Source organism: Novosphingobium sp. SG754 (assembly GCF_013149315.1).
GTDB classification, from domain to species: Bacteria; Pseudomonadota; Alphaproteobacteria; order Sphingomonadales; family Sphingomonadaceae; genus Novosphingobium; species Novosphingobium capsulatum.
Genome location: NZ_JABGCC010000004.1, coordinates 284,476 through 399,818, shown reverse-complemented (window position 1 = coordinate 399,818; position 115,343 = coordinate 284,476). Strand labels below are relative to the sequence as shown.

Genomic DNA, 115,343 nt, shown 5'->3' with positions numbered 1-115,343 from the left:
GCTATGTCGATCACCCCAACTATTTCGGGGTCACCGTGGGCCGCTATGCCAACCGCATTGCAGGCGGCAAGTTCACGCTCGATGGCAAGGCCTATCAACTACCGCTCAATGAAAAGGCCGCCAGCCTGCATGGTGGAGGCAAGGGCTTTGACAAGCAGGTGTGGCAAGTGGTGTCGGTGAAATCCGGCGCAGTGGCCAGCGTCGTGCTCAGCCATGTCAGCCCCGATGGCGACGCCGGCTATCCCGGCACGGTCAAGGCCACGGTGACCTATTCGCTGGACGAAGCTGGCAACCTGACGATCGCGTTCGAGGCGACCACCGACAAGCCCACGATCATCAACATGACCAACCACGCCATCTTCAATTTGGCTGGCGAGGGATCGTCGCAGGGCGCGATGGATCATGTGCTGACCATTCCGGCCAAGGCGTTTACGCCGATCGATGCCACGCTGATCCCCACCGGTGAATTGCGCCCGGTAGCCGGCACCGTGTTCGATTTCACGCAAGGGCGCCGCGTCGCCGATGGGCTGCGCGATGGGCGCGACCAGCAGATCGTCTATGGCCGTGGCTATGACCACAACTTCGCGCTCGACAAGGGCGTGACGGCGCAGCCGGGCCTTGCCGCGCGGCTGGAAGATCCTGCCTCGGGCCGCGTGCTCGAAGTCTTGACCACCGAGCCAGGCGTGCAGTTCTATGCCGGCAATTTCCTTGATGGCACTCTGGTCGGCAAGCAGGGCCACCTCTATCGCATGGGCGATGGCATCGCGCTGGAACCGCAGAAGTTCCCCGATGCGCCCAACCACCCGTCGTTCGTTTCCGCGCGCGTCGATCCTGGCAAGCCCTATCGGCACGTCATGGTCTATCGCGTTTCCACCTCGCGCTGATAGGCCCCTATGACCGAGCACCAGACCCCGAAGCTGCGCAGCCGCGCCTGGTTCGACAATCCCGACAATATCGACATGACCTCGCTCTATCTGGAGCGGTATCTGAACTTCGGGTTGAGCCTGGAAGAACTGCGCAGTGGCAAGCCGATCATCGGCATCGCCCAGACCGGCAGCGACCTCTCGCCGTGCAACCGCCACCACCTCGTGCTGGCCGAGCGCATCCGCGAAGGCGTGCGCGAAGCGGGCGGCATCGTGCTGGAATTCCCGGTGCACCCGATCCAGGAAACCGGCAAGCGGCCCACCGCCGGGCTCGATCGCAACCTGGCCTATCTTGGCCTGGTGGAGGCGCTCTATGGCTATCCCATCGATGGCGTGGTGCTCACCACCGGTTGCGACAAGACCACCCCGGCGCTGCTGATGGCGGCGGCCACGGTCAACATCCCGGCCATCGCCCTGTCGGTGGGACCGATGCTCAATGGCTGGCACAAGGGCGAGCGTACCGGTTCGGGCACCATCGTGTGGAAGGGCCGCCAGATGATGGCCGCCGGTGAACTCGATGCCGATGGCTTCATCAAGCTCGTCGCCTCCTCGGCGCCGTCTACCGGCTATTGCAACACCATGGGCACGGCCACCACGATGAATTCGCTGGCCGAGGCGCTGGGGATGATGCTGCCCGGTTCGGCGGCGATCCCCGCGCCCTATCGCGATCGCCAGGAATGCGCCTATCACACCGGCAAGCGCATCGTTGACATGGTGCGCGAAGACCTCAAGCCGTCAGACATTCTGACACTCGATGCGTTCCACAACGCCATCGTCGTCAATTCCGCGATTGGCGGATCGACCAACGCGCCGATCCACCTGGCCGCCATCGCCCGCCATGTCGGCGTGGACCTGCCGCTCGATGACTGGCAGCGCCTGGGCCACAAGGTGCCGCTGCTGGTCAACCTGCAACCGGCGGGCGAATACTTGGGCGAGGATTATTATCGCGCCGGCGGCGTTCCGGCCGTGGTTGGCCAGTTGATTGGCCAGGGCCTGATCCGCGAAGGGGCGATGACCGTTAACGGTCGCACCATGGGCGAAAACTGCCGTGGCGTGGAGATTGAGGACGAACGCGTGATCCGCCCGTTCGCCCAGCCGCTGGTGGAAGAAGCCGGTTTCCTGGTGCTCAAGGGCAACCTGTTCGACGCGGCGATCATGAAGACCAGCGTGATCAGCGAGGAATTCCGCGCACGCTATCTGTCCAACCCGGCCGATCCCGAAGCGTTCGAAGGCCCCTGCGTGGTGTTCGATGGGCCGGAAGACTATCACCACCGCATCGATGATCCTGCCGTCGGGATCACGCCAGAAACGCTGCTGTTCATGCGCGGCGCCGGGCCGATCGGCTATCCCGGCGCGGCCGAAGTGGTCAACATGCGGCCGCCGTCCTACCTCATCACCGAGGGCGTCAGCGCGCTGCCATGCATTGGTGACGGGCGCCAGTCGGGCACTTCGGGCAGCCCGTCGATCCTCAACGCCAGCCCGGAAGCGGCGGCGATGGGCGGCCTGGCCCTGCTCGAAACCGGCGATCGCGTGCGCATCGATCTGAGGGCCGGCACGGTCAACGTGCTGGTGGCCGACGACGTGCTGGAGGCGCGCCGTGCCGCGCTGGTGGCCAAGGGGGGCTATCCCTATCCCGCCAGCCAGACGCCGTGGCAGGAAATCCAGCGCGCCGTGGTCGGCCAACTCAACACGGGCGCCATTCTTGAGGGTGCGGAAAAGTATCAGCGGATCGCCCAGACCATGGGCCTGCCGCGCGACAATCACTGATCGGAACAGACCAGCGATCGGGGTGGGAAAGGGTGGCGCTTGCCGCGCTTTCCCACCCGGCACGATAGAAAGGACCGGAGCGCGATGGCTTTGTGGCGCAAGATCGACCGCGACGTGGCCGATATCCTGGGCGAGGGCACGCTGTGGTGCCCGCGCGACGGCGCGCTCTATTGGACCGACATTCTCGCCCCCGCGCTCAACCGCATGGGTCTGGCTAGCGGCGTCATCGATCGCTGGACCATGCCAGAGCCACTGGGGTGGGTGGCGGCAGCCAAGACGGGCGGCCTGATCGGCGGCTTTCGCGGCGGTGTCGGCTCGATCACCTTTGATCCCGCGTCAGCCATGCCCGTGATCGGGCCGCGCAGTGGGCCAGAGCCGCATCTGCCCGGAAACCGCATGAACGATGGCAAGGCCGATGCCCATGGCGCCATCTGGTGCGGCACGATGGACATGGCCGAAGAGCAGGACAACGGCACGCTCTATCGCCTGGGCAGCGATGGCGCGTTCCAGGTTATCGACACTGGCTATGGCGTGCCCAACGGGCCGGCGTTCTCGCCATGCGGGCAGTGGCTCTATCATGCCGACAGCGCGCGCCGGGTGATCTACCGCTTTGCGCTGACCGACGAAGGCGTTGGCCCGCGCGAGGTGTTCGTGCGCTTTGCCGAAGAAGATGGCTATCCCGATGGCATGATCTGCGATGCGCAGGGTTTCCTGTGGCAGGCGCATTGGGATGGTGGGCGCATCAGCCGCTTTGCCCCCGATGGCCGGCTCGACCGCGCGATTGCCCTGCCGGCGCGGCGTATCACCAACATCGCCTTTGCCGGCGAAGGGCATGATCGCATGTTCGTGACCAGCGCGCGCGTTGGCCTTGCCGATCCGGGCGAATATGATGGCGCCCTGTTCGAGGTGGAAAGCGGCGCCACCGGGTTTGCGCCGGGTGTCTACGGCTAACGCAGGTCAGGCGCGTGCCTAATAGCTTTCTACGCCGGCATAGCCGGGCAAGTGCCGCGCGCCGTGGCCACGGGCCAGGTCGATCGCCTCGCGCAGGGCCTGGTCAAACTTGTTGGCCAGCTTGCGCGGGCCGATGTGATCGCGAAAGAAATCGGCCCACAGGAATTCGGCATAGGGCCGCGTCGTCTTGGCATAGCCGCCGGCGCGGCGCACGTCACCGGCCAGCGAGCGCCAGGGATCATCCTCCAGCTTGCCCACGTGATGGGGCAGCGCCTTCCATTCGCGGCGGCGGCCGCGCGCGTCATAGGGGTGCAGCCAGTTGTTGGCGTCGAGAAACGCCAGGAACCGCTTGCGCGGCAAGTGCGCCAGCCGCGCCACCACCGAGACCAGCACTTCTTCCACCCCTTCCAGATGCAGCGCCAGGGCGAGGTGATGGTGATCGAGCATCCACAGCTGGTCATCGGGACCGATCACGGCCGGGATCATGTGCGCGCCCAGGAATTCGCCGGCGGCGCTGGCTTCGTTGCGGCGCTCCCAGTCGCGGCGCTTGCGCTCCACTTCGCGCAGGCCAACGGTCATCTGCGTGGGGCGCAGATCGGCAATGGCCACGGTCTTGAGAATCGGTTGGATCGGACCGGCCAGCCCCATGACTCACGCTCCATGCTTCACGCCTGCCGCGGCGCAGTCTGCGCCAATGCCACGGCATCGGCAACGCTGAAGGTGGCATCGCGTGCCAGATCACCCAGGCCCGATGCCGCCAGCACCGCGCGCGCGCGATCATGCGTGCGGGCCAGGATCAGGCGCCCGCCGCGCCGTGCCAGCGTGGCGTGCAATTCGCCGATCGCCTCGGCGGCCGTGGTATCAAGATCGTCACTCTCTTCCAGGCTCAATACCACCACGGGCACGCCCAGCCCTTGCGCGCGGCGCGCCACCAGGCCCAGCACGGTTTCGGCATTGGCAAAAAACAGGGGGGCGTTGGGCCGGAAGATCGCCAGCCCGCCCTCTGCACGTGCGGTATCGTGGGCGGCCATGTCGACATAATCGTGGCTGGTGCCCAGTTGCCCCAACTGGCTGAGCGAGGGATGGGCCAGGCGATAGAGCAGTTGCGCCAGGCTGAGGCCCACCGCCAGCAGCAGCCCATCGAGCACGCCCAGGCTCAACACCCCCAGCGCGGCGGCTGGCGCGGTCCAGCGGTCGCGCCCCACTTTCCACGGCCGCAGCAGCGGCGCGGGCGACAGGGCGTGGGTCAGCGCCGCGACGACCACGGCGGCCAGCACCGGCTGCGGCAGGCGCGCGGTCAGCGGCCCGGCCCATAGTGCCAGGGCAAGCAGGGCCAGCGCGGCAAACACGCCGGCCGCGCGGCTGGTGGCGCCGCTGGCGGCATTGGCCGATCCGGCGGAAAAGCCCGCACCCACCGGCATGCCCTGCGCCAGCGCGGCGGCGGCATTGGCCAGGCCCAGCCCGGCCAGCTCGCGATTAGCATCCAGCGTATCGCCGCGCGCCAGGGCCAGGCTGCGCATCGTGCCCCAGCTTTCGGCAAACAGGATCAGCACCAGCGGCGCGGCCAGCGGCACCAGGCGCAGCCACTGGGCCGGATCACCGGGCAGCACCGGCGCGCTCAGCACCAGCGGCGCCGGGCCAGCCTGGGCCACGCCCAGCCCGGCAAAGCCCGGCAGGCTGGCCCCGGCAATGCCCAGGACCAGCACGATCAGCGCGCCAGGCACGCCGGGCCAGCGGCGCAGCAGCAACAGCAGCGCCAGCGCGCCCAGGCCACAGGCCAGCGTGGCGCCATGCCACTGCCCTGCCTGGCGCAGGATGGTCCAGCCAACCACACCCACGCTGCCTTGCGGCGCGGGCAGGCCGGTCAAGGCCGGCAACTGGCGGATGATGATGGTCAGCGCCAGCCCAAGGGCAAAGCCGCGCAGCACCGGTCGCGCGACAAACCCGGCCAGACTGCCCAGGCGCGCGGCGGCCAGCGCCAGGAACAGGGCGCCGGCCAGCAGCGTCAGCGCCGTGGCATTGGCTGCCAGCATCGCTGCTCCGGCCTGGCCCGTCGCCAGGCTGGCCAGGCTCGCCGCCAGGATCGCGGCGGACGACGACGTGGGCGAAACCACGGCAAAGCGGCTGCGACCGACCACGGCATAGGCCAACCCGCCGACCACCGCCGCAATCAGCGCGCGGCCCGGTGCCAGCCCGGCAATCCCGGCATAGGCGACCGCCTCGGGCAGCATGAGCCCGGCCATCGCCAGCCCTGCCAAGGCGTTGCGCGCCAGTCCCGCCATTGCCCACTCTCCTGCCAGCTGCGCCGCCGCGGCCCCCAACGCCTTGTGAAGCCGGGCCGCGCGGCGGGCAAGGGTTGACGACGCCCAGTATGCTCAGCCGCCGCTGGAGAGCAGGGCTTGGCGCTGTCCAGCGGGCGGCAGGCACTGCGCGCGATCGGTGCGCGGGGTGAGGGTGCAATCCCACCAGGCACCTTCGCCGCCGCTGTCGCGATTGCGACGATAGGCAAAGGCCAGCGTATCGAGGCTCCCCGGCGCGCCACGCCAGCCCAGCACGGTGCACCGCGGCCGGTGCCCACAGGCCTCCAGCGCCTGGATGGCATAGCGGCCGGGAAACAGCGCGGCGTCAAAGGTGATGCGGATCGGCGCGCCGTCGAGCGGCGTGTCATCGCCGCCGCCATGCAGCGCCATCAACGCGGCGCGGCCGGGCGCCAGCGCTGCCGCGGGGCCGGCATCGCGCAGAGCGGTACCCGGCAACTGGTTTATAGCAGCCAGGCGGGTGTCGACCGTCACCGCGTCGTCAGTGTCTGTCAGGCCGGCGAGGAGGGTGGGGTCAGCCGCAGCGAGCGTGCCGTCATGCGCTGGAGACAGGGCGGCGAGGCTTGGCTCCACCGGCTCTCCCGCGAGATTGGTGCCGCTCAGCCGAAACGCCGGGCCGGTGCCCCACCAACCCGGCCAGCGATAGAACAGGTGCGCGCCCACTTGCGCCAGCTTGGCCAGCCCGTCGCGCCATTTCGGCACGACGTAATCGGCATGGTAATGCGTTGCCCAGCCCACGCGCGGGTCCACCGCACCAGCAAGCGCCGCCCCGGCAATGGCGCGTGCGCGCGCCCAGGCGGCAAGACCGGGATGGCGGCGCGCCAGGCTGCCATCGCAGGTGAAGGAGAACTGGCAACCGGTCTGGCGCTGCGATCCCTGGAACACCACGCCGCACACGCTGGCCATGCCGCCGGGGCCGGCAAAGGCGGGATGGCGCGCGCGGTTGAGCACGACCTGCACCACGGCCCGCTCTCCCGAAGGATCATCCCCCGCTTCGTACCAGGCGGCGGCGGCCAGGCAATCGCGCGCGCGTTCCAGTGCTGCGGGCGCTGCCGCGCCCACTGCAAAGGGCGCGGCGGCCACCGGCGCTACCGCAATCGGCACGGCCGCATTGGAGGCGCGGGCATCCTGGGCGCTCACGTCGAGCAGCGCCGCCGGATCGGGCAACGCGGGCGGTGGTGCCCCGCGCACGAGGGCAGACGCGCTGGCCAGGTCGAGGCGCAGTGCGGCGCGATCGGGCCCCGGGGCAAAGATGCGCAGCACTGCCGCCAGCGCCACCAGAAACAGCAAGGCGATGGCGGCCCGCAGCGCGCGTTCGGCGCGCCGCGCTGCGGGATCATCGGCGCCGTCAGGGGCGTGGTGATCGGGCGTCCGATGTGGATCAAGCGGCAGGCTGGCCATCGCATTCCGCCCGTTCAAAACACATATTTCAAAGTGATGGTCGCGCGGTTCTGGTCATATTCGCGCGGCTTGGCCACGGGCGCGCTGGTGCGGCCCAGGGCATGGCGCAGCGCCCCTTCCACCATGACATGCGGCGCGGCCTGCCACGTCGCCGCAAGCCCGGCACTGGCATAGCGATCGACCCGCGCCCCGCCGCGAAAGCGGTTGATGGTATAGCTCACGCTCGGGCGCAGGATCAGCGTGCGCAGCAATTCGTGCGCGGCGCCCAGGCTGAACTGCTGCTGCTCGATCCCGGCGACATCGATGATTGGGGAGCGCTGGATAGTCTTGTCGGCCGCGAGCGACACGGTGGTCAGCGGCGTGACGTGCCATTGGACATTGGCATCGTAAGCCAGCCCGGCGATGGTGGGATAGGCCCGGCTGGCAAAGCGCTGGTGCAGATAGCCCAGCGCCACTTGCCCTTCGAGCAGGCGATCCTGGCCAAAGGCAATGCCGGCCATCACGGCATAGCCATGGCCGCGCCGGCTGGGCTGCGTGCGGTCTTCATGGGGATAGCGCGTGCTGTTGAGGCGCAGGGCGACCGACACCGCCACCGCCGAGGAGATCGGGCGGACCACCTTGGCTCCACCAGCCAGCGCCTGATAGTCGCGCGGGGCAAGCACGATGGTGGTGTTGCCATCGTGCCGGTTGAAATAGTGGAAGCGGTCGAACCGCAGGTCGAACGCCAGGCGGGTGGCGCCCACGGCTTGCTCCACGCTGCCGCCCAGGCTTACCTGGCGATAGGCGATCGGCTTGACGCCGAACAGCGTGTCGCCGGTGGTGCCGCGCGCTTCGATCCGGCGATCGATCGCGGCGTCAAGGTTCACCCGCGTATCGCGCCCGATGTCGATCCGCCCGGCAGCGCCGGCGCCATAGCGATCGGTGCCTTCGGCGCCATGGCGGGCATAGCGTTCGAACAGGCCATCGGCACGCAGCGTCAGGGAATGGCGGTTCCATTGCGATTGCACGGTCACGGCCGGGGCCAGGTTGGCCCCGACATCGGCCACGCGCGGCACGCGGCGGGCATAGAGATCGTCGGTCGCCACCACGCCGAACGCCACGGATGGCAGGATGCGCAGCGATCCGGCCACGAGCCCGGTGCCCTCCATGCCCGGCCGAATGCGGTTCTCCACGGTTTCGGGCCCGGCGCGGCGCTCTGGCGCGTTTTGCCCGGCGGCGAGCATCGGCCACGACAGCGCCCCGGCGAGCGAACCCCACCGCGCCGCCATTCGTGCCCAGCGCGCCCGGTGCCTCCAACCAGCCGCCGTCCCACGCGCCAGCGCGCCACCCCCCTGTCGCTGCTGTTGCACCATGCCTCCTGCCACCATCGCCATGGGCTGTCTGGTATCACCAGGGCGCGTCCCTCGCGGCAGCAATCGCCCCCATTGCCGAGGCACTTGGCGCGGCATCCTGGCGGTCACGGCATGTTGGGGATCAAGCGATCAGGTCAAATCCAAGCGATTCAGCGGTCTGGTATGCCGAAGGCGTGGGGCAGATTGCTGCCAAAGCCGGGATAGTCTCCCTCAGGCGTTGTGCGTAGCGCATATGCCTGGCCATTAACGATCGCGCGCAAGCATTCGTTGAGGGCTGCTGTGCCACCCATGGCAGGGTGAACCACCTGCTTGCCCGCCTTGCTCCTGTGCAACTCGTCCGCCTTGGCCGCGCCTTGGCGCTCGCCATGGCCACGCTGATGACCGCCGGCTATGTCACCGGCTGGGCATCGGCCGAGAGTACGGCGATCATGGCCTATGTTTTAGGGCTGCTGATCCTTCTGGCCGTGCCGGACCAGCCGAGTTCGGAATTGCTCGGCGCGCAGGCGGTGTGGATGAGCGTGGCCGAATTCCTGGCCGCCGCGCAATCGGGGCAGATGCAGGTGTGGCGCTGGGCGGTATCGGTCGCGGCGCTGGCGGTGGTGCTGCTGTCCGTCAAGATCCAGCACTGGCGCAGCCTCGCGCGCAGCCATCCCTATTCGCTGCTGCGCGATCTCGAACGGCGCGCGCCGCTGGCCAGTTCGGCCGTGCTCAATGGCCGGGTGCGGCCAGTGCGGCCAAGGCCGGGCCAACCGGCTGATGGTGGCGATGTGTCTGGCCCGTCGGCGGCACGCTGGCGCCGCTCGTCGCACGGCTGATCCTGCGCCTGGGCGTGTTCTGCCACGGACCGGGCGGCCAGCCGCGCGGCATAGAAATCGAGCAGCCGCGCAACCCACGCGTCGGGGGATAGCGCGAGGTCGTCGGGCAGAGCAAAGGCTGCCTCGCTCATCGCGCGGATGCGGGCGTGGTCTTGCGCCAATGCCGCCAGTTGCGCGGCAAAGTCTGGTGTATCGCGCGGGTCGATTGCCAGGCCGGCGCCATGGCGCACCAGATCGGCGGCGAGCAGCGCGGTGGGTGGCAGGATCACCGGAATGCCCGAGCGCGCCGCTTCCATCGCCACCAGGCCATAGGGTTCGGGATAGCGGCTGGGCATAACCAGCAGCCGCGCGCGCTGCGCCACGCGGGCGATCTCCGCCGGGGAAAGGCGCCCGCTGAAGCGCGCCTCGGGATGGCGGGCGCGCAGCGTTGCTTCCAGCGCGCCGCTACCCACCAGGCGCAACGGCACCCCGGCGGCGCGGGCGGCAGCGGCGGCAAGGTCTGGCCCCTTGGTTTCCTCCAGCCGGCCAACGAACAGCACCTCGCGATTGTCCTCGGCAGCGATGCGCGTGGGCGACCATGGCACCACCGGGTTGGGCAGCGCGTGGATCGCCTGCGCGGGAATGCCGGCGCGCATCAATAGCGGTGCCATGGCAGCATGGATTGCCAGGACTGGCGGTGCATGCGCGGGATCGAACACCCGCGTCTGGATCGCGTGGCGCAGCACCCGCAACAGCTTGTGGCTGCGGCTGTGGCGGTCGCAATTGGCAGTGATGCAGCCGCGTGACAGAGGCACCAGCGGGCAGGGCTGCCCGGTGCGCAGATCGGCAAAGGCACCGTTGGGGCAGGCGAGGAAGAAATCGTGGGCCGAAATCACCAGGCGATCGCGCACCGGACCCAGCGCATGGAACACGGCCGGGGACAGGATCTGCAGCCAGCCGTGCAGATGATAGACCGTGCGCGGCGTATCGTGCTGCGCGATCCAGCGCGCCACCATCTGCGCCGCACGGCGGTTCCACAAGGCGGCCAGCGCGGCTTCCATCCGGGGGCGGGAAAGCAGCCGCCCCTGGCCCAGCGCAACGCATGCGATGCCCTCTGCCGCCAGGCTGCCATCATCGCCGGCATCGCCCGCCAGTAGCGTCACGTCATGCCCGAGCGCGCGGAATGCGCGGGCCGAGGACAGCGCCAGCGCACTGGCGCCGCCCATCGGCCGCGCCAGATCGTTGATCACCACGATACGATCGATCGCCGTGCCGCGCATCAGGCCGGCACCGCTGCGGTGGCACTTGCCGTCGCGCGCGGGTGCGGCGTTTGGCCCTTGGCAAGGCGAGGCTGCGCTGCATGGGCCAGGCGCCGGGCCAGCCGTGCCACATCGGCGCGGGTGCGGCTGATCAGGCTGGCGAGCGCCGCGCGGTCCACCCCTTCGGCCAGGGCTGCGTGCGCGAGGTTGACCATCGCGGTCGCCGTCATCGCCGGGCCATCGACGGCATAGGCGGCGCGCCCGGCCAGGGCAAAGAAGCTGACGAGCTTGTCATCCCAAGTCAGCCCGATGGTGGGCACGGCAAACGAATGGGCGGCGATGCAGGCATGCATACGGTGGGCGATGACCAGATCACATCCGGCAACGAACCCCGCCAGATCGGCCGGCGTGGCAAAAGGCGCGGCCATGCTGACACGCCCCTGGCCCTGGTGCGCCACACCGCCGCGCCAATCTGCGGCGGCGCGTTCTGCCGTCCAGCGCGGTGCGTTGCGGGCAAGGCAAGCGCGGTCTTCCGGGCTGCCGTTGGTGAACAGGATCACGTGCAGGCCCTGCTGCGCCAGGGCGGTGGCGAGCGCGCCGTACCAGTCGATCACCGCTGCATCCTGCACGGCGCCAGCAGCCTGCGCCGCTGCGCCGTGATGCTGCCCCACGTGATAGCGCAGGGCCAAGGGGTCGGTGATGCACAGCCCGACGCGGCGTTCGCGCGGGGCGTTGCTGGCGACGACCGCGTCGGCAGCGGTGGATGGCCCGCGCGGATAGTGCAGGCTGGCGAGCAGGCCAGGATCACCCACCACCTCTGCCGCCACGGCGCCACGGGTTTCCAACTGGCCAGCCCAAGCCAGGCGGCTGGCTTCATCGCGAACGGCGGCATGGGCTAGCGGGCGGCGGGCCAGCGCCCGGGCAAACAGCGCCCGCCCGCGCGGCGACCAGTGCGCACTGGCGCCCACGGCATGGACCGCCATGGGCAGTCCACGCCGGGCAACCTCTGCGGCGGCGCCGCGCAGTTTGATCGGGAAATTGAGATCGGCATCGGTCAACAGGTTGCCGCCACCGATCACCACCGCATCGGCCCCGTGCAGGGCGCGGGCGACATGCCGGCGCAGCGCCAGCCGGCTCAACGCCATCAGTGCAACGCCAGCCATCACGCGGCGCAGCGCCGGCGGCACCGCCTCGAGCATGGCCAGCATGCGCCGCCGCCGCCCCGCCGATGCGGCCGACCAGCCATGGCGCCCGGCAATGTCGATCGAATAGACATCGGCCCCGCCCAGCGCATGGGCCAGTTCGCGCTCAAGGCATTCGGCCAGCAGGCCATCGCCCAGGTTGGGGCTGTATTTCACATTGAGTAGCGCCACGCGCAACGGCCTCCGCGCTGCCGACATGCCGGCCGGTAGGTCCGCGGCGAGCGGGGCAGGGGAAGCGGATGAGAGCGACATCGCAGGCAGCGTCCTTGGGCCGGAAAACAGCAGGGCACCGGAACGGCCGCGCGCGGCCTTGTCCCGATGCCCTTAGTGTTCCTGTCCTGCTGCGCTGCGGCAAGGATCGATGCAGCCACAACCCGACCGTTACGGACCGATCGGCGCCCCGATCAGGGCGTCAGCCCGCCGCCGAGCACTTCATACAGCGTAACCATGTTGGTCGCCCGCGCCAGCCGCGCGGTGACCAGCGCCTGCCGCGCCGTGTAGGCGGTACGTTCGGCGTCGAGCGGTTCCAGGAACGTGTTGATGCCGTTCTGATAGAGCGACTGGGTGATGCGCGCCGCCTTTTCGGCGTTGGCAAGATTGCTTTCCTGCGCGGCGACCTTGTCATCGATCGTGCCGCGCCGGGCCAGGGCATCGGCCACTTCGCGAAACGCGGTCTGGATCGACTTTTCATAGGCCGCCACCGCCGCATCGCGGCTCGCCTTGGCATAGGCGAGGTTGCCGGCATTGGCGCCGCCATCGAACAGCGTCTGCGTGGCGCTGCCGCTGGCCGACCAGGCAAATGTGCCGCCGTTGAACAGCCCCGACAGGCTGGAACTGGCGAGGCCAAGCAGGCCGGTCAGCGAGATCGACGGGAAGAACGCCGCCCGGGCCGCGCCAATGCGCGCGTTGGCGGCTTTCAGGGTATGCTCTGCCTGAAGCACGTCTGGCCGGCGCAGCAGCACGTCAGACCCCAGGCCCACCGGCAGGCTCGCCAGCGTCTGGCGCCCGTCACCCAGGGTCTTGGGCAACAGTGTTTCGGGCACCGGCGCACCCACCAGCAGTTCCAGCGCGTTGCGATCCTGCGCCACATAGGTGGTATAGTCCGCCACATCGGCGCGCGCGGTGTCCAGCGCGGTCTGCGCCTGGGCGATGGCCAGCTTGGTGCCCACGCCATTGGCTTCCAGTTGCTGGGTCAATTGCAGGGTCTTGCTGCGCGAGGCGAACGTGGCCTGGGCCACGGCGAGCGCGTCGCGATCGGCGGCCAGGGTCAGCCAGGCCGTGGCGGTTTCCGAAACCACGGTGATCTGGGTGGCCTTGCGCCCTTCGTCGCTGGCCAGATAGGCCTCGAACGCGGCCTTGCTGGTGTTGCGCAGCTTGCCGAACAGATCGACCTGATAGGCCGAAACGTTGCCGCTTACCTCGTAGTTTTCGCTGCGGATCGTGCTGTTGCGCGAGATCGAGGCGCTGGGTCCGGCAGTGACCGTGGGCACCAGCGCGGCGCGATCGACGCGATAGGTGGCGCGCGCCTGCGCCACGGCAGCCACCGCGCTGCGCAGGTCGCGGTTGCTCGACAGCGCCAGGGCAATCGTGTCGCGCAACTGCTGGTCGGTGAAGAACGCCTGCCAGCCGATCGCGTCAACGCCGCCGGCGCCATCGGCCAGCGTCGGATAGCTGGCGCCCTGCGGCAGGCTGGGCGCCACTGGCAGATCGGGGCGCACATACTTGGGCGCCAGGTTGCAGGCGCCAAGCGCCATCACGGCCACGCCGCACAGTGCGGCCCGGGCGGTTTTCACGATGGGCGCGGTCATGCCTGCGGCTCCTTGTCCATGGCGTGGCTATCGGCCGGGGGCGTGTCCTTGCCGTTCTTGCCGCGAGCGAAGACGCGCTTCACCAGCACGAAGAACAGCGGCACCAGGAAGATCGCCAGCAGCGTGGCAGACAGCATGCCGCCCAGCACGCCGGTGCCGATCGCGCGGCGACCGTTGGCGCCGGCCCCACTCGCCACCGCCAGCGGAATGACGCCGGCGATAAACGCCACCGAAGTCATGATGATCGGGCGGAAACGCAGCCGTGCCGCTTCCAGAGCGGCTTCCATCGGGGCAACGCCACGATGCAGCGCCGCCTCGGCAAATTCCACGATCAGGATCGCGTTCTTGGCCGACAGCCCGATGGTGGTGAGCAGCGCCACCTGGAAATAGATGTCGTTGTTGAACCCGCGCAGCGTCACGGCCAGCACGGCGCCGATCACGCCGAGCGGAATGACCAGCAGCACCGACACCGGCACCGACCAGCTTTCATAAAGCGCCGCCAGGCACAGGAAGATGAAGAAGATCGACGCGCCATAGAGCAGGCCGGTCTGGCTGCTGGCGGCGCGTTCCTGATACGACAGGCCCGCCCACGCCACGCTATAGCCGCCATTGAGCTTGCCGGCGAGGTCTTCCATGGTCTGCATCGCCTGGCCCGAACTGATGCCGCCCGCCGGGTTGCCCACCACTTCCTGCGCCGCGATGCCGTTGAAGCGCGGCAGCACCGGGGCACCAACCGTCCAGTTGGTCTGGGCAAAGGCGGCAAACGGCGCCATCTGCCCGTCAGACCCGCGCACATACCACTGGCCCAGATCCTGCGGCTTGCTGCGATAGGGTGCATCGCCCTGGACGAATACCTTCTTCACGCGGCCACGGTCGACGAAGTCGTTGACATAGGTGCCGCCCCAGGCAGTCGACAGCGTGGAGTTCACGTCTGCCGGCGCGATCTGGAAGGCGGTGATCGCTTCGTCATTGAGCGCGACGTTGAGCTGCGGCGTATCTTCCAGGCCCTGCAGGCGGGCTTGCGCCACGCGGCCACTACCGTTGGCATCGTCGACCAGCTGCTTGCGCGCTGCGGTCAGCGCGGTGCGGCCTTGGCCGGCGCTGTCCTGGAGATACATGTCGAACCCGGCCGAGTTGCCCAAGCCGCGAATAGCCGGCGGCGACAGCACGAAGATCTGCGCCTTGCTGCCCAACTTCTGGGCAAACAGCTTGTTGAGGCGGGCGGAAATACTTGCGGCGCTGTTGTCGCTGCCGGCGCGCTCGTCCCAATCCTTGAGCAGGATGAAGCCCTGGCCGGTATTCTGGCCCGAGCCACCCTGGCCGCGCCCGGCGATGATGAACACCGCGCGGATATTGTTGCCTTCGGTCTGCTGGATAATGTCCTGCGCCTGCTTGGCCACGGCCTGGGTCTGCTCCATGGTGGAGCCGACCGGCAGGGTGTAGCTCATCATCAGCTGGCCCTGGTCCTCGTCGGGCAGGAAGCTGGTGGGCAGGCGGGTATAGAGGAACACCATCGCGCCGATGATCGCCACGAAGGCGAGCATCCATGGCAAGGGGCGGCCCACGATCCCGCCCAGGCGGTTCTGATAGCCTTCCTGCAACCGATCATAGCGACGGTTGAAGCCGGTGAAGAAGCGGCCGTGCGGCTTTTCCTCCGCCTTGAGCAGCGTGGCGCACAGTGCCGGGGTCAGGATCAAAGCGACCAGCACGGAAAGCCCCATCGCCGAAACGATGGTGATCGAGAACTGGCGATAGATCGCACCAGTCGATCCGCCAAAGAACGCCATGGGGATGAACACGGCGGTCAGCACCAGGGTGATGCCGATCAGGGCCGAGGTGATTTCGCCCATCGACTTGACCGTGGCATCGAGCGGCGAAAGATGCTCCTCGTGCATCACACGCTCGACGTTTTCGACCACGACGATGGCATCGTCGACCAGCAGGCCGATCGCCAGCACCAAGCCGAACATGGTCAGCGTGTTGATGGTATAGCCCAGCAGCGCCAGGATGCCGAACGTGCCGAGCAGCACCACCGGAACCGCGATCGCCGGAATCAGCGTGGCGCGCCAGTTCTGCAGGAACAGGAACATCACGACCACGACCAGCGCGATCGCTTCGAGCAGGGCCTTGACCACTTCCTCGATCGAGATTTTGACGAAGGTGCTGGAATCGCGCGGGTAGGAGATCTGGTAGCCTTCGGGCATGGACTTGGCCAGCTCGTCGATCTTGGCCTTGACCAGCTGTGCCGTCTTCATCGCGTTCGCGCCCGAGGCAAGGCTGACCGCGATCCCGGTGGCCGCACTGCCATTGAGCGTATTGATCGAGGAATAGCTTTCCTGGCCCATCTCCACGCGCGCCACGTCGGACAGGCGCACTTCGCCGCCATCGGCGCTGGTTTTGAGAATGACCTTCTTGAAATCATCCACCGTCTGCAGGCGCGAACGCGCGGTGACCGTAGCGTCCAGACGTTGGCCTTGCGGCGCGGGCAGGGCACCCACTTCGCCGGCGGCGACCTGGGTGTTCTGCGCGGTCAGCGCGGCGTTCACGTCGGACGGCATCAGGTTGACCGCGGCAAGCTTGGCCGGATCGAGCCAGATGCGCATGGCATAGGACGAACCATAGACGTCGGCCGAGCCCACGCCTTCGACGCGCGAGAGCGGGTCCTGGATGCGCGTGGTCAGATAGTCGGCGATGTCGGCATTGGTGCTGCGGCCGGTGGTGTCATAAAGCGCCATGACCAAGAGCTGGTCATTCTGCGCCTTGGTCACCGTCACGCCCTGCTGCTGCACCACGGTGGGCAGGCGGCTGGTCGCGCGCGAAATGGCGTTCTGCACCTGCACCTGCGCCGTATCGGGGTTGGTGCCCTTCTCGAACGTGGTGGTGATGTTGGCCGAGCCATTGCTGCTGGTCGAGGTGAAATAGAGCATGCCGTCGATGCCCTTGAGCTGCTGCTCAAGCACCTGCGTCACGCTGTTTTCCACCGCCTGCGCATCAGCCCCGTTGTAGGTGGCGCTGATCGAAACGGTTGGCGGGGCAATGTCGGGGTATTGTTCCACCCCCATGGTGGTGATGGAAAAGGCGCCCGCAGCCATCACCACAATAGCGATGACCCAGGCAAAGATCGGGCGATTGGCAAAGAAGCGCGACAGCATGGAGCGTTACTTTGCCCCCGCGCTGGCCGGGGCGGGGGTGGCATCAGCAGCAGGCGCAGCGGCAGGAGCCGTCGCAGGCGTGCCCTTGACCTTGGCGCCTGGCTTGGCCTTGATCAGCCCTTCGGTGATCACCTTGTCACCGGCGGCCAGGCCGCTGGTCACCAGCCAGTTGTTGCCCACGGGCGTTTCGGCGGTCACGTCGCGGGTTTCCGCCTGGCCCTTGGCGTTGATCACCAGAACCGTGGCCGTGCCACGCGGGGTGCGGCTGACCGCGCCCTGCGGCACCAGAATGCCGTTGGGCACGATGCCCTGGACCAGCCGCGCCTTGACGAACAGGCCGGGCAGCAGGTCACCCTTGGGATTGGGCACCGTCACGCGCAGAATCACCGTGCCGGTCTGGCTGTTGACATCGACGTCGGCAAAGTTGAGGCGGCCTTCCACCGGCCACTCGGTTCCATCGGCCAGGATCACCTTGACCGGGGCCGATCCATCGGCCGACAGCTTGCCCGACTGCAGCGCGCGGCGCAGCGCCATGTAATCGTTGCTCGATTGCTGGATGTTGACCCACATCGGGTCCAGCTTTTGAATCTTGGCCAGCGCATCGGTCTGGCTGGAGGTGACGAGCGCGCCCTTGGTCACGCTGGACACACCGATGCGGCCGCTGATCGGCGCGAGAATGCGGGTAAAGCCCAAGTTGACCTTGGCGGCCTGCAACGCGCCTTGATAGGCCATGACCTGGCCGCGCGCCTGGTTGTAGGCAGCCAGGGCATCGGCGGCGTCCTGGCGGGAAATGCCGCCCTGGTCAGCCAGCACTTTATAGCGTTCGGCCTTGAGGCGCAGCGATTCCACCGTCGCGCGGGTGGCAGCGAGGTTGCCGGCGGCCTGGCTTGCCGTGGCGGCATAGCTGCGGGAGTCGATCTGGTAGAGCGGCTGGCCGGCGCGCACCATGCTGCCTTCGGTGAACAGGCGGTCCATGATGATGCCGGTCACCTGCGGGCGCACCTCGGCGATCTGGCTGGCCACGGTGCGGCCGGACAGTTCGGTGGACACCGGCACGGCCGTGGGCGTGGCCACGATATAGCCAACCTGCGCGTCTTGCTTGGGCGGGCCTTCCTGGCCCTTGCCGCAACCGGCCAGCATCAGCGTGGCGCCCAGGGGCAAGGCAGCCAGGGCGAGGGGCGTGAGCGCGCGGGTGGCCGCCAGGCGAAGGGCCGGGAACCGGAAGGAGGGAGCAACCGGAAGACTGTGCAACATTATTTCACCGACATGTATGATTCGCAGGGCCGCGTAGCACAGCCTTGTCGGCCAAAGTGGACGAAAGCCGATTTGGCAACGCCCTGCGACACTTTGTGACAAGTAGCAGCAACCCGCGGGAGAATGTCTGTCGGGATCACAGAAAGGCTTGCGAGGCAAGCATTAACCCACGTTAGAGCCCTTTCGGGTGATCATGGGAACCGATGCGCGTGTGCCGCGTTTTGGTGGGTTGTTCTGGTCGTGGCGCAGGCGGCAATTCGCGGCACCGCCACGCGCTGGCTCAGCGCGCGGCGTAGAGCAGCCGGCCAGGGCCGAGCAGCCCCAGCACACGATCGATATCGGTGTTCGACACGGCAAAGCAGCCCTGGCTGCGGCCAACGCGGCCCTGCATGTTGGCAATGTCGGGGCCGACATAGCTGGCGGCGTGGATCACGATGCCGCGCATCTGCGCGAGATTGTTTTCCGGATCGAGGCCGATCAGCCGGCGCGAACGTCCGTGTCGTCCGTAATAGGTATCCCCGGTAAGGAAGCTGCCGCTGCACGATGCTTCCGAACCGTATTCGTTCGAAAGCCGTTCCACCCAGCCTTTGTTGGCAGGATCGGAACCCCGGCCATGGGCCACGAGGTGGGAGGACAAGACCCGGCCGCTGGCCACATCGACCAGTTGCAAGCGCGCCTCCCGCGAGGGGGCGGAAAAATCGACGATGCCGATTACGTCTTGCGCGGCAACATGGTTGCCATGTTCGCGCAGTGCACCAAGAGCGCGGGTCAGCAGAGCCGGGCTGTCTGCCGCGGGCGAGGGGGGAGGAAGCGTGGCTGCGCCGGGGCCAAGGCCGGGTGCCCAGGCACCGTTCGAACCCTGGATAGGCGCAATCGCTTCTGCCGCCGCGCGCGGAAACAGCGCCGAGGCCGCCGATCCGGCAAGTGCGCCAAGGAACTGGCGCCTGCCAAATGTCATGATTGCGAGACCCCGAGACAAACAATTGCGTTATGCTATGGGGGCCAACGTGGCGTCGGTTCCCGCCGCTGCCAAGGGCGCGCCCCGGCCAATGCGACGAAATGTGCTCTACATCCCACTGGCCGTTGCCGCAGCGGGAACCGTTTCGCCTTGGCGTATCAGGCGGGCAGGCTGGCGAAGGTTCCGGCAACGGCCACTTCGGCCACCGGCTTGCGCCCGCTCGGCGCTTCGCGTTCCTTGAGGAAATCGGGCAGCTTTTCCGGGCTATCCTGGCGGCCGATGGCCACGGCCGCTTCCACGCGCCAGCCTTCGGGCACGCCCAGCACGTCACGTGCCTTGGCAAAATCGATCCCGGTCATGCCATGGGTGTGATAGCCCAGCGCAGTGGCCTGCAACGCCAGCATGGCCCAGGCCGCGCCAGCGTCAAAGCTGTGGCTGTGGTTGGGATTGGCGGTACCATCGTCCTTGCGCATCGATTCGTCCGACACGATGAACACCAGTGCGCCGGCATCCTTGGCCCAGCCCTGGTTGAACGGGATCAGGATGTCGAGGAACGCGGCCCAGTTGGCATCGCCGGGCACGGCATAGAGAAACCGCCAGGGCTGATAGTTGAATGCCGAAGGCGCCAGGCCCGCTGCCTCGAAGATCACCGCAAGGTCTTCAGCCGGAACGGCGGCGCCGTCAAACGCGCGCGGCGACCAGCGGTCCACGATCAGGGGCAGTACGCGGGGATCGGCAGTTCGGTTGGTCATGGGATCGAATCCTTCTGGGGCAAAAGCGGTGGTGGAATGCGTCGCGTGCTGTCTGGCGGCTTTTGTCCTTTTCTAAAATCCCCATATTTCGGATAAGAATGTTCAGTTTCGTTGAATGGAGTAGCGCGGCATGGATGTGGGCCAGCCCAGCATTGACCAGATCCGCATCTTTCTGGCGGTGGTCGATGAGGGGACGTTCAACGGCGCCGCGCGCCGGCTGGGCCGGGCAATCTCGGTAGTCAGCTATGGCATTGCCAATCTCGAGGCGCAGCTGGGCGTCGTGTTGTTCGACCGCGAGGGATCGCGCAAGCCGCAGCTGACCGATGCCGGCCGGGCCGTGCTGGCCAGCGCGCGCGCCGTGGCCGACGATGTCGATGCGCTGATGGCCCGCGTACGCGGGCACAACCAGGGGCTCGAGGCCGAATTGACCCTGGCGGTGGACGTCATGTTCCCGACCGAGGCCTTGGCCCATCTGTTGCAGGAATTCCTGGTGGCGTTCCCCACCGTCGATCTGCGCCTGCACGTCGAGGCACTCGGGGCCGTGCCCGGGCAACTGCTCGATGGTCAGGCAGACCTGGCGATCACCGGCGCGGTGCTGGTCGATGATCCCGCACTCGATCGCATCGCCATCGGCGCGGTCGAGCTGGTGCCGGTGGCCGCTCCCGGCCATGCGCTGGCAAGGATGAGCGCGGTGGCGCCGGGCACGGGGCGGCAATATCTCCAGCTCGTCCTCACCGATCGTTCCGCGCTGACCCAGGGACGCGATTTCTCGGTCCTGGCAGCGCGCACCTGGCGGCTGGGCGATCTGGGCGCCAAGCATGCCCTGCTGCGCCAGGGCATCGGCTGGGGCAACATGCCCCGCCATGTCGTGGCCGATGACCTGGCCAGTGGCCGTCTGGTCCACCTCGCCATGCCGGAAGGCGACAGCATCACCTATCCGATCCACGCGCAATGGCGGCGCGACAGCCCGGCCGGGCCGGCGCGCAGCTGGTTGCTGGAACGGCTGCTGGCGCTCGACTGCGCGCGGCAGGCCGGCGCCATCCATGACGGTTTGATGACGCATAATCTGGGGTAGTGCCGCCAAACTGTCATCGAAACGGCATCAATCTGAAACCGCACGGGGCTAGCCGGCGCGTCGCACCATTCCCCCTTTTGCACGGGGGCAAAATCCATGAGGGATTACCATGCGTCGCGTTTCTGCCCTGCTTGCCGGCTGCGCCGTGCTTTTCTCCTGTCCCGCCTTTGCCGCTGACGCTGCCGCGCCCGCGCCTGAATCCGCGCCCGATGCCGCCGCCAATGGCCCGGAAATCGTGGTGCTGGGCACCGGGCAGACCCGCCAGACGCAGGAAATCAAGGCCGCCGATCTGGCGATCCTGGCGTCGGGCACCAGCCCGCTCAAGGCCATTGAAAAGCTGCCCAGCGTCAACTTCCAGTCGGCTGACGCCTTCGGCAACTATGAATGGTCCACCCGTGTGACCATTCGCGGTTTCAACCAGAACCAGCTGGGCTTCACGCTCGACGGCATCCCGCTCGGCAACATGAGCTATGGCAACAACAACGGCCTGCATGTCAGCCGCGCGATCAGCCCGGAAAACATCGGCGTCACCGCCGTCAGCCAGGGTTCGGGCGCGATCGACACGCAGTCGACCAGCAACCTGGGCGGCACGCTGGAATTCAAGTCGATCGATCCGGCCGAACTGCTGCGCGATCACCACGTCGCCATCGATGCCAGCGGTTCCTATGGTTCGTCGGAAACCTGGCGCGGCTTCGGCCGTCTGGCCGTGGGCACCCCCGATGGCGTGCGCGCGTTCGGGTCGCTGCAGTACCAGAACGGCAACAAGTGGAAGGGTGATGGCCAGCAGCGCACGCTGATGACCAACTTCAAGTTCATTGCGCCTGCCGGCCGCATCAACCTGGAAGGCTGGTACAGCTATTCCGACCGCGTCGAGCAGGACTACCAGGATCTCTCGCTCGCGCTGATCGCGCGCCATGGCTACAACTGGGACAACTTCGGCCCGCACCAGTATGCCACGGCCGTGCTCGCCGCCGATGTGGGTGCCAACACCGGCTATACCGGCGTCAAGCCGACCAACCCGGCCGCCGGCACCACCTATCCCGACAACATGATCAACGCCGATGATGCCTATTACGACGCGGCCGGCCTGCGCCGTGACTGGGTCTATGCCTTTGGCGCCAGTGGCCCGCTGAACGATACGATCTCGTTCAACATCAAGTCCTACTATCACCACAACCGCGGCCAGGGCCTGTGGGGCACGCCCTATCTCGCCAGCCCGAGCGGCGTGCCGATGTCGGTGCGCACCACCGAATACGACATCAAGCGCGAAGGCGTGTTCGGCGATTTCGTGGTCGATCTGAACAAGAACAAGCTCACCGTGGGTGGCTGGGCCGAAAACAACGATTTCAACCAGGCACGCCGGTTTTATGGGCTGACCAGCCGCACCGTTCCCGGCATCGACTTCCACCACTTCCTGACCGATCCGTTCGCCACGCAGTGGTACATGGCGTACAACACCACCACGGTGCAGTACTACGTGATGGACGATATCGATCTGGGCGCGCTCAAGATCAATCTTGGCTGGAAGGGCTTTGACGTGATCAACCGCGCGTCCAAGCTGGCGGCGCAGAGCAACCTGGCGGTGGGCCGCCTCGAAGCGCGCGACTGGTTCCAGCCGCACGCGGGCCTCACCTACAAGCTGGGCGGCGGCGCCGAAGTCTTTGCCGGCTTCACCCAGGTGACGCGCGCCTTCACGGCTGACGCCACCTCCAGCCCGTTCTCCACCACCCAGGCCGGCTTCAACCAGATCGCCGCCAATGGTCTCAAGCCCGAACAGTCTGATACCTATGAAGGCGGCCTGCGCGTCAACAACGGGCCGCTCAACGCCGTGCTCGGCGGTTACCTCGTCAACTTCCGCAATCGCCTGCTGACGATCCCCACCTCGGTCGGCATCGTCGGGGCGGCCAACCTGGTGCAGAACGTGGGCAACGTGCGCGCCTATGGCCTGGAAGCGGTGGTGAACTACAAGCTGCCCTACGGCTTCGCGCTGTTCGCTTCGTACAGCTACAACAACAACACCTATCGCGACAACGTGGTCACCGCGAACGGTACGGCGCTCACCGCCGGCAAGACCGTGGTCGACACGCCCAAGCACCTGGCGCGCGGCGAAATCTCGTATGACAGCAATTCGTTCTTCGGGCGCGTTGCGGTCAACTATATGTCCAAGCGCTATTTCACCTACCTCAACGACCAGTCGGTGCCGGGCCGTGCCCTGGTCGATGCCACGCTGGGCTATCGCATCGACGTGGGCCAGCGCACGCCGCTGGAAATCCAGGTCAATGGCACCAACCTGTTCGACAAGAGCTACATCGCCACGATTGGCTCCAACGGCTTCGGCTTCTCGGGCGACAACCAGACCCTGCTGGCCGGTGCGCCGCGCCAGGTCTTCGTGACGCTCAAGGCCGGATTCTGATCCACCCTGCGCGCGGGGGCCATGTGCCCCCGGGCGATTCGTCTGATCGGCCCCGCTTCGGTTCGCCCGGAGCGGGGCTTTTTTTGTGCGGACACATTTTGCCATGAAGCGCAGAAAAGTGCGGTAATCCGCCGATTTTGCTGCGGAAAATGTCAGGTTTCGGTCAAATGTGACAGTTCCTGACATGCGCGCGTCACAAAAGTGCAGCCATGCCCACCTAGGGGGTGGCGCGAAGGGGCGTTTGAGCCTCACCAGTGAGGGAAATCCGATGTTGAAGAACACTGTTCGTGCCGGCCTTCTGGCCGGGGCGGGCGCGCTTGCGCTGAACGCCATGCCGGCTTTCGCGGCCGACACTGCACCGGCTGCCGATGCTGCGGCAGAAGCACCGGCAAGCGATGCTTCTGCGGGTGAAAAGGGCCTGACCGAAATCGTGGTCACCGCCACCAAGCGCGAAACCAACCTTCAGAAGACGCCGATCTCGATCAACGTCGTTTCGGCTGAAACGATCAAGGACCGCCACGTCCAGAGCCTGCTCGACCTGGCCGATGGCGCCGTGCCGTCGCTGCGCGTCGCCACCTTCGAAGCGCGCCAGACCGCGCTGACCATCGGTATTCGCGGCATCGTGCCGCTCGACGCCAACCAGCCGGCGCGCGAGCAGGGCGTGGGCGTCTATATCGATGGCGTCTACATGGGCCGCCAGCATGGCCTCAACGCCGCGCTGTTCGACATGGAACGCGTCGAAGTGCTCAAGGGCCCGCAGGGCACCCTGTTTGGCCGCAACACCGAAGGTGGCGCGCTCAGCCTCGTGTCCAAGGCGCCCTCGGGCCAGTTCGGCGGCCGCATCAGCGGTGGCTTTGGCAACTATGGTTCGTACAACGGCGAAATCCACCTCGACCTGCCCGAATACCACAACTTCTCGGTCAAGCTCGATGGCGTCGCCCAGTACCAGGGCGCCACGGTTAAGAACCCGCTCGCAGGCCAGACCGGCTGGAACTACTTCGACCGTCGCGGTGGCCGCATCGCCGTGCGCTGGAAGCCGACGAGCGATATCACCAACGATTTCAGCTATGACAACGGCTGGGACAGCAACTCGCCGTTCTACAGCCAGCTGCTGAACTACAACCCCAACAAGTGCGTCGCTGGCCCCGTGACCCAGGCCTGCAACACCCCGGGCACCAAGTTCACCGCGCTGACCGGCACCGTCAAGGCGCTGCCTGGCCTGGTCGTCGTCAACGGCCAGACGCGCATGAAGGTGGCCGACATCGGCGTGCCGCAGCAGCCCAGCATCGACCGCACCCACGGCTTTACCAACACCCTGAAGTGGAAGGTCGCGCCCGAACTCGAACTGCGCTCGATCACCGCATGGCGCGGCGTGACCAGCGAACAGTGGGATAACTCGGGCGGCGCGCACCGCGTCCCGGTGTATGCCGCCAACGCACCGTTCAGCCGCTATTCGCTGGCCAACCTGTGGCAGCATCAGTTCAGCCAGGAACTGCAGGCTGTCGGCACCGTGGGTATCGTCGATTACGTTGCGGGCGTGTTCTATTTCAACGAGCACGTGTCGGACAACGCCGCCACGCCCAACTCCAACATCTGGAACGCGGACGGCACCGGCTACACCATCAACACCGCCGCGCTGCAAAATCCGTTCGCGTCGATCGACCGCGCGTCGGTGGCCAATTCCAAGAGCCTGGCCGGTTATGCCCAGGCAACGATCAACCCCACCGAGGCGCTCCACGTCACCGTGGGTGGTCGCTATACCCACGACGAAAAGAAGGGCACGCTGGTCACGTTCCGCAATGCTGCCAACGGCAACACGCTGGACAAGACCTGGAACAAGTTCAATCCGATGGCGACCATCGCCTATGACGTGAACGATGGCCTGCACGTCTATGCCAAGTATGCCACCGGCTATCGCGCTGGCGGTGCGTCCTCGCGTTCGCCCACTTATCGCGGGTTCGATCCGGAAAACGTGAAGTCTTATGAAGTCGGCCTCAAGAGCGACTTCTGGGATCACCGCGCCCGGTTCAACATCGCCGGCTACATCATGGACCGCAAGAACAGCCAGGTGGACTTCAACGCGATCTATGTGTCGGGTTCGTCCAACGTCAACGTGCTGGAAACGGTCAACGTCCCCGGCGTGACCAAGATCCGCGGTGTCGAAGCCGATCTGACGGTCAAGCCGGTGGAAGGCCTGACGCTCAACGCCTCGTACGCTTATACCTATACCAAGCTGCCGCAGGTGACGAACCCGTTCACCGGCATCACCCAGAACGTCTATGTCGTGTTCACTCCGCGCAATGCGGCGTCGGGCTCGATCGACTATGCCCACCCGATCGGCACCAACGGCACCGAAGTGCGCCTGCACCTGGATGGCAACTATTCGCAGGCCACCCAGACGTTTGACCAGTATGCCACCAAGAACGACGCTTCGGTCGTGTTCAACGGCCGCCTGGCCCTGGCCGACATTCCGGTGTCGAGCACTGGCCAGAAGCTGACGGTGGGTCTGTGGGGCCGCAACCTGTTCAACACCGCCTATGTCTATCGCCGCGATCCGTCGAACTCGATCCCGGCGTTCTCGACCTCGGCCAATGGCAATATCAACAATGTCCTGGGTGACTACGGCAACTTCAACGCGCCGCGCACCTATGGCCTGGATGCCACGATCAACTTCTGATCGCACCAGCGCACGAAATAAAGGGGCGGCGGGGAAACCTGCCGCCCTTTTTCGTTGGTATCGCGCTTGGTTTCCACCACCCCCCGACCCCAGGAGGGGGAGCAGGCATAAAAAAGCCCCCTCTTCAGAGGAGGGAGGTGGTGGAAACCAAGCGCAAACCCGGCGCAAACCGCCAGATCAAGCCGCCTGGCGCGCCCCTGCCAGCACCGCTTCATAGCTGGCGAACAGCTCGCGGAAATGATCGTCCATCGTGCGCGGCGGCGGCAGGTCGGCGCGGGGGCCATCCAGCCCGCTTTCGCGCGCCAGGGCATATTGCGCCACGGCTTCAGTGGCGGCGGCGGCGTTGGCGGATTCATATATCCAGCCGTTCGACGCGCGCGCCTGGTCGCTCGCGCCGCCCTGGTCGGGCGCGATCAGCGGCAGGCCGCTGGCCCGGGCTTCGGCGGCGACCATGCAGAATGTCTCGGCCTCGCAGCCATGCAGCAGGGCATCGGTGCTGGCCATCACGCGGGCCAGTTCGTGGCGCTTGGTGATCGGGGCGAGCACGCGGATATGGGGATTGCCGCCAATGCGCCGCTCGATCGCCTTGCGTTCGCGTCCCTGGCCGGCCAGCACCATGCCCACGGGGCGGCGGTTTCCCGCGGCGGTGACGGCGTCAACCAGCATGGGCCAGCGCTTTTCCGGGGCAAAGCGGCCGACGCCCAGCAGCAGCGTGGCATCCTCTGGCAGCTCGCACAGCTCCAGCATGCCCTTGCGCAGCGCCAGATCGCGGAATTCGGGCGAGAAAATGCCGGGATCGACGCCCATCGGGTTGGTCACCACCCGCGTCAGGCCACCGGCAGTGAGCCGGTCAGACAGGCTGGCACTGGCGCTGACGATCATGTCATAGCGCTCGTCCAGGCGGCGCAGGTGCCGCCAATAGCGCTCGAAAGCCTTGTCGATCGTGGGCCGCGTAGCCACCGGATCGAACCAGCGATAGGCATAGGCCGAGAGCGGATCGGCATGCATGATCAGCGCACGCGGCGCGTGGCCGGGCCAATCGGCAATCACGCTGGCGCTGCGCCAGGGCGACGATGCTTCGACGAAATCGGGCTTTTCCTCGTCCAGCGCGGCATAGAGCGCGGGGATGTCGGAAAACCAGCGATAGTTGAAATCGAGCGGGAACAGCTGGCTCTTCAGCCAGCGGATGCGGCCATTGGGCCCACGCTCCTCGACATGGTCGCGCTGGCCAGGGGCGATGACGGTAATGTCATGCCCCAGCGCCGCCGCTGCCTTGAGCTTGCGATCGACATAGGTGCGCACCCCGCCGCCCTTGGGGGCGTAGAATGCGCTAACATCGACAAGCTTCATCACGCGCCCTTGAGTGGTCCCACCGACATCAGACCGTTACGGTAGTTCATCACGATCCGCAACGTGGTCGGCCCGTTTCCGGCAGAAACGGTGGCGCTGGCCGCCTTGGGCTTGGACCAGCCCAGGCGGGGGTTGCCGGAAAAGCCGATGCCATCGCGCTGCCAGTTGAACTTGCGGTTGCCGTCGCGGTCATGCAGCACCGAAACGGTGTATTGGCCAGGGCCGGGCAGGCGCACGCACAGGCGTGGCGTGGGTTCGGCCGGGGTGTTCACCTCCACGCGGCGAAACGTCTTGCCCGCGCCGACCAGCACGTTGTCGTCGGCCAGGAAATCGCTGTCGTTGGCCGGATAGACTTCCAGCTTGAGCTTGCCGGTGTGGTCCTTGAGGCCCAGGATATCGACCATGAACGAGGGGCCATGCTCGCCAGGGCGGCATTGGCCTTCGGCCTTGCCGAGATCGGGGGTGGACGGCGGCAGCGGGCCGGCGCCCCCCAACAGCAGGGCGGCGGGAATGACTGCGACAGGTGCCAGCAGGGCCAGCTTCTTCACGCGTTCTTCTCCTTCTGCACGAGATCCAGCAGCATCAGACCGATGAACAGGATCACGTGTGTGGCAACGATCAGCATCGATATCATCGCGATCATGACATCAGTCTGAACTCCCTTGCCCACGATCAGCGGCGTGATGCCGGCAAACGCGATATCCTTGTTGGGGATGAAGGGAAGGCGTGCCACCAGCAGGCGGATGGTGGAAAAGAGGATCCAGGTGCCGATCGACACCTCGGGCAGGATCAGGTGCCAGGACAAGGCGGTAAAGCCCATGCCGGCGGCAATGCGCAGGCAGTGGACCATGAAGACGAACCACAACGAGCGGCCCGAAAGGCTGAAAATGCCCTTGCGCAGGAACGTGATGACCAGCGAGGTCGCCAGGGCAAAGGCGATGGCCGAAACGATCAGCCAGGTGTTCTGGCCGAAATCGACCCGCCCGCTGACATACCAGGTAATGCCCATCATCAGGATCGTGATGATGTTGCCGGCCAGCGCCGAAAGGATCGCCACGTCCTTCACCGCGCCAAAGGGCGAACCCTCCATTTTTACATGGCGGCGCGCCCAGTCGTAGAAATAGACTTCCCCGACATAGCCGAGCAGCAGTTCGTTGCCGACCAGCTTCTTGAGCAGCGGCGCCAGGCCCGAAAACGGGATGCCCCACAGCTTGCGGAAGATCACCCAGTCGGCCACCGGCCCGGCAAAATAGCTGGCGGCCAGCACCAGCCAGATCAGCGGCGAGCGCGGGATGATCGATACCACCATCAGCCAGTTGAGCTGGCGCAGCTGCCACAGCACGGCGCACAGGATCGCCACCGAAACGGCGGGGCCCAGATAGGCGCTCCATTTGCGCAGGCCGCTGGCTTGGGGAGCGGTCTCGGGAATCGCGGGTGTCGTCATCGTTTCTCGTTCAGGCCCGGGCGCGGCGTTACAGCGAACATGGTCGCCGCGCTATCCGCTTTCTGCGGGTTGGCGTGCGCGACGGGTTCGCCCGTGCCGGGCAGCGGGTGATCAGCCATGGGCCAGTCGCTGCATTTCAACAACATAGCTTTGGGCGGCAATTTCCACAGTAAAACGGCGCGCCTGGGCGCGGGCGGCGGCCGAATCGAACGGCAGGCTGGTGATGCGATCCATCGCCGCGGCCAGCGCCGGCGCGTCGCGCACCGGCACGAGCAGGCCAAAGCGGCCCTGGCCGAGCAGATCGCCCATGCTCACGCTGCATGTCGTGGCTACCACCGGCAGACCGGCGGCCAGCGCCTCGGGCACCACGGCGGGCACACCTTCATAATCGGATGACATGACCAGCGCATCGGCGCCAAGCAGCGCGGCGGACACCGGATTGACATGGCCGGGCAGATCGACCCGATCGGCAATGCCCAGGCTGCGGGCGAGGGCTTCCAGGCTCTTGCGTGCCGATCCTTCGCCCAGGATGGTCAACCGGTCATCGCCCCGCGCAATCCGGGCAAAGGCGCGCAGCAGCAGCGGAAAGTTCTTTTGCGCTGCCAGCCGGCCGATCGCCAGGAAGCGGCGCCCGCCGGCCGCATCGCGCGGCGGGCGGGGCAGGGCTTCGAGGTGGGCGATCTGCGCCTCGTCCAGCGCGGGGTCATCGATGATCGCCACGCGTTCGGGCGGCGCGCGCATCAGCGTTTCCAGTTCGGCCCGCATCGGCGCAGCCATGCCGACCAGGCGATCGAGCAGGCGGCCCTGGATCTTGAGCCACAGGCGATAGAACGGCCGGGCCGGGGCGGGCAGATCGGTACGGGCCAGATCGTTGCTGATCTTGGCCAGGATCGGCGGGCAGCGCTTGCCCAGCAGCAGCCGCATGGTCACGGCCACCACGGTATAGGAATTGCCCGCGCAAAACAGCACATCGGGGCGGTGGCGGCGGATCGCGCCTGGCAGGCGCAGCATCATCCACAGCGTTTCCCAGGCGGCAGTTGGCACGCCATGGCTGTTGAACACATCGGCCTCAAGGCCCGGCCATTCGCCGCGCATCGCGCCCTGAGTGCGGCCCAGCACCAGGCGCGCATCGACGCCCTGCGCCAGCCAGGCGCGGTGCAGGCGCAGCGCCACGCGCTCCACCCCGCCCGGCTCGAAGCTGTGCAGGAAGGTCAGAACGCGCAAGGGTCGTTGCGTGGTCGCGGTCAAAACAGGCTCGTCGGGCCGGTCAGGCTGGCATAGCGCGCGGGTTCGTGGCTCTTGGCAAAGCGTGCCAGCGTGGCATCGATCGAGCGCAGCAGGGCAGGCACCGTAGTATCGCCGGGATGCACCGCCACGCGCACCGTCCGCGTCAGCGGCAGTGCCTGGCGGGCCAGGGCGGAAAACCACAGCGAAGAGCGGATGCGCGCCTTGCTGCGGCTGGCCCAGGTGATCACCGGCCCCTTGGCCAGTACTTCGCCGCTTTGCGGGCGCCACACTTTCATGTGGTCTTCGGCCAGGGCAAAGCCCAGCTCAGCCATGGCCTGGTGCGCGCCGGGGCCATAGAGCCAGGCCGGCGCGATGAAGCCGGTGACCGGGCGCCCCAGGATATCTTCGACTAGGGCCTTGCCCTGCGCCATGCGGGCCAGCGCCTCGGCATGGGGCAGGTTGAGGAATTCACCCTCGCCGGCGGTCATGTGCTTGCCCTTGAAGCCGGCCAGGCCTTGCTCTGCAGGGGTTTCGTCCTTGTGGCACCAGCCGTGCAGGAACATCTCGATGCCCATGTCGGCCCATTGCCGCAGCCGCGCCTGGAACGCGGCATTGCCCGCGAGCGGCGCGCTGCGCCAGTGATCCGGGATCACCAGCATGGCAAACTTGCCCGTGCCGAGATGGCCGGACAGGCGCTCTGCCAGGGCATCGACCTGCGCTTCGAAACGCGGGCTGACATCGTGGATCGAGGCCAGCAGGCGCTTGCGCGGCGCATCGGGAATCGCTGGTGCTGTCATGCCGGAAACGCTCGTGATCCCTTTCGTGGCGGCGCCAAGGCCCCCCTTGCACCGGCCCATGGGCCTGTCGCAAACGGCGGGAAAATGCAACCGGGTTCCGGTGCTTTGCCACCGGGCGCAAACCGCTGTCGCTTCATCGCCAGGTGATTGTCTATCTCGAAGATTGAGTTATCTCTTGTTCATGTCGGGACGTAAACCGAGTCGACCGGCCGCTTCCTTGGTGGGAGAACTTGTATGGCCCATGAACATGCCTTTAGCCGCACTGCCGATCCGATCATCCTGACCGTGCCGGGGCTGGACAATTCCGGTCCTGATCACTGGCAAACCATTTGGGAACAGACACTTCCCGATTGCCACCGGGTTGACCTCGGGCTGTGGAACGATCCGCACCGCAACACCTGGGTCAACAAGCTGGCCCTGGCGATCCAGCGTGCCCACGAAGGGGCCGGGCGCCCCGTCGTGCTGGTGGCGCACAGCCTGGGTTGCCTGGCCGTGGCCTGGTGGGCGGAGTATGAACGCCTGGCCAATGGCCCGCGGCAGATGCCGGTGATCGGCGCTTTGCTGGTGGCGCCACCCGATGTGGAAGACGGGGTGAAAGACCGCCGCCTGACCCGCTTTGCCCCGGTGCCCGAAACCGAGCTGCCGTTCCCCACGATCGTGGTGGGCAGCCGGGATGATCGCTATGCCACGCCAGGTGCAACACGCCGCCTGGCCCAACGCTGGGGCGCGCGCTTTGCCGATGCCGGCGCTGCCGGGCACATCAACGCGCAATCGGGCCTGGGTGAGTGGGCGTTCGGCCGCTTGCTACTCAACCGGCTGCTCCCCCGCGCGCTGTCACTCGATGATGGTCAGGCCACCTATGTGCCCGCGCCGCGCCGTTTCGTCGATCCGGCCCTGCGCCGCCTGGGGGCCTGACAAGGCGTTCAATCTCCCCTCCTCTTCAGAGGAGGGGTTGGGGGTGGTGCGAAGCCTTGTGCAAGGTGTCCACCACCCCCCGACCCCCTCCTCTAAAGAGGATGGGGAGGACAAATTTCTATTTCCCGTTCGCCCTGAGCCTGTCGAAGGGCCCCTCAGTCCAGCGCTACCCCATCGTTCCGGCTCACCCGAAAACCGGGCCGCGCCTGATCGGGCGCACGCCATTGCACCCCCGGGGTCGCCGGATCGTCCCATCGCGCGGCGTCCATCGCGGCGCCGTCGAGCGCCAGCCATTGACCATTCTCGGGAAAACGCGCCAGGTCACCCGTTCGAGCGGCAGAAAGCCGCGCCACGAAATCCTCAAGATCGCGATCGCGTGCCTGCCAGTCGATCCATGACAGCAGATTGTCCTGCGAATAGGCGTTGTTGTTGCCCTGCTGGCTGCGGCCAAACTCGTCACCGGCGGTCAGCATGATCGTGCCGGTTGACGCAAACAGCGTGCCCAGCAGCGCGCGCTGGGCTGCCTGGCGCCGCGCCAGCACGGCAGGATCGTCGCTCGGTCCTTCGGCGCCGTTGTTCCATGAATAGTTCTCGTCGTGCCCGTCGCGGTTGTTTTCGCCGTTGGCCTCGTTGTGTTTGTGGGCAAAGGCCACGCAATCGGCCAGGGTAAAGCCATCGTGCGCCGCCAGGAAATTGACGCTGCGGCACGGTGAGCTGTCACACGGGCCAAACACATCGGCCGAGCCGGCCAGCCGCGTGGCCAGCTGGCCCAATGTTCCATCCCCGCGCCAGAACCGCCGCACATCATCGCGAAAGCGGTCGTTCCATTCCAGCCAGTTGGCCGGAAACTGGCCGAGTTGATAGCCGCCCGGCCCGATGTCCCACGGTTCGGCAATCAGCACGCGGTCTGCCAGCAGCGGATCGGCGGCGATCTCGGCAAAGATCGGGGCATCGGCGGCAAAGCCCGGCCCGCGCGCCATGACCGGCGCCAGATCGAAGCGGAAGCCATCGACGCCGGCATGGGCCACGAAATGGCGCAGCGTATCAATCGTCAACTGGCGGACGTGAGGCTTCGCGAAATCGAGCGTGTTGCCGCAGCCAGTATCGTTGATCAGGCTGCCATCCGCAGCATGGCCATAGGCGGCGTTGTCCAGCCCGCGCAGGCTGACGATCGGCCCGGCCACGTCGCTTTCGCCGGTGTGGTTGAACACCAGATCAAGGATCGTGCCGATCCCCGCCGCGCGCAGGGTGGCCACGGTGTCGCGCAGTTCGGCGATCCCGCCCGGGCACAGCCCCGGATCGAGCGCCATGAACGCCACCGGGTTATAGCCCCAGGCATTGCGCAGGCCGAGTGGGGGCAGGTGGCGCTCGTCGATCCATGCCACGATCGGCGTCAGTTCCACTGCATTGACGCCCAGCTTGGCCAGATGCGCCAGCACGGCGGGATGGGCCAGCGCTGCCACTGTGCCGCGCAGATGCTGGGGCACTTCGGGATGCAGCATGGTAAAGGCGCGCACGTTCAGTTCATAAACCAGCCCGCCCGGCGCAAACAGCGGCGGGGCAGGGGGCACGGTAGGCAGATCGCCCGGCACGATGGCCTTGGGCACCAGTGCAGCCGTATCAATACCCAGCGCGGAAAGCGCAGGATCATAGACAAAGCGCTGGTCCAGTTCGACGGCATGGGGATCGACCAGCAGCTTGGCCGGATCGAACCACAGCCCGCGTTCGGGCGCCCATTCCCCATCGGCGCGATAGCCATAGCGCGTGCCGGCGTGATTGCCCGCCAGGGTCAGCGTCCAATCGTCGCCCGCGCGTACCATGGCATGGCGCGTTTCGGCGCCTTGCGCATCGAACAGGCACAGCCACACCGCATCGGCCAGCGGCGCGCGCACCCGCCAGGCCGTGCCGGCAGGGACAGGGTGCGCGCCGTGGTCCATCAGGTGATCACGTCGGGGGCGGTGCGGCCGGTGTGGGCGACGATGCCGGCCACGGCATCGGCTGCGGCAATCAGGTCGGCCAGCATGTCGCTGGTTTCACGGTCAAGATAGCCGTCCGCCGGCTCATAGCGTTCGAGATAGACGCGCAGCGTCGCCCCTTCGGTGCCGGTGCCCGACAGGCGGAAGACGATGCGCGATCCGCCTTCGAACAGCACGCGCAGGCCCTGGTTGGCGCTGGTGCTGCCATCGACGGGATCGAGATAGGAAAAGCTGTCTGCCGTGGCGACGGTCAGCGGGCCAAAGCTTTGCCCCGGCAGGCTGGCGAGCTTGCCGTTGAGCGCGGCGATCAGGGCATCGGCCTGCTCGGTCGGCAGCCCTTCATAATCGTGGCGGGCATAATAGTTGCGGCCATACTTGGCCCAGTGTTCGCGCGCCAGTTCGTCCACGCTGATCTTGCGCACGGCCAGAATGTTGAGCCACAGCAGCACCGCCCACAGGCCGTCCTTTTCGCGCACATGGTCCGATCCGGTGCCGGCGCTTTCCTCGCCGCAGATCGTCGCCATGCCCGCGTCGAGTAGGTTGCCGAAGAACTTCCAGCCGGTAGGCGTCTCGTAATAGGGAATGCCCAGCGCCTCGGCCACGCGATCGGCCGCCGCGCTGGTCGGCATCGAGCGGGCGATCCCGGCGAGGCCCCGGGCATAGCCGGGCGCCAGGTGGGCATTGGCGGCCAGCATGGCCAGGCTGTCTGATGGGGTGATGAAACGGCCCTTGCCGACGATCAGGTTGCGATCGCCGTCGCCATCCGATGCCGCGCCGAAATCGGGCGCGTTGGGGCCGAACATCGTATCGAACAGCGCCTTGGCATGGACCATGTTGGGATCAGGGTGATGCCCGCCGAAATCCTCCAGCGGCACGCCGTGGCGCACCGTGCCGGGCGCAAAGCCCAGCCGCTTTTCCAGGATTTCCGTGGCATAGGGGCCGGTCACGGCATGCATGGCATCGAATGCCATGGTCAGGCCATCGGCCACGGCAGCGCGGATCGCGGCAAAATCGAACAGCGTTTCCATCAGGTCGGCATAGTCAGCCACCGGATCGATCACCGAGACCTGGCACCCGCCCACGTCGACGCTGCCGCAGGTGTCGAGGTCGATGTCAGCGGCGTCCACCGCCAGCCAGCGGTCGATCGTCTGCGTGCGGGCATAGATCGCCTCGGTCACGCCTTCGGGCGCCGGGCCGCCATTAGCGATGTTGTACTTGATGCCGAAATCCTCGTCCGGCCCGCCGGGGTTGTGGCTGGCCGAGAGGATCAGGCCGCCGCTCGCCTTGTAGCGGCGGATCACGTTGCTTGCGGCCGGCGTGGAGAGGATGCCGCCCTGGCCGACCAGCACCTGGCCATAGCCATTGGCTGCGGCCATGCGGATCGCCTGCTGGATCACCGTGCGGTTGTGGTAGCGCCCGTCGCCACCGATCACCAAGGTGCTGCCGGCCTCGCGCTCCACCACATCGAACACCGCCTGGATGAAGTTTTCGGCATAGTTGGGCTGAGCAAACACGCGCACTTTCTTGCGCAGGCCCGATGTGCCCGGCTTTTGCCCGGCATAAGGCGTGGTCTGGTGGGTGGTGATCGTCATTCTGCCCCCGCAAGTTGGCGATAGAGCGCAGCATAGGCGTGCCCGCTGCGCTTCCATGAAAAGTCCGTCTTCATGCCTGTTCGCTGCATCTGCGTCCAGACATCGCGCTGCCCATAAAGGGCAATCGTGCGCGTTATCGCATCTGCGAAAGAAGGATAGGTGACACCGTGGAACGTCACCCCAGTGGCCGCCTGGCCGTTGATCGCCGCCAGGTTGGCATCCACCACGGTATCGGCCAGGCCCCCGGTATGTGCCACCACCGGCACACAGCCATAGGCTAGGCCATAAAGCTGCGTGAGGCCGCAAGGTTCGAACCGGCTGGGCACCAGGATCGCGTCGCCGCCGCCCTGCATGCGGTGCGACAGCGCCTCGTCATAGCCGATGCGCAAGGCGACCCGCCCGGGATGGCGCGCAGCGGCAGCATGCAGGCCGGCCTCCATCGCCGGATCGCCCGCGCCAAGCAGCGCCAGCCGCCCGCCCAGGCCCACGAGGTGGTCGATCACTTCCAGCAGCACGTCGATGCCCTTCTGCCAAGTCAGCCGGGTGACGCACACGAACAGCGGCCCATCGCCCTGTTCCAGATGGAACTCCCGCTCCAGCGCGCGCTTGTTGGCGGCACGCCGGGCGAGCGAGCGCCAGGAATAGGTCTGCAGCAGGTGCTGGTCGGTTTCAGGGTTCCACACCGCCGGATCGATGCCGTTGACGATGCCGTGCACACGATCGCCCTTGGTGGCGATCAAGCCTTCCAGCCCCATGCCAAAGGCAGGATCGCGGATTTCGCGGGCATAGGTGGGGCTCACCGTAGTGATCGCGCTGGCGCTTTCCAGCCCCGCTTTCAGAAAGCCCACGCCGCCGTGGTATTCCACCCCGTCGATTGCCCAGGCCCACGAAGGCAGCCCCATCAGGGCAAAGATATCGGCGCCATAATAGCCCTGGAACGCCATGTTGTGGATGGTCATGACCGAGGGGATCGCCGTGCCGGCGGGGGCAAAGCGCATATAGGCCGGGGCCATCGCCGCCTGCCAATCGTGCGCGTGGGCCAGATCGAACGCCTGGCCTTTCACCGCGCCGCCCGCCACATCGGCGGCCGCGCGGCCAAACGCGGCAAAGCGGCGCCAGTTGTCGCCCCAGTCGCGCCCGGCCAGATCGGCATAGGGGCCACCTTCGCGGGCAAACAGGTTGGGGCTGTCGACCACCAGCAGCGGATGGTTGCCCAGCTTGCCCGCCAGCAGCCGGGCCGGCTCGCCCAGCAGGCTGTCCCAGTGGTGGACCGCCTTGGCCTTGCCCAGCGCCTTGGTCACGGCGGGATAGCCCGGCAGGATCGTGGTCATCGCCACGCCATGCGGCGCCACGGCATCGGGCAGGGCGCCGGCCACATCGGCCAGCCCGCCGGTCTTGATCAGTGGCACCGCTTCGGATGCGATGGAAAGAACGCGCAAGGTCATTCCAGTCTCCCCGGCCAGCCAGCCGGTCTCAAGCCATCTTTGTTCCTCTCCTTCGTCACCCCGGACTTGTTCCGGGGTCCAGCTTGCCGCCTTTGGCGGAACAAGCGGAAAGAAGCGGGGCCCCGGATCAAGTCCGGGGCGACGACAGGTTGTGTTACGGTGGTTGGCGCTAAACCAGCTTGTCGATCATCGCCTTGGTGATGAGGCAGACACCGTTGTCGGTGCGGCGAAACCGCCGCGCGTCGAGGTCGGGATCTTCGCCCACCACCAGCCCTTCGGGAATGCGCACGCCCGAATCAAGGATCACGCGGCTAAGCTTGGCACCCCGGCCGATGTTGCAATAGGGCAGAATCACGCCTTCCTCCACGCTAGAGAATGACCCCATCTTGACCCCGGTGAACAGCAGGCTGCGCTTGGCCAGCGCGCCCGAAACGATGCAATCCTGGCTGATCAGCGAGGAAATCGCCATACCGCGCCGCCCTTCCTCGTCGTGCACGAACTTGGCCGGGGCGGCGATGATCTGGTCGGTCCAGATCGGCCACTCGCGATCGTACATGTTGAGCTTGGGCACGGTGTCGGTCAGGTCGAGGTTAGCCTCGAAATAGGCGTCGAGCGTGCCCACGTCGCGCCAGTATTCCTCGATTTCGTCGGCCGCGCGGATGCAACTGTTGCTGAAGCGGTGGGCCACCGCCTTGCCGTGCTTGACGATGTAGGGGATGATATCGCCGCCAAAATCGCGATTCGAGCCTGGGGTTGCCGCATCGCGGCGCAACTGGTCGAACAGGAATTCGGTCTCGAACACATAGATGCCCATCGATGCCAGGGCATGGTCCGGGTCGCCCGGGATGGTCGGCGGATCGGCCGGCTTTTCGACAAAGCTGGTGATCACGCTGTCTTCGTCCACGCCCATCACGCCAAAGCCGGTCGCCTCGGCCTTGGGCACCACCAGGCAGCCCACGGTTACGTCGGCCCCCGAATTGACGTGCTGCTGCAGCATCAATTCGTAGTCCATCTTGTAGATGTGGTCGCCCGCCAGGATTACCATGTGCTTGGGCGCATGGGCCTGGATGATGTCGATGTTCTGATAGACCGCGTCGGCCGTGCCTTCATACCACAACAGCTCGGAAATGCGCTGCGAGGCGGGCAGGATGTCAAAGCTTTCGTTGCGTTCCGGGCGCATGAAGTTCCACGCGCGGTTCATGTGCCGGATCAGCGAGTGCGCCTTGTATTGCGTCGCCACGCCGATGCGGCGGATGCCCGAATTGATCGCGTTCGACAGGGCAAAGTCGATGATCCGGCTGACCCCGCCGAAATAGACGGCCGGCTTGGCGCGGTTGTCGGTCAGTTCCTTCAACCGGCTGCCGCGTCCGCCAGCCAGGACATAGGCCATGGCATCGCGAGCCAGGGGTTGCCCATAGGTTTTGCGCATCCGTTCCTCCTGGCCGTTCATTCGGCCTTGATCTGACATTCAAACATCATCGTTGAAAGCGGCGGCAGGATGACAAACGCCGCCCCGTCTTCCGCCACGATCTTTCCGGCATTGCCCTGGCCGCTGCCGCCATAGTGCGCCGCGTCAGAGTTGAGCACTTCGCGCCATTCCCCGTCGTGCGGCAGGGGCAGGCGATAATGGTCATGCAAGGCGGGCGTCATGTTGCACACCACCACCACTGGGGCATGGCCGGGCGCGCGGCGCACCCAGGCAAACACGCTGGCCAGCGCATCGTCCACCACCAGCCATTCAAACCCTTCGCCCTCGCAATCGCGCGCGTGCAGCGCGGGCAGGGCGGCATAGGCGCGGTTCAAATCGCGCACCCAGGCCTGCATGCCGGCGTGGGGGGCATGGTCGAGCATGTCCCAATCGAGCGCGCGCGCCTCGCTCCATTCGCGGCGCTGGGCAAATTCCTGGCCCATGAACAACAGCTTCTTGCCGGGATAGCCCCACATCATCCCGTAATAGGCGCGCAGGTTCGCAAACTTGTGCCAGTCATCGCCGGCCATCTTGCCCAGCATGCTGCCCTTGCCGTGGACCACTTCGTCATGGCTGATCGGCAGCACGAAGTTTTCGGTGAAGGCATAGACCAGCCCGAAGGTGATCTCGTTGTGGTGATAGCGGCGGTGAACTGGGTCCCGCGCCATGTAGCGCAGGGTATCGTTCATGAACCCCATGTTCCACTTGAAGCCGAAGCCCAGGCTGCTCGGCCGCTCGCCTTCGTCCAGCGCGGGCTGGGTGACGCCGGGCCAACTGGTCGATTCCTCGGCCATGGTCATCACGCCGGGGCAGGTGCCATAGACCGCCTGGTTCATCGCCCGCAGGAAATCGACCGCTTCCCAGTTCTCGCGCCCGCCCTGGGCATTGGGAATCCATTCGCCGCTCTTGCGCGAATAATCGCGGTACAGCATCGAGGCGACCGCATCCACGCGCAGCCCATCGACGTGATAGCGTTCGGCCCAGAACAGCGCATTGTTGATCAGGAAATCGCGCACCTCGCGCCGGCCGAAATTGTAGATCGCGGTGTTCCAATCGGGGTGGAACCCCTGGCGCGGGTCTTCATGTTCATAGAGCGCGGTGCCATCGAACCGCGACAGGCCATGCGCGTCGGTGGGAAAATGCGCCGGCACCCAATCGATCAGCACGCCCAGCCCGGCGCGGTGCGCGCCATCGACAAAGCGGGCAAAGCCCATCGGCTCGCCAAACCGGGCCGACGGGGCATAGAGCCCGGTGGTCTGATAGCCCCAGCTCGGGTCATAGGGATGCTCTGACACCGGCAGGAACTCGATATGGGTAAAGCCCATGTCGACGGCATAGGGGATCAACTGGTCAGCCAGTTCGTCCCAGCTGTAGAACTCGCGCCCGTCACCGGGCTTGCGCCACGATCCGGCATGGACCTCATAGATCGAGATTGGCTGGCGGCGCGGATCGGCCTTCTCCCAGAACGCGCGGTGTTCAGCATCGCCCCAGGCGTGGGGCGGGGCGTCGAGCGTGATCGAGGCAGTGTGCGGTCGCAGTTCTGCCGCCAGGGCATAGGGATCGGCCTTGTACGGCTGCACCGTGCCATCACTCGCCACGATGCGATACTTGTAGGGCCGCCCGCCGCCGATGTCGGGCAGGAACAGTTCCCAGATCCCCGTGTCGCTGCGGCGGCGCATGGGGTGGCGGGCGCCATCCCAATCGTTGAAATCGCCCACCACGCTCACCAGCCGGGCGTTGGGCGCCCAGACGGCAAAGTGCACGCCGCGTGCGCCTTCGTGATCGATCACGTGGGCGCCCAGCTTGTCGAACAGGCGGTGGTGGGTGCCCTGGCCGATCAGGAAATCATCCACCGGGCCCAGCACCGGCCCGAACGAATAGGGATCGGTCACCTGCCAGCTATGTTGCCCGGCCTGGCAGGCATAGCGCACCGGCTGCGGTGACCCGGCCACTGGCCCTTCGAAGAGGCCGCGCGGATCGACACGTTTCAGAACGCCCAGCGACGTCCCGTCAAGGGCGAACGCTTCTGCCCGTTCGGCGCCGGGCAAAATGGCGCGGGCAAAGGCACCTTGCGGGCCGGGATGCACCCCCAGCAGGGAAAACGGATCGGCATGGGTGCCGTCAAGCAGCGCCGTGATTGCCTCGGCCGGGGGGTGCAGGCTCAGGATGTCACACTCCCCAGATGTCGCGGGCATATTCGCCGATCGTGCGATCGGACGAGAACCAGCCCACGTTGGCGATGTTGCGGATGGCGCTGGCGCGCCACGCCGGCTGGTTGGCCCAGCGCGCGTCGACCCCGCGCTGCGCGGCGTGATAGGCGTCGAAATCGGCCGCAACCAGGAACCAGTCGCTGTCATAGAGCCCGCCCATCAGCCCGGCATAGCGGTGCGGATCGTCGGGCGAGAACACGCCGCTGGCAATGGCCGAGATCGCCTGCTGCAACTCGCGGCTGCCCTCGATCACGGCGCGCGGGTTATAGCCATCGGCGCGGATCGCCGCCACTTCCTCGGCGGTCTTGCCGAAGATCACGATGTTGTCATCGCCCACGCGGTCCTTGATCTCGATGTTGGCGCCATCGAGCGTGCCGATCGTGAGCGCGCCGTTAAGCGCGAACTTCATGTTGCCGGTGCCCGATGCTTCCATCCCGGCCGTGGAAATCTGTTCCGAAAGATCGGCGGCAGGGATGATGCGTTCGGCCAGGGTCACGTTGTAGTTGGGCACGAACACCACCTTGAGCAGGCCCCCGACCGAAGGATCGGAGTTGACGCGGCGGGCAATGTCGTTGGCCAGTTTGATGACCAGCTTGGCGTTGTGATAGCTCGACGCCGCCTTGCCCCCAAAGATCTTTACGCGCGGGGTCCAGTCGCGTTCCGGGTGGCTGCGAATTTGATCATAGAGCGCGACTGTTTCGATCAGGTTGAGCAGTTGGCGCTTGTATTCGTGGATGCGCTTGATCTGCACGTCGAACAGGGCATCGGGATCGATCCTGACGCCGGTCAGTTGCTTGATATGCCCGGCCAGCGCCACCTTGTTGGCGCGCTTTACCTCGGCAATGCGTTCGCCAAGCTGCGCGTCATCGGCCATCGCGTTGAGATCGGACAGCTTTTCGGCATCGTCGAGGAACGCATCGCCGATTGCGTCCTTGATCACGCCCACCAGCCGCGGGTTGCACTGCTGCAACCAGCGGCGCGGGGTGACGCCGTTGGTCTTGTTGTTGATGCGCGTGGGATAAAGGGCGTGAAGATCGGCAAACACCGTGGTCTTCATCAGCTCGGTATGCAGCGCGGCCACGCCGTTGATCGAATGCGCGCCCACGAAGGCCAGGTTGGCCATGCGCACGCGCCGCTCGCCGCCCTCGTCGATCAGGCTGATCGCGGCGATCGCACGGTCGTCCAGCCCGGCCTTGCGCGCTTCGCGCAGCACGCGGCTGTTGATCGCATAGATGATCTGCATGTGGCGCGGCAGCAGGCGTTCGAACAGCGGCAGCGGCCAGCTTTCCAGCGCTTCGGGCAGCAGGGTGTGGTTGGTATAGCCCACCGTGCGCTTGGTCACGTCCCAGGCCTCGTTGAACTCAAGCCCGTACATATCCACCAGGATGCGCATCAGTTCGGCCACGGCCACGCTGGGGTGCGTGTCGTTGAGCTGGATCGCGGCCTTTTCGGGCAGGGTGCGCACATCGCCATGGTATTGCGCGTGGCGGCGCACGATGTCTTGGATGGAGGCGGAGGTGAAGAAGTATTCCTGGCGCAAGCGCAGTTCCTGGCCGGCCGGCGTGCTGTCGGCCGGATAGAGCACGCGCACCAGGGCATCGGCGCGCACCTGCTCGGCCAGCGCGCCAGCGTGGTCACCGGCGTTGAACGCGTCGAGGCGGATGGGATCGAGCGGGTTGGCGGTCCACAGGCGCAGGGTGTTCACCCGCTTGCCCTTGTAGCCCACCACGGGCGTATCGACGGCGCTCGCCTCGACCTTTTCATGCGGGCGCCATTCCACGCCATCGCCGTTGTCGATCACCTCGCCGCCAAAGCCGATCATATAGGCGCTTTCGCGGCGATCGAACTCCCACGGGTTGCCGTGGCTCAGCCAGGTTTCGGGCAGTTCCACCTGCCAGCCATCGTCGATGCGCTGGCGGAACATGCCGTTCACATAGCGGATGCCATAACCGTAGGCGGCAATGTCCAGGCTCGCCAGGCTTTCCATGAAGCAGGCAGCCAGGCGGCCCAGGCCGCCGTTGCCCAGCGCCGCATCGGGTTCCAGCTCTTCCAGCGCGGCCAGGTCAAAACCATGGCTGGCCAGCGCCTTTTCCATTTCGCGCGTCAGGCCCAGGTTCGACAGCGCGTCGCGCAGCAGCCGGCCGATGAGGAATTCCAGGCTGAGATAGTAAACCCGCTTGCCGCCCTGGTCATAGGTCTTGCGGGTGGATTCCATCCAGCGATCGATGATCACGTCGCGCAGCGCCAGGCAGGTGGCGGTGTACCAGTCGTGGGGCTTGGCGGCCCGTTCATCCTTGCCCACGCGGTGCCGCAGCACATCGATGATGTGGGCGTCGATCTCGGCAACCTTGGACGTGATTTCGAGGCTCATGGCTATTGCTCCACCTGCTTGGGCCGTGCCGTGCTGCGCGCTTGCGGGCGCAACATGGACCAGGCCGGTTATCCCGGCCTTCCTGTGGCTCCTGCCCCCGTGTCACGCAGATCCGGCGCCGCCCCCTTGCGACACGCGGCCCCCGGCCAGCGGCTTGTTGCCGCAGCCTGGCATGCACCGGCTGCGACCTCCCGTTGCCAGGGGTAAGCCAGCCTTGCCCCCGCCGACAAGCGCAGAGTTTTGCCCGTCACCAGATTGGTGGAAATCGCGCCGGCCCACAGGCCTTCGTCATGGCCGCCTGCGGCCCTGGTCTTGCGTATGATCGCCCGGTGCAAAAGCCCATCCCCCAAGGCCGTGCGCGCTGCCCTTGCGCGTCTGCCCACGGCTGGAACGCTAGGCGCAAATCCTGGATGTGTCTGCCCGTCGCAGGATAGAATACGATTGCAGGCTGGATGTGCAGCAGCCGGGCTGCGACAGGCTCAGCCTGAACGGTCTGATAGTCCAGAACCCCGTTCGCCCCGAGCCTGTCGAAGGGCCTTTCGTGAAAGCGCTGGCCCGGCGCGCTTACCGCATCCCAATTCGCAGGCCGGCCCACAGCGTGCGCGGCGTGCCGATATCGATCGTGCCGCCCGAATTGCGCGTGACGATCGTGGTATCGAACAGGTTTTCGCCGCGCAGCACCAGGCTGGCCCAGCTGGTCAGCGGGACCTGGGCAAAGGCATCGAGCGTGGTGGCCGCGCGCAGCGGCGCGGTTTGCAGATCGTCTTCATAGGCCAGGCCCACGTGCCGCAGGGTCAGCGCCCCGGTCCAGTGCGGGGCGGGGTGCCAGGCGAGCGTGCCGCTGGCGGCAATGCGCGGCGTCTGCGCCGGGCGCATGCCATTCAGCGCGGTGCCCGGCGCTTCCACCTTGGCATCGGTCCACGCCAGGCTGCCGTTGAATGACACCGTGCCTGCAGTCACCTCGGCGCCCAGTTCCACGCCGCGCGCATGGACGGCGGCCACGTTCTGGCGCTGGCGCACCGTGGTATTGCCGGTGGACGACAGCGTCACGTTGGCGATCGCATCCTTCACCTTGTTGTCGAACGCGGTGACCGACAGCATCACGCCCTTGGCCGGGGTCAGGTCGATGCCTGCTTCAAAGCCCAGCAGGCGCTCGTTCCTGAGCGTGGGATTGCGCTGCGTGGTGGTCAGCGACACGCCGCCATTGCCATTGGGGGCGGCCAGCGTGAACGAACGATACAGTTCGTTGAGCGTGGGCAGGCGCAGCCCGGTATAGGCCGCGCCGCGCAGCGCCGCCCATGATGCGGCATTGAGCATCGCGCCAGCGCGCCAGCTGCCCTGCCAGCCGCTGCGCGCGGCAACGGCCGGATCGGTGGCCGATGTGCTGGTCACCACGCCGGCAGCGTTGCGCTCCTCATAATGGCCCTGGGTGATCGCCCAGCGATCGGCGCGCCCGCCGGCGGTCAGCACCAGCGTCCCCAGCGTCCAGTCGTCCTCGATGAAAAAGCCGACGTCATCGGTGTGCCCGCCGGCGCGGCGCCGTGCCGTGACCAGGCCGGTTGCCGCCGACAGCGCATTTTCCTTGGTCTCGCCCTCGGCCCGGCGCCAGTCGGTGCCCAGCTTGAGCACGTGGCCACCGCCCACCGGCGGCCGCAGTTCCAGCTTGCCGCCCAGGCCAGTGGATGGCGTGGCGTATTGGTCCAGCGTCTTCTTGAAGCTGGTGGAACTGACCGTCACGGCGTGGAAATCGCGCGTCTGGACATAGGCCAGCGCATCGAACTGCCACGCCCCACGGCCAACCAGGCGCAGGCTGGCGTCCTGCCCGCTGATGCCATTGTCGGCGCCGGCAAAGCGCAGCGTGCGGTTGTCTTCGAATGCAGCGACGCGGGCCTGCAATTCGACGTCCGGCGTCAAGGGCGCCACGGCGCGCACGCCGGTTGACCAGCTGTCATAGCGCGCCCGCACGCTGGCCGGCACGCGCTGGCTTTCCGGCGTGGTCCAGAACCCCTGGCCCCGGTCCCACCGGCCGGTGACGACGGCAAAGCCCTGGCCGAGCTTGGGGGCAAGCGCTGCCGAAAGCGACGTCTCGCCCCGATCATCGACCATGCCCTGCGCATTGAGCAGGCCCAGGCTCTGCGCCCCCGCACTGGTCATGTCCACGGTACCGGCCACCGCGCCGGCGCCGAACGCGCCCGAGCCGCCGCCGCGCTGCACGCGCACGCTGGCCAACCGTTCGGGATCGATCGCGGTCATCGGGATATAGCCGAAGAACGGGTCGGCCATCGGTACGCCATCGAGCAGCACCAGCGTGCGGCTGGTGGCATTGCCACCCAGCGCGCGCAGCGTGATGCCCTGCGCCGAAGGGTTGGACGCGCGGCTGTCTGAACGGCGAAACTGTTGCACGCCGGCGGCCGAGAGCAGCGCATCATCGATTCGCCCCGATGCCGTAGCCTGAAGCTGCGCGGCGGAGATGGTCTGGGTATCATAAGCCGGAGCCGCCGGGCTTTGCCCCAGGCCTTCACCCGTCACCACGATGGTCGCGCCGCCATCACCCGCATCAGGTGCCTCGGCCGCCCAGGCTGCACTCGGCAGGGCCTGCCCGAGTGCGGCCGAAACCAGCGCGGCAGGCGCAAGCGACGCCAACAGAACGGAACGGGATTTTGCAACTCTCACGTGCACTTGGCTTTATCCTCTCGTGACGGTCCAGGGCCGGCCGCCCTTATGATCGGGCCGCATGGCGCCGTCATCCGCGTTCGTTATATTTTTTGGCTTGGGCCTGAACCATGCGGCTTTGCTGCCACATGCCCCCCGGCTCGGCCTCGCCACGATGGTCGTTTGCCGGCCCGCGCGCCATTGATCCTAGGAACAATACGCGGCCTTTTGCTCGGCAAAACCAGACGAAAAAAAAGGCCGCACCAGATGGGCGGCCCTTGGATAGTTTGGGAGAGGATGCCTGAAAGGCCCGTCCCTTTTGTCTGCCGCAGCGCAAAAGCGCAAGTGCGAAAATTTGGTATACAGTTGCATATAATGCAATTGTTAACGCGCTTGCAGGAAACGCTGTTTCCCCCATGGAACTATGGATACGGGTCAAAATTATGGAAATAAACAGAAAAACCTGATTGAAACATCTGCAACCGGTTGGCGCTGATGCGCAATTTGCAAACTGCTAAGCCCGTTCGCCTAGGCGAAATGACAGGGTGGGGGCTTACCCTTTCGGGCACGCCTTGGCCACGGATGACAGTCCCGTGTTGCAGGCTCCCGGGATGATTGCTATAAACCATAACATAATTGGGAGACTCACGATGCAGTTCGAACGGCGCAATCCCCTTGATGGTACGGTGGCCTCCTCGGCGCAGGCCATGCAGGCGGCCGACATTCCCGCGATCACGGCCAAGGCGGCCGCTGCCTTTCCCGCGTGGGCTGCGCTGGGCCCCAATGCCCGCCGCGCCGTGCTGATGAAGGCTGCCGCCGCGCTCGAAGCGCGCGCCGATGCCTTTGTCGAGGCGATGATGGGCGAAATCGGCGCGACCAAGGGCTGGGCGCTTTTCAACCTGGGCCTGGCAGCCAGCATAGTGCGCGAAGCGGCGGCCCTTACCACGCAGATCGCTGGTGAAGTGATTCCGTCCGACAAGCCCGGCTGCCTGGCCATGGCGCTGCGCGAACCGGTCGGCACGATCCTGGGCATCGCTCCGTGGAATGCGCCGATCATCCTGGGCGTGCGCGCCATCGCCGTGCCGCTGGCCTGTGGCAACGCCGTGATCCTCAAGGCATCGGAACAGTGCCCGCGCACCCATGCCCTGATCATCGAGGCCTTTGCCGAGGCCGGCTTCCCCGAAGGCGTGGTCCAGGTCGTCACCAATGCCCCGGCCGATGCCGGAGCCGTGGTCGGCGCGTTGATCGATGCGCCGCAGGTCAAGCGCATCAACTTCACCGGCTCCACCGCCGTGGGCAAGATCATCGCCACGCGCGCGGCCGGCCACCTCAAGCCCTGCCTGCTCGAACTGGGCGGCAAGGCGCCGCTGATCGTGCTGGAAGATGCTGATCTGGATGAAGCGGTCAAGGCCGCCGCGTTCGGCGCCTTCATGAACCAGGGCCAGATCTGCATGAGCACCGAGCGGATCATCGTGGTCGAGGCCGTGGCTGCCGAATTTGCCAAGCGGTTCAAGGCCAAGGTCGAAACCCTGGCCGTGGGTGACCCGCGCGAGGGCAAGACCCCGCTGGGCGCGGTGGTCGATGCCAAGACTGTGGCCCATTGCCAAAGCCTGGTGCAGGACGCGCTCGACCATGGCGCCACGCTGCTGACCGGTGGTGACACCACGCACAACGTGCTGATGCCCGCCCATGTCGTCGATGGCGTGACGCAGGGCATGAAGCTCTTCCGCGATGAAAGCTTCGGCCCGGTGGTCGGCGTGATTCATGCCCGCGATGAAGCCCATGCCATCGAACTGGCCAACGACAGCGAATATGGCCTCTCGGCCGCGGTATTCACTCGCGACACCGCGCGCGGCCTGCGCGTGGCGCGCCAGATCCATTCGGGCATCTGCCACGTCAACGGCCCCACCGTGCACGATGAAGCACAGATGCCCTTCGGCGGCGTCGGCGCCTCGGGCTACGGCCGCTTTGGCGGCAAGGCCGGCATCGACAGCTTCACCGAACTGCGCTGGATCACCATGGAAACCCAGCCCGGCCACTTCCCGATTTAACCGTTCCATCCCCTCGTCATCCCGGGCTTGACCCGGGATCCCGCTTCTTTCCTTGCGACCAGCAAAGCGGGACCCCGGATCAAGTCCGGGGTGACGAAACAAAAAATCCGATTTCTCCCAATTCGCAAGATCAAGACCAGAAAGGACAAGAGCATGGCAGACGAACAGGCCGTTCGCGCGGAAGAGGATACCGTTGCCGTCACGATCGAGAACCGCATCGCCTGGGTGCGTTTCAATCGCCCGGAAAAGCGCAACTGCATGAGCCCCAAGCTCAACCGCCAGATGCTCAAGGTGATCGAAGAACTCGAATTCCGTGACGACGTGGGCGTGCTGGTGCTGTCGGGCGAGGGCGATGCCTGGTCGGCCGGCATGGATCTCAAGGAATACTTCCGCGAAACCGAAGCGCAGGGCCTGTGGGCGATCCGCAAGTCGCAGCGCGAAGCCTATCGCTGGTGGAACCGCCTGCGCTGGTATGAAAAGCCCACGATCGCCATGGTCAACGGCTGGTGCTTCGGCGGCGGCTATGGCCCGCTCTATGCGTGCGATATCGCCGTCGCTTCCGACGATGCGCAGTTCGGCCTGTCGGAAATCAACTGGGGCATCCTGCCGGGCGGCGGCGCGTCCAAGGTGGCGGCCGATCTCATGCCGCTGCGCAAGGCGATCTATCACGCCATGATGGGTGAAAACCTCACCGGTCCGCAGGCGGCGGCGCAAGGGCTGGTTACCGAATCCGTGCCCCACGCCCAGCTCAAGGCCCGCGTGACCGAGATTGCCGAGGCGCTGCTCAAGAAGGACGGCCATGCCCTGCGCGCCACCAAGTGGGCCGTGCGTCGCATGATCGACATGACCTATGAAAACGCCGAAGACTATCTGATCCGCGCCCAGGAAGCGCTGCACAGCTATGGTGGCGTGGCCGCCCGCAAGGAAGCCACGCGCCAGTTCCTCGATGAAAAGAGCTTCAAGCCCGGTCTCGGCACGTTCGATACGTCCAAGGTCAAGGGCTGATCCACACTCTGCTGCGGCAGGCGCAAGCCCCGGTGCCCCATGGGCGCCGGGGTTTTGCACATCTGGCATCGCAAAAAAGGTTGTGTGCGAAACCGATCGGTATCAGGTTCCGCGCCCAGAAGGAGTGCCCCCCACATGAAACTGACGTTGCACCTGGTTTCGCCTGCCATTCTGAGCGTTGCCGCCGTGGCGCTTGCCAGCACGCCCGCGCTTGCCGCCGGCAATTCCCATGCCGAGGCCGAAGCCCAGACTCTCGAGCTGTCCAAGCAGAGCATCGCCATGCGCTCGGTCCAGGGGCCGGGCAACGAAACGCCCAAGGTGGCGGCACTCTATCGCGACGCGCTGGTCAAGGCCGGCTGGGCGCCGGCAGACATCGACATCGTCCCGGTTGACGATACCGCTTACCTGATCGCCACGTGGAAGGGCAGCGATCCCAGTCTCAAGCCGCTGGTGCTGTCGGGCCACATGGACGTGGTGGAGGCCAAGCGCGCCGATTGGCAGCGCGATCCCTTCGTGCCGGTGGTTGAAAACGGCTATCTGTTCGGGCGCGGCGCGCTCGACATGAAGTTCAACGCCGCGCTCGCGGTCTCCACGCTTATCGAGATGCGCCACAAGGGCTACAAGCCCAAGCGCACGATCGTGATCGCCTTTTCGGGCGATGAAGAAACCACGATGAAGACCAGCCGCCTGATTGCCGAACGGCTCAAAGGCCAAGCGGGCCTGGTCATCAACGTCGATGGTGGCGGCGGCATGCTGGCCGAAGACACCGGCAAGCCGCTGGCCTGGACCTGGGACGGCGCGGAAAAGAACTATGCCGATTTCCAGCTGGAAGTGACCAACCCCGGCGGCCACAGCTCGGCCCCGCGCAAGGACAACGCGATTGTCCAGCTCAGCCAGGCGCTGGTCAACATCGGCGCCTATCACTTTACCCCCGAACAAAGCCCGCTGACCAAGGCGTTCTTCGAAAGCGCCGCCAAGATCACGCCCGATCCCAAGGTTGCCGGCGCCATGCGTTCGTTCGCGGCCGATCCCACCGATGCCGATGCCATCGCCACGCTGCGCAGCTTGCCTGAATTTATCGGCCGCATCGAAACCACCTGCGTACCCACCATGGTCAACGGCGGCCACGCCTTGAACGCGCTGCCGCAGCGCGCCACGGCCAACATCAACTGCCGCATCTTCCCCGGCCACAAGCGCGAAGACATCATGGCCGAACTGGCCAAGGTGGCGAACATGCCCGTGGTCAAGTTCAGTGACGTGACCGAAGGCTCCACCCCGTCACCGGCCAGCCCGATGCGGCCCGATTTCGTCAACGCGGCAAACAAGGCCATTCACCTCGCCTATCCCGGCATTGCCGTGATCCCGGCCCAAGCCTCGGGCGCCTCGGACTCGATGTGGTATCGCGTCAACGGCGTGGATGCCTATGGCGCCAGCCCCGTGCTGATCAAGGACAGCGAAGAATTCGCCCACGGCCTGAATGAACGCGTGCCCCTGTCAAACGTTGCGCCAGGCGTAGTGTACTTCACCAGCCTGTTCACCGACCTGTCGAAGTAAATCTGAAACAAAAGCCCCCTCCTCTTCAGAGGAGGGGGCTGGGGGTGGTGGAGTGAGAGCGCTACTGTAGCTGTCAACGAGGTAGCTCAGGAAGATTTACATGAGCCGGAGATTGCGCGAACAAGACCCCAGGTGGAACGAATACCGGGCTAGCCGGCAAGCGAACTATGCGCGACTTATGAAGTGCCACAGCCCGCAGGCGCATTGGTTCGCGCAGCGCCACATTTCACAAATTCGGGCGATGCGCCGTGTGTTGCTCAACGGCGGGCAACCTACCTATCGGGCATTCAGTTCCCCTCGCGTCCTGCAAGTTTGGAAAGACAAACGCAGGGTGGCGATAATAGCAACGCAGCAGGCATTGATCCGCAATCTTCCTCGGCGGCAGCAAACTAGACGAACTGCCAGATTGATTCAGCAACTTAGCGTGCTTTGATGAGGACTTGGGACACGACACTAAGCTGGACCCCGGATCAAGTCCGGGGTGACGAAGAAATAATTAAACTGCAGATATTTAACGTCACCCCGGACTTGATCCGGGGTCCAGCTTGGGCCTTGGTGGGCGTTACTCGCCCACCATATCTCCACACACCGTCCCCAGAAACCGCCGCGCAATCGCCCCGGCTTCCTCGCTCGAAAAGCACTGCGGCGACAGGCACAGCTCCAGCCACAACCCGTCCACCAACGCCGTCACCGCAATGGCGGCGTGGCGCAAGTCACCCTCAGCCACCCCGGCGGCGCGCAGCAACTGCTCCAGCCGGGCGCGATAGCCGGCATATTGCTCGTCGTGCTGGCGGGCGATCTGCGGCTGGCTGGTCACCAGGCTCCAGAACGCGATCCACGTGGCCAGCAAGGCCGGCTGGGCAATCGGTGCGGTAAAGCTGGCGGTGACGAATGCCTCAAGCTGCGCGCGCGGTTCGCTGGGCGCGGCTGCCACCGCCGCATTGAGTGCCTGCGTCACCATGGCATCGACGTGGGTATAGGTTTCGGCGATCAGCGCATCGATCCCGCTGAAATAGTGGCCGACCAGGCCAGGCGATACGCCGGCCTCCTGGGCAATCGCGCGCACGCTGGCGCCATTGGCACCGGCGCGGGCCAGCACGCGCATCGCCGCCTCTATCAGGCTGTGGCGGCGCGCATCGGGTTCGGCCCGGCGTGGCAGCGCGCGATCTGTGGCGGCGGCACGGGCGGGGGTGGCGGCACGCGGAACGCGCCCAGGCCGGGGATCGACACCTTGCATCTTGCACTTCCCGATGGTTGTTGTACGATCGTTCAATAAGAAATCACGCGGGGAGTCACCCATGGCCGATCTTGCCCTTGATGAACACCGCCATTTGACGATGGCGCAATGCGCCGGTGACGGCGCCGCGCCCGATCCCGATGCCGATTGGAGCCTGCCGGGCTGGATTTATCGCGATCCCGAATTTGCCGCGCTGGAGATGGAACGGATCATCCGCCCCTCGTGGCAGATCGTGTGCCACGCCAGCGATCTGGACCAGCCCGGCGCCTGGCGCAGCCTGGCCTATTGCGGCGAGAACGTCATCGTCATCCGGGGCGAGGACGGCGGCCTGCGCGCATTTCACAACCTGTGCCGCCACCGCGCCATGCGCCTGGTCGATGGCGCAGCGGGCTGCGCGCGCAAGCTGGTGTGCCCTTATCACGCCTGGACCTATGAAACCGATGGGCGGCTGACCGGTGTGCCGATGAAGCGCGATTATCCCGCGCTCGATCTGGCGCAGAACGGACTGGTGCCGGTCGATCTGGAAGTGTGGCACGGCTTTGTCTTCGTGCGGCTTGAGGATCACGGCTTCCCCTCGGTGGCCGAGATGATGGCGCCCTACGCGGCGGAAGTGGCGCCCTATCGCCTGGCCGACATGCGCCGCATGGGCGATGTGCGCGAACGCAGCCGCGTCGTGAACTGGAAGAACGTCGGCGATAACTATTCCGACAACCTGCACATTCCCGTGGCCCACGGCGGCCTTTCGCGCATCTTTGGCAAGTCTTACGAGATTTCGGCAGAGCCCTGGGTCGATCGCATGAAGGGCGATCTGGTCGATGCGCCCAGTCCGCATTTCTGGGAGCGGTTCTATCAGACGCACCTGCCGCGCGTGCCGCATCTGCCCGATGTGGCGCAGCGGCGCTGGCTCTATTACAAGCTGTGGCCCAACATGGCGTTCGACATCTATGCCGATCAGATCGATTTCATGCAGTGGCTGCCGACATCGCCGACCACCTGTACCTTGCGCGAAATGGTCTTTTCCTTGCCCGACAGCGAAACCCCACCCGAACAGCGGCGCACGATGAAGCTGGTGCGCTATGCCAACTGGCGGATCAACCGCGTCGTCAATGCCGAGGATACCTGGCTGATCACCAACGTGCAGCAGGGCATGCAATCGGCCCGCTATGGCGCCGGTCCGATCGGCCGCAGCGAAGTGTGTCTGCGCAGCTTTGCCCGCAAGATCCGCACCTTGATTCCCGAGGCACGGCTGCATCATCAGCCTGCCGAAGGGTGGAGCAGGCGCTAAACCTTTTCGTCGTCACCCCGGACTTGATCCGGGGTCCCGCTTCTTTTCCGGCGCTGTGCCAGCATTCCAGCTGGACCCCGGATCAAGTCCGGGGTGACGATGCCATCAACAACAGTATCTTTTGATCCCACGAAGGAACCCACACGATGAGCAACCGCTACGACGCCCTGATCATCGGCGGCGGCCACAACGGCCTGGTCTGTGCATTCTACCTCGCCAAGGCCGGCATGAAAGTGCGCGTGCTGGAGCGGCGCGATATCGTTGGCGGCGCCTGCGTGACCGAGGAATTTCATCCCGGTTTCCGCAATTCCACCGCCAGCTACACCGTCAGCCTGCTGCGCCCGCAGGTGATTGCCGACATGAAGCTGGCCGATCACGGCTATCGCGTGCTCGAACGCCAGATCAGCAACTTCTTCCCGTTTGCCGATACCTATCTCAAGCTGGGTGGCGGTGCCGAGCGCACGCAGGCGGAGTTCGCGCGCTTTTCGCAAAAGGATGCTGCGGCCTATCCGCATTATGATGCTGCGCTGGAAAAGGTGGCGCAGGTGCTGCGCGATCTCTCGCTGAAATGCCCGCCCAACCTGGGTGGCGGGCTGCACGCCTTGGCAGCAGCGGCCAAGCAGGGCTGGCCGCTCGCCAAGATGGACCTGGCCGCGCAGCGCGACCTGCTCAACATCTTCACCCGTTCCGCGCGCGATTTCCTCGATAGCTGGTTCGAGGATGATCACGTCAAGTCTGCGTTCGGGTTTGACGCCGTGGTCGGCAACTTTGCCGGCGTATCGACGCCCGGCTCGGCCTATGTCCTGCTCCACCACGTGTTTGGCGAGGTCAACGGCAAGCTGGGCGCCTGGGGCCATGCGGTCGGCGGCATGGGCGCGATCACCCAGGCCATGGCCAAGGCCTGCGCCCTCGCCGGGGTAGAAATCAGCCTGGAAAGCCCGGTGGACAAAGTCCTGATCAACAACGGCAAGGCTGCCGGAGTCAAGCTGGCAGGCGGCGATGAACTCTATGCCCCGATCATTGCCGCCAACGTCGGCCCCGCGCTGCTCTATCGCCAGTTGGTCGATCGCAGCGACCTGGCGCCCGATTTTGCCCGCGCCATGGACGGGTACAAGACCGGCTCGGGCACGTTCCGCATGAACGTGGCGCTGTCGGAACTCCCCGATTTCACCGTGCTGCCGGGCAAGCAGCAGGCCGAACACCACACCGCCGGCATCATCATCGCGCCGGGCATGGACTATATGGACCAGGCCTATGACGATGCGCGCGTGCATGGCTGGTCGAAAAAGCCGATCGTCGAAATCAAGATCCCCAGCACGGTGGACAAGACCCTGGCCCCCGAAGGCGCCCATGTCGCCAGCCTGTTCTGCCAGCAGTTCAGCCCGCAACTGCCCGATGGCCGCAGCTGGGACGATGTGCGCGAGGATGTGGCCGATCACGTGATCAACACGATCACCGAACACGCGCCCAACTTCAAGAACGCGGTGATCGCCCGCCAGATTCACTCGCCGCTCGATCTGGAACGCAAGTTCGGCCTGATTGGCGGCGATATCTTCCATGGCCGTATGAGCCTGGAACAGCTGTGGGCCGCGCGTCCGGTGCTGGGCCATGGCGACTATCGCGCGCCGATCAAGGGCCTCTATATGTGCGGATCGGGCACGCACCCGGGCGGCGGCGTGACCGGCGCACCGGGCCACAATGCTGCGGCCGAAATCATCCGCGACCGCTCGCTGCTGTGGAAAATGCTGCACCGGTAAGCGCGCAACAAAAAGGCCCCCTCCTCTTCAGAGGAGGGGGTTGGGGGTGGTGAGATGTCTCGCGCAAATCATTGAAAAGTAGGACCCCTCATCAAGCCCCGGCTGACGCCATCTTACCCTTCCGCCACCGCACTGCCAGGTAGACCGGCAGCCCCAGCGCCACCAGCACCAGGCCATAGGCAATCGCTTCCAGCCCCAGGCCCCACAGCGCCCAGACGTTGAACGCTGCGGCCAGCACGGCCAGCGCCACCACCCAGGGTTCATCGCGCAGCAGGCGCATGGCCGAGGCCATGGTGGCGATATAGGTCAGCATGCCCGCCGCCAGGCTGATCGAGGCGATGAAGGTGAACAGGTTGCCCATGTCGCGGCCATAGTTGAGCAGCGTGATCACCGTCAGCAGGCCCGACGACACCAGATGCGCGTTGATCGGCGTGCCGGCCTTGGTTTCCTTGCCGAACCAGGCGGGAAACAGCCCGTCGCGCGCCATGGCCCAGGGAACTTCGCCCTGGACCAGGATAAAGCCATTGAGCGTGCCGAACGCGCTGATCGCGGCAAAGATCGCCACTACGCCCGAAATATCGCCGCCCAGCCGCCGGCCCAGGAATTCCGCGACGGGCGAGGGGGAGGCCGCCGCTGCGCCCTGTGGCATATAGGCCTGGAACGCCAGTGCGATGCCCAGGTACACCGCGCCGGCCAGCGCCACGCCCCACAAGGTGGCGCGCGGCACCACGCTGCCGGCGTTCTCCACCTTGTCCGATGGCACGGTGGCCGATTCCAGCCCGAGGAATCCCCAGAAGGTGAGGCCCGCAGCGCTGGCGATAAGCGTGGGCGAAAGCGGCACGGGCGGCTGTGCCACATGCGGCGTGCCGGTGGCGAACAGCCATAGCGCCAGGCCGATCAGCCCGACCAGCGGCACGAGCTTGAGCACCGTGGTGATCACCTGGACATCGCCCGCGCCGCGCACCCCGCGAATGTTGACCGCCGTCAGCAGCCATACCGCGCCCACTGCGACGGCCGCCGGCGCGCCGGGGGTGTGGCTCAACCACGGCACCAGCAGGCTGAGGTTCGACACCACCGCCACCGCCACCGCGCCGTTGCCCGCCCACAGCATCGTCCAATAGGCCCAGGCTGCGGCAAAACCCGCGCCCGGCCCGAATTGCTGCATGACATAGGCAAACGGCCCGCCCGGCAGCGGCTGGCGGGCGGAAAGGCGGGCAAAGACCGTGGCCATGCACAGCGATCCGCCAATCGTGACCATCCATCCAGCCAGCTGGTTGGCGCCGAGCGGGGCCAGCGTTGCCGGCAGCAGGTAAATCCCCGAACCGATCAGGTTGCCCACCACCAGGGCCAGCGTCATCCAGAAACCAAGACCACGTTTTGCTTTCTCGTTCACGCCGTAAAATCCTCCGGGGTCTGGTAGCAACAGAGACTAACGCTTGATCGCGCGGCGTCACCATGTTTGTTGTGCGGTCTGATGAGCACTGTGACCCTGGCCCCGCGCCCCGCCTATGATCCGCGCCTTGTCGCTGCCGCCGCAGCGATGAACGCCAATGACCTGCCCCGGGCAGAACCGCTGCTGCGCGCGCTGCTCAAGGATGATCCGTTTGATGTGCGCGCAATCCGGCTGTTTGCCGAACTGGCTGGTCGCATCGGCCGCTATGCCGATGCGGAAAATCTGTTGCGCCGCGCGATCGAGCTGGACCCGGCGTTTACCCCGGCGCGCGCCAATCTGGCGCTGGTGCTCTATCGCACCAACCGCGCGGCAGAGGCGCTGGATCAGCTGGCGCAAGTGACGCAGGAAGACCCCGAAAACCTCGGCCATGCCAATCTCGCTGCCGCCGCCAATGGCCGCATCGGCGCGTTCGATGCCGCGCTCGCCCTCTACGAACGCGTGCTTGCCGAAGCGCCCGATCAGCCGCGCGTTTGGATGAGCTATGGGCACATGCTCAAGACCGTGGGCCGCCAGGCCGATGGCATTGCCGCCTATCGCCGTGCCCTGGCGCTGATGCCGGGGCTGGGTGAAGCGTGGTGGAGCCTGGCCAATCTCAAGACAGTGCGCTTTGATGATGCCGATATTGTCGCGATGCAGCAGGCACTGGCCGATCCCGCGCTCGATGCCGAAGATCGCTGGCACCTCGATTTCGCACTGGGCAAGGCGTTCGAAGATCGCAAGCAGGCAGCCGATGCCTTTGCCCACTATGCTGCGGGCAATGCGCTGCGCCGCCGTCGCATTCCCTACAAGGCCGATGAAACCACCACGACCGTCGATGCGATGATCGCCACGGCCACGCCAGACCTGTTTGCCGCGCGCGCCGGGGCTGGGTGCGATGCGCCCGATCCGATCTTCATCCTGGGCATGCCGCGCGCCGGCTCTACCCTGGTCGAACAGATCCTGGCCAGCCACAGCCAGGTCGAGGGCACCAGCGAACTGCCCGATATTGCGCAACTGGCGCGCAAGGTGCCCGATTATCCTGCCGGGCTTGCCACGCTGGCGCCCGATGAATTGCGCGCGATGGGCGAAAGCTATCTGCACACCACGCGCATCCAGCGCCATACCGAACGGCCGCTGTTCATCGACAAGATGCCCAACAACTGGGTGCATGTGCCGCTGATCCGCCTGATCCTGCCGCGCGCGCGGATCATCGATGCGCGCCGCCATCCGCTCGGTTGCTGCTTTTCCAACTTCAAGCAGCATTTCGCGCGGGGGCAGGGCTTCTCGTACGATCTGGCGGACATGGGCCGCTATTACGCCGATTACGTGCGGCTCATGGCCCATGTCGATGCGGTGCAGCCCGGCACCGTGCACCGCGTGATCTATGAACGCATGGTCGATGATACCGAAGCGCAGGTGCGCGCGCTGCTCGATGCCTGCGGCCTGCCGTTCGAGCCGGCGTGCCTGGCCTTCTACCAGACCGAGCGGGCCGTGCGCACCGCCAGTTCCGAACAGGTGCGACAGCCGATTTTCCGCGAAGGCACCCAGGCCTGGCAGCCGTTCGAGCCATGGCTCGATCCGCTCAAGGCCGCGCTGGGGCCGGTGCTCGATGCCTATCCTGACGCGCCGCAAACTTATGTCTGAAACCGGCAATGCGTTGCAAAACTGCCACGGTCATCTGTGATCGATTGGTGGAGTTTGTAACCGCTTGACGCACGATCGTGTCGCAGCGCACACCCAACGCACAAGAATTGCAACAGGGTGGGTTAAGCATGCGTATTGCCACGGCGGGTCTCCCGCGTTTTCTGCTGATGACCAGCACCGCGCTCCTGGCTCCGGCCAGCATCGCGATGGCGCAGGATGCCGCGCCCCAGGCATCGGCCGATCAAGGCGGTGGCAACGTCATCATCGTGACCGCGCAAAAGCGTTCGGAAAACCTGCAGAACGTGCCGATTTCGATCCAGGCGCTCGGCACGCAAAAGCTTGACCAGCTCAACGTCTCGAACTTCAACGGCTATACCCAGCAGCTGCCGACCGTCGTCGCGCAAAGCTCGGGCACACCGGGCACCAACATCATCTACATGCGCGGCGTTGCCTCGGGCGGGGATGGCAACCACTCGGGCTCGCTGCCCTCGGTCGGCGTCTATCTCGATGAGCAGCCGGTCACCACGATCGGCGGCAACCTTGACGTGCATGTCTACGATATCGCCCGCATCGAAAGCCTCGCCGGCCCGCAGGGCACGCTCTATGGCGCTTCGTCGGAAGCCGGCACGATCCGCATCATCACCAACAAGCCCGATACCTCGGGCTATTACGGCCGCATGGATGTGGAACTGAACAAGGTCCACAAGGGCGGCACCGGCGGCAAGGTGGAAGGGATGGTCAACATCCCGCTGTCGCAGAAGGCGGCGCTGCGCATTGTCGGCTTCTACGAAAAGGATGCCGGCTATATCGACAACGTGCCCGGCACGCGCAGCTTCCTGCCGCAGCCCGGCGGCATCACCATCAACAACAACCAGTTCGTCAAGAAGAACTACAACGACACCGAGATTTCGGGCGGCCGCGCCCTGCTCAAGGTCGATCTTGACGACAACTGGACCGTGACGCCCGGGATCATGTACCAGGACACGCGCAGCCATGGTTCCTATGGCTATGATACCTCGCTGGGCGATCTTCAGGTGCAGCATTTCCTGCCCGAATACCGCCGCGATATCTTTGCCCAGGCCTCGCTTACCATCGAAGGCAAGATCGGCAGCTGGGATCTCACCTATGCCGGTGCCTATCTCGATCGCAAGACCTTCTCGTCCAGCGACTACACCGACTACGCCGAAGCCTATGACTCGCTCTATTCCGGCGTCGGCGGCCTGGCCGGCTATTTCTATTACAAGGACAATGCCGGCAACCAGATCAAGCCGATCCAGCAGGTGATTGGCCAGGATCACTTCAAGAAGATGAGCCAGGAACTGCGCATTGCCTCGCCCAGCAGCGAGCCGCTGCGGTTCGTGGGCGGCCTGTTCTATCAGCGCCAGTCGAACCTGATCCACCAGGATTACCAGGTCGCCGGTCTGGCAGACCTGCTCTCGGTCAATGGCAAGCCCGGCACGCTGTGGCTGACGCAGCAGCATCGCGTGGACAAGGACTATGCCGCGTTCGGGGAAGTCAGCTACGACATTCTGCCCAACCTGACGGCAACGGCCGGCGGCCGTTATTTCAAGTATGACAACTCGCTGATCGGCTTCTTCGGTTTCGGCCGCAATCCGGCGTTCTACCAGGGTGCTGACGGCAATCCGCCGCCCAACGCTGCCGGCTCCACCCGCACTGGCGTGGCGGGCTGCTACACGTCCGATGGTCTCACCCTGCGCAATGCGCAGCTGGCGGGCGAAACCAACATCACCCTGCTGCCGCCCGCCGTGGGTGACAGCCCGTGCACCAACCTGGGTGATTACGTGAACGGCTCGGTCGTGCCCAAGCGCGCCAAGGGCGATGGCGGCACCTACCGCTTTAACCTGACGTGGAAGCCCGATCGCGACATCACCGCCTATGCCACGGTTTCGCGCGGGTTCCGCCCGGGCGGCATCAACCGCCGCGCCGACGTGGCAGCCTACAAGCCCGATTACCTGACCAACTTCGAGCTGGGCCTCAAGACCACGCTGTTCGATGGCCTGCTGCGCTTCAACGTGGCGATCTATCAGCAGAACTGGAAGAACTTCCAGTTCTCGTACCTTGGCGCCAACAGCTTCACTGAAATCCACAACGGCCCCGATGCCCGCATTCGCGGCGTGGAATTCGATGCTAACGTGGTCAAGGGCGGCTTCTCGTTCAACTTCGGCGGTGCTTACACCGACGCCAAGATGCGCAAGAACCTGTGCGCGATCGATGACCCCACCTACACCTGCACCGGCGATGGCAACATTATTGCTGCCCCGGCTGGCACGCGCCTGCCGATCACCCCGCAGTGGAAGCTGGCCAGCACGGCGCGCTACAGCGTGCCGGTCGGTGCGGCCAAGGTCTATGGCCAGATCAACGCCACCTATCAAAGCTCGGCCGCGTCCGATCTGCGCACGGCGGTGATCCAGGCTGGCACAGGCAAAACCATCAATCCTGCGCAGCTGCTTGGCCGCCTCGATGCGTTCACGCAGTTCAACCTGGCCATCGGCAGCGAGTGGGACAAGTACTCGCTCGAACTGTTCGCGACCAACGTGTTCGACGAACGCGGCCAGCTGTCACGCTATGTCGCCTGCGGTTCGTGCTACAACCGCGTCTACATCGTGCCGAACCAGCCGCGCACGATCGGCATCCGCGCCGGCGCGAAGTTCTAAGCCAAGCCCCGCAAAAAGCCCCCTCCTCTTCAGAGGAGGGGGTTTGGGGGTGGTGCGAAGCCTTGCACAGCGGTGCCGGGCGGCTTCGACAAGCTCAGCCCGAACGGAAGCGTGATCAGATAATCCGCCCCCGCTCACCGGCGGCAAAGCCCCCGACCATCACGGCTTGTCCAGCACATACCCCAACGCCCGTACCGTGCGCAGCGGATAGCCCGCCCCGGCATCGCGCAGCGCCCGGCGCAGGCGGCTGACCCAGGCATCCACGGTGCGCTCGTCGATCGGCTGGCCCTGCTTGCCCAGTGCGGCAATCAGCTGCTGGCGCGAAAACACCTGGCCCGGCTGTTCCATCAGATAGCGCAGCAGGCGCAGTTCATTGGGCATCAGGGCAATTGCCTTGTCCTTCCACCGCGCCTGTAGGGCTGTCAGGTCCAGGCTCAGTTCGCCCAGGCGCAGCGTGCGCGCCACGGCCTCACGTTCGGGCAACTGCACCGACAGCACGCGATCCAGCACGGTGCCACGGTCGATCGGGCCGAGGATATAGTCATCTGCCCCGGCGCGCAGCGCGCGGCGCTTAGCCTCGGCATCGTCTTCTTCCAGCACCATGGTCACATGGGCGGCTTCGGTCTGCATGTCGGCGCGCAGGCGGCGGCACAGTTCCAGGCCAGAAAGCTCGGGCAGCAGCCAGTCGACGAACGCCCATGGCCGCCCGTCGAGCAGGGGCAGGGGGCCCGACCCGTGCCAGGGGTGAAACACCACCTTGAGATCGCCATGGGCGAAGGGGTCAAGGCCGCCGTCCAGCGGGTTGGTCAGCAGAATGTCGATCTGGCGCATGGGCCTGCCTGTTGGGGGGAAACAACAGTGGCCTTGTGTCTATGGTATGTGACGGCCTTGTGACGATAGGCGGCGATCTGTCACATTCCGGGGAAAATTCGTGTCGCGATGGTCATGTTTGTCCGGCGCGGGGTGGCGGAGAGAGGCCAGCCACCCCGCGTCGGAACCTCGGTCAGACCGGCAGGCCTACATAGTTTTCGGCAATGCTGGTCTGCGCGGCGCGGCTGGTGGAGATATAGTCCAGCTCGGCCACCTGCATCGCCCGCTCGAACGGGCCGTCTTCGGGGAAGCGGTGCATCAGCTTGGTCAAAGACCAGCTGAAGCGTTCCGATTTCCACACCCGCGCCAGCGCCTTGGCCGAATAGCCGGCGATCGCATCGGCATCGTTGTGCTTGAAAAAGCCGCTCAGGGCCTGGGCGGCATAGTGCACGTCGCTCGCCGCCAGGTTCAGGCCCTTGGCGCCGGTGGGTGGCACGATGTGCGCGGCATCGCCGCACAACAGCAGGTTGCCATGGCGCATGGGTTCGAACACATAGGAGCGCAGCGGCGCGATCGACTTTTCGATCGAGGGGCCGCGCGTCATCTGCGCGGCGGCATCGGGGCCCAGGCGAATGGCGAGCTCGTCCCAGATGCGCTCGTCGCTCCAGTCCTCGATCTTTTCGGTCAGCGGCACGTCCACGTAATAGCGGCTGCGCGTGGAACTGCGCATCGAGGCCAGGGCAAAGCCGCGCTCGTGGTTGGCATAGATCAGCTCGTGGTTGCACGGCGGCACGTCGGCCAGGATGCCCAGCCAGCCGAACGGATAGACCCGCTCGTATTCGCGCGCCACGCTGGCGGGAATGGCCTTGCGCGAGGGGCCATGGAAACCATCGCAGCCAACGATGAAGCGCGCGTCCAGGCGCTGTTCGCGGCCGTCGTGGGTGAAGGTGAGGTAGGGCGCGTCGCTCTCGATCGCGTGCACCGCCACGTCGCTCGCGCCATAGAGCACCGGCAACCCGCGTTCGGGCGCGGCATCCATCAGGTCGCGCGTCACTTCGGTCTGGCCATAGACGGTCACGGTCTGGCCCGTGAGGTTGGCCACGTCGATGCGGATCAGACGTTCGCCATCGGCCAGGTTGAAGCCTTCTTCCACCAGGCCCTCGGCCTTGAGCCGGGCGTCCAGGCCCAGCCGCTCCATCAGGTTGACGGTGATCGCTTCCAGCACGCCGGCGCGAATGCGGCCCAGCACATAGTCGCCGGTCTGGCGTTCCACCACCACGCATTCGATGCCTTCGGCACGCAACAGGTGGCCCAGCAACAGCCCGGCGGGGCCGGCACCAATGATCGCAACTTGGGTTTTCATCGCGCGTGTCTCTCCCGTGGCGGCCCATCGGGCGGGGCTGCCGTGCCCTGCTTTCTTGACATCGGCAGAGCCTTGCGGGAATGCATGGGGCTGACATAAGATGGCACTTTCAGGACAAGCTATGATCAGCCTGCGCATTCCCAGCTATGCCCTCTACGGTGAGCAGCATGGGGAGCAGCAGGGTGGGATTGCCGCCGGATTTGCCCATATCGAAACCATTGCCGCGCGCTCTTCCTTGCACGATTGGGAAATCAGGCCCCATCGCCATGCCGATTTCGTGCAAGTGCTGCTGGTGCACAGCGGACAGGCGCGGATCACGTTTGATGGGGTGGAACAGGCGCTCGCCGGTCCCCTGGCGGTGATCGTGCCGGCCGGCGTGGTGCACGGCTTCCGCTTTGCCGCCGATGTGGTGGGCCATGTCGTCACGCTCGGTGCCGATTTCCTCGCCCGCGCGCCGGCGCCGGCCGATCCGCTGCGCCGCGCGCTGACCCAGGGGCAGGCCGCCCCGCTCGAGGGGGCGCCGGCGCGCCGCGCGGCCTGGCTCGCGGCCGAAATGCTCGCCCTTCAAGCCGATCACACCACCGGCGATCCGCTGCTTCTGGCCATGGCCGAAACCCTGGCGCGCTGCGTGGCGCAAGGCGCGCCTGATGCTGGCCCGGCGCCCGACACGCGGCTCGATCGCTTTGCCCAACTGGTAGAGGTGCACTTTCGCAGCCATCGCGACCTGGCGTTCTATGCCAGCGCGCTTGGCACCACGCCGCGCACCCTATCGCGCCTCACCGCCGCGCGGCTGGGCTGTTCGCCGATGGACGTGGTCCACCGCCGCCTGGCGCGCGAGGCGCATCGCCTGCTGCGCTACACCAACGCCACCGCCGCCCAGGTGGCCGCCGAGCTGGGCTTTGAAGATCCATCCTATTTCTCGCGCTTCTACTTGCGCCTCACCGGCCGCCGCCCGGCGCAGGATCGCGCCGGCGCCACGCAATCGGCCTTGCAAGGCGTGGGTGAGCCGCTATGAAATCTTCACAACCGTGAAATAGCGCAAGGGAGAGGCCCCGTGGCCCATATCAAGACCACCCATGTCGGCAGCCTGCCGCGGGGCGAGGAACTCACGCCGCTGCTGCTCGCCCGCGATGCCGGCAAGCCTTATGACGCTGCCGATTTCGACGCCAAGGTCGGCGCGGCGGTGAAGGATGCCGTACGCCACCAGGTGGACGCGGGCGTGTCGATCGTCAGCGATGGCGAACTGGGCAAGGTGGGCTATTCCACTTACATGATCGAGCGGCTGTCAGGCTTTGGCGGGCACATCGATCGCAAGCCGGCGGCTGACCTGGCCGAGGTGCCGGGCCTGGCCAAGAAGCTCTCGGCCATCATGGGCAGCCAGGAATTCGTGCGCGCCTCGTGCATCGGGCCGGTCAAGCTGGTCACGCTCGAACCCTTGCATGACGATATCCGCCGCTTCCGCGCCGCGCTCGACGCCCATGGTGCGCCCGATACGCAGGGCTTCATGAACGCGGCCTCGCCGGGCCTGATCACCGCGTTCCAGGTCAACCGCCACTATCCCAGCCACGAGGCCTATCTGGCTGACCTGGCCGATGCCATGCGCGAGGAATACGAGACGATCGTCAACGCAGGGTTCTTCCTGCAACTCGACTGCCCCGATCTCGCCATGTCGCGCCACACCGGCTACCAGGACATGAGCGAGGCGGATTTCCTGAAAGTGGCCGCCGCCAATGTCGAGGCGCTGAATGCCGCCACGGCCAACATTCCGCCCGAAAAGATGCGCATGCACGTGTGCTGGGGTAATTACGAAGGCCCGCACGATCACGATATCCCGCTTGAGCGCGTGATCGATATCGTCCTCAACGCGCGGCCTTCCACCGTGCTGTTCGAGGCGGCCAATCCGCGCCACGAGCATGAATGGAAAGTCTGGGCCGATGCCAAGGTGCCCGACACCAAGGTGCTGGCGCCCGGCCTGATCGACACCTGTTCCAACTATATCGAGCATCCCGAACTGGTGGCCCAGCGGATCGAGCGCTTTGCCGCCATCGTCGGCCCCGATCGCGTGGTGGCCAGCACCGATTGCGGCTTCGGCACGTTCGCCGGCTATGGCAAGATCGATCCGATCGTCACCTGGCGCAAGCTCAAGTCCCTGCGCGAGGGCGCCGATATCGCCGGAGCCCGCCTGTGAGTGGCGCGCTGACCGAAGACGAGCGCCGCGCGATCGAGGCCGATTGCGCCCGCCTCATCGCGCTCTATGCCAACCTCAATGACGAGGCGCGCTGGGAAGAGGCCGCCGCGCTCTATGCCCCCGATGGGCTGATGACGCGGCCGACCGCGCCCGATGCCCCGATCGTGGGGCAAGACGCGATCCTCGCCGCCTTCCGCGCCCGCCCGCCGCGCACCACCCGGCACGTGTGCAGCAACGTGGTGATCGACGTGGAAAGCGCCGACACCGCGCGCGGCACCAGTGCCATGCTGTTGTTCACCGGCGCGCCCGCGCCGCTGGTCGGCTCGTTCCACGATCGCTTCGTGCGCACCCCCCAAGGCTGGCGCTTTTCCGAAAGACGCGGCACCCTCCTCTTCCAACCCTAACCACAAACAAAAAGCCCCCTCCTCTTCAGAGGAGGGGGTTGGGGGTGGTGCGAAGCCAAGCGCAAACGCCAAAGCCGCCCCGAATAAAGGACCACCCCACCCATGGCCTCTGCCCCTTCCACCACTGCACCGGTCAAATCGGCGCTGCGCACGCTCGACGTGATCGAATTCGTCGTGGCCCATGCCGGCGGCGTGGTGGCGCAGGATGTGGCGCTGGCGCTGGGCATTCCGGTGTCGAGCCTGTCCTACCTTCTCGCCACGCTGGTAGAGCGGCAATACCTGGCGCGGGAAGGGCGGCGCTATTTGCCCGGCCCCGGGCTGGAGCGGCTGCGCGTCGCCCCGGCGGCGCTGCCGCTCGCCGACCGCATGGCCCCGCTGGTCCGCGCGCTCAAGGTAGAGCTCAACGAAACCGCCAGCTTCATGGTCCGCGTTGGCTGGGAAGTGGAAGCCGTGGTGACCGAGGCGAGCGACCAGACCCTGCGCTATGCCATCGAACCGGGCGCGCGCCGGCCGCTGCACTGCCTGGCGGCGGGCAAAGTGATCCTCGCCTGGCTGTCAGACGCAGACCTGCACCGCTACTTCGCCGAAAGCACACGCCTGCCCATGACCGATCACACCCGCGTCCGCGACGAAGACCTGCGCGCCGACCTCGCCCACATCCGCGAAGCCGGCATCAGCACCGCCTGCCACGAAGCCACCCTGGGCATCTGCGGCACCGCCGTGCCGGTGAGCATCGGCGGCCAGATGGTCGGCGTGCTGAGCGTGGCCGTGCCGGAAGTGCGCTTTGATGAAGCACTGGCGGCGCGGGTGCGGAGCGCGCTTAGGCGGGCGGCTGGGGCGGTGGGGTGAGGGTGGCAGGATAGCCGCAGGAGTCGGCAATAAAACCGCTTATGATATCCATCGAAGCAGTTCTCTGTCTGTGCGGCACTCGAGAGGCGCCCACTCTGGAAAAGCTAACGCTGTCGTAGGGTTGCTATCGTGAATTCGCCGTAGACTTCGACAGCATCCCCGGTATTCATTAGCAGAGAAACAAGTTGGTTCATTTTTTATGAAAATTTTGCGGATCCGGATAGAAAATTACAAATCTTTCCTCGACTCGGGTTGGGTCGAGATTGGCGGGTCAAGGACGGTAGTCGTCGGGCAAAATAATAGCGGAAAAACGGCCTTTCTTCAGGCTTTACGTTTTAACGACAATCAACAGGTGCGCTATCGAGGCCCGTTGCAAACACCCGATACATTAAGTGCCAGTTCAGAATTCTCGGCGGAATTTTTGATTGATGGCTCTGCTTTGAAAGAACAGGTTATTATTTCTAACGAAGACGTCTTTGTTCCAATTCCTCAAGGGCAGGACGACAAAGTTTTTGTCGATGCGCTGTGGGAAAAGCAGGAATTGCTATTTTCGATAAAAGCTTCTGCTCAATATAGGTATTGGAAATCGAAATATCCGTCGCATAATTTATTCAACATGCAAGAGGGCGGGTATGGAAAATTGGTGCGTTTTGAGCGAGATTCTGGTAAAATTTCCATATATGGTAGTACCGGGTCAGATAACTTGCCGCAATTGTTAAATGCAATGAGGGCTCATAGCATTTACGTATTTGACCCAGAGCGCTTAAAGATTGGTGCATGCCCCGTTGCGGAAACACACTTTCTTGATCCGTCAGCACGTAATCTTCCAGCAGTACTCTCGACCATGAGTCGCAATCCAGCCAAGTGGGAAAAATTTAAAAGCCATGTGCGGGAGGTTTTTCCTTCAATCAAAGAGGTGGCCGTCAGTTCGCTGGGCGCCGAGATCGCGGTGTATATCTGGCAAAACGATCCCAAGACGGCCACAGGTGACTATGCAATTCTGCTTCAGGAATCCGGCACAGGTGTCGCCCAAGTTTTAGGCATTCTTTATGTTGCTATGACCCGCTCAGGCAACATTATCGCAATTGACGAGCCCAACAGCTTCCTACACCCAGGTGCTGCGAAAAAGCTCATGAACATTTTGAAGGATTATGATAAAAATCAATATATTGTCTCCACACACTCACCCGAACTGATTAGCGTCTTTGAGCCCGATACCTTGCTTTCGGTGTTCTGGCGCGCGGGCAAATCCCACATTGAAAAATTGGATCGGCGCTCGCTCGACGACATTGAGCGCGTTCTCCTCGATCTAGGATGCGAGTTGGCCGATGTCTTCGCAGCGGAGCGCGTGGTCTGGTGTGAAGGCCCGACCGAGGTGCGCAGTTTTCCGCTCATCGCGCAGGCTGCAGGCATTGATATCACGACTACGAAGTTTCTGGAGCTTCGTGCGACTGGTGATTTGGAAGGGAGCAAGGTCGAAGCTGAAACTGTGTTGGCTATCTATGGCATTATGAGCAGAGGATCCTCTCTCTTGCCACGGCTAACGGTCTTTAATCTTGATCGCGAAGGGCGCTCAAAGCAGAAAATTCAAGACCTTTCGCGCTTGGCTGGCGGTCGCGTCAACATTCTACCAGCTCGGACCTTCGAAAATTTCGTCGTTGACGCCCAAGCAATCGCGGCAGTTCTGGCGATCGATTATCAGCGAACCAACACTGAAGGCGCACCGCCTACAGCGGCAGAGATCCAGAGTTGGCTGGACGCCAATTACGAGGAATATATTGACGGAGCGCGTTCCGAAGATTGGGAAATTTTACAAATTGACGCGCCAAAAATGCTAGATCGTCTCTTCGACGAAATAACCAATACCCTACATATCTATCGTAAAACTCATCATACAGTCGAACTGGTGCGATGGTTGCTGGGGCATAAGCCGACCAAGTTAAGCGGATTGACCGAGTATGTAAGAAATTTGCTAGCAGAATAAAAGTCCGGTCTCCGAAAATCCTGAGCTGGCAGGGCTATGACCTGCTCGTGACCTTGACGGAAAGAGTCATCTGTATTGTTAGGATTCTTGCCGCATAGGCAAGAAAGGTGGCAACTTGAAGGATTAGTGATCTCGCCGCAGGGCAGCGGGGATCTGTGCGTCTTCATGACCCGCCGTTTGGTTCAACGCAACTGCAACTTCCTGACTTCGCAATTTCTGAAATTGCTTAGGACAAATTGTATCCCCCCCTAAAACTTCCGCGTAACCCCAAACGCCAGCTCCACATCCGGCGTATCCCTGTTCAACCCCGCCACCGCCTGCACGTCCAGTTGCAGCATCTTCGCCGGCTGCACGTCGAACGAGAGCGCCGCGCGGCTCATCGTCACGTGGTGTTCCGGGTCCTGGTCGCGCAGGAATTGCAGTTCCGGGGTCAGGCGCACGGTCTTGGATAGGTGCACCTGCACGCCCATCGCCGTGCCATAGGCGAGGTGGCGGCCCTGGCCGCTTTCGTTCACCGCCGCGTCCACTTCGGGGGAGAGTTCCAGCGAGACGGTGTCGTTGATCTTGTAGCTGGTCGGTACGATCAGCCCGGCGCTCCAGTCGCCCGCGCCTACCTGAGAATGGCCGGTGGGGAGCGTGACGAATGGCAGCGCCGCGATGGCGAGGCCGGTCTTGCCTTCGGCGGGATGGCGCAGGTTCTGTTTCACGCCCAGCGTCACGTCGCCCACGCCCTGCGCGGTGTCGATGCTGCCGGTGGGAATGTCGCGGGTGCGCACGTGGCCGAATGCCGTCCAGCCCAGCCGCAGTTCGGTGGTGGGGGTTATGCCATAGCGCAGCAGCACATCGCCGCTGGTGATCGTGTCGGTGCGCTGGTCGGCCTGGCGGTCCAGCGTCCAGTCGCCCAGGCCCACTTCCACCTGCAGCCGGCCGGGATCGACCGTGCAGGCCGGGGTGTTGAGGCCTGGCCGATCGCTGCACAGGTCGCGCAGCGTGGGGTGGTGCGTGCTGTCCTGCGCCACTTCATCGGGCGTGCCGGTATCCTGTGCGGCGGCCGGCGTGGCGGCGAGCGCCACGGCGGCAATGATCCATGCTCTCATGCGTTGCCCCTGTCGTTACAGGGGCAACGTGCGCGCGGCGGCGCCGTTCCTCAGCGCGGCGGCAGCACCGGCGCCTGGCGGGCATGGGCGGCCTGTTCGAAGGCATAGCCATAGGCGAGCATGCGGGCATCATCCCACGCCGTGCCCACGAATGAGAGGCCCACCGGCAGCCCGGATACCGCGCCCATCGGCACGGTGAGGTGGGGATAGCCGGCCACCGCCGCCAGCCCGCCCGCGCCGCCGCCGACGAAATTGTCTTTCAGCACCGGGTCGATCAGCCAGGCTGGGCCCAGCGTGGGGGCGACCAGCGCGGTCACGTGGTTGTCGGCCAGCATGCGGTCGATCCCTTCGGGGCCGGCCTTGGCCTTCGCCTCGGCCGCGGCCTTGACATAGGCGGGATCGGCCAGGCCCTTGGTCTTGTCCGCCTCTTCGAAATAGTCCTGGCCGAACAGCGCCAGTTCCTGCGCTGCGTGCGCGCGGTTGAATGCGATCAGATCGGCCAGGGTGCGGCCGGGCACTTTGGCCGGATCGGTGGAGGCAAGGTAGGTCGCCATGTCGGCCTTGAGCTCGGTGGAGAGCACCAGCTGCTCGCGCTCGCCCACGCCATCGGTGGCGGGCGGCGGTGCCTTGATCTCCACGAGCGTGGCGCCGGCGGCGCGCAGCGTGGCCAGCGCGCGGTCGAACAGGGCATCGGTTTCGGGATGGAACCCGGCGGCAAAGCGCATCACGCCGATCCGCGCGCCTTTCAGGGCATCGGGCGTAAGGCCACGCGTGAAATCGTGGCCCAGGCTGTCGGCCCGCGCCGTGGCGGGATCGGCCGGGTCGCTGCCGGCCATGCCGCCCAGCAGCAGCGCGGCATCGCGCACGCTGCGCGCCATCGGGCCGGGGGTATCCTGGCTGTGGCTGATCGGCACGACATGGGTGCGCGAGACCAGGCCGACCGTGGGCTTGAACCCGACCAGGCCATTGATCGCCGAAGGGCAGGTGATCGAGCCATCGGTTTCGGTGCCCACCGCCGCTGCTGCGAAACTGGCCGCTGCTGCCGCGCCCGAGCCGGCGCTCGATCCGCAGGTGCTGCGGCGCGGATCATAGGGATTGCGCGCCTGGCCGCCCGTGGCGCTCCAGCCGCTGATCGAATGGTTGGAGCGGATGTTGGCCCATTCGGAAAGGTTGGTCTTGCCCAGGATGATCGCGCCCGCCGCGCGCAGCCGCGCCACCAGCGGCGCATCGCGGCCGGTGACATTGCCGGCCAGCGCCAGGCTGCCCGCCGTGGTCGCCACAGGATCGGCGCTTTCGATATTGTCCTTGATCAGGATGGGAATGCCTTCGAGCGGCAGATGCGTGGCATGCGACCGCCGCGCGGCATCGGCCTGGCGCGCCTGCTCCAGCGCCTGGGGATTGAGCGCGATCACCGCGTGCAGCGTGGGATCGAACCGGGCAATGCGCGCCTCATAGGCAGCGACCAGCTCGGCCGAGGTCACGCGCCCGGCATCGAGATCGGCCCGCAGCACGTCGATCGATTTTTCCGCCACGTCATAGGCATAGGCCGGGGTGGCGAAGAGCATGGCAGTGGCGAGGAGCAATGGCAGGCGCATGGCGGGCGGGGTTCCTTGGGGCGTTGTCTTAGGCTTCGCACCACCCCCCCGACCCCCTCCTCTGAAGAGGAGGGGGAGAAGCCCATCAAAGCCCCCTCCTCTTCAGAGGAGGGGGTTGGGGGTGGTGCGAAACCTAACCCAACGCACACTGGCACACCCGACCAACCCCGACCAGTTGCCCTTTGGCCGGTGCGCACAGCCGGGATGGCACTTTCCGCGCCTCTCGCGCATTATCGCATCATGGCCGAAACGATTCAGACCCTGACCGCGCAGATGGAGGCCGCCGTGGCCGCGCTCGATTTCGAGGAAGCGCGGCGTCTGCGCGATATCATCATTCTGATGCGGGGCGGTGCCAGTGCCGACGAAGCGGCCCGGTCTGACACCACCGGGATCAACCGCCAGGCGCCCGGCGCGATGGGGCTGGGCACCAGCCAACAAGCCATGACCCCGCCGCCCGGCTGGCGCCCGCCCCCCAAGCCAGACCTGATGACCCGGGGGACGAAGCGCAGGCGTTAGGCCGGCTGCTTCATCCCTTGCGTGATCTTCTGCGTTTCCGCCTGGGTAGAGGCGGGTCCGGTGTTGCGCTTGTAGATGCCGCCAAGCCCGCCCTGGCGGGTGAATGCCGGCACATCGCCCTCGCGCTCCACCAGGCCGAACAGCGGGAACAGGCCGGGATGGCGGCCCAGGCCACCGTAGAGATCGAGGCAGCGATCGAGCCAGTCGCGCAGCGGATCATCGTTGGCCAGCACCGGCGTCTTGCACACCGATGCGGTAAACAGGAAGCCGCCCAGGATGCGGTAATCGGCATAGTTGGGGCTGCTCCCGCCTAGCCAGGGGTGCTGCCCCAGGGCAGAGCGCAGCGGCTCCAGCGCGGCGGAAATGCCGGCCAGGCGGTCTTCGCGGCCGGCCTGGATCTCTTCCAGCTTGCGGCCCAGCATCTTTTCGCGCGAATGGGTGATGTATTCGTGATCCTGCGGCACCGAAAGATCGCGATAATCGGCGCAGAAGCAGCGCATCCACGGCCCCACTGCCGCGCCCCAGAACCAGTGGTCCAGCGCCTTGAGCGTGGCCGCGACGCTTTCATGCGGGATCAGCAGCGGGCGATCGGGATAGGTCTTGTCGAGGTATTCGACGATGCCCCAGCTATCGAGCACCCAGGTGCCATCGTCGACGATCGCAGGCAGACGCTCGGTCTTGCCGCCGGTGCGTTCGAGAATGCCGGTAAAGCCGCCGGGCACGACATTCAGATCAAAGCCCTTGTGTTTCAGGGCATATTTGGTGGCCCAGACAAACGGACTGATCGTCGCGCCGGTGGACAGGGCCAGGTCGTAGAACGTGATCTTGTTGTCTTGTGCCATGGCGGCATCCTCTCCTTGGTTGCCACGATCATGCCATGAATTGTTAGCAAGGCAAACAAAATATCCGCCCAAAAAGAAAGCGCCGGCCTCCGTCGGGAGGAGGCCGGCGCCCGCACCAGGGATCGCTCCCTCGCGCTTACTTTTGCGTGCGCCAGCCCTCGGCATAGGCGTCGCGCGCCACTTCGGAATACGGCACGGGGCTGACCACGGCCTTGATTTCGGTCTGCACGTGCGGCTCTACGGTGGGCTTGGTGGTGCCGCCATGGGGCTCGCCCCACAGCAGGCTGACTTCGCCGCCGATGGTTTCGTGGCCCTTGTCCATCATCGCCAGGGTCAGGAACTTGCCCTCGTTGGCCGAATAGCCGATCCAGGTCGACAGGCCGACCCGCTGCCCGTCCTTGAGCACCTGATCGAACGGATGCATGGCATAGACCGCGCTGGGATATTCCATGAACTTGGCGCGATCACCCTTGCTCAGCGCCGAAGACTGCACGCGCATCACGTCTTCGTTGTCGAGCGCCAGGGTCACCTTGGTGCGGTGGTTGCCGGCGGCGTGCATCTTTTCCAGCGCGGCGCGGCCGATGAAATCGTGGTCGAACTTGACGAACGGGCCATAGCCCAGGTCCCACGGCGTGGTGTAATAGCCTTCGACGGTTTCGGGCACATAGCTGCCGCCGACCGAGCACTTGGCTTCATAGGAATTGGCCGAGAGCCATTCGCGGTAGGGCGCCAGCGCCTCGCCGGTGTAGATCGCCGGCAGCGGGGAGGGGATCCAGCCCGATTCCAGCGTGTTGGACGAATAGGCGCGGCCACCGACCAGGGCCATGCCGAATTCCTTGCCGGCTTCGACCAGCGCGGCATGCACCGCGCCATAGTCTTCCCACGGACCGAACAGTTCAAAGCCCGGCTGGCCGGCCATGCCGTGGCGCAGCGCGCGCACGTCCTTGCCGCCGATGGTCATGCGCGTCATGTGGAAGAACTTGAGTTCGGGCGGAGTCTTGCCCGTGGCCTTCTCGATGATCTTCATCGCGTTGGGGCCCTGGATCTGGAAGCGATAGCTGTTGCGCTTGCCATCGTTGCGCATCGCCCAGCGCTCGTCGCGCTCCACCGTCACGTTCCAGTTGCCGGTGGCGGCATGATATTCCACCCATTCGATCGTGGGGGCGCGGCCGACCAGGTTGAACTCATTCTCGTCCAGGTAGAACAGGATCACGTCGCCAATGACATAGCCATCGGGGGTGACCGGCACGAACTGCTTGGCGCGATCCGGCTGGAAGTTCTTGAAAGTGTTGATGCCCAGGTATTCCAGCATCTTGAACGCGTCGGGCCCGCGCACGGCCAGGTCCACCATGTGGTACGACTGGTTATAGAGCACAGCGGTGTGGCCCCATGCCCACTGCTCGGCCCGCCAGTTGGAATATTCCGCCGGCACGCCGGGATAGACATTGGGGCCGACCTGCTGGTTGCGCAGGAAATCGACCAGGTTGGCTTGCGCGCCAATCACGTTGGCCAGGTTCTGGGTCATGACAGGTATCTCTCCCTCGGGCTTTCTCGCCACATTCCATGCCCTAAATTCACTCTGTTGAAAAGTTCACAAACGTGAATTTGCAAAAAAGTTCGCGTGCCTATCAAAAAGCCTGTGCCGCGCTCGGTTGACAGGGCTGCCCAAAGTGCTGTGATTGTTCGATGGACCTGTCACGCCGCGCCGCCTTGCTGGGCCTCTCCGCCCTACCGATGTTCCCGCTTGTGGCTCGCGCCGAGGAAATCTTGCCCGATTCGCCGCCGCGCATGCGGGTGATCGTGGACAATGACCTTGCGGGCGATCCCGACGGCCTGTTCGCGCTGGCCCATGCGCTGCGCAGCCCTTCGGCCGATGTGCGCCTCATCGTCGGGTCGCACCTGCATTCGCCCCAGGACGCCGAGCCCGACGATGGGCATCAGGCCGACAAGGCTGCGGCCAAGGCGCGGGAATTGCTCGACGTGATGGGCATCACCGGGCGCGTGCCCGTAGTGCGCGGTGCCGAAGGGGCTCTGGGACGGGCCGATCGGCGTGATTCGGCGCAGGCGGTGGCCGCCATCGTGGCGGAGGCAATGCGCAGCGATACCAAGACGCCGTTGTTCTACACGGCCGGCGCCGGGCTGACCGATCTGGCCGCCGCGTTGCGGGCCGAGCCGCGCATTGCCCCGCGTATGACGCTGGTCTGGATCGGGGGCAGCGAGCACGCGGGCGTCGCGCCGCCGCCGGGCGGGGCACAACCGGAATACAACTTCACCATCGATCCGGCAGCGGCGCAGTGCGTGTTTGGCGAAAGCGCCATTCCTATCTGGCAGGTGCCGCGCAATGCCTATCGCCAGATGCTGGTCAGTCTGGCCGAACTGCGCCTGCTGGGGCAAAGCGGCCCGGTCGGCGCGTGGCTGGTGGCACAGCTGGCGCGAACGCGCCGGGCCGTCGTGCCGATGGGGCTCAATCTTGGCGAGACCTATGCCCTGGGCGATAGCCCGCTGGTGACGCTGACGGCGCTACAGAGCGCGTTCGACCCAGACAGTGCATCGTGCCGCTATCACCTGGCGCCCACGCCGCGGCTGGATGGCCAGGGTGCCTACCTGCCCCGGCCGGATGGGCGGCCCATGCGCGTCTATGACTGGATCGACACCCGGCTGACCTTTGCCGACATGTTTGCCAAGCTGCACGCCTGAAACGCAAAACGGGCCGGCGCCCCGAAGGCACCGGCCCGTTTGCACATCCGTGGGATGCGTGCGTCAGCCTTCGACGTGCTCGGCCAGAACCGTGAGGCCCTTGGCATTCACTTCGGCAAAGCCGCCTTGCACGCGGATTTCTTCCGGCTGGCCGCCCTGCGTGCGATAGACCTTGATCGTGCCGTCCTTGACCGTGGACATGAACGGCGCGTGGCCTTCGAGAACGCCGAATTCGCCTTCGGTGCCGGGAACGACAACCTGCCACACCGCTTCCGAGCGGACGAGGCGGGCCGGGGTGACGAGTTCAAAGTGGAGCATGGGCCGTCTCTACACGCCCCTACCGCGGGCGGGAGGGGCTGGGGGAGGGGCTGTTTGCCGGTTCCGAAGGAGGGCGCCCCTACAGGCCCTCCTCCGACCCCTCCCGCGTGCGGGAGGGGAGGATGGTCAAGATCAGGCTTCGGCAGCCAGCTTCTTGGCCTTTTCAACGGCTTCGTCGATGCCGCCGACCATGTAGAACGCGGCTTCGGGCAGGTGATCGTATTCGCCGTCAACCACCGCCTTGAACGAGCGGACGGTGTCTTCGAGCTGGACGAACTTGCCCGGGATGCCGGTGAACACTTCGGCCACGTGGAACGGCTGCGAAAGGAAGCGCTGGATCTTGCGGGCGCGGGCCACGGTCAGCTTATCTTCTTCCGACAGTTCGTCCATGCCCAGGATGGCGATGATGTCCTGCAGCGACTTGTACTTCTGCAGGGTTTCCTGGACGCGGCGCGCGGTTTCGTAGTGCTCGGCACCAACGATGCGCGGTTCGAGCACGCGGCTGGTCGAGTCGAGCGGGTCCACGGCCGGGTAGATGCCGAGTTCCGAGATCGCGCGGTTCAGCGTGGTCGTGGCGTCGAGGTGGGCGAACGAGGTGGCCGGCGCAGGGTCGGTCAAGTCGTCGGCCGGCACGTAGATCGCCTGGACCGAGGTGATCGAACCCTTGTTGGTCGAGGTGATGCGTTCCTGCAGCGCGCCCATGTCGGTCGATAGGGTGGGCTGGTAACCCACGGCCGAGGGAATGCGGCCGAGCAGTGCCGACACTTCCGAACCGGCCTGGGTGAAGCGGAAGATGTTGTCCACGAAGAACAGCACGTCCTGGCCTTCCTGGTCGCGGAAGTATTCGGCCATGGTCAGGCCCGACAGGGCGACGCGAGCGCGGGCGCCTGGCGGTTCGTTCATCTGGCCGTAGACGAGCGCAACCTTGGAGCCTTCCGAGGTGGCGTTGCCATCGGCGTCCTTGGCGATAACACCGGCGTCGAGGAATTCGTGATAGAGGTCGTTGCCTTCGCGGGTGCGTTCACCCACGCCGGCAAAGACCGACACGCCGCCGTGGCCCTTGGCGATGTTGTTGATCAGTTCCTGGATCAGCACGGTCTTGCCCACGCCGGCGCCGCCGAACAGGCCGATCTTGCCGCCCTTGGCATAAGGCGCGAGCAGGTCGATCACCTTGATGCCGGTGACCAGGATCGCCGCTTCGGTCGACTGGTCGATGAATTCGGGAGCCTTGGCGTGGATCGGGGCGAACTGGGTGGCGCCGACCGGGCCGCGTTCGTCGATGGGATCACCCACCACGTTGAGAATGCGGCCAAGCGTCTTGGGGCCGACCGGCACCGAGATCTGCGCGCCGGTGCTGGTCACCGACTGGCCGCGGGTGAGGCCTTCGGTCGAGTCCATGGCGATGGTGCGCACGGTGTTTTCACCCAGGTGCTGCGCCACTTCCAGCACCAGGCGGTTGCCGTTGTTGCTGGTTTCGAGAGCCGAGAGGATGGCCGGCAGTTCGCCGTCGAATTGAACGTCGACGACGGCGCCGATGACCTGGCTGATCTTGCCGGTCGATGTGATGACAGGTGCGGTTGCCATTCTAGTCTTTCCTTGCCTGCTGGGTCGTCGTCAAAGCGCTTCGGCGCCGGCGATGATTTCGATGAGTTCGGTGGTGATCGCGGCCTGGCGGCTGCGGTTGTATTGGATGGTCAGCTTCTTGATCAGCTCGCCGGCGTTGCGCGTGGCATTATCCATCGCGGTCATCGAGGCGCCCTGTTCGCTGGCCATGTTCTCGATCAGCGCCCCGAACAGCTGGACGCGCAGGTAGCGCGGCAGCAGGTCAGCGAGGATCGCTTCCTCGTCGGGTTCGTAATCGACCACAGCGCCGCCATCGTTGGCAACGGGCACGGTCGGGGCCGGCACGGGGATGATCTGCTGGGTGGTGGGGATCTGCACCAGCGCGCTGCGGAACTTGGAATAGATCAGGTGCGCCACGTCGAACTGGCCGGCCTCGTACATGGCCAGCAGTTCGTTGGCGATCTTTTCCGCTTCGGCAAAGCCGGCCTCGCGCACCACGGTGGTGTCGAACCCACCGGCAATCGCGCTGGGATAATCGCGCCGGATCGGGGCGCGGCCCTTGCGGCCGACGAGGTAGAACTTCACCGTCTTGCCCTGCGCAAGCAGTTCCTGCGCCTTGGCCTTGGCGGCCTTGACGATGTTGGCGTTGAACGCGCCGCACAGGCCGCGATCGGAATTGGCGACGACCAGCAGGTGAACCTGGTCCTTGCCATTGCCGGCCAGCAGCTTGGGGCTGCCTTCACCAACCTGCACCTTGCTGGCGAGGCTGGCCATGACACCGGCGAGGCGGCCGGCATAGGGGCGCGCGGCCTCGGCAGCGGCCTGCGCCTTGCGCAGCTTGGCCGCGGCGACCATCTGCTTGGCCTTGGTGATCTTCTGGGTCGACTTGACCGAGTTGATCCGCAGCTTGAGTTCCTTGAGCGAGGCCACTCGTCTATCTCCACTTCATCTCCCCCGGCTGGCCGTGCTGGCCCACCGGGGGGATGAATCATGCGTTATCAGGCGAACTGCTTGGCGAAAGCGTCGAGCGCTTCCTTGAGCTTGGCCTTGGCGCCGTCGCCCAGATCCTTGGTGTCGCGGATTTCGGCGAGCAGGTCGGCCTTCTGCGTGCGCAGGAAGCTCAAGAGTTCGGCTTCGTATTCGGTGACCTGGTCGACCGGCACGGCGTCGAGGTAGCCCTGGGTGCCGGCAAAGATCACGCAGGTCTGCTCTTCAAAGCCCTGGGGCGAGAACTGCGGCTGCTTGAGCAGCTCGGTCAGGCGCGCACCACGGTTGAGCAGCTTCTGCGTCGAGGCGTCGAGGTCAGACCCGAACTGGGCGAAGGCCGCCATTTCGCGGTACTGCGCCAGCTCCAGCTTGATCGAGCCGGCCACCTTCTTCATCGCCTTGGTCTGGGCCGAGGAGCCCACGCGCGACACAGAGAGGCCGACGTTGATGGCCGGACGGATGCCCTGGTAGAACAGCCCGGTTTCCAGGAAGATCTGGCCGTCGGTGATCGAGATCACGTTGGTCGGGATGTAGGCAGACACGTCACCGGCCTGGGTTTCGATGATCGGCAGGGCGGTCAGCGAACCGGCGCCGTTGTCGTCGTTCATCTTGGCGGCGCGTTCGAGCAGGCGGCTGTGCAGGTAGAACACGTCACCCGGATAGGCTTCGCGGCCCGGCGGGCGACGCAGCAGCAGCGACATCTGGCGATAGGCGACGGCCTGCTTGGAAAGGTCATCGTACACGATCACGGCGTGCATGCCGTTGTCGCGGAAGAATTCACCCATGGTGCAGCCGGTGTAGGGCGCCAGGTACTGCAGCGGGGCCGGTTCCGAAGCGGTGGCGGCCACGACGATGGTATATTCCATCGCGCCGTTTTCTTCGAGCTGGCGCACGATCTGGGCCACGGTCGAGCGCTTCTGGCCGATCGCGACATAGATGCAGTACAGCTTCTTGCCTTCGTCCGAACCGGCGTTGACGGCCTTCTGGTTGATGAAGGTGTCGATCGCGACAGCGGTCTTGCCGGTCTGGCGGTCACCGATGATCAGCTCGCGCTGGCCACGGCCCACGGGCACCAGGGCGTCGATCGCCTTGAGGCCGGTCTGCACGGGTTCGTGCACCGACTTGCGCGGGATGATGCCGGGAGCCTTGACTTCGACGCGGCGGCGCTCGGTGTATTCGATCGGGCCCTTGCCATCGATCGGGTTGCCCAGCGCGTCGACCACGCGGCCCAGCAGACCCTTGCCGATCGGAACGTCCACGATCGTGCCGGTGCGCTTGACGGTGTCGCCTTCCTTGATCTCGGCGTCAGAGCCGAAAATCACGACGCCGACGTTGTCGGCTTCGAGGTTGAGGGCCATGCCCTTGATGCCGTTGGCGAATTCGACCATTTCGCCGGCCTGGACCTGATCCAGCCCGTGGATGCGGGCGATGCCGTCGCCGACCGACAGCACGGAGCCGACTTCCGAGACCTGGGCCTCGGTGCCGAAGCTGGCGATCTGGTCCTTGATGACCTTAGAGATTTCAGCGGCGCGGATTTCCATCGTTCAGCCTTTCGTGCAAACTTTTTGGCTTCAGCCCTTCATGGCCTGGGCGAGCGAATTGAGACGGGTGCGGATCGAGCTGTCGATCATCTGGCTGCCGATCTTGACGACCAGCCCGCCGAGAATCTCGGGATCGACCGCAGTCTTGAGCTTGATCGACTTGCCGGCGCGGGCAGCGAGCTTTTCCGACAGCGCAGCGATCTGGCCGTCGTCGAGCGGATGCGCGCTGGTGACATGCGCAGTCACTTCGTTGCGGGCAGCTGCAGCAATCGCGGCATAGGCGCGCGCCACATCGGGCAGGGCGGACAGGCGGCGGTTGCCAGCGATTACGCCCAGGAAGTTGGCGGTGAGGGGCGAAACGCCCAGCACCTGGCCCACGGCGGCGATCGCACGGGCTGCGTCTTCGCGGGCGACCTGCGGATTGCGGATCAGCGCGGCGAAATCAGCCGATTCGCGCAGGGCGTCAGCCAGGCGCTCAAGATCGCCTTCCACGGCCGCAACCAGGCCCTGTTCATTTGCCAGCTCATAAAGTGCGGAAGCATAACGCCCCGCCAGGCTGGCCGTGATGCCGCTGGAAATCTCCACGCGCCTCAGTCCCCTTCGTCCAAGGATTTCAAGCAAGGCGCATGACGCGCAAAAAATGCACGTGACGGCCCGCAGTCCCGGCGCGCCTAGCAACGTCACCGCCATATGACAAGTCACCAGTTGGCAGCCCCTGTTAATGGAGGCGCAAACGTATGCGTATCAGCGTGTCGAAACGTCTCACGCGTGGGACGGCGATGCGGGGAAAGGCGGTTTGGTCCGCCGAGGGTGATTCGGGGGAGGAGGGGCTGGGGGTGGTGGGAAGCCTTGCGCTACTCTTCCACTACCCCCCGACCCCCTCCTCTGAAGAGGAGGGGGAGAAACCTGGACTCTCTTAGGGAACGGGCTGGCAATTGTAGCGCATGCGTTCGTTGGGTTCTGTGGGCAGCAGCGCGCGGATCGCCTGTTGGGCGTCGCCAAAGCGGCGGGCTTCGGCCTGTCCCGCGCCGCAGGCCGGGGCCACCACCTTTTGCCGGGCATCGCGCGCCTGGTTCATGGCATCGAGGCCCATCAGGAAGCGTTCGACGGTATAGCTGCGGCTTTCGGGGTCGAAGTGGGTGACGGCGATGGTATCCTCGCCATTGGGCACCAGCACGCGCGACCAGCCATCGGCGGCCAGGCCATACTGGCTGCGCTGGTTCATGCAGCCGTCCTGGCTCCAGGTGATCGGCACATCGGTGATGTCCGACACGGTCACGCGGCTGCGCTGGGGATCGAGCACGCAGATGAACTTGCCGGTGCCGGCTTTGCCCCCGGCCGCCGTGCTCGCGAGGGCATCGGGCGTGCCGCTGGCGGTGGCCACGATGTCTTGCGCGCGGCTGTCGATCGAGAGCAGGCTGGGCCGCAGCGCCCATGCCGCCACCGTGCCCAGCAGCAGCACCAGCGCGCTGCCGCCGGCGATGCGCGTGGCATTGGCGTTGTCGCGCTGGGCATAGATGAACGCGGCGCCGCCTGCGCCCAGCGTTGCCACCAGCAGCAGCACGGCGATGGCCATGCCGTTGTCGCGCTGGGTCAAGACCTCGATCTCGGCCTGGCGGCGCGCGGTTTCCAGGGCGCGGGCGCGGGCATTCTGGCGTGCCTCGTTCTGCGCGGCCTGGCGGGCCTGGTCGCTGGCGGCGCGTTCGCTGTCGGCGCGGTCGAGATCGGCGATGGAGGTGCAGGGCAGGTCGCTGGCATGGGCCTGGACATTGTTCTGCTGCAGGAAGCGCGACAGCTCGCGCATCGAGATGGCGAAATAGAACGCCGAATCGGTGCTGTTGTCGCTGACCGTGCCGAACGAGTTGACCCCGACGACGCGGCCGCAGGCATCGAGCAGCGGACCGCCCGAATTGCCCGCGCCGATCGGCGCGGTGTGCAGGATCGTGTCGAATTCCTTGGAACTGCGCCCGGCCGAGACGTAGCCCCGGGTCTTTACCGCCGCCTGGGGGCTGACCAGATCCGACAGCGACAGGCCCTGCGCCAGATCGACGTTGCCGGGATAGCCCACCGCGCTGACGTCGGCGCCATCGCTCACCTGCCCGGCATAGAGCGAAAGCGGCGCGAGCCGGCCGCCGCCCTGGATCTTGAGCAAGGCCAGGTCATTACGCGGGGAATAGGCGACGACGCGCGCTTCATAGCCGCCGCGCCCCTGCGGCGGCACGATGCCGGCGATCAGGGTGTCGTCCTGGCGCAGCGCCTCTACCACGTGGGCATTGGTGACGACATATTCGGGCGTGACGGCAAAACCGCTGCCATGGCCGATCATGGTGGAACTGCGCCCTTCGGTCTGGACGATCACGACGCGGACGACGCCGCGGCTGGCGGCGGCGATGTCGGCCGGATCGGCCAGCGCCGGCAGGGCCGGCACCAGGACTAGGGCAACGATGAGCGAGGCGATGAGGCGGCGCAACATGGCGCAGGTCATTGCCGGGATTTGCTTTGATCGCAAGGCGCGGGATGCGCGAGGGCGGCAAGGATGGCATGAAGGGCACAGGAAAAATCACAGGACTGGCCATGACCACCACCCAGACACTCGATCCCCAGGCCTGCTGGCAGGCCGTGCTGGCGCGCGACCGGGCGTGGGATGGGGTGTTTGTCACCGGCGTGCTGACCACCGGGATCTATTGCCGGCCATCGTGCGCGGCGCGCCATCCGGCGCGGGGCAATGTGCGCTTCTTTGCCGATGGCGCCCAAGCACGCGCGGCGGGCCTGCGCGCCTGCCTGCGTTGCCGGCCCGATGACCTGGCGCGCGATGCCGCTGCCGTGGCCGGGGCGATCGCCGCGATCAAGGCGGCCGAGACTGCGCCCACGCTCGATGCCCTGGCGGCGCAGGCCGGCTATTCCCCCGCCCATTTCCAGAAGCTGTTCACGCGCCACACCGGGCTTTCCCCGGCCGGCTATGCCCGCGCGCTGCGCCAGCGGCGCATGGGCGATGTCTTGGCCGGTGCCGAAAGCGTGACCGAGGCGATTCACGAGGCCGGCTATGGCGCGCCCTCGCGCTTTTACGCCGAAAGCGATCGGCTGGGCATGGCGCCATCGGCCTGGCGCAATGGCGGGGCGGGCGTAACGATCCGCTGGGCGCAAGTGAGCACCTCGCTTGGGCCGATGCTGGTCGCCGCCACCGACAAGGGCGTGTGCCGCCTGTCGTTTGGCGAAGGGGAGGACGCCCTGCGCGCGCGCTTTCCCAAGGCGACGCTGATCGCGGGCGGGGCAGACTTTACCGCGCTGCTCGATGCCGTGGTCGATGCCGTGGAAGTGCCGGGGCGCGCCGGCCACATCCCGCTCGATGTGGCCGGCACCGCCTTTCAGGAGGCGGTGTGGCGACAGTTGCAGGCGATCCCGCCGGGCGAAACCCGTAGCTATGCCCAGATCGCCGCCGCCGTGGGCAAGCCCGGCGCGGTGCGCGCCACCGGCAGCGCCAATGGCGCCAACAACGTGGCCGTGCTGATCCCCTGCCACCGCGTGGTGCGATCGGACGGCACCCTCGGCGGCTATGCCTATGGCCTGGAGATCAAGCGCCAGCTGCTGGAGCGGGAGCGGTCTTAAGGGGCGAGGATCACCGTATCGGCGGGGCGCCAGGCCGGCGTGGCCGCCACATAGAACGTGAGGCGCGAGGTGGCCGTAATGCGGTGCGGCACCTGTGGCGGTAGATAGACCACCGAGCCTGCCGTGAGCGGCTGCACGGCACTGCCGATCTGGACGCTGCCTTCGCCGCTGGTGACGAACATCACTTCGTGTCCTTCTTTGGTCATCATGCTGGGCATGGCGCGTCCAGCGGCTATGACAAAGCGGGCCGCGCTGATCTGGTCTGCGTGCTGCGGCGCGGTGCGTCCGACCAGTTCCTGCAACGATACCGGATTTGCGGCGGGGGTGGCAGGCGCCGGCGCTTCGGCTGCGCTTTTGCCAGGGCCATCGTCGCGCGTCAGTTTTCTGATCTGTTTGGCAAATGCCGGGTATCGCGCCAAGAGATCGGTGCGCTTTCCGGCCTCATAATCGGCATATTCAAAGCCGGGCGCCAGGGTGTTGGCGCCAAAACTGTAGGCGCTGCGGGGCGCGCCGATCGGGATCGCCCCCATCCAGGTGCCGCGCGGCACCAGGATCTGTGGCTCCTCGCCCGCCAGAACGTTGCTGCCCCAGATTTTGACCTCGCCATGGCCATCGGGGTAGAGCAGCAGCAATTGGGCCGGATTGCCGCCGTAGAAGTGCCACATCTCGTCGGTGGCGAGCCGGTGCATGGCGGAAAAGTCGCGCTGGGTGAGGATCAGGTAGGTTGCGGTATAGGCCCAGCGCGTGCTGGGATAGCGAGCCGCCAGGGCGCCGCCGACTTCATCCTTGCTTTTGAAGGTCTGGATGAACAAGGGCCCTTCGTGCGGGATGTTTTCCATGTGGAAATGGCGGATCAGCGCCTGCGCGCCGGGTGGAACACCATCGGCATTTGCCGGGCGCGCCATAACCCCCGTGCTGCCACATCCCAGCAGCAGTAGCGCACCGCCCAGCAACAGCGCTTTTGTCATGCCTGTACTCCCTCACGCGGCAACCTGGCCCCCATGCCAGCGCAGCAGCGCGATCTTAGGCATGACAACCGGGCACGTCGCGCAGGAATTGTTCGGCGCTGCGCCTTACGCGCGTGCCCAGCCTTTCTTTGCCGGTTCCAGCGTTTCGAGGAAGGCAGCGGCGCTGTCGCGGTATTCGGCCTGCTTGTCGGCGCTCATGCGTCGCCAGGTGGCGTAGGGGTTGGCGAGGCGCGGGTTGCCGGCCAGGCGTTCCTCGTTGCGGGCGAGGAAATCCCAGTAGAGCGCGTTGAACGGGCAGGCGCCTTCGCCCACCTTGCGCTTCACGTCATAGCGGCAATCGCCACAATAGTTGCTCATCCGGTCGATATAGGCGCCGCTGGCGGCATAGGGTTTCGACGCCAGCTTGCCGCCATCGGCAAACAGCGCCATGCCGGCCACGTTGGGCAGTTCCACCCATTCAAAGGCATCGGCGTAAACCACCAGGAACCAGTCGGCCACGTCTTGCGGAGACAGCCCGGCAAGCAGTGCGAAATTGCCCATGACCATCAGCCGCTGGATATGGTGGGCATAGGCATTCTTGTGCGTGGCGCGCACGCAATCGGCCACGCAGGCCATGTCGGTTTCGCCGGTCCACCAGAATTCGGGCAGGGGCCGCGTGGCGCCCAGCTGGTTGGCTTTGCTCAGATCGGGCATGGTCAGCCAATAGATGCCGCGCACATATTCGCGCCAGCCGATGACCTGGCGGATGAAGCCTTCCACCGCCTCGATCGGGGCGCGGCCTTCGCGCCATTCGGCCTCGGCCCGGCGGCACATCTCCACCGGATCGATCAGCCCGATGTTGAGCGCCGGGCTGATCACCGCGTGATACATAGTGTCGGTGCCCGCCATCATTGCATCCTGATAGCGGCCGAACAGCGGCAGCCGCGTTTTCAGGAAACGGTCAAAGGCATGCTCTGCCTGCGCCGCCGTAACCGGCCAGGCAAAGTGATCGAGGCTGCCGAAATGCCCGGCAAAGCGCGCCTCGACCAGGGCGATCACCTCTTGCGTGATGGCATCGGGGGCAAAGTGCGAGACGGCGGGCGGCCGGCAATCAGCATCGGGGCCGCCACGGTTTTCCGCGTCGAAGTTCCATTTGCCGCCTGCCGGCTTGTCGCTGTCCATCAACAGGCCGGTCTTGCGGCGCATCTCGCGATAGAAATATTCCATGCGCCATTGCTTGCGCCCGGCTGCCCACTGGAAGAAATCGGGTAGCGGGCAGACAAAGCGGGTATCGGGCAGCACGCGCAGCCGCACGTCGAGCGTATCGCGCCAGGCGGTGATCATTTCGCGCACGCGCCATTCGCCCGGCTCGGTAATCTGCACGCCGCGTGGGGCATGGCGCTTGATCGCGCGTTGCACTTCTGCCGTGAAGCTGCCGCTGTTGCCGGGATCATCCAGTTTTACGTAATCGACGGTAAAGCCGTTATCGCGCAGTTCCTGGGCGAAATGGCGCATCGCCGAAAAGATCAGCGCGATCTTGGCCTTGTGGTGGCGCACATATTGCGTCTCGTCCCACACCTCCATCATCAGCACCACGGTGTCTTGGGGCGTGCGATCCGCCAGGCTCGACAGGCCATGGGAAAGCTGGTCCCCCAGCACGGGGACAAGGACGGGGCCGTTGCTCATGACCGCTCAAACGAAGCTGTAGGGATCGATATCCACCGCCACCCTTACCCCTTGGGGAAAGCGGAATGGCTCCAGCCACTGGCGGATCACCTTTTGCACCTCGCTCGACCGGCGAGCATTGACCAGCAGGCGATAGCGATAGCGCCCACGCAGCAGCGATAGCGGGGCGGGCGCGGGCCCTAGGATCATCACATCGTCGAGGCGCGGCGCGGTGCCACCGATGGCGCGGGCCGCGTCGCGCGCTTCGGCCTCGTCCTCGCTCGACACGATGATCGCGGCCCAGCGGCCGAACGGCGGGGCATGGGCCTCGCGCCTGGCCTCGGTTTCGGCGGCATAGAACGCGTCGCGATCGCCACTGGCCAGCGCGGCGATCACCGGGGCATCGGGATGGCGCGTCTGGATCAGCACTTCGCCAGGCTTTTCCCCGCGTCCGGCGCGCCCGGCAACCTGCGCCACCTGTTGATAGGTGCGCTCGGCGGCGCGCAAGTCGCCCCCTTCCAGGCCCATGTCGGCATCGACCACGCCCACCAGGGTCAGGTCGGGGAAGTGATAGCCCTTTGTTACCAGTTGCGTTCCCACGATCACATCGATGGCCTTGTTCTCTGCCTGGGCCACGAATTCGGCCGCCTTGGCCGCACTCGTCAACGTGTCCGAAGTGACAAGGGCCACGCGTGCCTCGGGCAGGATCGTGGCCACTTCGTCGGCAATGCGCTCCACCCCCGGTCCGCAGGCGACCAGGCAATCGGGCTCGCCACATTCGGGGCAGGCGCGGGGCGTTGGCACCTCGTGGCCGCAATGATGGCAGGCGAGGCGCTGCGACAGGCGGTGTTCGACCAGCCAGGCCGAGCAATTGGGGCACTGGAAGCGATAGCCGCAGGTGCGGCACAGGGTGAGCGGGGCATAGCCACGCCGGTTGAGGAACAGCAGGCTCTGCTCGCCTTTGGCCAGCCGCTCGCGCAGGCCCTCCACCAGCGGCGGGGCGAGCCAGTGGCCGCGTTCCGGCGCTTGCTCGCGCAGGTCGAGAATGCGGATATCGGGTAGGCCAGCGCCGCCGAACCGGCTGGGCAGCACCAGCCGTTCATAGCGCCCGCTGGCGGCCATATGCAGGCTTTCCAGCGCGGGGGTGGCGCTGGCCAGCACCACCGGGATGCTTTCGAAATGTCCGCGCATTACCGCCACATCGCGCGCGTTGTAGCGCACGCCATCGTCCTGCTTGAACGAAACCTCGTGCGCTTCGTCCACCACGATCAGGCCCAGCGCGGCAAAGGGCAGGAACAGCGCCGAGCGGGCGCCCACCACCACCTGGGCGCGGCCCTGCGCCACCGCCCGCCAGGCCCGGCGCCGTTCCGACGATTTGAGCGAGGAATGCCAGGTGACCGGTTCCACGCCAAAGCGCGCCTCGAACCGGGCCAGGAAACTTTGCGTCAGCGCGATTTCGGGCAGCAGCACCAGCACTTGGCGCCCCTGTTCCAGCGCGGCGGCAATCGCCTCGGCATAGGTCTCGGTCTTGCCCGATCCGGTCACCCCGTCGAGCAGGAACGTGACAAAGCGCCGCGCCGCCACCGCCTCTACCAGCCGCCCGGCGACTTGCGCCTGGGTGGGGGTCAATTCCGGCACGGCATGGCGCGGATCGGCGGCGGGGTAGGGCCGGTCGGCATCGACCGTGACGGGTTCGAGCAAGCCGGCATTGACCATGCCGCGCAGCACCCCGTCGGAAACCTCGGCAATTTCGGCCAGTTCGCGGATCGTCGCCTGCTGGTCGATCAGCAGGTCCATCGCCTGCGCGCGCTGCGGTGTCAGCCGGCCCGGCTCGCGCCCGGACAGGCGGTATTCGGTCACCGTGCTGCCGCCTTGCAGCGCCGCCGTGCTCGACAGCGCCATGCGCGCCACGGCGGAAAGCGGGGCCATGTAGTAATCGGCGCACCATTCGATCAGGCGGCGCAGCGGCGCGCCGAGCGGCGGCACCGGCACCACGCCCAGGATCGGGCGCAGCTTGTGTTCGGGCACGTCGGCGCTGGGCAGGCGCTCTTCCTCCCACACCACGCCCAGAATCTGGCGCGGTCCCAGCGGGCAGACCACCACCTGGCCCGGCACCACATCGAGATGCGCGGGCACCTTGTAGTCGAGCGGGCCCAGCGCGGCGTTGAACACCACGCATCGGATGCGGCGGGATTGGCTGCGCGGCGGGGGCTGGCTCATCACCCCGTGCATATAGGCAGCCAACCGCATGGGGCAAATGGGGAACGCGGCGTTTGCGCCAACGTTGATCGGGGTATGGCGCATATGCAGGCCTGACAGCGCGATGGGGCTGCCCTATAGCCCGCGCCAGATTCGCCGTTATGGTGTTAACGCCATTATCAAATCATAACCCTTGCGCAGGACAATCCCTCATGAAGTTCTTTGTCGACACGGCCGATACCGCCGAAATCGCCGATCTGGCCGCCACCGGGCTTCTCGATGGCGTGACCACCAACCCCAGCCTGATCGCCAAGTCGGGCCGCGACTTCATCGAGGTGACGAAGGAAATCTGCCACCTCACCCACGGGCCGGTGTCGGCCGAAGTGGTCGCGCTCGATCACGCCGGGATGATGCGCGAGGCCGAAATCCTGCGCAAGATCGCTGACAACGTGTGCATCAAGGTGCCGCTGACGATCGACGGTCTCAAGACCTGCAAGAAGCTGACCGCCGATGGCACCATGGTCAACGTCACGCTGTGCTTCTCGGCCAATCAGGCGCTGCTTGCGGCCAAGGCTGGCGCCACGTTCGTTTCGCCCTTCGTCGGCCGCCACGATGACAACGGCTTTGACGGCATGGACCTGATCCGCGACATCCGCCTGATCTATGACAACTATGCCTACGAGACCGAAATCCTCGTCGCCTCGATCCGCCATGGCATCCACATTCTGGAAAGCGCGCGCATCGGCGCCGACGTGATCACCGCGCCGCCGGCGGTGATCAAGGGCCTGTTCAAGCATGTCCTGACCGAAAAGGGCATCGAAGGGTTCCTTGCGGATTGGGCCAAGACCGGCCAATCTATCGGTTGATGAACACACGCGCCCCGGTTTCTGTGGCCGGGGCGCGATTTGCAAAACTGGATTGATTCTTGGCTGCCGAATCCCCGCTCGATACCTTCCGCTCCGTTCTCACCGGCACGTCCCGCGCCTTGGCGGAACAGCCCGAAGTGGAAGTGGCATGGACATCGGACCAGGCCAGCCAGACCGGCAAGCTGATGCGCGTGCCCATGCCCGGCCGCGCCTTGCCGGCAGAGCAGGTGGCCCAGGCGCGTGGCGCCGCCGATTCCATGGCGCTGCGCCTGCGCTATCACAACGATGCGCTGCACAATGCCGGCGCGCCGGCGGAAATGCTCGCCCGCGCCTGTTATGACGCGGTGGAGCGGGTGCGCTACGAAGTGCTCGGCTCTGACGGATATCAGGGCATGCGCGGCAATCTCGATGCCGTGACCGCGCAGCGGGTCAGCGCCGATCCGATCAGCCGCGCGACCAAGCCCGAAGAAGTGCCGCTGCCCACCGCCCTTTCGCTGCTGCTGCGCGAAAAGCTCACCGGTGCGCCGATCCCGGCGCTGGCCAAGCTCGGCACCGACATGGTGCGCAGCTGGATCGAGGCCAAGGCCGGCGACGACATGGCAAACCTTGCCGGCAGCCTGGAAGACCAGAAGGCATTCCAGAAGCTGGCGCTCTCGATGCTCGGCCATCTCGATCTGACCCAGGCCGTTGCGCCTGAGCAGAACGAGAACGAGGACGAGGACAGCGAGGACGAACAGGACGACGGCACCGAAAAGCCCGAAGAGTCCGAGTCCAGCGCGGATGACCAGCAACCGGTCGAGCAGGCCGGCGATACCTCGGACGGGGAGGGCGATGGCGATCAGCAGGAAGAGGCCGATCGCCCCGATGATGCCGCCGACGCCGACATGGCCGACGAGGGCGAGGAGGGCATGCTGCCCACCCGGCCCAACCGTCCGTGGACCGACCTGCCCGAGGATTTTGACTACAAGACCTATACCACCCGTTTCGACGAGGTGATCGCCGCTACCGACCTGTGCGACGAGGAAGAGCTGACGCGTTTGCGCGCCTACCTCGACAACCAGATGAAGGGGCTGCAAAGCGTGGTGACGCGGCTGGCCAACCGCCTGCAGCGCCGCCTGATGGCCGCGCAGAACCGCAGCTGGGATTTCGACCAGGAGGAAGGCCTGCTCGATGCCGCGCGGCTGGCCCGCGTGGTGATCGCGCCGGGCCATTCGCTGTCGTACAAGATCGAGCGCGAAGTCGAGTTCAAGGACACCGTCGTGACCTTGCTGATCGACAATTCCGGCTCGATGCGCGGGCGGCCGATCTCGATCGCGGCGATCAGCGCCGATATCCTGGCGCGCACGCTGGAACGCTGTGGGGTCAAGACCGAAGTGCTGGGCTTTACCACCCGCGCGTGGAAGGGCGGCCAATCGCGCGAGGCGTGGCTGGCCGGTGGCAAGCCGGCGCATCCCGGCCGTCTCAACGACTTGCGCCACATTGTTTACAAGAAAGCTGACGAGCCCTGGCGCCGCGCGCGCAAGAACCTGGGCCTGATGATGCGCGAAGGCCTGCTCAAGGAAAACATCGACGGCGAGGCGCTGCTCTGGGCGCACACCCGCATGCTCGCCCGGCAAGAGGATCGCCGCATCCTGATGGTGATTTCCGATGGCGCGCCGGTGGATGACAGCACGCTCTCGGTCAACCACGCCGGTTACCTGGAACAGCACCTGCGCCGCGTGATCGACTGGATCGAAAAGCAGAGCCCGGTGCAACTGGTCGCCATCGGCATCGGCCACGACGTGACCCGCTATTACCGCCGCGCCGTGACGATCATGGACGTGGAGCAACTCGGCGGTACGATCGTGGAACAACTGGCCGACCTGTTCGAGGTGGATTGAAAGCTTTGCGGAGGGTTTTGGATGAGCATTGATCCCAGAAAAGTTGTCTCCCCAAAATCACGCCTAAATTCTCTTTTTAAAATTATAAAATGGACTCAGGATTGGTCTCTCGCTTTGGGGATGTGGGATAATAATCGCGCTTTATTGATTCGTTGGAATGGAGACGCGGATCATGCGTTGGGAAGCCCTGCGTCGCACGGGTATCCTACGTGGTTTGTTTTGCCTAAAGATATGGAATTCTCGACGCTATCGCTTGTTGAAGAGCCAAACCGCTCTAGCGCAGCTGCATGGCTCAACGCTGATCGCGATGTAGAGTGGAAAGACCCGGTGCCTGCAGGGTGATGAAGCTGGATTGACGTTGAGGCGCGAACCAAGGCAAAGCGCGCGGCATGACCGATCAATCCGCCCCGCTCGTGCTGTTCAACAGCCTTACCCGCGCGCTCGAACCGTTCGTGCCGGTCCATCCTGGCGAAGCGCGGGTCTATTCCTGCGGGCCGACGGTCTATAACTATCCCCACATCGGCAACATGCGCGCCTATGTCTTTGCCGATGTGCTGGGCCGCACGTTGTCGTGGAAGGGCTATGCGCTCACCCACGTCATCAACATCACCGATGTGGGCCACCTGACCGACGATGCCGACGCCGGCGAGGACAAGCTGGAAAAGGCCGCGCGCGCCAATGCGCAATCGATCTGGGATATCGCGCGCCACTATACCCAGGCCTATTGGGCGGATATCGACGCGCTGGGCATTCGCCAGCCGGCGCACTGGTCGATCGCCACCGATTATGTGCCGGCGATGATCGAGTTCGCCCAGAGCATTGCCGACAAGCACTGCTACGAACTGCCCGGCGGGCTCTATTTCGATGTCTCCACCGTGGCCGACTATGGCAAGCTTGCCCGCGCCGCGACCGACGAGGGCGAGGGGCGGATCGAGCAGGTGGAAGGCAAGCGCCACCAGGCCGATTTCGCGATCTGGCGCAAGACACCGCCGGGCGAGACGCGCCAGATGGAGTGGGACAGCCCGTGGGGCCGCGGTGCGCCCGGCTGGCACCTGGAATGCTCGGTCATGTCGGGCAAGCTGCTGGGTTTTCCGTTCGACATCCACACCGGCGGGATCGACCACCGCGAGATCCACCACCCCAACGAAATCGCGCAAAACCAGGCGTTCTGCTGCGCCGGCAGCCTGGCTGACCCGGCCAATTCCGGCGCGCGCATGTGGATGCACAACAATTTCCTGGTCGAACGCTCTGGCAAGATGAGCAAGTCTTCGGGCGAGTTCCTGCGCCTGCAACTCTTGATCGACCGGGGCTATCACCCGCTCGCCTATCGCCTGATGTGCCTGTCGGCACATTATCGCAGCGAGCTGGAGTTTTCCTGGGAAGGGCTGGGCGCGGCGCTCACCCGGTTGAAGCGCATGGTCATGGCCGTGGCTCAACTCAAAGAGCGTGCGGAAGAAGGCGTCGATACCAGCGCCTGGCGCAGCCATGCCAAGCTGGCGCCGCTGGTGGAGCGCTTCGACGCCGCGATCAGCGAGGATCTCAATACCGCCGTGGCGCTGACCGTGCTCGACGAGGCGGTGGCGCTCAAGAAGATCGATCCGGCGCTCAAGCTGGCGGCGATCACCGCGTTTGACGCGGTGCTGGGCCTCAACCTGCTCACGCTCGATCGCACCGCCCTGCGCCTGCGCCCCAAGGCGGCCACGATCACCGAGGACGAGATCGCCCAGCGCATCGCCGCCCGCCAGGAAGCCCGCGCCGCCAAGGACTTTGCCCGCAGCGACACGCTGCGCGACGAACTCGCCGCCCAAGGCGTGGACGCGATGGACGGCGACCCACTCGGCTGGGACTGGCGCCTGGGCTGATTTTTCTCCCCATCCTCTTTAGAGGAGGGGGTTGGGGGGTGGTGGATGCCCAGCGCAAGGCTTCGCACCACCCCCAACCCCTCCTCTGAAGAGGAGGGGAGAAAATCCCGTGTTTCCACCCCGTTCGGGCTGAGCCTGTCGAAGCCCGCGCGCGCCACACCAATCACCCCTGATCGAGCAGCAGCAGTTCCAGCTCCACCTCCAGCGTGCGCTGCGGCAGCACGGCCTCGTCGGTGCGCACCACGGTAACATCGGCCACCACGGCGCCGGGCACGGTGAATTCGTGATCGGGCAGGGCAGCGATCAGCGCCTCGCCGTCATCGCACGCTTCCCAGCCGGTGTAGCGCAGGATCACGGTATGGCGCGCGCCCGAGAACGTGACGCTGGCCCAGGGCCGTTCGCGGTGGTCGATCAGTTGCGCGCTGCGCCCGGCCAGCGCCAGCACGCTGCGCACCACGCGGGGCGCCAGGCCGGGTGCGACTCGGCGCGGGCGAGGGGCATTGCCGGGGCCGAAAGCATCGTGATTGCGCAGCATGGGAAGCAATCCTTTGTGTTGAAAACCCAATATGTTCATGAAATGTTCTTTGGCGCTTTTGCCACTGTGGCGGCCATGCCGGCTGGTCTGGATGGTTAAGGACATGGTTTGAATCGTGGCATGAAATTTCCTCGGATTCCGGTGCAGTCCTGTGGACAAATCCCGATAAAAATCCTATAAACTGCGGGATAGACCTAGTGTCTAGGAAAAATCCTTCGAGTTTGGACGCACCATGGCGAAGTCTCTGGAATCTGTCGAAAGGGCTGTCGCAATAGGCAAAGGCGGTGGGGAGCCGCTCGATCCGGCGCGGGCGCGGCTGGTCGAACTGGCTGCCGCGCGCGGGGTTTCGCTCTCGGCGCTGTCTGGGCTGATCGGGCGCAATGCCAGCTATCTCCAGCAATTCGTGCGCAAGGGCTCGCCGCGCAAGCTGGAAGAGATCGATCGCGGCACCCTGGCGCGGTTCTTTGGTGTGGACGAGGCGGAACTGGGCGCGCCCGATCCGGCGGTGCATGTGCCTGTGGCGCTGCGCCAGGATGGCGTCGGTCTTTCCACGCCGCGAACCCAGGCCGAATGGGCCGATATTCCCCGCCTGGCGCTGGGCGCTTCGGCCGGGCCAGGGGCGCTGACGGCCGATGAAGTGCCGGTCGGCCGGCTGCGCTTTTCCAGCCGCTGGCTCAAGGCGCAGGGCCTCGATCCGGCCATGCTCAGCGTGATCGAGGTGGAAGGCGACTCGATGGAGCCGACGCTGCGCGACAGCGACGAAATCCTGGTCGACCGCACCCCGCGCCCCCTGCGCGCCGGCATCCACGTGATCCGCGTGGACGATGTGCTGCTGGTCAAGCGATTGGAAGCAGGCGCGGCGGGCATGATCCGCGTGATCAGCGACAACCCCGCCTATCCCCGCATGGAACGCCCTATGGCCGATGTCGACGTGGTCGGCCGCGTGGTGTGGAAGGGCGGCAAGATCTGAATATCCGGGCGGGCCGTGCAGGCTATGGCCTCAGGGCTTGCTCGCCGCAGCAGCCGACGTCTGGTTATAGGCTTGCAATTGCGCTTCCTCATCGGCCAGCACTGGCACCCGTAAAATGGTGCGAAGCGCATCGGGGATCGTGTCGCGGTTGAACGGTTCCTGCGAGGTTTTGCCCTTGCTGGTCATGAACTGCGTGCCCATCACCTGTGGCTGGTTGATCGTGAGCAGGTAGCGATCCAGCGTGGCGCTGGAAATCCATAGTGCATCGGGCCTGCCACGGGCGATCGCAACCGTGGCCAAGATATGGGCCTTGAGGAAATCGTCCGCCAGGTCACCGTGCTGGAACACGAACGCGGCGTTGAAAAAGTCGGTGCCGCTGGCCAGTGCCCCGGTATCGAGCAACTGCTGTGTCCGTTGGCGGCGCTGCTGGTCGGCGGCACTGACACGGTCCCAGTCGATTGTGGCGTTTTGCCTGTCGCGCTGGTCGGCATCGAATATTGCCTGCATTTCCGCATTCGTCGGGAAGTGGTTCTGCACTTCGTAGGAGCGCCCCTCGTCCCATGGCCCCAGCCTGGCACGGCGATTGCCCGGCACCAAGGGGAAGGGTGGCCAGGTCTTGGCGGGCGCAAGGGCATAGGCAAGCTGAGCATGGCGTGGGTCGATGACGACCAGGCGCAGCACATCGGGTGTGCTGTCGGGTTCGGGATCATTGAACGTCAATTCCAGTGCCTTGCCTACAACACGGGCCTGCGTGCTCACCCGTGCTTCGATAGGACCAGTCAGTTCAGAAAAGCCGTGGCCATCCGTCGCAAGGTGTCTTGGGCGAATCCAGATGCCACGCCAGCCATGCCCGGTCTTCTCGATCGTGAGATGAAAGATAGTCGCGCCGGCAGCGCGCATATCCCAGGTTTTCACCGTGTCGTTGGCCTGGGCTGCGGGAATGGAGCAACAGCCAAGTGCCAGGCTGGCAAGGCATCGGCATATAGCCGCAAAGGGAAACCGCATCGGCAGGCTCCTCGGATTCGTGGGCTGGCAAGCTGGCGCGGCAATCGATCACGACTGGCCAGGCGATGCAACCGTCCGATTGGCGCACGGTGGCTTGAAACGCACGGGTGCACGGGGCATTTGAACGGCATGAGTCAGACCCCATCCAGCACCCTGCCGCCCATGCAAGTGGCGATCCTGCCTGTTACGCCGTTGCAGCAGAACTGCACGCTGCTGTGGTGCACGGCCACGATGAAGGCGGCGGTGATCGATCCGGGGGGGGATCTCGACCGGATCAAGGCCCTGGTGGCCAAGGCCGGCGTGACGGTGGAGAAGCTGCTGATCACCCATGGCCACCTCGATCACTGCGGCGGCGCGGCGCAGCTGGCGCGTGACCTCGGCGTGCCGATCGAAGGGCCGCACGAGGCGGACCTGTTCTGGATTGCCAAGCTGGCCGAGGATAGCGGCCGCTGGGGCGTGCCGGCGGAAATCTTCACGCCGACGCGCTGGCTCGACCAGGGCGATACGGTCACGGTGGGCAATCTGACGCTCGATGTGCTGCATTGCCCGGGGCACACGCCTGGCCACGTGGTGTTTTTCCACCAGCCCTCGCGCTTTGCCGTGGTGGGCGATGTGCTGTTCCAGGGCGGCATTGGCCGCTGGGATTTCCCGCTCGGCAACTTTGACGATCTGGTCGCCTCGATCACCGGGCGCCTGTGGCCGCTGGGCGAAGACGTGATGTTCAATCCAGGGCACGGCCCGCGCAGCACGTTTGGCCATGAACGCGCGACCAATCCCTGGGTGGGGGATGCTGCGCTCGCCTGAACGAAGCGGGCCTGATTCGTAGCGAATCAGGCCCGCGTGTTTTCTCAGGCGTCGGCCGCGATGGAAATCGCCCAGACGGCCAGGCCAAGCAGCGCGAGAATCGTGGTCAGCGCGCCGATCATGCGCAGGCGCGAAGGCTGCTTGCCATCCATGCCCACGCCATGGGCAACGCGGCCCAGCATATAGATGCCCATGACGCCGAGCAGCCACGGGCTGCCCGGCCGCGCCAGTTCCACCAGGCCCGATAGGACCAGCACGATCGGGGCGCTTTCGATGAAGTTGGCCTGGGCGCGCATGCGCGCGACCAGCGGCGGATGGCCGCCATCGCCCAGCGCGATCTTGGCTTCGCGCCGCACCATGCCGATGCGCACCATCAGCCAGAAATTGAGAATCGCCGCCGCCCCGGCGGAAACCAGGGTGATGGGCAGGATGATCGGCATCGCGTATTTTCCCCTCTCGCATGTTCTGCCCAGGTTTTCTGCGCCGGTGCATGGGCCAAATGCCGCCTTTGCGACGAGGCCATGCTTGCAAAGCACCAGAAAATCCGTATAGGCGCGGCCTTCGCCCGTGATAGGCGATGCCGGTCCACCCGCTCTAATCCAGAACGGAAGCCGTATGAACCCTTCGTCGTGAGATGCGGGGTTGTGCGGTGGCACGGTTTTCCCTATCGCGCCCGCAATCGTTGTAATTTTCAGGAACAGGTGCCGAAATGGCCGTCCCAAAAAGAAAGACCTCCCCGTCCCGCCGGGGCATGCGCCGCAGCCACGATGCGCTGAAGGCAGAAGCATTCCACGAATGCTCGAACTGCGGTGAACTCAAGCGCCCGCACATGCTGTGCAACGCTTGCGGTCACTACAACGGTCGCGAAATCATCGCCGTCGGCGCCTGAGCCGATCTGACGGAGGGATGATCGGATCATGAGCCTGCCCAGAATCGCCGTCGATGCGATGGGCGGCGACGAAGGCGTGCGCGTGATGATCGAAGGCGCCGCGCTTGCGCGTCGGCGTCACGATCGCTTCAAGTTCCTGCTGGTCGGGGACGAGGCGAAGATCGCTCAAGCCCTTGACCATCATCCCAACCTTCGCAGCGCGTCGGAAATCCTCCACGCGCCCGAAGCGGTGGCCGGCGATGAACGGCCCACCCAAGCCCTGCGCCGCGCACGCACCACGTCGATGGGATTGGCCATCGATGCGGTGAAGCGTGGCGAGGCTGGCGCTGCGGTGAGCAGCGGCAATACCGGCGCGCTCATGGCCATGGCCAAGCTGGCGCTGCGTACCATGCCTGGCATTGATCGCCCGGCACTGGCTGCCCTCCTGCCCACGCTGGGCACGCACGATGTCATCATGCTCGACCTGGGCGCGAACACCGATTGCGATGCCCGCAATCTGTTCCAGTTCGCCATCATGGGCGCAGCCTATGCGCGCATCGTCCACGGGCTCGACAGCCCGCGCGTGCGCCTGCTTAACATCGGCACCGAAGAAACCAAGGGCACCGAAAACCTGCGCGATGCCGCCGCCCTGCTCAAGCAGGCCGCTGCCTCGCTCGCGCTGACGTTCGATGGCTTTGCCGAGGCGGACAAGGTCTCGCGCGGCGATTTCGATGTCGTGGTGACCGATGGTTTTTCCGGCAACATCGCGTTGAAAGCGATGGAAGGCGCCGCCCGCTTTGTGGGCGATCTGCTGCGTCGCAGCTTCGCCTCGTCGCTGCGGTCCAAGCTGGGCTTCCTGATCTCGCGACCGGCGACCGAAACGCTCAAGCATCATCTCGATCCCAATAACCACAATGGGGCGGTGTTCCTCGGCCTCAATGGCGTGGTGGTGAAAAGCCATGGCAGCGCATCGGCCATGGGGGTGGCCAATGCCGTCGCCGTGACCGCGCGCCTCCTGGAGGAAAACCTGATCGAGCGCATCGCGGCCGATGTGGCTGCGGTCGATCCCGATACGATTCGCCAGCCGGCCCGACGCCGCGCGGCCAACACGGAAGGTGAAACCGCGCTGTGACTCTGCGCTCGGTTATTACCGGCAGCGGTTCTGCTCTGCCGCAACGTGCCGTTTCGAACGCTGAAATGGCGCAGATGGTGGATACCACCGACGAATGGATCGTGGAGCGCACGGGCATTCGCAATCGCTATATCGCGGGGGAGGGCGAAACCACGTCCTCGCTCGCCATCCTCGCCGCCCGCCGCGCGATCGAGGCTGCGGGGATCGAACCTGCCAGCATCGACCTGATCGTGCTGGCCACGGCAACGCCGGATCAGACCTTTCCCGCCACGGCCACGATCGTGCAGCAGGCGCTGGGCTGCAATGGCGGCATGGCATTTGACGTGGCGGCGGTCTGCTCGGGCTTTCTCTATGCGATGGGCACGGCCGATGCCATGCTGCGCACCGGCATGGCGCGCCGCGCCCTGGTGATCGGCGCGGAAACCTTCAGCCGCATTCTCGATTGGGAAGACCGCACCACCTGCGTGTTGTTTGGCGATGGCGCGGGGGCGATGGTGCTTGAAGCCCGCGAAGTCGATCCGGCTGACGCGGCGGCGCCGGGCGTTCTGGCCACCCGCCTCCATGCCGATGGCGCGCATAACCAGCTGCTCTATGTCGATGGTGGTGCCTCTACCACGGGCACGGTGGGCAAGCTGCGGATGAAGGGGCGCGAGGTGTTCCGCCACGCCGTCACCAATCTCGCCTCGGTACTGCAGGAAGTGCTGGCCGACACCGGCCATGTTTCTGCCGATATCGATTGGGTGGTGCCGCATCAGGCCAATTACCGCATCCTCGATGCCACCGCGCGCAAGCTCGGCCTGCCGGCGGAAAAGGTGGTGGTGACGGTGGACCAGCACGCCAATACCAGCGCCGCCTCGGTGCCGCTGGCGTTTGACACGGCGATGCGCGACGGGCGCATCACCAAGGGGCACCTGGTGGTGTTCGAAGCGATGGGCGGCGGGTTTACCTGGGGGGCGTGCATCGCCCGCATGTGATTCGCGCCACTGTGGTGCCAAGTGATTTCACGACCGTTTTGGAGCATGGGGATGCCTGAAACGATCTGAAACAGTCCGATCATCGCTGGATTTTTGCTGCGCAGAAAATCCATCAGGGCTTTGACGGAATGGAGTGCATTGCCTGTCCTGCAAAACGCGCTATTGTATGGGACGGGAAGGGATTTTTTTACCGGGGGGTAAAACAACCATGCGTTCTGTTGGTACGCTGACACGGGCCGATCTGGCCGAGAGCATCAATCGTCGGGTCGGTCTTTCACGGGCGGATTCGCTCGAAATGGTCGAGGCCATATTGCAGCACATGAGTGGTGCACTGTCCGAAGGCGAGAATGTTAAGATTTCCGGTTTCGGTACGTTCCTGTTGCGGGACAAGGCCGAACGCATCGGGCGTAACCCCAAGACCGGGGTGGAAGTGCCGATCACGCCACGGCGCGTGCTCACCTTCCGCGCCAGCCAGATGCTGAAGGATCGCATCAGCGACGGTTCCTGATAGAATGGATACATGACGGATAAGGGCCATCTCGTTTCTCCCGAAAGTGTGATTGATGATGGCAAGGCGCCCGATGCCTTGCGCACGATCGGAGAGGTGGCCCGGCTCCTGGGCGTGAAGCCGCATGTCCTGCGCTATTGGGAAGAGCAGTTTCCGATGCTGCGCCCGCTGACGCGCGCTGGTAACCGGCGCTATTACCGCGCGGACGATGTCGCGCTGGTGGCCACTATCGACCGCCTGCTCAATCACGAAGGCTATACCATTCGCGGCGCGCGACAGGCACTGGACGGTGGCCTGCGCGTGAGCGCGCCTGTGGCGTCGGACAAGCCCGACCAAGGCCCGGTCTCTGCAACGCTGGCAGCGGATCGGGAAACCGCGCCCATGGGCACGGCCAGCCCCGCCCTGGAAACCGAACTGGTTGCCGCGGTGGCGCGGCTGCGCGTGCATCTGGAACAGATCCGCAGCGGTCTGGCGGCGGCGCTGGACGACGACTGACCCGGCCGGGCACAGCGGATGCCGCGCCACCTGCCGTGCGTCGCCCGAAAGGGAAAGGCGGCCTTTCCCTAAAAATCTGCTTCGTTTCATTTGTTTGCGCCGCGTTGCCCTTGTGGGCAGGGGCATGCGCTGGAACTCTGCCTGTTTGATCTGGTTCGAACGGCGGCAATGATGCCGAGTGGAGAGTTTCCCATGCTGAAAGGCAAGTTCTATGCGTCGCTGGCCGCTGCCGGCCTGGCGCTCGCGCTCACCCCCGCCGCCCAGGCCGCCGCGTCGAAGATGGTAGGTGGCGCCGCGATGGTTGGCACCAAGACGATCGTTGAAAATGCGTCGAAGTCGTCCGATCACACCACGCTGGTCGCCGCCGTCAAGGCCGCCGGCCTGGTCGACACGCTGAACGGCAAGGGTCCGTTCACCGTGTTCGCGCCGACCAACGAAGCCTTTGCCGCGCTGCCGGCAGGCACCGTGGACACGCTGCTCAAGCCTGAAAACAAGGCGCAGCTAACCCAGATCCTCACCTACCACGTGGTGGCCGGCAAGGTGACTGCGGCTGACCTGATCGCCAAGATCAAGGCCGGCGGCGGCACTGCCACGCTGACCACGGTGGAAGGCGAACCGCTGACCGCCATGCTCGATGGCAGCAATGTCGTCGTGACCGACGCCAAGGGCGGCAAGGCCACGGTGACGATCGCCGATGTGCCGCAGTCCAACGGCGTGGTGCACGTGATCAATGCCGTGCTGATGCCGTAATGCTGTTGGGGGCGGGATAACATTCCCTCCCCCTGGCCCCCTCCCGCAAGCGGGAGGGGGAAACAGCTATCTCCCCTCCCGCTTGCGGGAGGGGCTGGGGGAGGGCGTGTCAGCCCTCTGCCAGCGCCTCAGCAATCAACTTGCGCGTATTGCCTACGCCATACAGCGCGATGAAGCTGCCCATGCGCGGGCCCTGGGCAGAGCCCAGCAGCGTCTCATACAGCGCCTTGAACCAGTCACGCAGGGTTTCGAAGGCGTAGTGCGGGTCCTTGCCGATTTCATAGACGATATTCTGCAATTCCTCGGCCGTGGCATCGTCGCTCGTCGCGGCGAGTTCTTCGTCGAGGGCGGCCAGTGCCGCTGCCTCGCCAGCCTCGGGCTTGCGCCGCACCAGCGTGGGCGCGATGAAATCCCGGTTGTAGGCCAGCGCCCGCGTCACCAGCGCATCGAGCGCGGGATGGGCGGCCGGATCGGCATTGTCGACATAGTTGGCAAGGTATGACCACACCTGTTCGCGCGTCGCGTGGGCGCCCAGCACGCCCACGAGGTTGAGCAGCAGGCCATAAGTCACCGGCAGCTTGTCGCCCGCACCAGCCTGTTCGCCATTGGTGCGCAGCAGGTGCCACACCGGGTTGCCCAGTTGCTGCTCCACCGGCTGGCTGGCCAGCTTTTCACGGAACTGCCAGTATTCATCGACCGCGCGCGGGATGATGCCCACATGCAGCGACTTGGCGCTCTTGGGTTCGCGGAACAGGTAGAAGCCGAGGGATTCCTCGCTGCCGTAATCGAGCCACTGCTCGATGGTCAGGCCATTGCCCTTGGACTTCGAGATCTTTTCGCCCTTCTCGTCCAGGAACAGTTCGTAGATCAGGCCTTCGGGGCGGCGGCCGCCGAGCACCTGGGCGATGCGGCCCGATTGCGTCACGCTGTCGGTCAGGTCCTTGCCGCACATCTCGTAATCGACGCCCAGCGCCACCCAGCGCATCGCCCAATCGACCTTCCACTGCAGCTTGGACTTGCCGCCCAGGATCGATTGCTCGACCACCTCGCCGGTCACGTCGGTAAAGCGGATCATACCGCTTTCGGCATCAACCACTTCCACCGGCACCTGGAGCACTTGGCCATTGTTGGGCGAGATGGGCAGCACCGGCGAATAGGTCTTGCGGCGTTCCTCGCGCAGGGTGGGCAACATGATGCCCATGATGGCGTCAAAGTGGCGCAGCACGTTCTTGAGCGCTTCGTCGAAAGCGCCCGAATTGTAGCGTTCGGCGCCCGAGACGAATTCATAGTCGAAGCTGAAGCGATCGAGGAATTCGCGCAGCATCGCGTTGTTGTGGTGGGCAAAGCTTTCGTACTTGCCGAACGGATCGGGGATGCGGCTCAACGGCTCCTGCAGGTGCGCGGTGAGGAGGTCCTTGTTGGGCACGTTGTCGGGCACCTTGCGCAGCCCATCCATGTCGTCGGAAAAGGCGACCAGGCGCGTGGGGTGGCCACCGGTCAGCACTTCATAGGCGCGGCGCACCAGCGTGGTGCGCAACACTTCCTGGAAGGTGCCGATATGCGGCAGGCCCGAGGGACCATAGCCGGTTTCGAACAGCACCGGCACCAGCTCGCCCGCGCCGTCGCGTTTCCCGCCGGGATAGCGCTTGACCAGCTTGCGCGCTTCCTCGAACGGCCAGGACTTCGACACTTGGGCGGCGGTGGTGAGTTCGGTTTGGGTCATGGTTCCCGCCCTTTCGCGCCTGCCGCGCGCGAAGGCAAGGCATTTGGGGCGGTTGATGCGGCGGTTCCATGCGAAAATGCGGCACAGCCCGGGGGTGGGCTGTACCGCATTTCCGTGGAGGCTCCCGAAGCGGGTGTGGATGGGGGACTTACTTCAGGAGCGTCAGGACATTCTGCTGGTTCTGGTTGGCCTGCGAGATCATCGCGGTCGATGCCTGGGCCAGGATCTGCGCCTTGGCCATGGCGGTGGTTTCAGCAGAATAATCAGTATCCAGAATGCGGCTGCGCGCATCGGAAAGGTTGGTGACGTTGTCGGTCAGGTTGTTGACCACCGATTGCAGGCGGTTCTGGCCGGCACCGAATTCGGCACGTACGGCCGTCACCTGCGCCAGGGCGGAGTCGATGTTGTCCATCGTGGTCGAAGCCTTGGCTGAATCGCTCACGTCCAGTGCCTGGGTGGTGGACGTAGCATCATAGGTCGATGCGCCCGAGCCGAACAGGATCTGGCCGTCGAATGCCTTGGAGCGCAGCGTGACCACGTTGGTGGTGTTGGCGCCGGCCTGGATATCGAGCGTGAGATCGTCGCTGCCATCGGTGGCGGGCGTGCTGGTCATCACCTTGAACACGTTGTTGCCGTTGAACAGGGTGTTGTTGAGCACGTCTGAAATCTGGGCGGTGAGGTTGCCCACTTCCGACTGCATCGCGGTGCGATCGGAATCCTGGTAGGTGGCCGACTTGGACTGGACCGCCAGTTCGCGGATGCGCTGGAGCATCGCCGTCACTTCGTTGAGCGCACCATCGGCGGTCTGCGCCATCGAGATGCCGTCGTTGGCGTTGCGCACGCCCTGCTGCATGCCCTGGATCTGCGCGGTCATGGTGGTGGTGATGGCCAGGCCCGCGGCATCGTCCTTGGCGCTGTTGATGCGCTTGCCGGTCGACAGGCGCTGCATCGCAACGCCGGTCTGTTGCGACGCGGTGATAGAGGCGTTGGCGGCACGAAGCGCCGCGATATTGGTGTTGATGACTGCCATTTTCCCATTCTCCACTATGGGTTGAGTGACGATCCGGCGGTTCCCATCCGGTTCGCCAGCAAAAACGGCGCCGGCGCGGATTGTTTAAGTGGAGGGGGTGGGGCACGGGTGTATGCTTGCCCCTCGTTCCATTTTCGTTCACAGGTTCGGGCATGGCTGTCCCTGCTGCTCCAGACCCGGGCAATCCCGCCCCGCCGGCGCTCGATCTGCCCGCAGTCCATGCCAGCCACAGCGGCTGCTGGCTGCGCGGGGTGGATCTGTTCCCCTCCACCCGCACGGTGGGCAAGGGTGAGGCGATCGTGGCGGCGGCCGATACGCCGCTGCTGATGCTCAATGCGCCGCTGGTGGCAAGCCGGCTGGGCTATCCCGATCTGTCGGGCCTCGATCTGCTCGAGCTCTATGCCTTCGTCCATCCTGCGCGATTCGTGGTGCCCACGCCCAAGGGGCTGGCCAATGCGCTGGGGCTGCCGCAGCCGGCCGGAGACGCCGATGTCCCGCTGCTGTTGCAGCAGGCGGCGCAGGCCTTGCTGGCCACCACTGCTGCGGCCGATTGGCCAGAGCGGGAAGGGGCGTGGAGCGCGCTGCAATCCGTGATCAAGCTGCGCTGGCCCTGGGCCACGTTGCTCACCGGGCAGATCGCCCGGCCCGAACGCGCCGAGCGCTGGCTGTTTTCGCGCCTGCCCGAATGGGACGAGGCGGGCGAGCGGCCACAGCCGGCGCAAGTCGTGCTCGATCCGCAAGCGGTGGAGACGCGGCTCGCCACGCTGACCGGCGCCGGGGCGGAAGACCGGCCAGGCCAGCGCGCTTTTGCGCGCGAGGCGGCGCAGATGTTCGCGCCGCGCCGGGGGGCGCGGCAGCCGCATGTGGTGCTGGCCCAGGCCGGCACCGGCACCGGCAAGACGCTGGGCTATCTGGCGCCGGCATCGCTGTGGACCCAGCAATCGGGCGGCACGGTCTGGGTTTCCACCTATACCAAGGCGCTGCAACGGCAGCTGCGCCGCGAAAGCGCGCGTGCCTTTGCCATGCCGCCGCTGGGCAGCAAGGCGCCGCCGCCGGTGGTGGTGCGCAAGGGGCGCGAAAACTATCTGTGCCTGCTCAACCTGGAAGACGCCTTGCAGGGCGGCTTTACCGGGCGGCCGGCGATCCTCGCGCATCTCGTGGCGCGCTGGGCGGCCTATAGCCAGGATGGTGACATGATCGGCGGCGATCTGCCCGGTTGGCTGGGCACGCTGTTCCGCAAGCGCGGCATTGCCGCCCTGACCGACCAGCGCGGCGAATGCGTCTATGCCGGCTGCCCGCACTATCGCAAATGCTTCATCGAACGCGCCGCGCGCGCCAGTGCCGAGGCAGAGCTGGTGGTGGCCAACCACGCGCTGGTCATGGTCAACGCCGCGCGCGGCCGCGATGTGGCGCAGCGGCCCACGCGCATCGTGTTCGACGAAGGACACCACGTGTTCGATGCCGCAGACAGCACGTTTGGCGCCGCGCTGACCGGGGCCGAGGCGATCGAGCTGCGCCGCTGGGTGATCGGCCCGGAAGGCAAGTCACGCGGGCGGCGGCGTGGGCTTTCGGCGCGGCTGGCCGATGTCGCCAGCTATGACGAGGGTGGCGCCACGGCGATCACCCAGGCGCGTGAGGCGGCCGAACTCTTGCCCGGTGACGGCTGGCTGGCGCGGATTGGCGAGGGCACGCCCGATGGCCCGGTGGAGCGTCTGCTGGCGGCCGTGCGCGCCACCGTGCTCGCCCGCGATGAAAGCGGCGGCACCGAGGCCGGCTATGGCCTGGAAACCGAAGCGGCGCAACTCGATGGCCCGATGCTGGAAGCCGCCGCCGCCGCGCTCGAAGCGCTGGAAGACCTGCGCCAGCCGCTGCTGCGCCTGACCCTGCGCCTGGAAGCGATCGTGGAGGAAGGGCCCGACTGGCTCGACGGCCAGGCGCGCGCGCGGATCGAGGGCGCACGCAGTGCCATCCAGTGGCGCACTGACCTGCTTGCGGGTTGGATCGCGCTGCTCGGCCGGCTCGGTGGGCCGGCCGATCCCGATTACGTCGATTGGCTGGCCCTCGATCGCTCTGATGGCCGGGAATGGGACATGGGGCTGCACCGCCACCATCTCGATCCGATGAAGCCCTTTGCCGAAGTCGTGCTGGCGCCGGCCCATGGCGTGCTGATGACCTCGGCCACGCTCACCGATGGCGGCGACTGGAGCGGGGCGATCACCCGCAGCGGTGCCGCGCGGCTGGAGGTGCAGCCCGAACTCTTCGCCGCCAAGAGCCCGTTCGACTATCCCAACCAGGCGCAGGTGCTGATCGTGACCGACGTGCCGCGGGGCGATATCGCCGCGCTGGCGGGCGCCTATGCCCGCCTGATCGAGGCGAGCGGCGGCGGCGTGCTGGGCCTGTTCACCGCGATCCGCCGCTTGCGGGCGGTGCATGGGCGCATTGCCGATCGCCTGGCGCGCGCGGGGCTGCCGCTCTATGCGCAGCATGTCGATCCGATCGATACCGGCACGCTGGTCGATATCTTCCGCGATGATCCGCGCGCCTCGCTGCTGGGCACGGACGCGCTGCGCGACGGGGTCGATGTGCCGGGCCAGTCGCTGCGTCTGGTGGTGATGGAGCAGGTGCCCTGGCCCAAGCCCTCGATTCTGCACCGCGCCCGGCGCATGGCCGCGCCGCGTGAGGAAGGCGGCGCGCAGGGGCACGATGACCGCATCATTCGCGCGCGGTTGGCGCAGGCATTCGGCCGCCTGATCCGCTCGGCCGAGGATAAGGGGCATTTCGTGGTCCTCTCCTCGGCCTTCCCGTCGCGCCTGCTCTCGGCCTTCCCCGAAGGCACGCCAGTGCGCCGGGTCAGCCTGGAGCAGGCTTTACAATCCATCGCCGGCCGTGTTGATGAGGCGGTGTTGGCATCGAAAGTCGAAAGTTCGCCGTGAAGACGCTCGCCCTGTTCCGCCATGCCAAGTCTGACTGGAGCGATGCCCGCGCCCGCGATTTCGACCGTCCGCTCAACGAACGCGGCCAGCGCGGCGCGCTAGCCATGGGCGAGCATGTGCGCGACAGCGGCCGCCGCTTCGACCGCGTGATCGCCTCGCCGGCGGTGCGCGTGGCCGAAACCATCGAATGGGCCAGCAAGGCCTGGAACCGCGTGTTTCCGGTGGAATGGGACCGCCGCATATACCTCGCCAGCTCGGCCACGCTGATGGACCTCTTGCGCGAATTGCCCGGCGATCCCGGCAGCGTGCTGATGATCGGCCACAATCCGGGCCTGGAAGACCTGATCTTCGATCTGGTGCCCGATGATGGATCAAGCCCCTTGCGCGATGTGGTGGAGGCCAAGTTCCCTACCGCCACTTTCGCCGTGCTGGAACTGGACGCGGCGCGCTGGGCGGATGTGGACGCGGGTTGCGCGCGGCTGGTTGACCTGACGCGGCCACGCGATCTCGATCCGACGCTGGGGCCGCAGCCGCACGGGTGAGGGCTGGGGGCGTTGTCGATGTTGGACACTGCAACCGTTCGGCGGCTTCGATTTGCTAAAAAACACGAGACAGCATGCCGCTGGCTGTGTTTTTGCGGCATGGGCCTCATAATTTTAGCCGGGATCACCGATTGCTTTTTACTCGCGCTCGCCGGCGGGGTCATTTTCATGCCCGGGGCTTGGATATTCAACTTAAGATGCCCGTCTTGTGGCTGGCTCGTTTATAGACGCTATGGAACAGCCACTAAGCACGCCAAAGATCAGATGCTGGCTCCGCTTTTTTCGAAACAAGTCTGGCATCAGCCTGAAATGTGCACGAAATGTTCCCTCCGCTTCGGCTCGCCAGAGTAGGATGAATAAGGAGTGTGAGCTTCCGGCCATTTGCACTCCTACTCCTTCGTCATTCCCGTACAGGCGGGAATCCATTGACTAGGGTGCAAAAGGGCAGGCGTCTGGTTGTTGAGCTGATCTCTTGGCTGGATTCCCGTCTGCGTGGAAGCAACGGCACTTGGCGATGAATATGGGCAATCCCGGCAATGGTGGTGAAATCCACTCACACTGCGTCGCTCTTTTTTAAAATTCCACACGAAGCCACGAAGGCACGAAGAGAAGTGGCTTCTTCGTGGCTTCGTGGCTTCGTGTGGAATCATTCTGAGAATCACGCGCCTGGTTCGGGCGTGGTATTGAGGGACAAAGCTGGACCCCGGATCAAGTCCGGGGTGACGTTAGGTATTTGATTTGAGGTGTTTAAAATACCTCACAGTCTTCGTCACCCCGGACTTGATCCGGGGTCCAGCTTCTTCTCGGCCAGCTACCGCGCCGCCTGTTCCTCGATCCAATCGTGGATCTTGTCTTCCAGCACCGGCAGCGGCAGCGCGCCGCTGCCCAGCACTTGGGCATGGAAGGCGCGCAGGTCGAAGCGTGGGCCGAGGCGGCGTTCGGCTTCGCCGCGCAGGCGCTGGATTGTCAGGGCGCCGATCTTGTAGGCCACGGCCTGGCCGGGATCGGCGATATAGCGATCGACTTCGGCCTGCGCATCGCTGCGGCCCATCCCGGAATTGGCGAGCATGTAGTCCAGCGCCTGGGCGCGGCTCCAGCCCTGGCTGTGCAGCCCGGTATCGACCACCAGCCGCATGGCGCGCAGCATCTCGTCATCCAGCGTGCCCCAGTGCTGCATGGGATCATCATACAGCCCCATCGCATAGCCCAGGGTTTCGGCGTAGAGCGCCCAGCCTTCGACATAGGCGGTGTTGCCGCCATAGCGCTGGAAATCGGGGAGGCGCGGGTTTTCCTGGGCCAGGCTGATCTGGAAATGGTGGCCCGGTGCCCCTTCGTGCAGATAGAGCGTGGCGATCCCGGTCATGAACCGGCTCTTTAGATCGAAGGTGTTGAAATAGAACACGCCCGGCCGGCTGGCATCGGCGGTGCCGGGGCTATAGCTGCCGCCCGCCTCGAACCGCGCGCGATAGGCCGGGTGGGGCATGATCAGCAGCGGCGTGCGCGGCATGGTGATGAAAAAGCGCGGGGCCTGCGCCGCCACGACTTGCGCCACGCGGCGATAGCCCGCGGCCAGATCCTCGGTCTTGCGCGGGTGATAGCGCGGATCGACGCGGATTTCGTCGAAGAACGCATGGAGCGAGCCGGTAAAGCCAAGTTGGGTCTTGACCACGTCCATCTCGGCCTGGATGCGCGCCACTTCAGCGAGGCCCAGGGTATGGACCTGCGCGGGATCGAGATCGAGCGTGGTGTGGTGGTGCAAGAGCGCGCGATAGAGCGCCGCGCCGCCGGGCAGGGCATCGAGGCCGACGCTCTCGCGCGTGGCGGGCAGGTATTCGTTGGCGAGGAACGCGCGCAGGTTGCGATAGGCGGGATAGACCGCCTCGATCGTGGCGGCGCGATATTCGGCCAGCAGGCGACGGCGCGCAAGCATGGCAGACTTGCCGTTCAGGCCTTGTGCCTGCTGCGCCGGGGTCATGAACAGGGAATGCTCGGGCGGGCGTGCCAGCAGCGCGTCGATCTGCCCGATCAGGGTTTCCACCACCGGGCGCGGGCTGGTCACGCCGCGCGCCAGCCCTTCGCGATAGCGGGCGATGGCCGCATCGAACACCGCCGGCAGGGCACGATCGCGCGCCAGGTTGGCGGCATGGTCTGCGCCGGTGGCAAGCTCCATCGGCCCGCCGGCTGAGGCGAGGCCGGGATATTCCACCTGCAATCCGCCGACAGGATTGAGCGGCATCATCGCCAGCATGTCGGCTACCGGCGGGCTGAGCATCACCTGCTCGTCATCGAGCACGGCGGCATAGGCCTCGGCCGAAATGCGCTGTGCCGGATCGAGCGTGTCGGGGTTGATCCGCGCCAGGGCATCGCGCGCGGCGGCATTGCGCGCGCGCTGCATCGTGGTCAGCGCCGGATCGAAGATCAGGCGGAACTGCTCGGCCGTCAGTGGCTCGCCCCGTTCCAGGGTGTCGAGCGGATCGAGCGCGCGGCGGGCGGCGTCATCCTGCGCCAGGAACACGGCCAGTGCCGCATCGCTCCGCTGGCGTTGATCGGGTGTGGTTGTTGTGGCGGCGGCGGGCAGGGCTTGCGCCCCGGCCGGGTGGGTGGCCAGGGCCGATGCCGCCAGCAGGGAAAGGAGGAAGGCGCGCACCAGCCTGGTGCCAGGCCTCAATTCCACGGACGGGACCGATACCACTTGGTCAGCACGTATTTGACGCCGCGGATCACCGGCCGCCCGGCATGCATGCTCTTGGGATTGGGCCGCCCGTCGCGGTTCATGTTGTTCCAGATCAGCAGCGCGCCGGGCTGGGGTGGAACCGACAGGTTGACCTTGGGAAAGTCGGTCGAGCCGCCTTCTTCCACGGTGTTGAGATAGGCCATAGCCGTCCAGCTGCGCTGGCCGCCGTTGCGCATTTCTTCGGCCCACATCGGGTCTGACGGGCGGAAATGATCGAAATGCGCCTTGAATTCCTGGCCGGGTTGATAGCGCTGGCCCTGGATGGTTTCGCCAAAGGCAGGGTCCAGCCCCATCAGGTCGTCGATCCGCCGCTGCAGCATGCGGATGAACGGATCATGGGGATTGACATCGCCGCTATAGCTCGTGCGGCCGCCATCGGTGCTGTAGGTGTCTGATGGGCGGGCCACGGCATCGACCACGCCGATCAGCCGCTCGCACTCGGGCCGGGTGAAGAATTCGCCCACGGCATAGATCTCGAAATCCTCAACCGGGATGCGATAGGCGGCCGGATCGGCATCGAGGCGCGTGCGCACCTGGTTACCGATGCGCTTGAGATCGGCACTGTCGGGGTGGGGCTCGGAACGGAACAAAACCATGATAGGGACGTCATGCAAGAACGTGTCGCTGGCTGCAAGCCGGCTCGGCAGGAACCCTTGGGAAAGCGGGCGCAAATGTAAATTCTGGTAGGTTTTGGTCCGATGTGGACCGAAATCGTTGATAATTATCGCGAAATATTGTCGATATGGGGCTATTGCAAGGTGCGGTTAACCTGAAGCTGTCCAGCGGTTTGGGCATTGTGTCCGACCGAAGGCCTCGCGAAAGTAACGGGAACCACTGTGACGACCAAGCCATTCGCGCCTGCAGTTCCCTTAGGCAGCAAAACTGCTCCAGTTGTGGGAGGTCGCGTTCCGTTGGATGCCCTAGTCGATGCCGAAGCGGAATCCTTCCGCATTGCCAAGGCCTTGTATGCATTACGCCGGCGTCGCGACGGGGTGACACCGGTGAAGGGCCTGTTTGGCGAACCGGCGTGGGACATCCTGCTGGATCTCTATATCGCCCACAAGCGCGGCACCGAATTGCAGGTGTCGAGCGTGTGCCTGGAAGCCGGCGTGCCTTCCACCACGATTCTGCGCTGGATCGCGCGGCTTGAACGCGAAGGGCTGCTCTACCGCCAGGCCGACACGGGCGATCTGCGCCGGCGCTATGTGCGCCTGACCGATGATGGGCTGGCGATGATGCGCAACATTCTGGGCGCGATCGGCACGCTCTGAACGGGGCGTTCCGCGCCGCGCGGACGTTCACCGCATACAAGAAGGCCGGCGCAAGGCCGGCCGTCCCGTATCATCATTCTTACCAGAAGAAGTCGTAGATCACGTCCACCACCTGGCCGGTGTAGGTATCGATCAGCACGACATCGTCATAATAGCGCACCCAGCGATAGGGCGGATAGGCCGGCGGCAGGCGATAGGCCCACGGATCGGCGATCCAGTATTGCTGGGCAAAGAATGGCGCGCCCAGATAGATGCCGATGTTCAGGCGGCTGTAGCGATAGTTGGGCATAGGCGCGAAGTAGCGCGGCCCGCGGAACAGATCGCGATGGTCGGTGCGCCACCCCTGCCAGTCATAGCGGCGATCCTGGCGCCAATCGTTGCGCCAGGGGCCACGGTTGTCACCCCAACCAGGACGGCCGGGGCCGCGATCGTTGTTCCAGCCGGGACGGCCATAGTTGCCGTTGTTGTTCCAGCCGGGGCGGCCGGGACCACGATCGTTGTTCCAACCAGGGCGGCCGGGGCCACCGTTGTTGTTCCAGCCGGGACGACCCGGTCCGCCATCGTTGTTCCAACCTGGACGGCCTTGGCCGCCGTTGTTGTTCCAGCCGGGGCGACCCTGTCCGCCGTTGTTGTTCCAACCCGGGCGACCCTGGCCACCGTCATTGTTCCAACCGGGACGGCCGGGGCCACGATCCCCGCCAGGGGCGTTGCCCTGCCAGCCTGGCTGGGGCGGTTGACCGGGTTGCGGCACGGCATGTCCGCCGCGCCAGCCACCGGGCTGGCCCTGGAAACCGCCGCCAAAGCCGCCCTGCGGGCCGCGCGGGCCTTGCTGCGGCATGGGCTGGGGCGCCTGCTGCTGCATTTGCGGCATCGGGCGCGGTTGCCCGCCGCCCGGGAAGCCGCCACCGCGGGGCTGTCCGCCACCGGGGCCGCCACCGGGGAAACCACCGCCACGCGGCTGGCCACCGCCGGGGAAGCCGCCGCGGTTTTCACCACCGCGGTGATCGCCATGATCATCGGCAAAGGCCGTAACGGGAACGGCGGCTGCCAGAGAGGCAACGGCCAGCGCCGCGCCGATCTTCGTTGTCCATTTTCTACTGGCGGCCATGGCCGTCTCCCTTTCGAACGTGTTTTCAGGAAATGTCGCGCGATGGCATTGGTTTCCCATCACTTGCCAATAGTGATAGAGCATTGCCGCTGTCACATCGCTGAACCGAATGGATAGCCCGCCGTTCATCTTGCTACTTAGGCAATCGGCCAGCCCTATCGGCCATCTTTGCAAAGACGCAGCGCAACGGCCACACTATCACCATGAATAGGCTGGAAGATATTATTGCCGATGCCCAGGCACGGCTGGACGCTGCCGTAGCCGATCGCCATGCAGCGATGCACAGCCCCGTGGTGGGCACGCCCGATGGCGAGATGCGGATCATGGTGTTGCGCGCGGCGGCGCCGAGCCTGGCCGCACTGCGCTTTCACACCGATGCACGCAGCCCCAAGGTGGCGACGATCGCCCGATACGGCCGTGCCAGCGTGCTGGCCTATGATCCGGCGGCGCGCGTGCAGTTGCGCCTGGCCGGGTCGGCACGGATCGAGCAGCACGGCGCCTTGGCCGATGCCGCCTGGGATGCTGCGGCGGTGTTCAGCCGCCGCTGCTATCTGGCCACGCATGGCCCGGGTGCACCGCTGGCAGAGGCAGGCAGCGCGCTGCCTGCCGATCTCCGGGCGCGCCGGCCCAGTTTGGCGGAAACCGAGGCTGGCCGCGATGCCTTTGCAGTGCTGCTGGTAGAGCCCGAGACGCTCGACTGGCTCAAGCTGGACGCGCAGGGCGGGGTGCGCGCGCGCTTTGAGCGCGGGGAGCAGGGCTGGGTGGGGAACTGGGTGGCGCCCTGACGTGCGTCGCTCTTGGCTTCCACCACCCCCAAACCCCCTCCTCTGAAGAGGAGGGGGCTTTTAGATCAGCGTCTTAACTCCCCCTCCTCTTCAGAGGAGGGGGTTGGGGGTGGTGCGAAACCTTGCACCATCTTTGATCAGCGCGTGAGCTTCTTGTACGCCAGGCGCGTCGGGCGATCGGCCGCATCGCCCAGGCGGCGGCGCTTGTCTTCTTCGTACATGGCAAAGTTGCCTTCGAACCATTCGACGTGGCTGTTGCCTTCGAACGCCAGGATGTGGGTGGCCAAGCGATCGAGGAAGAAGCGGTCGTGGCTGATGACCACGGCGCAGCCGGCGAAGTTTTCGATGGCTTCTTCCAGCGCCGCGAGCGTTTCCACGTCGAGGTCGTTGGTCGGTTCGTCGAGCAGCAGCACGTTGCCGCCCTGCTTGAGCATCTTGGCCATGTGCACGCGGTTGCGTTCACCGCCCGAGAGCTTGCCGACGTTCTTCTGCTGGTCCTGGCCCTTGAAGTTGAACGCGCCGACATAGGCACGGGTCGAAGTGTCGAACCCGTTGACCTTCATGTAGTCGAGCCCGTCGGAGATTTCCTCCCACACGTTCTTCTTGGGATCGAGATGGTCGCGGCTCTGGTCGACATAGCCCAGGCGCACGGTCGAGCCGATGTCGATTTCGCCGGTGTCGGGTGTTTCCTGGCCGGTGATCAGCTTGAACAGCGTGGACTTACCCGCGCCGTTCGGCCCGATCACCCCCACGATGCCGCCCGGCGGCAGCATGAACGAGAGGTTTTCGAACAACAGCTTGTCGCCATAGGCCTTGGAAATGTTCTTGGCCTCGATCACCTTGCCGCCCAGGCGCTCGGGCACCTGGATGACGATCTGGGCCTTGCCCGGCGAGCGGTTTTCCTGGCTGGCGACCAGTTCCTCGAACTTCTTGATACGCGACTTCGACTTGGTCTGGCGGCCCTTGGTGCCGGCGCGGATCCATTCGAGTTCGTCGTTGATCGCCTTCTGGCGGCCGGTCGCCTCGCGGTCTTCCTGCTCCAGGCGCTTGGCCTTCTTTTCCAGGTAGGTCGAGTAATTGCCTTCGTAGGGGAAGTACTTGCCCCGGTCGAGTTCGAGGATCCAGCCGACCACGTTGTCCAGGAAGTAGCGGTCGTGGGTGATCATCAGCACCGCGCCGGCATATTCCTTGAGGTGGTTTTCCAGCCATTCGACGCTTTCGGCGTCGAGGTGGTTGGTCGGTTCGTCGAGCAGCAGGATCGACGGCTTTTGGATCAGCAGGCGAGTCAGCGCGATGCGGCGCTTTTCACCGCCCGAGAGGCTTTCCACCGACCAGTCGCCCGGCGGGCAGCGCAGCGCTTCCATCGCGATTTCAAGCTGGTTGTCGAGCGTCCAGCCATCGACCGCGTCGATCTTGCCCTGCAGATCGCCCATTTCCTCCATCAGCGCGTCGAAATCGACGTCTTCCGGCGGATCGGCCATGATGTTGGAAATCTCGTTGAAGCGATCGACCAGGTCGGCCACTTCGCGCGCGCCTTCCTTGACGTTTTCCAGCACGGTCTTGGTGGGATCGAGCTGCGGCTCCTGCGGCAGGTAGCCCACGGTGATGTGCTCACCCGGCCATGCTTCGCCCGTGAAGTCCTTGTCGATGCCGCCCATGATCTTCATCAGCGTGGACTTGCCGGCGCCGTTGGGGCCGACGATGCCGATCTTGGAGCCCTGGTAGAACTGCAGGTTGATGTTGTTGAGCACCGGCTTTTGCGCGCCGGGGAAGGTTTTCGTCATGTTCTTCATGACGTAGGCGTATTGGGCGGCCATCTGAGGGTCCTTGCGCGAGACAGAACGTTTGGCAAAACGTGCGAAATTGTCCCGCGCTCTACAGGGCGCGCCCAAGTTGGGCAAGCACTTGGGGATGCCCGGCGCCAGGCTGGTCAGGCGGTGAGGCAGGCGATGTCCGCAGGCGGGGTTGCCTCACCAGCCAGGCCCAGCGCTGCCGAGTCGAGCACTTCCCAGGTCTCGTTGGCGCGGCAGCGGATCGTCGCTGCAGGCAACTGCCGCGAGGTGGCCTGCGTGCGCAGCGCCTGAAGCGGCACGCGCTCGACCGAGCACAGCATATCGACCAGAAAGGCCCGGCGCTGGCCGGCCATGCCGACCACCACCATGATCGCCTCGTCCACGGTTGCGGTGCGCGAGCAGCCAAGGCGCGCGGCGAGATCGAGCACGGGTGTTGGCCGGTCGCGATGCAGGAACACGGCCGATAATGGAAATTGCCCGGCCAGCGGCAAGAGCGGCTGATCGCCCGGCAGCACCGCTTCCACTGCGCCCAGCGGCAGGGCATAGCGCGCCTCGCCCAGGCGAAAAGTGAGCCAGGCATTGGCCGTGCTGGTGGTGCCGGTGGCAGCGGGCAATCCGCGCAGGCGCTGGTGCCCATCGGTATCCTCGGGCGCGACCGGCACCTGCATGGCTGCCACTTCTGCCAGGCGCGGATCGCCGGTAATCGCCGTCGCGGACAGGTGCAGCACCGGCTGGCCGCCCAGGTCGACCAGGGCATGGGCGCCGCCAGTGCCGGCAATGCCGATCGCACCCAGCGCGGCGCCGGCATGGCGCGGCAATTGGCGGATGTCGTCCACCCCGTCGATCAGCAGCGCGGCCCGGGCGCGGGTGCCGGCTGCGCTATCTGCCGGGCCGACGTGGATGACCACGGCGGCGCTGCGCCCCGGCGTGCGGCCGAGGCTGCCAATGCCGGCCAGGCGCAGGGTGTCGACCGCCGGCACAGCCACGCCGTTCCACGCCAGCGACCCCACCCACAGCGCGTTGGTCACCGGTGGCGGAGCAAGGGCGGATTCGGGCAGCGTGGCGACGATGGCATGGGCATCGAGCGCCAGGCGCTGCCCACCGGCGCGGAACACCAGGCAGGTCACCTTGTCACCCGCGCCATGGCCCAGGCGGTGTTCCTGGCGCTGCCCGGCAAGGCTGTCGGGCACCAGGGGCAGGCCCGGCATGGCGGCGAGTTGCGCGGTATCGAGCACGACCCCGCGCGTGTCGCCGTGCAGGAAGCCAGCGGCGGCAAGACGGTGGAGCGGCGCGTCGTCAGGATAGTGCAGGGCGCCCAGCGCGCTTTCGGGCAGGCGGGCAATGCCTTCGATGCAATCGAGCAGAAGGCCGGTAACGCCGCCTTGGTGCCGCACGATCGCGACGATGCCATCGTGCACGCATGCCGGGGCCAGGCCCAGCATCAGCCCCATGTCGATGACG

89 protein-coding genes (2 of these 89 only partly in view) are annotated in these 115,343 nt (G+C 65.6%); 38 read left to right on the top strand and 51 right to left on the bottom strand.

Annotated elements, in window-relative coordinates:
• From FHW97_RS12415 to FHW97_RS12405, 3 genes are all read left to right on the top strand, one after another.
• Window positions 1-884: the 3' portion of an aldose epimerase family protein gene (locus FHW97_RS12415; protein ID WP_370525387.1), read on the top strand. 253 nt of this gene lie to the left of the window's left edge; 884 of the gene's 1,137 nt are visible here — the last part of the coding sequence; its start codon lies off the left edge, out of view; it ends in the stop codon at window positions 882-884.
• A 9-nt stretch (window positions 885-893) separates the two neighbouring features.
• The gene (locus FHW97_RS12410) at window positions 894-2,690 is read left to right on the top strand and encodes an IlvD/Edd family dehydratase (protein WP_171799126.1); all 1,797 of its coding nucleotides are present in this window, start codon (window positions 894-896) and stop codon (window positions 2,688-2,690) included.
• 84 nt (window positions 2,691-2,774) lie between these two features.
• On the top strand, window positions 2,775-3,641 hold the full coding sequence (locus FHW97_RS12405) for an SMP-30/gluconolactonase/LRE family protein (protein ID WP_171799125.1): 867 nt from the start codon (window positions 2,775-2,777) through the stop codon (window positions 3,639-3,641).
• Between the two features lie 18 nt (window positions 3,642-3,659).
• Here the strand turns inward: FHW97_RS12405 and FHW97_RS12400 are convergent, their stop codons facing one another.
• The 11 genes from FHW97_RS12400 to FHW97_RS12350 form a co-directional block, all read right to left on the bottom strand.
• Window positions 3,660-4,289 carry a ParB-like protein gene (locus FHW97_RS12400; RefSeq protein WP_171799124.1) on the bottom strand — a complete coding sequence of 210 codons (630 nt, stop codon included), beginning with the start codon at window positions 4,287-4,289 and terminating at the stop codon, window positions 3,660-3,662.
• A 17-nt stretch (window positions 4,290-4,306) separates the two neighbouring features.
• The gene (locus tag FHW97_RS12395) at window positions 4,307-5,923 is read right to left on the bottom strand and encodes a SulP family inorganic anion transporter (RefSeq protein ID WP_171799123.1); all 1,617 of its coding nucleotides are present in this window, start codon (window positions 5,921-5,923) and stop codon (window positions 4,307-4,309) included.
• A 93-nt stretch (window positions 5,924-6,016) separates the two neighbouring features.
• Window positions 6,017-7,360, bottom strand: a complete 1,344-nt coding sequence (locus tag FHW97_RS12390; RefSeq protein ID WP_171799122.1) for a cell wall hydrolase — start codon at window positions 7,358-7,360, stop codon at window positions 6,017-6,019.
• A gap of 14 nt (window positions 7,361-7,374) precedes the next feature.
• Window positions 7,375-8,628, bottom strand: a complete 1,254-nt coding sequence (locus tag FHW97_RS12385) for an outer membrane beta-barrel protein (protein WP_171799121.1) — start codon at window positions 8,626-8,628, stop codon at window positions 7,375-7,377.
• A gap of 736 nt (window positions 8,629-9,364) precedes the next feature.
• Window positions 9,365-10,786 (bottom strand): glycosyltransferase family 4 protein, encoded by a 1,422-nt coding sequence (locus tag FHW97_RS12380; RefSeq protein WP_171799120.1) that lies wholly within the window; start codon window positions 10,784-10,786, stop codon window positions 9,365-9,367.
• Window positions 10,786-12,165: a polysaccharide pyruvyl transferase family protein gene (locus FHW97_RS12375; RefSeq protein WP_253941757.1), complete on the bottom strand. Its 1,380-nt coding sequence runs from the start codon at window positions 12,163-12,165 to the stop codon at window positions 10,786-10,788. Before FHW97_RS12375 ends, FHW97_RS12380 begins: the two co-directional genes overlap by 1 nt.
• A 206-nt stretch (window positions 12,166-12,371) precedes the next feature.
• Window positions 12,372-13,775, bottom strand: coding sequence for an efflux transporter outer membrane subunit (locus FHW97_RS12370; protein WP_054131959.1), 1,404 nt, complete (start codon window positions 13,773-13,775; stop codon window positions 12,372-12,374).
• Window positions 13,772-16,927 (bottom strand): efflux RND transporter permease subunit, encoded by a 3,156-nt coding sequence (locus FHW97_RS12365; RefSeq protein ID WP_171799119.1) that lies wholly within the window; start codon window positions 16,925-16,927, stop codon window positions 13,772-13,774. The genes FHW97_RS12370 and FHW97_RS12365 overlap by 4 nt, the downstream gene beginning before the upstream one ends.
• A gap of 6 nt (window positions 16,928-16,933) precedes the next feature.
• Window positions 16,934-18,181, bottom strand: coding sequence for an efflux RND transporter periplasmic adaptor subunit (locus tag FHW97_RS12360; protein ID WP_233250878.1), 1,248 nt, complete (start codon window positions 18,179-18,181; stop codon window positions 16,934-16,936).
• 280 nt (window positions 18,182-18,461) lie between these two features.
• Complete coding sequence (locus FHW97_RS12355; RefSeq protein WP_171796284.1) at window positions 18,462-19,139, bottom strand: murein L,D-transpeptidase catalytic domain-containing protein; 678 nt, start codon at window positions 19,137-19,139, stop codon at window positions 18,462-18,464.
• Window positions 19,140-19,297: 158 nt separating this feature from the next.
• Complete coding sequence (locus tag FHW97_RS12350) at window positions 19,298-19,891, bottom strand: nitroreductase family protein (RefSeq protein WP_062781851.1); 594 nt, start codon at window positions 19,889-19,891, stop codon at window positions 19,298-19,300.
• Window positions 19,892-20,021: 130 nt separating this feature from the next.
• Here FHW97_RS12350 and FHW97_RS12345 point away from each other — a divergent pair, with 130 nt between their 5' ends.
• The 3 genes from FHW97_RS12345 (at window position 20,022) to FHW97_RS12335 (ending at window position 26,056) form a co-directional block, all read left to right on the top strand.
• On the top strand, window positions 20,022-20,966 hold the full coding sequence (locus FHW97_RS12345; RefSeq protein WP_107715686.1) for a LysR family transcriptional regulator: 945 nt from the start codon (window positions 20,022-20,024) through the stop codon (window positions 20,964-20,966).
• A gap of 109 nt (window positions 20,967-21,075) precedes the next feature.
• Window positions 21,076-23,379: a TonB-dependent receptor gene (locus FHW97_RS12340; protein WP_022677367.1), complete on the top strand. Its 2,304-nt coding sequence runs from the start codon at window positions 21,076-21,078 to the stop codon at window positions 23,377-23,379.
• Window positions 23,380-23,647: 268 nt separating this feature from the next.
• Window positions 23,648-26,056, top strand: a complete 2,409-nt coding sequence (locus FHW97_RS12335; protein ID WP_171799118.1) for a TonB-dependent receptor — start codon at window positions 23,648-23,650, stop codon at window positions 26,054-26,056.
• A gap of 177 nt (window positions 26,057-26,233) precedes the next feature.
• Here the strand turns inward: FHW97_RS12335 and FHW97_RS12330 are convergent, their stop codons facing one another.
• From FHW97_RS12330 to FHW97_RS12310, 6 genes are read right to left on the bottom strand one after another with little or no spacing between them, the layout of a single operon-like run.
• The gene (locus FHW97_RS12330) at window positions 26,234-27,406 is read right to left on the bottom strand and encodes a glycosyltransferase (RefSeq protein ID WP_022677369.1); all 1,173 of its coding nucleotides are present in this window, start codon (window positions 27,404-27,406) and stop codon (window positions 26,234-26,236) included.
• Window positions 27,406-27,954: a DUF2141 domain-containing protein gene (locus FHW97_RS12325; protein ID WP_022677370.1), complete on the bottom strand. Its 549-nt coding sequence runs from the start codon at window positions 27,952-27,954 to the stop codon at window positions 27,406-27,408. Before FHW97_RS12325 ends, FHW97_RS12330 begins: the two co-directional genes overlap by 1 nt.
• Window positions 27,951-28,850 (bottom strand): hypothetical protein, encoded by a 900-nt coding sequence (locus FHW97_RS12320; protein ID WP_054131963.1) that lies wholly within the window; start codon window positions 28,848-28,850, stop codon window positions 27,951-27,953. The genes FHW97_RS12325 and FHW97_RS12320 overlap by 4 nt, the downstream gene beginning before the upstream one ends.
• Complete coding sequence (locus FHW97_RS22215) at window positions 28,847-28,969, bottom strand: hypothetical protein (protein WP_255352205.1); 123 nt, start codon at window positions 28,967-28,969, stop codon at window positions 28,847-28,849. Before FHW97_RS22215 ends, FHW97_RS12320 begins: the two co-directional genes overlap by 4 nt.
• Window positions 28,962-30,074 (bottom strand): glycosyltransferase, encoded by a 1,113-nt coding sequence (locus FHW97_RS12315; RefSeq protein WP_171799117.1) that lies wholly within the window; start codon window positions 30,072-30,074, stop codon window positions 28,962-28,964. The genes FHW97_RS22215 and FHW97_RS12315 overlap by 8 nt, the downstream gene beginning before the upstream one ends.
• 20 nt (window positions 30,075-30,094) lie before the next feature.
• Window positions 30,095-30,874 (bottom strand): DUF2334 domain-containing protein, encoded by a 780-nt coding sequence (locus tag FHW97_RS12310; protein ID WP_168351365.1) that lies wholly within the window; start codon window positions 30,872-30,874, stop codon window positions 30,095-30,097.
• Between the two features lie 234 nt (window positions 30,875-31,108).
• On the opposite strand from FHW97_RS12310, the gene FHW97_RS12305 reads away from it, so the two are divergent.
• Window positions 31,109-31,789 (top strand): alpha/beta hydrolase, encoded by a 681-nt coding sequence (locus FHW97_RS12305; protein ID WP_171799116.1) that lies wholly within the window; start codon window positions 31,109-31,111, stop codon window positions 31,787-31,789.
• A gap of 155 nt (window positions 31,790-31,944) precedes the next feature.
• On the opposite strand, the gene glgX is transcribed toward FHW97_RS12305, so the two are convergent.
• The 7 genes from glgX to FHW97_RS12270 form a co-directional block, all read right to left on the bottom strand.
• A complete protein-coding gene (gene glgX, locus FHW97_RS12300) occupies window positions 31,945-33,726 on the bottom strand; it encodes a glycogen debranching protein GlgX (protein ID WP_171799115.1) in 1,782 nt (593 codons plus the stop codon).
• The gene (locus FHW97_RS12295) at window positions 33,726-35,357 is read right to left on the bottom strand and encodes an alpha-D-glucose phosphate-specific phosphoglucomutase (RefSeq protein ID WP_171799114.1); all 1,632 of its coding nucleotides are present in this window, start codon (window positions 35,355-35,357) and stop codon (window positions 33,726-33,728) included. The genes glgX and FHW97_RS12295 overlap by 1 nt, the downstream gene beginning before the upstream one ends.
• Complete coding sequence (gene glgA / locus FHW97_RS12290; protein WP_171799113.1) at window positions 35,354-36,802, bottom strand: glycogen synthase GlgA; 1,449 nt, start codon at window positions 36,800-36,802, stop codon at window positions 35,354-35,356. Before glgA ends, FHW97_RS12295 begins: the two co-directional genes overlap by 4 nt.
• 169 nt (window positions 36,803-36,971) lie before the next feature.
• Window positions 36,972-38,231, bottom strand: coding sequence for a glucose-1-phosphate adenylyltransferase (gene glgC, locus FHW97_RS12285; RefSeq protein WP_171799112.1), 1,260 nt, complete (start codon window positions 38,229-38,231; stop codon window positions 36,972-36,974).
• A 17-nt stretch (window positions 38,232-38,248) separates the two neighbouring features.
• Window positions 38,249-40,429: a 1,4-alpha-glucan branching protein GlgB gene (gene glgB / locus FHW97_RS12280; RefSeq protein WP_171799229.1), complete on the bottom strand. Its 2,181-nt coding sequence runs from the start codon at window positions 40,427-40,429 to the stop codon at window positions 38,249-38,251.
• A gap of 10 nt (window positions 40,430-40,439) precedes the next feature.
• The gene (locus FHW97_RS12275; protein ID WP_169048142.1) at window positions 40,440-42,851 is read right to left on the bottom strand and encodes a glycogen/starch/alpha-glucan phosphorylase; all 2,412 of its coding nucleotides are present in this window, start codon (window positions 42,849-42,851) and stop codon (window positions 40,440-40,442) included.
• 564 nt (window positions 42,852-43,415) lie between these two features.
• The gene (locus FHW97_RS12270) at window positions 43,416-45,494 is read right to left on the bottom strand and encodes a TonB-dependent siderophore receptor (protein WP_253941756.1); all 2,079 of its coding nucleotides are present in this window, start codon (window positions 45,492-45,494) and stop codon (window positions 43,416-43,418) included.
• 659 nt (window positions 45,495-46,153) lie between these two features.
• On the opposite strand from FHW97_RS12270, the gene FHW97_RS12265 reads away from it, so the two are divergent.
• The 3 genes from FHW97_RS12265 (at window position 46,154) to FHW97_RS12255 (ending at window position 50,113) form a co-directional block, all read left to right on the top strand.
• On the top strand, window positions 46,154-47,554 hold the full coding sequence (locus tag FHW97_RS12265; RefSeq protein WP_171799111.1) for an aldehyde dehydrogenase: 1,401 nt from the start codon (window positions 46,154-46,156) through the stop codon (window positions 47,552-47,554).
• Window positions 47,555-47,707: 153 nt separating this feature from the next.
• Window positions 47,708-48,559 carry a p-hydroxycinnamoyl CoA hydratase/lyase gene (locus FHW97_RS12260; RefSeq protein WP_054131968.1) on the top strand — a complete coding sequence of 284 codons (852 nt, stop codon included), beginning with the start codon at window positions 47,708-47,710 and terminating at the stop codon, window positions 48,557-48,559.
• Window positions 48,560-48,694: 135 nt separating this feature from the next.
• Window positions 48,695-50,113: a M20/M25/M40 family metallo-hydrolase gene (locus tag FHW97_RS12255; RefSeq protein ID WP_171799110.1), complete on the top strand. Its 1,419-nt coding sequence runs from the start codon at window positions 48,695-48,697 to the stop codon at window positions 50,111-50,113.
• A gap of 562 nt (window positions 50,114-50,675) precedes the next feature.
• Here FHW97_RS12255 and betI read toward each other — a convergent pair.
• Entirely contained in the window at window positions 50,676-51,350 is a 675-nt protein-coding gene (gene betI, locus FHW97_RS12250; protein WP_171799109.1) for a transcriptional regulator BetI, read from the bottom strand.
• 100 nt (window positions 51,351-51,450) lie between these two features.
• On the opposite strand from betI, the gene FHW97_RS12245 reads away from it, so the two are divergent.
• Together FHW97_RS12245 and FHW97_RS12240 are read left to right on the top strand one after the other, a co-directional pair.
• Complete coding sequence (locus FHW97_RS12245) at window positions 51,451-52,635, top strand: aromatic ring-hydroxylating dioxygenase subunit alpha (RefSeq protein WP_370525404.1); 1,185 nt, start codon at window positions 51,451-51,453, stop codon at window positions 52,633-52,635.
• Between the two features lie 146 nt (window positions 52,636-52,781).
• On the top strand, window positions 52,782-54,392 hold the full coding sequence (locus tag FHW97_RS12240; protein ID WP_171799107.1) for an NAD(P)/FAD-dependent oxidoreductase: 1,611 nt from the start codon (window positions 52,782-52,784) through the stop codon (window positions 54,390-54,392).
• Between the two features lie 91 nt (window positions 54,393-54,483).
• On the opposite strand, the gene FHW97_RS12235 is transcribed toward FHW97_RS12240, so the two are convergent.
• Complete coding sequence (locus tag FHW97_RS12235) at window positions 54,484-55,785, bottom strand: APC family permease (protein WP_370525389.1); 1,302 nt, start codon at window positions 55,783-55,785, stop codon at window positions 54,484-54,486.
• A gap of 81 nt (window positions 55,786-55,866) precedes the next feature.
• On the opposite strand from FHW97_RS12235, the gene FHW97_RS12230 reads away from it, so the two are divergent.
• Window positions 55,867-57,468: a sulfotransferase gene (locus FHW97_RS12230; RefSeq protein ID WP_171799106.1), complete on the top strand. Its 1,602-nt coding sequence runs from the start codon at window positions 55,867-55,869 to the stop codon at window positions 57,466-57,468.
• Between the two features lie 128 nt (window positions 57,469-57,596).
• A complete protein-coding gene (locus tag FHW97_RS12225) occupies window positions 57,597-60,143 on the top strand; it encodes a TonB-dependent receptor (protein ID WP_171799105.1) in 2,547 nt (848 codons plus the stop codon).
• A 159-nt stretch (window positions 60,144-60,302) separates the two neighbouring features.
• Here the strand turns inward: FHW97_RS12225 and FHW97_RS12220 are convergent, their stop codons facing one another.
• Both FHW97_RS12220 and pobA read right to left on the bottom strand, forming a co-directional pair.
• Window positions 60,303-60,974, bottom strand: coding sequence for a response regulator transcription factor (locus FHW97_RS12220; RefSeq protein WP_022677389.1), 672 nt, complete (start codon window positions 60,972-60,974; stop codon window positions 60,303-60,305).
• 172 nt (window positions 60,975-61,146) lie between these two features.
• Window positions 61,147-62,316, bottom strand: coding sequence for a 4-hydroxybenzoate 3-monooxygenase (pobA, locus tag FHW97_RS12215; protein ID WP_171799104.1), 1,170 nt, complete (start codon window positions 62,314-62,316; stop codon window positions 61,147-61,149).
• 121 nt (window positions 62,317-62,437) lie between these two features.
• On the opposite strand from pobA, the gene FHW97_RS12210 reads away from it, so the two are divergent.
• From FHW97_RS12210 to FHW97_RS12190, 5 genes are all read left to right on the top strand, one after another.
• Window positions 62,438-63,331 (top strand): helix-turn-helix domain-containing protein, encoded by an 894-nt coding sequence (locus FHW97_RS12210; RefSeq protein ID WP_216642972.1) that lies wholly within the window; start codon window positions 62,438-62,440, stop codon window positions 63,329-63,331.
• A 39-nt stretch (window positions 63,332-63,370) separates the two neighbouring features.
• On the top strand, window positions 63,371-64,504 hold the full coding sequence (locus FHW97_RS12205; RefSeq protein WP_171799103.1) for a cobalamin-independent methionine synthase II family protein: 1,134 nt from the start codon (window positions 63,371-63,373) through the stop codon (window positions 64,502-64,504).
• Window positions 64,501-64,908 (top strand): nuclear transport factor 2 family protein, encoded by a 408-nt coding sequence (locus FHW97_RS12200; protein WP_370525390.1) that lies wholly within the window; start codon window positions 64,501-64,503, stop codon window positions 64,906-64,908. Before FHW97_RS12205 ends, FHW97_RS12200 begins: the two co-directional genes overlap by 4 nt.
• Window positions 64,909-65,010: 102 nt before the next feature.
• On the top strand, window positions 65,011-65,757 hold the full coding sequence (locus tag FHW97_RS12195; RefSeq protein ID WP_171799102.1) for an IclR family transcriptional regulator: 747 nt from the start codon (window positions 65,011-65,013) through the stop codon (window positions 65,755-65,757).
• A 199-nt stretch (window positions 65,758-65,956) separates the two neighbouring features.
• Window positions 65,957-67,741 (top strand): AAA family ATPase, encoded by a 1,785-nt coding sequence (locus tag FHW97_RS12190; RefSeq protein WP_171799101.1) that lies wholly within the window; start codon window positions 65,957-65,959, stop codon window positions 67,739-67,741.
• 248 nt (window positions 67,742-67,989) lie between these two features.
• On the opposite strand, the gene FHW97_RS12185 is transcribed toward FHW97_RS12190, so the two are convergent.
• Both FHW97_RS12185 and FHW97_RS12180 read right to left on the bottom strand, forming a co-directional pair.
• The gene (locus tag FHW97_RS12185; protein ID WP_171799100.1) at window positions 67,990-68,838 is read right to left on the bottom strand and encodes a transporter; all 849 of its coding nucleotides are present in this window, start codon (window positions 68,836-68,838) and stop codon (window positions 67,990-67,992) included.
• A 50-nt stretch (window positions 68,839-68,888) separates the two neighbouring features.
• Window positions 68,889-70,433: an amidase gene (locus FHW97_RS12180; protein ID WP_171799099.1), complete on the bottom strand. Its 1,545-nt coding sequence runs from the start codon at window positions 70,431-70,433 to the stop codon at window positions 68,889-68,891.
• Window positions 70,434-70,673: 240 nt separating this feature from the next.
• Here FHW97_RS12180 and FHW97_RS12175 point away from each other — a divergent pair, with 240 nt between their 5' ends.
• Entirely contained in the window at window positions 70,674-70,949 is a 276-nt protein-coding gene (locus FHW97_RS12175; RefSeq protein WP_062782019.1) for a UvrB/UvrC motif-containing protein, read from the top strand.
• Here FHW97_RS12175 and FHW97_RS12170 read toward each other — a convergent pair.
• Window positions 70,946-71,791 (bottom strand): beta-etherase, encoded by an 846-nt coding sequence (locus tag FHW97_RS12170; protein WP_171799098.1) that lies wholly within the window; start codon window positions 71,789-71,791, stop codon window positions 70,946-70,948. The two genes, FHW97_RS12175 and FHW97_RS12170, sit on opposite strands and share 4 nt — an antisense overlap.
• A 136-nt stretch (window positions 71,792-71,927) precedes the next feature.
• Window positions 71,928-73,316: an aminomethyltransferase family protein gene (locus tag FHW97_RS12165; protein ID WP_062781918.1), complete on the bottom strand. Its 1,389-nt coding sequence runs from the start codon at window positions 73,314-73,316 to the stop codon at window positions 71,928-71,930.
• A 161-nt stretch (window positions 73,317-73,477) separates the two neighbouring features.
• Between FHW97_RS12165 and FHW97_RS12160 the strand changes: the two genes are divergently transcribed.
• On the top strand, window positions 73,478-74,488 hold the full coding sequence (locus FHW97_RS12160) for a nucleoside hydrolase (protein ID WP_216647738.1): 1,011 nt from the start codon (window positions 73,478-73,480) through the stop codon (window positions 74,486-74,488).
• A gap of 63 nt (window positions 74,489-74,551) precedes the next feature.
• On the opposite strand, the gene FHW97_RS12155 is transcribed toward FHW97_RS12160, so the two are convergent.
• The 6 genes from FHW97_RS12155 to FHW97_RS12130 all read right to left on the bottom strand — a co-directional run bounded on the left by FHW97_RS12155 (window position 74,552) and on the right by FHW97_RS12130 (window position 81,370).
• On the bottom strand, window positions 74,552-74,806 hold the full coding sequence (locus FHW97_RS12155) for an ATP synthase F1 subunit epsilon (RefSeq protein ID WP_022676815.1): 255 nt from the start codon (window positions 74,804-74,806) through the stop codon (window positions 74,552-74,554).
• A 132-nt stretch (window positions 74,807-74,938) separates the two neighbouring features.
• Entirely contained in the window at window positions 74,939-76,390 is a 1,452-nt protein-coding gene (atpD, locus tag FHW97_RS12150; RefSeq protein WP_169048126.1) for a F0F1 ATP synthase subunit beta, read from the bottom strand.
• Window positions 76,391-76,420: 30 nt separating this feature from the next.
• The gene (locus FHW97_RS12145; RefSeq protein WP_062781924.1) at window positions 76,421-77,299 is read right to left on the bottom strand and encodes a F0F1 ATP synthase subunit gamma; all 879 of its coding nucleotides are present in this window, start codon (window positions 77,297-77,299) and stop codon (window positions 76,421-76,423) included.
• Window positions 77,300-77,367: 68 nt separating this feature from the next.
• Window positions 77,368-78,897 carry a F0F1 ATP synthase subunit alpha gene (gene atpA / locus FHW97_RS12140; RefSeq protein WP_022676818.1) on the bottom strand — a complete coding sequence of 510 codons (1,530 nt, stop codon included), beginning with the start codon at window positions 78,895-78,897 and terminating at the stop codon, window positions 77,368-77,370.
• 30 nt (window positions 78,898-78,927) lie between these two features.
• Window positions 78,928-79,482: a F0F1 ATP synthase subunit delta gene (locus FHW97_RS12135; RefSeq protein ID WP_022676819.1), complete on the bottom strand. Its 555-nt coding sequence runs from the start codon at window positions 79,480-79,482 to the stop codon at window positions 78,928-78,930.
• A 331-nt stretch (window positions 79,483-79,813) separates the two neighbouring features.
• On the bottom strand, window positions 79,814-81,370 hold the full coding sequence (locus tag FHW97_RS12130) for a S1C family serine protease (RefSeq protein WP_253941755.1): 1,557 nt from the start codon (window positions 81,368-81,370) through the stop codon (window positions 79,814-79,816).
• A 101-nt stretch (window positions 81,371-81,471) separates the two neighbouring features.
• Here FHW97_RS12130 and FHW97_RS12125 point away from each other — a divergent pair, with 101 nt between their 5' ends.
• Window positions 81,472-82,503: a bifunctional transcriptional activator/DNA repair enzyme AdaA gene (locus FHW97_RS12125; protein ID WP_171799096.1), complete on the top strand. Its 1,032-nt coding sequence runs from the start codon at window positions 81,472-81,474 to the stop codon at window positions 82,501-82,503.
• Here FHW97_RS12125 and FHW97_RS12120 read toward each other — a convergent pair.
• From FHW97_RS12120 to FHW97_RS12110, 3 genes are all read right to left on the bottom strand, one after another.
• Window positions 82,500-83,471 (bottom strand): cupin domain-containing protein, encoded by a 972-nt coding sequence (locus tag FHW97_RS12120; protein WP_171799095.1) that lies wholly within the window; start codon window positions 83,469-83,471, stop codon window positions 82,500-82,502. The genes FHW97_RS12125 and FHW97_RS12120 overlap by 4 nt on opposite strands.
• A gap of 105 nt (window positions 83,472-83,576) precedes the next feature.
• Window positions 83,577-85,136: a cryptochrome/photolyase family protein gene (locus tag FHW97_RS12115; RefSeq protein ID WP_171799094.1), complete on the bottom strand. Its 1,560-nt coding sequence runs from the start codon at window positions 85,134-85,136 to the stop codon at window positions 83,577-83,579.
• A gap of 6 nt (window positions 85,137-85,142) precedes the next feature.
• Window positions 85,143-87,335, bottom strand: a complete 2,193-nt coding sequence (locus FHW97_RS12110) for a primosomal protein N' (RefSeq protein ID WP_171799093.1) — start codon at window positions 87,333-87,335, stop codon at window positions 85,143-85,145.
• A gap of 191 nt (window positions 87,336-87,526) precedes the next feature.
• Here FHW97_RS12110 and fsa point away from each other — a divergent pair, with 191 nt between their 5' ends.
• From fsa to cysS, 4 genes are read left to right on the top strand one after another with little or no spacing between them, the layout of a single operon-like run.
• Window positions 87,527-88,180 carry a fructose-6-phosphate aldolase gene (gene fsa / locus FHW97_RS12105; protein ID WP_022676824.1) on the top strand — a complete coding sequence of 218 codons (654 nt, stop codon included), beginning with the start codon at window positions 87,527-87,529 and terminating at the stop codon, window positions 88,178-88,180.
• 59 nt (window positions 88,181-88,239) lie between these two features.
• The gene (gene cobT, locus FHW97_RS12100) at window positions 88,240-90,060 is read left to right on the top strand and encodes a cobaltochelatase subunit CobT (RefSeq protein WP_171799092.1); all 1,821 of its coding nucleotides are present in this window, start codon (window positions 88,240-88,242) and stop codon (window positions 90,058-90,060) included.
• Window positions 90,061-90,081: 21 nt separating this feature from the next.
• Complete coding sequence (locus FHW97_RS12095; RefSeq protein WP_171799091.1) at window positions 90,082-90,402, top strand: hypothetical protein; 321 nt, start codon at window positions 90,082-90,084, stop codon at window positions 90,400-90,402.
• 47 nt (window positions 90,403-90,449) lie between these two features.
• The gene (cysS, locus tag FHW97_RS12090) at window positions 90,450-91,922 is read left to right on the top strand and encodes a cysteine--tRNA ligase (protein ID WP_171799090.1); all 1,473 of its coding nucleotides are present in this window, start codon (window positions 90,450-90,452) and stop codon (window positions 91,920-91,922) included.
• 163 nt (window positions 91,923-92,085) lie between these two features.
• Here the strand turns inward: cysS and FHW97_RS12085 are convergent, their stop codons facing one another.
• Window positions 92,086-92,457, bottom strand: a complete 372-nt coding sequence (locus FHW97_RS12085) for a hypothetical protein (protein ID WP_253941754.1) — start codon at window positions 92,455-92,457, stop codon at window positions 92,086-92,088.
• A gap of 232 nt (window positions 92,458-92,689) precedes the next feature.
• Between FHW97_RS12085 and FHW97_RS12080 the strand changes: the two genes are divergently transcribed.
• Window positions 92,690-93,427 carry a S24 family peptidase gene (locus tag FHW97_RS12080; protein ID WP_171799089.1) on the top strand — a complete coding sequence of 246 codons (738 nt, stop codon included), beginning with the start codon at window positions 92,690-92,692 and terminating at the stop codon, window positions 93,425-93,427.
• Window positions 93,428-93,457: 30 nt separating this feature from the next.
• On the opposite strand, the gene FHW97_RS12075 is transcribed toward FHW97_RS12080, so the two are convergent.
• On the bottom strand, window positions 93,458-94,186 hold the full coding sequence (locus FHW97_RS12075) for a hypothetical protein (protein WP_171799088.1): 729 nt from the start codon (window positions 94,184-94,186) through the stop codon (window positions 93,458-93,460).
• A 375-nt stretch (window positions 94,187-94,561) separates the two neighbouring features.
• On the opposite strand from FHW97_RS12075, the gene FHW97_RS12070 reads away from it, so the two are divergent.
• Entirely contained in the window at window positions 94,562-95,236 is a 675-nt protein-coding gene (locus FHW97_RS12070; protein ID WP_305082209.1) for an MBL fold metallo-hydrolase, read from the top strand.
• A gap of 44 nt (window positions 95,237-95,280) precedes the next feature.
• On the opposite strand, the gene FHW97_RS12065 is transcribed toward FHW97_RS12070, so the two are convergent.
• Window positions 95,281-95,676 carry an MAPEG family protein gene (locus FHW97_RS12065; protein ID WP_054131984.1) on the bottom strand — a complete coding sequence of 132 codons (396 nt, stop codon included), beginning with the start codon at window positions 95,674-95,676 and terminating at the stop codon, window positions 95,281-95,283.
• A 269-nt stretch (window positions 95,677-95,945) separates the two neighbouring features.
• On the opposite strand from FHW97_RS12065, the gene rpmF reads away from it, so the two are divergent.
• The 6 genes from rpmF to FHW97_RS12035 all read left to right on the top strand — a co-directional run bounded on the left by rpmF (window position 95,946) and on the right by FHW97_RS12035 (window position 99,963).
• Window positions 95,946-96,125, top strand: a complete 180-nt coding sequence (gene rpmF / locus FHW97_RS12060; protein WP_022676831.1) for a 50S ribosomal protein L32 — start codon at window positions 95,946-95,948, stop codon at window positions 96,123-96,125.
• Between the two features lie 28 nt (window positions 96,126-96,153).
• On the top strand, window positions 96,154-97,236 hold the full coding sequence (plsX, locus tag FHW97_RS12055) for a phosphate acyltransferase PlsX (RefSeq protein WP_054131985.1): 1,083 nt from the start codon (window positions 96,154-96,156) through the stop codon (window positions 97,234-97,236).
• Complete coding sequence (locus tag FHW97_RS12050) at window positions 97,233-98,210, top strand: beta-ketoacyl-ACP synthase III (RefSeq protein ID WP_370525391.1); 978 nt, start codon at window positions 97,233-97,235, stop codon at window positions 98,208-98,210. Before plsX ends, FHW97_RS12050 begins: the two co-directional genes overlap by 4 nt.
• Window positions 98,211-98,418: 208 nt before the next feature.
• Entirely contained in the window at window positions 98,419-98,718 is a 300-nt protein-coding gene (locus tag FHW97_RS12045) for an integration host factor subunit alpha (protein WP_022676834.1), read from the top strand.
• A gap of 12 nt (window positions 98,719-98,730) precedes the next feature.
• Entirely contained in the window at window positions 98,731-99,213 is a 483-nt protein-coding gene (locus tag FHW97_RS12040; protein WP_171792537.1) for a MerR family transcriptional regulator, read from the top strand.
• Between the two features lie 192 nt (window positions 99,214-99,405).
• The gene (locus tag FHW97_RS12035; RefSeq protein ID WP_171799087.1) at window positions 99,406-99,963 is read left to right on the top strand and encodes a fasciclin domain-containing protein; all 558 of its coding nucleotides are present in this window, start codon (window positions 99,406-99,408) and stop codon (window positions 99,961-99,963) included.
• Window positions 99,964-100,072: 109 nt separating this feature from the next.
• Here the strand turns inward: FHW97_RS12035 and FHW97_RS12030 are convergent, their stop codons facing one another.
• Together FHW97_RS12030 and FHW97_RS12025 are read right to left on the bottom strand one after the other, a co-directional pair.
• Window positions 100,073-101,686 carry a lysine--tRNA ligase gene (locus FHW97_RS12030; protein ID WP_171799086.1) on the bottom strand — a complete coding sequence of 538 codons (1,614 nt, stop codon included), beginning with the start codon at window positions 101,684-101,686 and terminating at the stop codon, window positions 100,073-100,075.
• A gap of 148 nt (window positions 101,687-101,834) precedes the next feature.
• Window positions 101,835-102,716: a flagellin gene (locus tag FHW97_RS12025; RefSeq protein WP_054131988.1), complete on the bottom strand. Its 882-nt coding sequence runs from the start codon at window positions 102,714-102,716 to the stop codon at window positions 101,835-101,837.
• Between the two features lie 152 nt (window positions 102,717-102,868).
• On the opposite strand from FHW97_RS12025, the gene FHW97_RS12020 reads away from it, so the two are divergent.
• Window positions 102,869-105,649: an ATP-dependent DNA helicase gene (locus FHW97_RS12020; RefSeq protein ID WP_171799085.1), complete on the top strand. Its 2,781-nt coding sequence runs from the start codon at window positions 102,869-102,871 to the stop codon at window positions 105,647-105,649.
• The gene (locus tag FHW97_RS12015; RefSeq protein WP_171799084.1) at window positions 105,646-106,191 is read left to right on the top strand and encodes a histidine phosphatase family protein; all 546 of its coding nucleotides are present in this window, start codon (window positions 105,646-105,648) and stop codon (window positions 106,189-106,191) included. The genes FHW97_RS12020 and FHW97_RS12015 overlap by 4 nt, the downstream gene beginning before the upstream one ends.
• 811 nt (window positions 106,192-107,002) lie before the next feature.
• On the opposite strand, the gene FHW97_RS12010 is transcribed toward FHW97_RS12015, so the two are convergent.
• Together FHW97_RS12010 and FHW97_RS12005 are read right to left on the bottom strand one after the other, a co-directional pair.
• Entirely contained in the window at window positions 107,003-108,838 is a 1,836-nt protein-coding gene (locus tag FHW97_RS12010) for a DUF885 family protein (protein WP_370525392.1), read from the bottom strand.
• Between the two features lie 17 nt (window positions 108,839-108,855).
• On the bottom strand, window positions 108,856-109,521 hold the full coding sequence (locus FHW97_RS12005) for a 2OG-Fe(II) oxygenase (RefSeq protein ID WP_022676162.1): 666 nt from the start codon (window positions 109,519-109,521) through the stop codon (window positions 108,856-108,858).
• Between the two features lie 315 nt (window positions 109,522-109,836).
• Between FHW97_RS12005 and FHW97_RS12000 the strand changes: the two genes are divergently transcribed.
• On the top strand, window positions 109,837-110,196 hold the full coding sequence (locus FHW97_RS12000; RefSeq protein WP_022676163.1) for a winged helix DNA-binding protein: 360 nt from the start codon (window positions 109,837-109,839) through the stop codon (window positions 110,194-110,196).
• A 79-nt stretch (window positions 110,197-110,275) separates the two neighbouring features.
• Here FHW97_RS12000 and FHW97_RS11995 read toward each other — a convergent pair whose 3' ends face one another.
• Window positions 110,276-111,304 (bottom strand): RcnB family protein, encoded by a 1,029-nt coding sequence (locus tag FHW97_RS11995; RefSeq protein ID WP_216647737.1) that lies wholly within the window; start codon window positions 111,302-111,304, stop codon window positions 110,276-110,278.
• A gap of 203 nt (window positions 111,305-111,507) precedes the next feature.
• Between FHW97_RS11995 and FHW97_RS11990 the strand changes: the two genes are divergently transcribed.
• On the top strand, window positions 111,508-112,089 hold the full coding sequence (locus FHW97_RS11990; RefSeq protein WP_171799083.1) for a flavin-binding protein: 582 nt from the start codon (window positions 111,508-111,510) through the stop codon (window positions 112,087-112,089).
• Window positions 112,090-112,226: 137 nt separating this feature from the next.
• On the opposite strand, the gene ettA is transcribed toward FHW97_RS11990, so the two are convergent.
• Both ettA and FHW97_RS11980 read right to left on the bottom strand, forming a co-directional pair.
• On the bottom strand, window positions 112,227-113,906 hold the full coding sequence (gene ettA / locus FHW97_RS11985) for an energy-dependent translational throttle protein EttA (RefSeq protein ID WP_171799082.1): 1,680 nt from the start codon (window positions 113,904-113,906) through the stop codon (window positions 112,227-112,229).
• 113 nt (window positions 113,907-114,019) lie between these two features.
• Window positions 114,020-115,343, bottom strand: partial view of a chemotaxis protein CheW gene (locus FHW97_RS11980; RefSeq protein ID WP_171799081.1) — the 3' portion only. The gene runs 194 nt beyond the window's last position; 1,324 of the gene's 1,518 nt are visible here — the last part of the coding sequence; its start codon lies off the right edge, out of view — the gene reads right to left on this strand; the stop codon is at window positions 114,020-114,022.

Bases quoted from the DNA above. Each gene is read 5' to 3' on its own strand.
- FHW97_RS12120 (WP_171799095.1), bottom strand. From the start codon at position 83,471: ATGACAAAAGCGCTGTTGCTGGGCGGTGCGCTACTGCTGCTGGGATGT.
- FHW97_RS12355 (WP_171796284.1), bottom strand. From the start codon at position 19,139: ATGACATTTGGCAGGCGCCAGTTCCTTGGCGCACTTGCCGGATCGGCG.
- glgX (WP_171799115.1), bottom strand. From the start codon at position 33,726: ATGGACCACGGCGCGCACCCTGTCCCTGCCGGCACGGCCTGGCGGGTG.
- FHW97_RS12275 (WP_169048142.1), bottom strand. From the start codon at position 42,851: ATGAGCCTCGAAATCACGTCCAAGGTTGCCGAGATCGACGCCCACATC.
- FHW97_RS12110 (WP_171799093.1), bottom strand. From the start codon at position 87,335: ATGAGCCAGCCCCCGCCGCGCAGCCAATCCCGCCGCATCCGATGCGTG.
- FHW97_RS12380 (WP_171799120.1), bottom strand. From the start codon at position 10,786: ATGCGCGGCACGGCGATCGATCGTATCGTGGTGATCAACGATCTGGCG.
- FHW97_RS22215 (WP_255352205.1), bottom strand. From the start codon at position 28,969: ATGGCTGATCACCCGCTGCCCGGCACGGGCGAACCCGTCGCGCACGCC.
- FHW97_RS12165 (WP_062781918.1), bottom strand. From the start codon at position 73,316: ATGACCCAGAACCTGGCCAACGTGATTGGCGCGCAAGCCAACCTGGTC.
- FHW97_RS12030 (WP_171799086.1), bottom strand. From the start codon at position 101,686: ATGACCCAAACCGAACTCACCACCGCCGCCCAAGTGTCGAAGTCCTGG.
- FHW97_RS12370 (WP_054131959.1), bottom strand. From the start codon at position 13,775: ATGACCGCGCCCATCGTGAAAACCGCCCGGGCCGCACTGTGCGGCGTG.
- FHW97_RS12195 (WP_171799102.1), top strand. From the start codon at position 65,011: ATGGCCTCTGCCCCTTCCACCACTGCACCGGTCAAATCGGCGCTGCGC.
- FHW97_RS12125 (WP_171799096.1), top strand. From the start codon at position 81,472: ATGACCACCACCCAGACACTCGATCCCCAGGCCTGCTGGCAGGCCGTG.
- glgA (WP_171799113.1), bottom strand. From the start codon at position 36,802: ATGACCTTGCGCGTTCTTTCCATCGCATCCGAAGCGGTGCCACTGATC.
- FHW97_RS12175 (WP_062782019.1), top strand. From the start codon at position 70,674: ATGGCCGAAACGATTCAGACCCTGACCGCGCAGATGGAGGCCGCCGTG.
- ettA (WP_171799082.1), bottom strand. From the start codon at position 113,906: ATGGCCGCCCAATACGCCTACGTCATGAAGAACATGACGAAAACCTTC.
- FHW97_RS11990 (WP_171799083.1), top strand. From the start codon at position 111,508: ATGAATAGGCTGGAAGATATTATTGCCGATGCCCAGGCACGGCTGGAC.
- FHW97_RS12320 (WP_054131963.1), bottom strand. From the start codon at position 28,850: ATGACGACACCCGCGATTCCCGAGACCGCTCCCCAAGCCAGCGGCCTG.
- FHW97_RS12085 (WP_253941754.1), bottom strand. From the start codon at position 92,457: ATGCTGCGCAATCACGATGCTTTCGGCCCCGGCAATGCCCCTCGCCCG.
- FHW97_RS12115 (WP_171799094.1), bottom strand. From the start codon at position 85,136: ATGAGCAACGGCCCCGTCCTTGTCCCCGTGCTGGGGGACCAGCTTTCC.
- FHW97_RS12170 (WP_171799098.1), bottom strand. From the start codon at position 71,791: ATGGCACAAGACAACAAGATCACGTTCTACGACCTGGCCCTGTCCACC.
- FHW97_RS12020 (WP_171799085.1), top strand. From the start codon at position 102,869: ATGGCTGTCCCTGCTGCTCCAGACCCGGGCAATCCCGCCCCGCCGGCG.
- FHW97_RS12180 (WP_171799099.1), bottom strand. From the start codon at position 70,433: ATGCGCCTGCCATTGCTCCTCGCCACTGCCATGCTCTTCGCCACCCCG.
- FHW97_RS12330 (WP_022677369.1), bottom strand. From the start codon at position 27,406: ATGAAGCTTGTCGATGTTAGCGCATTCTACGCCCCCAAGGGCGGCGGG.
- betI (WP_171799109.1), bottom strand. From the start codon at position 51,350: ATGCAAGGTGTCGATCCCCGGCCTGGGCGCGTTCCGCGTGCCGCCACC.
- FHW97_RS12220 (WP_022677389.1), bottom strand. From the start codon at position 60,974: ATGCGCCAGATCGACATTCTGCTGACCAACCCGCTGGACGGCGGCCTT.
- FHW97_RS12265 (WP_171799111.1), top strand. From the start codon at position 46,154: ATGCAGTTCGAACGGCGCAATCCCCTTGATGGTACGGTGGCCTCCTCG.
- FHW97_RS12095 (WP_171799091.1), top strand. From the start codon at position 90,082: ATGAGCATTGATCCCAGAAAAGTTGTCTCCCCAAAATCACGCCTAAAT.
- glgC (WP_171799112.1), bottom strand. From the start codon at position 38,231: ATGCGCAAAACCTATGGGCAACCCCTGGCTCGCGATGCCATGGCCTAT.
- FHW97_RS12260 (WP_054131968.1), top strand. From the start codon at position 47,708: ATGGCAGACGAACAGGCCGTTCGCGCGGAAGAGGATACCGTTGCCGTC.
- FHW97_RS12390 (WP_171799122.1), bottom strand. From the start codon at position 7,360: ATGGCCAGCCTGCCGCTTGATCCACATCGGACGCCCGATCACCACGCC.
- FHW97_RS12345 (WP_107715686.1), top strand. From the start codon at position 20,022: ATGGATGTGGGCCAGCCCAGCATTGACCAGATCCGCATCTTTCTGGCG.
- FHW97_RS12245 (WP_370525404.1), top strand. From the start codon at position 51,451: ATGGCGCAATGCGCCGGTGACGGCGCCGCGCCCGATCCCGATGCCGAT.
- fsa (WP_022676824.1), top strand. From the start codon at position 87,527: ATGAAGTTCTTTGTCGACACGGCCGATACCGCCGAAATCGCCGATCTG.
- FHW97_RS12395 (WP_171799123.1), bottom strand. From the start codon at position 5,923: ATGGCGGGACTGGCGCGCAACGCCTTGGCAGGGCTGGCGATGGCCGGG.
- FHW97_RS12080 (WP_171799089.1), top strand. From the start codon at position 92,690: ATGGCGAAGTCTCTGGAATCTGTCGAAAGGGCTGTCGCAATAGGCAAA.
- FHW97_RS12305 (WP_171799116.1), top strand. From the start codon at position 31,109: ATGGCCCATGAACATGCCTTTAGCCGCACTGCCGATCCGATCATCCTG.
- plsX (WP_054131985.1), top strand. From the start codon at position 96,154: ATGAGCCTGCCCAGAATCGCCGTCGATGCGATGGGCGGCGACGAAGGC.
- FHW97_RS12405 (WP_171799125.1), top strand. From the start codon at position 2,775: ATGGCTTTGTGGCGCAAGATCGACCGCGACGTGGCCGATATCCTGGGC.
- FHW97_RS12360 (WP_233250878.1), bottom strand. From the start codon at position 18,181: ATGTTGCACAGTCTTCCGGTTGCTCCCTCCTTCCGGTTCCCGGCCCTT.
- FHW97_RS12340 (WP_022677367.1), top strand. From the start codon at position 21,076: ATGCGTCGCGTTTCTGCCCTGCTTGCCGGCTGCGCCGTGCTTTTCTCC.
- FHW97_RS12035 (WP_171799087.1), top strand. From the start codon at position 99,406: ATGCTGAAAGGCAAGTTCTATGCGTCGCTGGCCGCTGCCGGCCTGGCG.
- FHW97_RS12160 (WP_216647738.1), top strand. From the start codon at position 73,478: ATGGACCTGTCACGCCGCGCCGCCTTGCTGGGCCTCTCCGCCCTACCG.
- FHW97_RS12190 (WP_171799101.1), top strand. From the start codon at position 65,957: ATGAAAATTTTGCGGATCCGGATAGAAAATTACAAATCTTTCCTCGAC.
- FHW97_RS12410 (WP_171799126.1), top strand. From the start codon at position 894: ATGACCGAGCACCAGACCCCGAAGCTGCGCAGCCGCGCCTGGTTCGAC.
- rpmF (WP_022676831.1), top strand. From the start codon at position 95,946: ATGGCCGTCCCAAAAAGAAAGACCTCCCCGTCCCGCCGGGGCATGCGC.
- FHW97_RS12225 (WP_171799105.1), top strand. From the start codon at position 57,597: ATGCGTATTGCCACGGCGGGTCTCCCGCGTTTTCTGCTGATGACCAGC.
- FHW97_RS12185 (WP_171799100.1), bottom strand. From the start codon at position 68,838: ATGAGAGCATGGATCATTGCCGCCGTGGCGCTCGCCGCCACGCCGGCC.
- FHW97_RS12335 (WP_171799118.1), top strand. From the start codon at position 23,648: ATGTTGAAGAACACTGTTCGTGCCGGCCTTCTGGCCGGGGCGGGCGCG.
- FHW97_RS12375 (WP_253941757.1), bottom strand. From the start codon at position 12,165: ATGTCGGCAGCGCGGAGGCCGTTGCGCGTGGCGCTACTCAATGTGAAA.
- FHW97_RS12005 (WP_022676162.1), bottom strand. From the start codon at position 109,521: ATGGTTTTGTTCCGTTCCGAGCCCCACCCCGACAGTGCCGATCTCAAG.
- FHW97_RS12045 (WP_022676834.1), top strand. From the start codon at position 98,419: ATGCGTTCTGTTGGTACGCTGACACGGGCCGATCTGGCCGAGAGCATC.
- FHW97_RS12400 (WP_171799124.1), bottom strand. From the start codon at position 4,289: ATGGGGCTGGCCGGTCCGATCCAACCGATTCTCAAGACCGTGGCCATT.
- atpA (WP_022676818.1), bottom strand. From the start codon at position 78,897: ATGGAAATCCGCGCCGCTGAAATCTCTAAGGTCATCAAGGACCAGATC.
- FHW97_RS12155 (WP_022676815.1), bottom strand. From the start codon at position 74,806: ATGCTCCACTTTGAACTCGTCACCCCGGCCCGCCTCGTCCGCTCGGAA.
- FHW97_RS12295 (WP_171799114.1), bottom strand. From the start codon at position 35,357: ATGACGATCACCACCCACCAGACCACGCCTTATGCCGGGCAAAAGCCG.
- FHW97_RS12240 (WP_171799107.1), top strand. From the start codon at position 52,782: ATGAGCAACCGCTACGACGCCCTGATCATCGGCGGCGGCCACAACGGC.
- FHW97_RS12025 (WP_054131988.1), bottom strand. From the start codon at position 102,716: ATGGCAGTCATCAACACCAATATCGCGGCGCTTCGTGCCGCCAACGCC.
- FHW97_RS12040 (WP_171792537.1), top strand. From the start codon at position 98,731: ATGACGGATAAGGGCCATCTCGTTTCTCCCGAAAGTGTGATTGATGAT.
- FHW97_RS12310 (WP_168351365.1), bottom strand. From the start codon at position 30,874: ATGACAGCACCAGCGATTCCCGATGCGCCGCGCAAGCGCCTGCTGGCC.
- cysS (WP_171799090.1), top strand. From the start codon at position 90,450: ATGACCGATCAATCCGCCCCGCTCGTGCTGTTCAACAGCCTTACCCGC.
- FHW97_RS12230 (WP_171799106.1), top strand. From the start codon at position 55,867: ATGAGCACTGTGACCCTGGCCCCGCGCCCCGCCTATGATCCGCGCCTT.
- FHW97_RS12210 (WP_216642972.1), top strand. From the start codon at position 62,438: ATGATCAGCCTGCGCATTCCCAGCTATGCCCTCTACGGTGAGCAGCAT.
- FHW97_RS12255 (WP_171799110.1), top strand. From the start codon at position 48,695: ATGAAACTGACGTTGCACCTGGTTTCGCCTGCCATTCTGAGCGTTGCC.
- atpD (WP_169048126.1), bottom strand. From the start codon at position 76,390: ATGGCAACCGCACCTGTCATCACATCGACCGGCAAGATCAGCCAGGTC.
- FHW97_RS12385 (WP_171799121.1), bottom strand. From the start codon at position 8,628: ATGGCGGCGCGGTGGGGTTCGCTCGCCGGGGCGCTGTCGTGGCCGATG.
- FHW97_RS12365 (WP_171799119.1), bottom strand. From the start codon at position 16,927: ATGCTGTCGCGCTTCTTTGCCAATCGCCCGATCTTTGCCTGGGTCATC.
- FHW97_RS12070 (WP_305082209.1), top strand. From the start codon at position 94,562: ATGAGTCAGACCCCATCCAGCACCCTGCCGCCCATGCAAGTGGCGATC.
- pobA (WP_171799104.1), bottom strand. From the start codon at position 62,316: ATGAAAACCCAAGTTGCGATCATTGGTGCCGGCCCCGCCGGGCTGTTG.
- FHW97_RS12130 (WP_253941755.1), bottom strand. From the start codon at position 81,370: ATGTTGCGCCGCCTCATCGCCTCGCTCATCGTTGCCCTAGTCCTGGTG.
- FHW97_RS12350 (WP_062781851.1), bottom strand. From the start codon at position 19,891: ATGACCAACCGAACTGCCGATCCCCGCGTACTGCCCCTGATCGTGGAC.
- FHW97_RS12065 (WP_054131984.1), bottom strand. From the start codon at position 95,676: ATGCCGATCATCCTGCCCATCACCCTGGTTTCCGCCGGGGCGGCGGCG.
- FHW97_RS11995 (WP_216647737.1), bottom strand. From the start codon at position 111,304: ATGGCCGCCAGTAGAAAATGGACAACGAAGATCGGCGCGGCGCTGGCC.